The following is a 113,072-nucleotide window of genomic DNA, read 5'->3' on the forward strand; positions in this document are numbered from 1 at the left end:
TCGTGCATCCGGTAGCCGTCCGGGGAGTCGTGGCTGAGTAGGTGGGTGGCGGTCAACTGTCCGATCAACGGCCGCACCACACAGGGGTGTTCGCCGACCAGGGCGCCTGCGGTGGCCGAGCTCAGCTCGGCGCCCGGCGCGAGGGCGAGGCGGTGCAGCAGGTCCCGGGCCTGCGGATCCAGTACCCGGTAGGTGTGGTCGAGGGCGGACCGGACGGCCGAGGCGGCGTCCCCGTCGATCGCCAGCACGCCCAAGCGGTCCTCCGCTGCCCGGAGTTCGGCCACGTACTCGGCCACCGGGTGGCCCGGCCGCTCGGCCAGCCGACCGGCCGCGATGGCCAGCGCGAGCGGTAACCGGCCGCAGAGCACGGCCAGTTCGGCCAGCTCCGCCTGCTCCGCCAGGTCGGTCAGGTCGGTCGGATCAGCCCGGTCGGCGCGGTCGGCCCGCGGGGCGGCGGCCCCGGGGCCGCCGGTCACCCGGCGCAGCAGGGCCACCGCGTCCCCGGGCGGCAGCAGACCGAGCGGCACCGGCACGGCACCGTCCCGCGCGGTCAGCCCGGTCAGATGGCACCGGCTGGTGGCCACCGTGCGGCAGTGTGCCGCCCCCGGCAGCAGCGGCCGTACCTGCTCGGCACTGAAGGCGTTGTCGAGCACCACCAGCACCCGCCGCTCGGCAAGCAACGAGCGGTAGAGCGCAGCCGCCTCCTCCTCACCACCCGGCACCCGCCCGGCCGGGACACCGAGGGCGCGCAGGAAGCGGGCCAGCACGGCGTGCGGCGCCAGGGGCGGCCCGTCCGCGAAGCCGCGCAGGTCGGCGTGGAGCTGACCGTCGGGGTAGTCCCCCCGCACCCCGTGTGCCCACTGCACCACCAGCGCGCTCTTGCCCGTCCCGGCCGCGCCGGACACCACGCACAGGCGGGCCCGGCCGCCCTCCCCGAGCGCGTCGTCAAGCGCCGCCAGCTCGGCGTCCCGGCCGGTGAAGGTGGCCAGCGGCGGCGGCAGTTGGGCCGGCACCGGCACGCCCCCTCCCCCCTCGGTGCCACCCCCGGCCGCAGCGGCACCGGACGCTACCGCGCCCGCCCCGGCGGCCGCGCCCTCGGCCTCACCACTCGGTCCGGCCTCGCTGCCGTCCCCCGGCCGGCCCCTCCCGGCGCCCAGCAGTTCCAGGTACAACCCCCGCAGCGCCGGCCCCGGATCCAGCCCGAGCTCCTCGGCGAGGCGCCGGGTGAAGGCCCGGTGGGCCGCGAGCGCGTCGGCCGTCCGCCCGGACCGGTGCAGGGCCCGCAGCAGCTGGCCCAGGAACCTTTCCCGGAACGGGTGTTCGGCCACCAGTGCGGTCAGCTCGGGCACCAGCACCCGATGCCGGCCGAGCGCCTCCTCCAGGTCCAGGCAGTCCTCCCAGGCGGTCAGCCGGGCCTCCTCCCAGGACATCGCCCCGGCCGCCAGCAGGCTCCCCGGCAGCCCGGACAGCACCGTGCCGCGCCAGAGCGCCAAGGCCTCCCGGTAGCCCGTCACGGCCTCCTCCGTTGCCCCGCCCGCTGCGGTGCTCCGGGCCCGCGCCACCTGCCCGGCGAAGGCCAGGCTGTCCAGGCCGTGCCCCGCCAGGGCGATCCGGTAGCCCCGCCCGTCGGTCAGCACCGCCGACGCCCCGCCCGGCTCCGCCTCGGCGAACCGGCGGCGCAACTGCGCCACCAGATTGCGCACCTGACGGTCCGCCGTGGCCGGCGGCCGGTCGTCCCAGACCGCGTCCACCAGCCGGGCCACCGGGACCACCCCGTCCGGGTTCAGCAGCAGCGCGGCCAGCAGGCGCTCCTGCCGGTCTCCCCCGAGCCGGACCCGCACGCCCGCCCCGGTCCGGACCTCCAGCGGTCCGAGCACGCCGAACTCCATGCGCTCCGCCTCCCCGGGGTCAGCACGACACCACCGGACCACCATCTCGTTCGATGACGATCCAGTGTGCAGATCATGACAGATTCGTGCCCGTCCGAGTGCGGCCCGATCCCACCACCACTCACCACCAGGCCCGTTGTGCCAGGTCCGCACCCCTGCTGACCAAGTCCCGTCCCGCCTACGTCACTTACCGCATCCGCGCCGGGCCGTCCGCGCACCCCCGCAGTGCCCGGCCCCGGACCGCCCCCGGACTGCCCCCGGACCGGCGGAACCGCCCCGCACCACGCCCCGTCCGTAAGACCCGGAGGTATCACCCATGACCGACTTCCTCGTCCTCGCCGCCATCCTGCTGGCCGCGCTCGCCGCCCTGCCGGTCCTCGCCGTGCGCGAGTTGGTGGCGCTCGCCCGGGGCCGCCGGAGGGGCGGCCGGGCCGACCGGCTGCGCACCGTGGCCCTGCTCTCCGGGCTGGGCGCCCTGGCCGTCTACGCCTGGGGAGCGCTCCACCTACTCGGCGCCGTCCTGACGGCGGAGGACGGCGGCACCGACTCGTCCCCGCTCATCCCCTGCCGCGAGGGCGGGATCGAGCGGGCGCTCCAGGTGGTGGACTACGACGTCGGCTACCTGCCGCTCGGCTTCACCTGCGTCCGCAGCACCGGGGACGACTACACCGTGGCCCTGCCCGGATACGTCAACCCGGCCTTCGCCGTGCTCGGGCTCGCTGCCGTCGCCTCCGGCATCCTGGCCCGAGCCGCAGCCGAACGCGCCGACGGCCGTGCGCCGACGGCCGACCGGACCCGCTGAGCGGCGACCCGCCGTCGGCTCATCCGTCCGTCGCCGCTGCCGCGCGGCTCGACGCCCCGGCCACCGGCACCGCCATCACGAAGGCCGGCAGGGCGTAGCCGGTGATCAGCGCGATCCGGATCCAGTGGGTGTCCACGTACCGCAGGTACGCCGGGTGCAGAGCTCCGGAGGCCGGCCGGACGGCCCCGGCCTCCCGGACCTGCTCCGCCCAGCTCCCCCACAGGAACGCCCGGCCGACGAACACCGAGAGCTGGAGCAGCAGCCCGGTCAGGACCCGCCCGAGCGGCACGCCGCGCGGGCGGAGCACCACCAGTGCCACCGAGCAGACCACCCCGGCGACGCCGATCGGGATCACCGTCAGGTCGGAGAGCAGTTCGTAGCCGTGGTCGTACGCGGCCATCGCGGCCGGGGCGACGTACACCAGGGTGGTGCATGTGGGTCATCAGGCTCAGACCGGCGCCGGCGGCACCGAGCGCGGTGAGCAGGAGCAGGACGGGGAGCGCGAGCCGGGCCCGCGTGGTCTCTGACCTGCCGTCAGCCTCTCCGGTCGGACGCGGTCGCGTCGTCGGCCGGGCGTGGGGATCCGGCTACGTCCGGTGTGTACCGGGCTCCACCAGGCCGCTGCGGTAGGCGTGCACCACCAGCTGGGCCCGGTCCGTGGCCCCGAGCTTGGCCATCGCGCGGCTGACGTGCGTGCAGACGGTCGCGGGGCTGACCACGAACTCCCGGGCGATCTCCTCGTTCGACCGCCCCTCCGCGCCCCGAGCCCGACCCTGACCCGTCGTCAGCTCCCGCACAAGCCCGGTACGGGCCGGACGCCGGGCGGCGGGTCGGCCACCGACGGCCGACCGCACCGACGGGACCCGGGTGGCCGGCCGCCGCACGGGTCTACCGCCCGGATGCTACCCATGGGTAAGGTTCGGGTCTCGTCCGAGATCCCGGGGAGCTGACATGGGCGCCGACACAGGTTTCGATCCGGCCCGCGAGCACGAGCGGACCCGCGCCGCACTCGCCTCGGCCACCGCACGCCTCGGCCGACTCCTCGACGCGGCAACGGACTTGGACGTCCCGTCCGGCCTACCGGGCTGGAGCGTCGGCGACACCGCCGCCCACCTGGCCGCCGTCCACCTCGCCTACTCCGCCGCCGCCAGCGCCGAGCCGGTCGACTGGTCCGGTCTCCTCCCGGCCGGTGAGGACGGCCTGCTGGCCGAGCGGATCGCCGCCGTCAACGCCGGCGCCATCACCCTCTTCGACGCCGAACAGCGGGCCCGGAGCGGCGAGTTCATCGCCGAACGGACCGCCGTCTTCCTGGACGGCACCGCAGACCAGTCGCCGGAGACACCGATCGCCACCCCCTGGTACGGGCCCGACCGGTCGCTCACCCTGGCCGCCGCCACCGGCCTCCTGCTCAGCGAGACGCTGCTCCACGGGCTGGACATCGCCCGGGGCACCGGCACCGCCTGGCCGATCGGCCGGGACGAGGCCGCCCTCGTCCTCGGCCAGGCGATCCCGGCCATGATGCCGCTCGCCCTCGACCACGCCCGGGCCAGGGGCGTCCGGCGCTCCTTCGACCTCGCCTTCGCGGGCGGCCCACGGCTCTCCGTGGTGGTGGCCGACGGCGCGATGACCGTCACCCGCGACGCCCCGCCCCGGGCTCACGACTGCCGGATCGCCGCCGACCCGGTCACCTTCCTGCTGGTCTCCTTCAAGCGGGCCCCGATGTGGAAGGCGATCGCCACCGGCAGGATGCGGGCCGGTGGCCGCAGGCCCTGGCTGGCCACCAGTCTCAGCAAGCTGGTCGCCACTCCCTGAAGCCTCCTGACCCACCGCCGGCCCACCCCGCGGACCCATCCCCGCAGACTCATCCCCGCACATCGGCCCGCACCCGCCCGGGCGCCGGACCACACCCGGGAGCCGGACCACACCCGCCAGCTCCGCAGCCCCGCCCGCGTCAGTCCGCCCAGATCCGGGCCATGCAGCGCCCGACCGCCTCCGCCCCCGGCGGGTCGCCGAACGCCGTCCGGCCGTGCAGCACCGCCGCGTTGTCCAGTACCAGCAGATCCCCCCGCCGCAGCCGCACCCGCAACGCCAGGCCGGGATCGGCCAGCACCTCCTCGAAGGCGTCCAGCCCGGCCAGTTGACCGGCCGTCAGCGGCTGCCCCCGCTCGCGCTGGCCCCGGCCGATCCAGTAGCGGTTGTACTGCACGTCCAGCCGGCCGCCCCGGCGCCGGAAGACCGGATAGCGGCGCTCGAGGTCCGGTTCGTCGCCGAAGTGGAAGTCCCGGTAGAGGTCCGGCAGCACCTCGGGCCGCGTGCCGAGCAAGGCGTCGTGCACGGCGTGCCCGCTGACCAGCACCGACTCACCGCCGGATGCGGCCGGCCGGACGCACAGCAGGCCCAGCAGTCTCGGCGGCCCGGGGTGCATCGCCCGGTCCGTGTGCAGGTCGAGACCGCCCGGGTCCTGCCCGGCGACCGCCACCACCAGACCGTCACCCGGCCGCCCGGCGTCCTCGGGGCGCACCGCGCCGAGCCCACCCAGGTAGCGCCGACCCGCCGCCAGGCAGGCACCGTCGTCCAGGCCCGCCAGTTCGAGCCCCCGGACCACCGCCATCCCCGGCCCCTCCCACAGCCGCCGGGCCACCTCGGCCACCGGCCGGTCGGCCGCCACCAGCCAGTCGCTCTCGGCCAGTTCCGTCCCCCGCCACACCGAGTGGCCCGCCACCGCGACCGGTGCCTCCATGCCCGGACTCCCTTCTCCGGCCCGCCGGCTCCTCGGGGAGCCGGACCCGACGCCACCGCGAGGGTAGGCCCCCGGCCCCGTCCGGTCACCGGCCTGACGGTGCGTCGGGCGGACTCGGCCGGAAAGCTCCCCCCGATCGCCGGAACCGACCCGCCCCCGCTCGGCGCCTTCCCGCGCGGGGCACGCCGGGCTCCACAAGCCGCGGCGGGAAGGGGACGGTCGTGTTTCAACTGGTCGGCGTGGTCCTCGGGTTGGTCGGCCTGCTGTTCGCGGGCATCGCGGTGCTCCTGGGATACACCGTGGTCAGCCGGGCCCGAGGGCGGTCACGGGTGCCGACCCGGTCCGGCTGGAGATCCGCCTCGACCACGGCGGCGGCGGGACGCCGCACCGCACCACCCGGCGGGCGGTCCTCGGCTTCCGCACCCCGGACGGCCGGGACATCCGGTCCGAGGATCTCGCGAAGGTGCCCCGGCGGTCGGCGACCGGGTGACGGTCCGCCACCTGACCGACCGACCCCAGCAGACCGACGCCACGGACGCGGCCCGAGCGGCGCCCCGGTGTTCCTCGTGCCGGGCGTGGCGTGGCCTTCTCCGCCGTCCTCGCCTGCGCGGGGCTCGTCGTGGCGGCCCTGTGCCCCGGCCTCGTCACGATCGTCCCCTTCCCGGGCCGCCGCATCCGCCTCCCCGACCCCGAGTAGCGCCGACGGTCGCCGGTGGCACGGCGCTGTCAGCGGCGGGTGCCAGGCTGGCCCGCCATGGAGACCGTGATGGAGATCGACGAGTTCTGGCGGATCGTGGAGACGGCCCGGCAGCAGCCCGGCCCGGTGGACGAGGCGCTGGTGGACCTGCTGGCCGCGCGCTCGCCGCAGGAAGTGATCGGCTACCAGCGGCAGTTCGACCTGCTGCACCGGGCGGTGTACCGCTGGGACCTGTGGGCCGCCGCCCACCTGCTGGAAGGCGGCTGCTCGGACGACGGCTTCACGGACTTCCGGGCCGGCCTGATCGTCCAGGGCCGCGACTGGTACGAGAAGGCCGCCCGCTCCCCCGACAGCCTGGCCGACCACCCGGCCGTGCTGGCCGACGCCCCGGACGGGGACTGCTTCGAGTTCTCCCGGGAGGCCGTCGGCTACGCCGCCGCGCGCGCCTACGAACGCCTCACCGGCGACCGCGACGACTTCTACGCGGCCACCTCCCGCACCCCGGCCGAACGGGCCGCCGCCGAGGCCGGCCTGGGCAAGCAGTTCGACTTCGAGGACGACGCGGAGCTGGCACGTCACCTGCCCCGGCTCGCCGCCCTCTACCGCTGACCCCCGCAGGTTTTTACCAAACGGTCGACCAACCGCCCGCGCCCACCGGGTAGGTTCCGAGGCATCCACCGAACGACACCGCAGGCACCCGCCGTTCCCGGCCGGGCCGTCTGCCGGAAGGACGTGCCATGAACCCGGTCGATCTCACCGCCACCGCCGCCGTGCTCCCCTCCGCCTGGGCCTCCCGGATCCTCGCGGAGGTCGGCACCGCCGCCGTCAAGCTGCTCCGGATGGACGGCCGCCCGCTCCCGACCGAGGTGCACCCCACCGCCGAGGCCCTGCTGGTGCTCGACGGCCGCCTCGAACTCACCACCGCGGGCACCGAAATCACCCTCCTTCCCGGCGAGTTGTACCGCATCCCGGCCCGCACCGAGCACGCCGTCCGCCCGGGCAGTCACGGCACTCTGCTGATCGTCGAGGTCCCGGAGGAGGCACCCGTCGCATAGGCTGCCGGGACGCCGCCGCCCGAACGACGGGGTGGGCCGGGCACGACACAGGCCGGCGCAGGCCCGGCCACCGGGACGACCGCCGGGCCCGTTCGCCCGCCGTCGCCCGATTACCGTTCCTTGAAACTGCCTTGAGCTCCCGACAATGACCCCCGCCCCACAGGCCGCCTAGGCTCCCGGCGAGCGGTCGGCACCCTCGGCCGCCCGCCCTCGCCTCCAGCCCCGGGAGCCGTCCGGATGACCGTTCTCGGTGACGCCTCGTCACCCGCACCCACCCAGCCCCGCACGGCCCGCCCCCACACAACCCACCCCCGCACGGCCCGCCCGTCAGCTGCGCCCGGCTCCGGAAACGGCCCGACGCCCCGCCTCCGTCCGCAGGCACTGCTCACCGGCATCCGGGTCGGGGCCGGGGCCACCGCCGCCACCTGGGCCGTCCAGGTCGTGCCGTCGGCCCGGCTCGATGCGGTGCTGGCCACCGGAGCCCACCTCGCCGGGCTGCTGGCCGGCTACGGCGTGCTGGTCATGCTGCTGCTGATGGCACGCGTGCCGGCGATCGAACACGGCGTCGGCGCCGACGTGTTGGCGCGCTGGCACGCCCGGGGCGGTCGGTACGTCCTCGCCCTGCTCGGGGCGCACGTCCTGCTCGCGACGGCGGGCTTCGCGGCCCACTCGGGCCGGGATCTGATCACCTCGGCCCGAGCGGTCCTCGCCTTCCCCGCGCTGGCCGGGGCCGCCGCAGGCACCCTGCTGTTCGCACTGGTCGGCGCGGTCTCCGCGCGGCCGGTGCGCCGCCGGGTGCGGCACGAGACCTGGCGGGGTGTGCACCTGCTGACCCACCCGGCGGCGGCCCTGGTGTTCGCCCACGAGCTCGCCGGGCCGGACCTCGCCGGCCGGTCGGCCGTCGGCTGGCTCTGGTCGGTGCTGCACGCGCAGGTCGCGGTGCTGCTGCTCTGGTACCGCTGTGTGGTGCCGGTCCGTCAGTTCCGCCGACACCGGCTGCGCGTGCTGCGCGTGCGGGCCGAGGGGCCGGGCGTCGTCTCGGTACTGATCGCGGGCGAGCGGCTGGACGAACTCCGCCTGGAGTCCGGCCAGTTCCTCCGCTGGCGATTCCTCACCCGACGGCTCTGGTGCACCGCGCTGCCGTTCTCGCTCTCCGCCGCCCCGCAGGCGGGGCTGCTGCGCATCACGGTCAGGGCGGCCGGTGACCACACCCGCCGGGTGCGACGGCTCCGGCCCGGGGTCCGGGTGGCCGCCACCGGACCGTTCGGCGCGATGACCGCGCACCGCCGCACCCGCCGCAAGGTGCTGCTGCTGGCCGGCGGGGTCGGCATCACCCCGATGCGAGCGCTCCTCGAGACGCTGCCGGGCGGTCCGGGTGACATCGCCCTGCTCTACCGGGCCGGCGCCGCCGAGCAGTTGGTGCTGCGTCAGGAGATCGAGGCGATCGCGGCCCGGCGACAGGCCGCCCTCCACTACCTGCTCGGTCCCTCGCAGGGCGAGTACAACCCGCTCGCGCCCGCGCTGCTGCTCAGGCTGCTCCCGGACCTGGCCGAGCGCGACGTGTTCCTGTGCGGGCCACCGGGCATGACCGGGGCCGCCGTACGGGCCCTGGAGACCGCCGGAGTGCCGCGCGAGCGGATCCACCACGAGAGCTTCGCCTTCTGACCCCTCCGCCGCGCGGCGCGACCACCAGCACACGGCCATCGCAGAACGCTCGGGCCACCCCACCTAGGAGCCGTCACCGATGACACCGCCCGCCGCACCGCGCCCGCTGCCGACCGCCGCCGGCCTGGCCTGCGCGGGGCTGCTGATCGGCTCGCTGCTGTCCGCCACCGTGCGTCCCGCAGCACCGCCGCCACCGGACCGCACTCCGGCCCGCCCGGTCTCTCAGCCCTCCTCCTTCTCTCCCGCCCTCTCCTTCTGCTGCTTCGCGAAGTGGTCGCCGGCGACCCCGACGGCCAGGCCGGCCACCATCATCAGCACGTAGCCGAACACCTCCCAGCCGTCCGGGATCAGGTACCGGAGGAAGCCGAGGAACTGGATCCAGCCGAACAGCTCGCGCAGCAGGCCGGACGCGCCGCCGACCAGCAGCAGGCCGGCCAGCAGGTTGGTGACGGAGGTGACCGGCGACTTGGCGTCGCCCGAAGAGGAGCTCATGGCCCCGACGCTAGTCGGCGCCCACCCGCCCGGACATCCACCGGGAGTCTGATGGTGCGTCAACGAAAGTAGCGGGAGGGGTTGACGCCACAAAAGTGTGAGTGGTTTATTACTCATATGCAGACGGGACGCCAACGCCAACTCTCCACCGCCGACGAACGCCGCGAGACGGTGCTCCGCACCGCCATCGGCGCGTTCGCCGCCCGTGGGTACTTCGGCACCACGACCACCGAGGTGGCCAAGGCCGCCGGGATCTCCCAGGCGTACGTCTACCGGCTCTTCCCCAGCAAGGAGGCGCTGTTCGCCGCCGTGGTCGAGCACTGCTTCGGCCAGGTCCGGAGCGCGCTCGAACGGGGCGCCGCCGAGGCCGGGGGCAGCGCGCCGGAGGCGGCCCTCGCCTCGATGGGCGACGCCTACGCCAGGCTGATCAGCGACAACGACCTCCTCCTGGTGCAGCTGCACGCCCAGGCGGCGGCGGTCTCCGTCCCGGCCGTCCGGGACGCCGTCCGGGCCGGGTACGCCCGGGTGGTGGAGTACGTCCGGGGGGCCTCCGGCGGCGACGACCGGCAGGTGCAGGAGTTCTTCGCGGTCGGCATGCTCTGCCACCTGATCGTCTCGCTCGACGTGGAGTCGGTGGACGCGCCGTGGACCCGCACGCTCAGCGCCGGCATCACGCACTACTGACCCGCGAGCACCGAGCAGGGCGGCCCGACCGGGGCCGCCCTCTCTCGGACCCAAAGAGTGAGTGGTCAACCACTCATCAACTCGACCAAGGGGGACACCATGGAGCGGCAAGGAACGGGCCGACCGCTCGCCGCACTCGCCGGGGCCCAGTTCACCGTCGTCCTCAGCACCTCGGTCGTGAACGTCGCCCTGCCGCAGATCAGCGCGGGCGCCGGTCTCACCGAGGGCGGGACGGCCTGGGTGGTGAACGCGTACGGGCTGGTCTTCGGCGCGCTGCTCCTGCTCGGCGGCCGGGCCGCCGACCTGCTGGGGCCGCGCCGGGTGCTCGCCGCCGGGCTGGCCGTCTTCGCCGCCGCCTCGGTGGCGGCCGGGCTGGCGGACGGGCCCTGGCTGCTGATCGGCTCCCGGGCCGTCCAGGGAGCCGGGGCAGCGGCGGCGGCGCCCGCCGCGCTCGCCCTGCTGGTCCGCCTCTTCCCGCCCGGCGCCAGGCGGGCCCGGGCCCTCGGGCTCTGGGGCGCGGTCTCGGGAGCGGGCGGCGCGGCCGGGGTGCTGCTCGGCGGGGTGCTCACCGAGGCGTTCGGCTGGCGCTGGATCTTCCACGCCTGCGCCCTCGGTGCCGCCCTCGTCCTGGGCGCGACCCTGCGCTCCGTCCCCGCCGACCCCCCGCGCGGCACGGACCGGCCGCCTGCCGACCTGTTCGGAGCACTCACCAGCGCCACCGCCGTCCTCGCCCTGGTGTACGGCCTGGGCGCGGCCCGGGGATCCGGCTGGACCTCCCCCGCCGTCCTCGGCCCGCTGGCCACCGCCGCGCTCCTCGCCGTGCTCTTCCGCCACAGCCAACTCCGCCACCCCGCACCGCTGTTGCCACCCACGCTGATCCGCCGGGGCCCGGTCGGGCCGGCCAACCTGCTGATGGCCCTGCTCGGCGCCGTCTGGGTCGGGCTCTTCTACTTCCTCCCGCTGCTCCAGCAGCAGGTGCTGGGGGCCGGCCCGCTGGCCGCCGGTCTGGCCCAACTCCCGCTCGCCGCCGCCAACATGGCGGGTGCCGCGCTCGCCCCGCGCGTCACCCGGGCACTCGGCCCGCACGGCGCGCCGGCCGCCGCGCTGCTGCTCCAGGCCGCCGGGCTGCTCTGGCTGGCCCTGCTCGCCGCCCCCGGCACCACCCTGGCCGCCCTCACCGCCCCGACCGTGCTGATCGGCCTCGGCCTCGGCGCCGCCTTCGTCCGGCTCACCGGCGCGGCGGTGGACGGAGTCCGGCCCGAGCACACCGGAGTGGCCGGCGGGCTGGTGAACACCACCCGCCAACTCGGCGGCGCCGTGGGCCTGGCGCTGCTGGTCAGCTTCGCCTCCGGCGCCGGCACACCGGCCGGCACCCACCGCACCGCCTTCCTGCTGGCTGCCGCCCTGGCCGCCACCGCCGCCGCACTCACCCCCCTGCTCGCCCGCCGCACCACCACCCGCACCCGCGAAGGAGCCACCCCGTGAACGTCCACATCGACCGCACCGCCCCCGCCGTCGTCGAGCTCAGCACCACCGTCAGGGCCCCGCTCGCCCGGCTCTGGGAGCTGCACACCGACGTCGCCGCCTGGCCGTCCTGGCTCCCGGACGTCGACTCCACCGAGACCACCGGCCCGCTGGCGGTCGGCTCGGTCTTCCGCTGGCACACCCACGGCCTGGACATCACCTCCACCGTGCTGGAGCTGATCCCCCGTCACCGGATCGTCTGGGGCGGCCCGGCCCACGGCATCGAGGGCGTCCACGTCTGGACCTTCGAGGAGACCGCCGACGGCGAGGTGACCGTCCGCACCGAGGAGTCCTGGAGCGGCGCCCCCGTCGACGCCGAGCCCGAGGCACTCGGCCGGGCCCTCCGGCAGTCGCTGGAGAGCTGGCTCGACACCCTCCGCACCACCGCCGAAGCCGCCTGAGCCCCCTCCCCCGGCCCCTCGACCGCCGACACCCACCCGGAAGGACCGCCCGCCATGACCACCACCGCCAAGCCCCCGTACCTGACCGGCCACTACACCCCCGTCGCCGACGAGATCACCGCCTCCGGCCTGGCCGTCGAGGGCACCCTGCCGCCCGAGCTGACGGGCCGTCTGATCCGCAACAGCCACAACCCCAAGCCCGGCATCACCCCCACCCACTGGTTCAAGGGCAGCGGCATGGTGCACGGCATCCGGCTCCGGGACGGCCGCGCCGAGTGGTACCGCAACCGCTGGGTGCACACCCCCGCCCTGGACGGCGCCCCGTACCTGACCGAGCACGGCCCGGACCTGACCGCCAGTACGGCCGGCACCCACGTGATCGAGCACGGCGGCCGGCTGCTCGCCCTCTCCGAGGCGGCCCTGCCGTTCGAGCTCACCCCGGAGCTGGAGACCGTCGGCGCCTTCGACTGGGCCGGGAAGCTGACCTCCGCGATGACCGCGCACCCCAAGGAGGACCCGGCCACCGGCGAGCTGCACTTCTTCGCCTCCTCGCCCTTTCCGCCGTACCTGATCCACCACGTCTCCTCCCCCGACGGCACGGAGCTGCGCAGCCAGGAGGTGCCGGGCGCGACCGCCGCGCTCAAGCACGACTTCGCGCTGACCGAGCGGTACGTGGTCTTCCTGGAGGGCTCGGTCACCTTCGACCCGGCCGAGCACTCCGGCATCCCGTACGGCTGGAGCGACGCCCAGCCGTCCCGGATCGGGGTGCTGCCGCGCGGCGAGGGCGGGGCCCGGCGGGTGCGCTGGTACGACGTGGCGCCGGGCTACGCGATGCACCTGGGCAACGCCTACGAGGACGCCGCCGGACGGATCGTCATCGAGGGTCCCTCGGTGGGGCGGCAGGGCTGGCAGCGGTCCTGGAACTGGTGGGTCGGCGCACCTGACCGGGGCGCCGAGCCCAACTCCGGCGCCCACGCCACCCGGTGGACGGTGGACCCGGCCACCGGCCGGGTGGCCGAGGAGCGCACGGACGACCTGGTGGTGGAGTTCCCGACCATCAACGACGCCTTCACCGGCCGGGAGCACCGCTACCAGTACGCGCTGGCCTTCCCGGACGACCTGGGCATCGGCAACCACGCGCTGGTCAAGTACGACCGCACCACCGGCGCCCGCCGGCTGCGCCCGTTCGGCAACGGGCAGCTCCCCAGCGAGGCGGTCTTCGTGCCCGCCGCCGGGGCGGGCACCGACGAGGACGCCGGCTACCTGCTCACCGTGGTCGGCGACCTGAACGCGGACGCCTCCCGGCTGCTGGTGGTCGACGCCACCGACCTGGCCACCGTCGCCACCGTGCACCTGCCCCGCCGGGTCCCGGCCATGATCCACGGCTCCTGGATCCCGGACGCCGCGCTCGCCGGGTGACGGGCCGCAAGCCCCGGAAAGCCGCAGGACCAAGGGCCTCCGCCCCGGATCGGCACCGGGCCGGAGGCCCTCCGCACGCCCCGGCGCGCCTCCGCGAGCCCGCTCGGCGACACCCTGCGCGGTTGGCTGACGGAGAGTCGGTAGGCTGATGCTCGTCCCAGCCGCGATAGCGGTGCCGCGCCAAGGAGGAACGACTGAGCATGCCAGGCCCCGACTCGGAAGCCGCAGCCGTGCGCGACGCCTCGCTGCCCGCCCGCGCCAAGATCGCCGTGACGGCCGGCCGGGTGGCCGCCGCCCTGTCGCAGAAGGCCGGCCGGGGCAGTGGTTCGGTGATCGGCGGCAAGATCGCCCTCAAGCTGGACCCGGACCTGCTGGCCACCCTCTCCGACCACCTCGACGTGGTGCTGGTCTCCGCCACCAACGGCAAGACCACCACCACCCGCCTGATCGCGGAGGCCCTCCGCGCGGCCGGCCCGGTGGTCTCCAACGCCCTCGGCGCCAACATGCCGGCCGGCATCACCGCCGCCCTGGCCGGTGGCAGCGAGGCCCGCTTCGGCGTGATCGAGGTGGACGAGAAGTACCTGGCCGGGGTCGCCCGCGACACCCGCCCGAAGGCCATAGCGCTGCTGAACCTCTCCCGCGACCAGCTGGACCGCGCCGCCGAGACCCGCATGATGGCGGAGAAGTGGCGCGAGGGCCTCAAGGACACCGACGCGGTGATCGTGGCCAACGCCGACGACCCGCTGGTGACCTGGGCCGCCTCCTCCTGCCGCAAGGTGGTCTGGGTGGCCGCCGGTCAGGCGTGGAAGGAGGACGCCTGGTCCTGCCCGTCCTGCGGCGGTGTGATGCAGCGTCCGGGCGACGACTGGTTCTGCCAGGACTGCGGCTTCCGCCGTCCGCAGCCCCACTGGGCGCTCCAGGGCACCCATGTGATCGACCCTCAGCGCGGTGCCTGGCCGATCCAGCTCCAGCTGCCGGGCCGGGCCAACCTGGCCAACGCGACCAGCTCGGCCGCCGTGGCGGCGGTCTTCGGGGTCGCCCCGCAGGTCGCGCTGGAGCGGATGCAGTCGGTCGCCGCCGTCGCGGGCCGCTACGACGTGGTGCAGTACCAGGGCCGGGACGTCCGGCTGCTGCTGGCGAAGAACCCGGCCGGCTGGCTGGAGACCTTCTCGCTGATCGACCAGCCGCCGGCCCCGGTGGTACTGGCGGTGAACGCGATGGACGCCGACGGCACCGACACCTCCTGGCTCTGGGACGTCGACTACGAGCGGCTGTCCGGCCACCCGATCTTCGTGATGGGCCAGCGCAAGCTGGACCTCGCGGTCCGGCTGGAGGTCGCGGGCCTCCAGTTCCACGTGGTGGACACCCTGGAGCAGGCCGTCCAGATGGCGCCGCCCGGGCGGATCGAGGCGATCGCCAACTACACCGCGTTCCAGCAGCTCCGGAAGGCGGTGGCGAACTGATGTCGAACCCGTACCAGGACCCGAACTACACCCCCCAGGTCCACCCCCAGCAGCCCGTGCAGCCGCAGCAGCCCCCGCAGGCACCGCCTCCGCAGCAGCAGCCGTACGGAGGAAGGTCCCAGCGGATGACCGAGAGCACCCTGCGGCTGGTCTGGGTCTACCCCGACCTGCTCTCCACCTACGGCGACCGCGGCAACGCGCTCGTGGTGGAGCGCCGGGCCCGCCAGCGCGGCCTCAACGTCCAGCGGATCGACGTCCGTTCGGACCAGGCGGTGCCGACCAGCGGTGACATCTACCTGATCGGCGGCGGCGAGGACCGCCCGCAGCGGCTGGCCGCCGAGCGGCTGGCGACGGACCAGGGCCTGGTCCGGGCGGCCGAGAACGGCGCGATCATCTTCTCGGTCTGCGCCGGCTACCAGATCCTCGGCCACGAGTTCCTGAACGACCGGGGCGAGCGCCAGCCGGGCCTGGGCCTGCTCGACGTCTGGACCGGCCGGGGCGAGGGCGCCCGCTGCGTCGGCGACGTGCTCGCCGAGACCGACCCGCAGCTGAACCTCCCTCAGCTCACCGGCTTCGAGAACCACCAGGGCGTCACTCACCTGGGCCAGGGCGTGCGGCCCTTCGCCACGGTGCAGGTCGGCCGGGGCAACGGCACCGGTGACGGCACCGAGGGCGCCTGGCGGGACACCGTCTTCGGCACCTACCTGCACGGGCCCGTGATGGCCCGCAACCCCCAGGTGGCCGACATGCTCATCAAGTTGGCCCTGGACGTGAACGCGCTCCCGCCGGCCGACACCACCTGGTACGACGCGCTGCGCGCGGAGCGGATCGCGGCGGCGCGTCAGCCCGCCTGACCTGTCCGCTGGTTGGGCGGGGGCTGCTGCCCCCGCCCGATCCGGGCCAGAATAGAGACCGTCGAACGCACACCCTCCTCGGCGTTCGGTGCAGTACCGCGGGGGCCGCATCAAAGGTGACGCGGCCCACGTCGGCGCCTGCCCGGCCGGACACGGGCGCCTTATGGTGGAAGTCCGGCTGTCCCATCTGCTCGGGAGTTGCAAAACAATGCGTATCGGAGTGCTGACCAGCGGCGGTGACTGTCCCGGCCTGAACGCCGTGATCCGTTCCGTGGTCCACCGGGGGGTGGTCGACCACGGCGACGAGATCATCGGTTTCCAGGACGGTTGGCGCGGACTGCTGGAGGGTGTCCACCGCCCGCTGACCCTCGACTCGGTGAGCGGCATCCTGGCCCAGGGCGGCACCATCCTCGGGTCCTCGCGGGTGCAGCCGAGCCACCTCCGGGACGGCGTGGAGCGCGCCAAGCAGCTCTGCGCGGACCTCGGCATCGACGCGGTCATCCCGATCGGCGGCGAGGGCACCCTGAAGGCCGCCAAGCTGATGAGCGACGCGGGCCTCCCGGTGGTCGGCGTCCCGAAGACCATCGACAACGACATCGCCTGCACCGACGTCACCTTCGGCTTCGACACCGCCGTCTCGGTCGCCACCGAGGCGCTGGACCGGCTGAAGACCACCGCCGAGTCGCACCAGCGGGTCATGGTGGTCGAGGTGATGGGCCGTCACACCGGCTGGATCGCGCTGAACGCCGGCATGGCGGCCGGCGCCCACGCCATCGTGGTGCCGGAGCGCCCCTTCCACATCGACAAGCTGACCGCAGTCGTCGGCGAGCGCTTCGACCGGGGCAAGAAGTTCGCCATCGTGGTCTGCGCCGAGGGCGCCAAGCCCGAGCCCGGCTCCATGCACTGGGAGGAGGGCGTCAAGGACATCTACGGCCACGAGCGGTTCACCGGGATCGCCAACCAGCTCTCCCGCGAGCTGGAGCACCGCCTGGGCAAGGAGGCCAAGCCGGTCATCCTCGGCCACACCCAGCGCGGCGGCACCCCGACCGCCTACGACCGCGTCCTCGCCACCCGCTTCGGCTGGCACGCCGTCGAGGCCGCCCACAAGGGCGCCTTCGGCCACATCACCGCGCTCCAGGGCACCGAGATCAAGCTGGTGCCGCTGGCCGACGCGGTGGCCGACCTGAAGACCGTGCCGTCCGAGCGCTACGTCGAGGCCGAGACCGTCATCTGACGCTCCGTCCGCACGCCGCGAAGGGCGGGCCTCCCCCGAGGAGGCCCGCCCTTCGTCGCGTCCGGGTCCGGACCACGGCGCGGGCCACGGCGCGGACCACGGCGCTGACGACGGCTCAGGCCACGGCGACGGCGTCGATCTCGAACAGCATGCCCGGCAGGGCGAGGGCGGCCACCCCCGAGAGGGTCTGGGCCGGCGGCCGGTCCCCCCAGATCGCGGTGAGCTGCTCCAGCAGCACGCCGAGCTTGGCGAGGTCGTGGTCGACCACGTAGCTGCCGAGCCGGACGACGTGCTCGTACCCGAGGCCGACGGCGGCCAGGGCGGTGCCGAGGTTGGCCAGCGCGATCCTGACCTGCTCGGCGAAGTCGGCCTCGACCACGTTCCCCTCGGCATCGGCCGCGTACTGACCGGCGATGTAGGCGGTGCCGTCCGAGGTGAGGACGGCCTGGCTGTAGCCGAAGGCGGTGGGGTTGACGACGGTGTGCGGCATGGTGTGCTTCCCCTCGATGATCTGGATGTTTCGTGTCCAGAATTAGGTGATGCAGAACTCCCGCCCCAACGGCAGGAGTTCAGGCGTTGGCGAACCAGCGGCGGATCCGTCCGGGCACGCCCGGCATGCTCTGCTCGACCTGGCCCATCAGCTCGGCCAGGGTCTGCCCGGCCAGCTCCCGACGCCAGGCCAGCTCGGCCCGGCCCATCGCCCGGTCGATCAGGCACCGCTCCGGATCACGCCCCGGCACCTGCGCGCCGGGCCCCCGGGCGATGATGTCGGCACACCGGAAGGCCGGCTCCGGCCCCTCGATCGCCGCCACCACGTCCATCAGGGTGATCCGCTCCGGCTCCCGGGCCAGCCGGAAGCCCCCCTTCGGCCCGGAGACCGAGCTGACGATCCCGGCCCGGGCCAGCGCCTGCAGCTGCTTGTTCAGGTAGGCCGGAGGCAGCTCGTAGTAGCCCGCCAACTTCACGGCGGGCAGGGCGCGTTCACCCCCGACCCAGGCCAGGTTGAGGCAGCAGTGCAGGGCCCATTCGACGCCCTCGCTCATCTTCACATCCTGGACCCTACATATCCAGGATTGCGACGGCAAGCGCGCCCTGACGGTCCGTCGGGCAGCGGGCGGTTAGCGTACGGGAGGAGAGCACCCCGCGACGGAAGGACAGCAGGCCCGATGGAGATCCTCGCCTACGGAGTCCAGGCCGACGAACAGCCGATGCTGCGCGCCGCCTTCGAGGACGGCCACAAGCTGCGCACCCTCGCGGTCTTCCTGAACGCCGACACCGCCCCGCTGGCCAGCGGCTACCCGGTGCTCAGCACCAGCGTCAACTGCGACCTGGACGCCGAGGTGCTCGGCCTGCTCGCCGAGGGCGGCACCAAGCTGATCGCCCAGCGCTCCACCGGCTTCAACAACATCGACCTGAAGGCCGCCGCCGAGCTCGGCCTGACCATCGCCCGGGTCTCCTACTACTCCCCCTACGCGGTGGCCGAGCACGCCTGGACGCTCGCCCTGGCCGTCAACCGCCGGCTCTCCCGGGCCGCCAACCGCTCCCGCGAGTTCGACTTCCGGCTCGACGGCCTGATGGGCCGTGACATCCACGGGATGACGGTCGGGGTGATCGGCACCGGCAAGATCGGCGAGTGCTTCGCCCGGATCGCGGCCGGCTTCGGCACCGAGCTGCTCGGCTGGGACATCGCCGAGAACCCGGCCTGCCGGGAGCTGGGCATGCGCTACGTCAGCCGGGAGGAGCTGCTGGAGCGCAGCGACCTGATCAGCCTGCACGTCCCGCTGCTGCCCGACACCCACCACCTGATCGACGCCGCCGCGCTGGCCCGGATGAAGGACGACGCGATCCTGGTCAACTCCAGCCGGGGCGGTCTGGTGGACACCGCCGCCCTGGTCGAGACGCTGCGCACCGGCCGGCTCGCCGGGGTCGGGCTGGACGTCTACGAGGAGGAGACCGGGGTCTTCTTCTACGACCGCTCGCTGGAGGGCATCGACGACGACGTGCTGGCCCGGCTGATCAGCTTCCCGCAGGTGCTGGTCACCTCGCACCAGGCGTACTTCACCCGCACCGCGGTCGGCCAGATCATCGACGCCACGGTGAAGAACGTCGAGGACTTCGCGGCCGGCCGCCGCAGCGAGAACACCCTGGTGCCCAAGGCCGGCTGACCGGGCGCGGCCGGCCGGGCCCGGTCAGCCGGTCGCGCCGACCCGCAGGTCGGTCCGGAGTTCGGTGCCGTACTCCGAGGTGGCCAGCACCCGGCCCGAGCGGTGCCAGTAGGTGACGGTGTCACCGTGGCGGCGCAGGCCCGGGAGGTGCGTGGGGTCGGCCCCCGGGAAGTGGACGGTGGCGGCCGGGACGGTGACCGGGCCTCGGCCGGCGTGCAGCAGGATGCCGGTGCCCGCCTCGTCCCGCACCGGGAGCGCCCAGTGGCCGCCGTCGCCGAGCGGGCCCGCCAGCGCAGTGCCCGTGACCGGGTGGCCGGAGGCCGCACCACCCACCAGCCAGAGCACCGTCGGGCGCTCACCGGACAGTTCGTCAGCCGGCCCGGGAGCGGCCAGCAGCAGGCCGGTGCCGGGCAGCGGCAGCATCCGGCCCGGGTCGAACCGCTCCTCCAGCCGCTGCCGGGAGCGCAGCTCCCAGCCGGGCAGCTCCCAGTGCCAGAGCTCGACCAGCGGTTCGCCACCGGGCAGGTGGGAGACCACGACTCCGGCGCAGCCGTCGGCGGTGCGCGAGACGGTGCCCACCAGCCGTTCGCCGCCGCCCAGTTCGCGCCAGACCACGGTCGGCCCGGGGGCCAGGGCGTCCAGGACCACGATGCCCCGGCCGTCACCCGTGATCAGGTGGCGGCCGTCGTACGAGCGGGCGATCCACTGGGCCCGCAGCGTGGTCCAGGAGCGGACGGTGCGGGTGGCCAGGTCCAGCCGGGTGAGCTCCTTGGTGCCTCCGTGGTCGGCGACCAGCACGGCCGAGCCGCCGTGGTCGGCGAGCACCAGCTGATCGGCGGGCACGTCCCAGCGGGCCTTGGTCCGGCCGTCGGGGGTGAGCAGGCGGACTCCGGCGTGGCCGCAGGCGACCAGCACGGCGCCGGAGCCGAGCACCGCCGCGTCCAGCACCGGCAGCGTGCCGGGACGGTCGGTGGCGGTGTGCCGGACGGGGCCGGGAGCGGGGACGTCCGTCCCACGCTGCCGGGGTGCCGGCTCCGGGCGGCGCGGCCGGGCCAGGTCGGCGGCCACCAGTGGATCGGCGCGCTTGAGCAACTTCTCGTGCACGTCACGCAGTTGACGCTCGGTGGGAGCTCCGTCGCGGACCACGGCGCGGGCCGCCGCCGTGGCCAGCTCGCGGTCGGCCGCCGGATCGGCGGCGGGCAGCCGGGCCAGCCCGCCCACCAGCACCGCGCGGCCGGTGACGGCCGGATCGCCCTCGCTCTCCAGCACGGCGAGGGCCAGGGCCCGGGTCGCGTCGCCCGCCCCGAGCGCCAGCAGGTACGGCAGGGCGTGGCTGCGGGTCGCTCCGCCCAGCGCGACGGCCTCGCGCAGGTCGGCGGCGGCGGCAGGGCGCAGCGCCCGGTCCGGCCAGAGCGCCTCGACGGCCGCCAGCCGGTCGCCCGCGACCCGGCAGTGCTCCGCCCAGGCGGTGCGCAACTCCCTGGCGTCCTGCGGCTGTTCGATGGAGAGCCGTTCGACGGCAGCGGCGAAGGCGCCCCGGCGGTGGGCAGTCCTGACGGCCCGTTCGCGCTCGCCGGCCCGCCACCAGAGCCGGACCACCAGGTCGGCGGCGAGCTCGCGCCCCTCGGCCAGCTCGGCCGCCGTGACCAGCCGGTCGTGCCGGGCCAGCAGGGCGACCGCCTCGGCGGGGGCGTCCAGCAGGTCGGCCAGCACGAAGGCGGCCTCGTCGATCCGGCCGGCCCGCTGCAACTCCTCGGCGGCGGCGCGGTAGAGCGCGCCGAGGTGCTCGTGCACGTCGTGGCCGGAGAGCGGCACGGAGGCACCGCCCGGTGCGCCCCTGCCGGGGGTGGCGCGCAGCTCGCCGACCCGGCGGCGGGGCAGGGTGAGGGTCTGCCAGGTCTTCCCCTCGGCGGCCGTCTCGTCCGTCAGCCGGATCGCGTCGCGCAGCGCGTCCTCCCACTGCCGTTGCCGGAAGGCCCTGGTCAGCTCGCGCAGGTAGCGCTCGTGCCGGTCGCGGACCAGGCCGCCCGCCGCCCGCATCGTCAGCCGGGTCAGCAGCGGGGCGAGCAGCGGCCGGCGCCAGGCGGTGGCCTCGGTGCCGGCAGCGGCCTCGGTGCCGGCCTGCCGGGCGGCCCGGCGGGCCCGGACGGACGCCAGGAGCGGAGTCCTCGGCGATCGGCCGGTCGCCCGGCGACGGGCGGTGCCGGTGCCGGTGGTCCGCCCGGTGGCCCACCGGGCGCGCAGGCGCGCAAGGGCGGTGGTGACCGCCGACGGGCGGCCCGTCCCGGCGGCGGCCGACGCACCGTCAGCGGTGCCGTCCGCCCCGGTGCCGTCCGATCCGGTACCGGTGCCGGTGCCGTCCGGTCCGGCTGCGTCCGTCGTCGGCCGGCCGGTCCACCAGGTGCGGGCGCCCGCGAGCAGGTAGGCCAGCAGCACCCCGATGCCCCAGGGCGGGAAGCCCGGCCGGGAGGTCGAGCCGAAGGTGGTGAGGACCAGCCACAGGACCGGGAGGAGCAGCAGCACCAGGGAGCCGAGGGCCACCGCCCGGCTCCGCAGCAGCCTGCCCCACCGCGAGCGCGGCTCCGGGCGGGCCCGGCGCGGGGCCCGCCCGCTCCGCCGGGCCCGGCCGCTCTGCTCAGGTCCGGCGGTCAGCCGCCGGGCCCGGTCCGAGGGCGGCGCGATCCGGGCCGCCGCGCGCAGGTCGGGCCGGGGCCGGGTGGGCAGCGCGTCGACCACCGGCGCGGCCTCGGGCGCGGGCGGGCCGAGTGGCCGGGGGCGGTGCACGGTGAGCCCGGTGAGGTCGAGCCAGGCCGCCGGGTCCAACCGCTCCAGCTCCGCGACCGGGTGAACGGTCGTCAGACCACCGGCCGCGAGGGCGAGCCGTCCGGCGGCCGGCCCGGCAGTGGCGGCGTCGGCGTCGGCGTCGGCCCCGACCGTGGCGGCCCCGCCCGTCGCGGTGCGCACCACCGGCAGCCCGGGCGCACGGTCGGCGCGGATCTCGACGGCGTCCGCGAGCGTGAACAGCCAACGCCCGTCCGGCAGTCGGTGCAGCTCGGCGCCGTCCTGCCAGCGTGCGAGCACCCGCTCGGCGGCCTCGGCCGGGCCGATCACCGGTACGTCGAGGACGAAGCCGACGGCACGGACGACCGCGCGGAAGGCCGTCTCCGGGGTGGTGGTCATGCGACGCCTCCGATCACGAACTGGACCCGGCCGGTGCTGGCGTCGCCGATCACGATCCGGCCCGGCCGGGTCTCGGCCGCGATCAGCGGCCGGGTGGGGTGGACGACGGGTGTGCCGGTGCCACCGGAGAACCGGGTGAGCGTCCGGCTGCCTCCCCCGGCAGGCAGGCAGCGCACCACGTGGCCGGCCGCGCTGAGGGTGATCAGCGCGGGCCGCTCCCCGTGCACCAGGCCGATCACCTCGGCCTGCTCGCGGAAGGCGATGCGGTGGCGCTCGCCCTGGGCGGTGCGCAGCTCCCAGGTCCGGCTGTCGTGCGACCACGCCTCGCTGCCGCCGCTGTGCAGGTAGTGGTGGAGCCCGCGCGCCTCCTCGTGCACCTGGCCGGCGAACAGCCGCGGATCGCGGGCCCGGACGAACGGCGAGCGCCCACGGGTGCCCGGGCCGGTCGATCCGAAGTCGGCGACCCGGCCGTCCGGGCCGAGCCGCCACCAGCGGATGCCGAGCGGGACCTCCAACTCCTCGCCCTGCCGGATCACCGGGAGCACCGGGCCGGCCAGCATCCGCTCCAGCTCGGCGGCTTCGAGGCAGAAGGTGGCGAGCTCGGCGAAGTACCGGCCCGGCTCGCCGAGCGATCGGCCGACGGAGTGGGCGGTGAGCCGCTCGCCCTCCACGCAGAGGGCGATCAGCCGGCGGCCGGTCCGCCCGGCGGCGAGCACCGGGCCGGGCAGCTGGTGACGGCGCATCCGCAGCGGGATGCCGCCCGGACTCCCCTGCTGGCTGGGCAGGTTGACGGCGAACAGGACGGCCGGGTCCGCGCCCCGGGCCAGCAGGGTGCGGGCGTCGGAGGTGAAGGCGGGCGCGGTCGGGAGGTCGGCGGCGCCCTGCGGACGGGCCGGCCGGGCCGGGGCGGCCCGGCGGAACTCCGCACCGCGCAGCGCCCGGACCGCGATCGGGCCTGCGGGCAGCGGGAGTTCGGCACTCGTGCCGTCGATCCGGACCATCACTCGGCCCGCGCCCTCGGCGGTCCAGTGGGCCGGCTCGCTGGTCAGCACGCCGGGGCGGGCCGGTATCCGTTCGGCCAGTCGGGGCGAGGTCAGCACCCAGGCCCGGTCGTCGGCGTCCAGAGCGGCCAGCGCGTCCGCCACCTCGGCCGGGGTCGGGTCGGCGGGTCGGCGCGCAGCGAGCCAGGCAGGCAGCAGCTCGGCGAGGTCTCCGGCGAGCGGGCGCTGGTCACCGAGCACGGTGACAACCAGTTCGGTGCCGCGCGCGGCGGCCCGGCGGTGCAGCACCAGCAGCGCGGCGAGCTGCACCAGTCGGCCGGCTCCGGCCTGAGTGGGCCCGGCGTCCACCACCGCGACCATCCGGCCGCGCACTGCCGGAGCGCTGAACTCCGGCTCCAGATACAGCAGTTCACCCTCGACCAGACGGCGCAGGAACTCCTCGGGGTACTCCTCGGCGAGCAGCCACTCCGAGGCCGTCAGGCGCTCCGGCGGCCCGGAGCGTCCCAGCCCGCCGAGGCCCTCGGGCGCGCCGCGCAGCTCGGCCACCGGCTCGTGGCCGCCGATCAGGGTATCCAGGTGACGCAGCAACGGCCCCATGGCGAGGGCGAGTTCGGGTGACAGTGCGGCCAGGACGCCGGCCCAGGGCGCGAGGGCGGCGGGCAGCCGGGTCACCGGGCAGCCCTCCGCTCGAACGTGAATCCTTCGGCTGTGCAGCGGGGTTGGGACATCCCGTCCGAACGCCGGGTCACCGGGCACCGTCCGCGAGGCCGCCGTCCACTGGGTCGCCGTCCACTGGGCCGCCGTCCGCTCCACCACCCGGCACACCGGCCGTCGGCCCGGCCACCGGGTCCAACGCCTCGGGCGAGTCGAGCGGCACCGGGGGGCGGTCCGCGACCAGCACCCGGCCGGGCACCAGCACGCAGATCCCGCCCTCGGCCGCACCGAGCGCGCGGCGCCAGAGCGCGGCGGCCGGGGCGGGGCGGGCGGCGGTCGGCGTGAGCAGACCGGCGTCCTGCCCCAGGTAACGGGCGCCGTCCGCCCACGGCAGGTCCGGCTCCGCACCGAGCAGCAGCAGGGCCCGGTCGGCGGCGGGCAGCCCCGGGCCGTCGTCGGCCAGCACGGCGAGCCGGGCCCCGGCCCGGACCCGCTCGCGGGCCGCCCGGGCCAGGCGCGGGACGGCGTCACCGACCGCGAGCACGGCGACGGGCGGCAGCGGCGGCTCCCGCCGCTCCCAGCGCAGCGCGACGGGCGGCACGGCACCCGGCCGCAGGGCACCCGACGGCACGGCGGACGCGGCCGTGGCGGACGCGGACTCCCCGGGTGTGCACGGCACGGCCGCCTCGGCATCCGCCGCCTCGGTATCCGCCGCGAGCCCGGCTGGCGCCGGCCCTCCCGACGCGGGCGAGTGCGGAGTCACCACGGCTACGACGGCCACCCCGGTGTCGGCCGCACGCCCGGCCTGCACCGGCATTTCGGGCACGGACGGGTCCGAGGGCTTCGGAGGGGTGCTCACGAGGGCGAGACCGCCGCGACCAGGTCGGCGCGTATCCCGGCCAGCGCGGCCGGCAGGTCGGCCGGGTCGAAGCCCGCGTCGATCTCGCGCAGCGCGGCCTCCAGCCTCAGCCGCGAGTCCGGCCCCTCGGGCAGGCCCCGGTGTTCGGCGAGCAGCGCGGTGCTGGTCCGGGCCAGGCGCTCCGCGCGGGCGGCGGTGCTGCGCGCGAGCTGCTCGGCGGCGTGCACCAGGCCGCGGTTGGCCGACTTCTCCACCAGGTCGGCCAGGGTGTCCCGGGCCAGCGCCTGGGCGTCGGCGGTCGGGGCGACCAGCGGCAGCACCCAGAGATCGCGCGCGGTGGCGGTGGTCCGGCCGTCCAGGACCGCGGCGGCGGCGATCAGCTTCTGCGAGCGCACCGCGCGGCGGTCGCTGATCGGCACCCCGGCGGCCCGCAGCCGTCGCAGTGCCGTGCCGACCAACGGGGTGACCTCGTCGAGGTCACAGGCCCGGGCGGCGGCGGCCAGCCGGTCCACGGCGGCCAGCGTGCCGCCCGCACCCGCACCCGCACCCGCACCCGTGCCGGGATCGGCGGCCGGGGCGGGCCGGCGACCGGCCTCCAGCAGCTCCTCCAGCCGGGCGTCCGCCACCGGCTCGACGAACACCCGGGCCAGGAAGCGGTCCGCGAAGGCTGCCAGTGCCGGGTCCTCGGGCAGGTGGTTGGCGGCGCCGACACAGATCCGCAGCGGACTGGGCAGCACGGTCCGGCCCCGGCGGAAGACCCGCTCGTTGAGCAGGCCGAGCAGGGTGTTCAGCACCGCCGTGGAGCCGAGGAAGACCTCGTCCAGGAAGGCGACCTCGGCCTCCGGGAGCATCCCGGCAGTCTCGAACTCGACCCGGCCCTCCCGCAGCCCGCGCAGGTCCACCGGACCGAACAGCTCGTTCGGCTCGGTGAACCGGCCGAGCAGGTACTCGAAGTAGCGGCCCCCGAGCTGCCCGGCCATCCGGCGCACGGCCTCGGACTTGGCGGTGCCCGGCGCACCGACCACCAGCAGGTGCTCCCCGGCAACGGCGCAGAGCACGACGACCTCGGCGACCGCCTCCCGGTCGACCAGGCCCCGCCCGGCGGTGGCCACGGCGGCGGCGATCAGCTCGGCGTCGGCAGCGGTCGGCACCCGGCCGGGCTCGGCGGGGAGGGGGCGGGAGTCGGTGCTGGTCTCGGTCACGAGCACGGGATTCTACGGGCCTGCCGAGACCGCTCACCAGCGGATTCGGGGCCACCCCGGCCGCCCGGACCACCACCGGGACCACGCTGCGTCGGGACACGGCGCTCGGCCGGCCTCCGTGGGCGGCGCCCGGTGCGGGGGCAGCGCCCGACGCGGAGGCTGCGATCACTTCGGGGAGCGTCCTCGGACGCCCGGATGCGGGAGCCGGACCGCCCGCCGCCGTTCCGGTGCCGGCCGCCCCGGGTCCGCTCCGGCGATCTGCCGCTCCGTCAGCAGGGAGCCCGGCGGGCGGCCCGCAGGCCGGCCGCCGTCGGGCGGAAGCCGCAGGCGTCCTGGTAGAAGGCCGCGTGCTCCGGCGTGTAGTCGGCATGCACCCACTCGCAGCCGGCCCGGAACGCCTCCTCCACCACCGACTCCACCAACTCCCGTCCGATGCCGCCGCGTTGGTGGTCGGGGTGGACGACGGTGTCGAGCAGGAAGGCGTGCACACCACCGTCCCAGACCGCGTGCACGAAGCCGATCAGGGCGCCCTCGTGGTAGGCCCCGGTCCAGCTGATGCTGTGCCGTTCCAGGCGGCTGCGCCAGGGGGTGACGGCGACCGGCCCCCCGCTGCCCCCGGGGTCGAAGGCCTGCCGGTGCAGGGTGGACAGCTCCGCGTCATCGACCGCGGGCCTGACCCGGAGCTCGACCGTGACCACCCGTGGTGCCGCCTCTCGTCGGGAAGGGCCGTCGTCAGCCCGCGAGCAGGCTACCGGGCGCCCGCCGGCTCCGGGTCACGGGCCTGCACGGGACCGGGGCGCCCACCCCTCCGCGCGGTCGTGCCGCCTCCGCACCGGCCGTCGGTCGTGGCGGAAGCATCCCGGCCGATCGCCCTCGGCCGGGGGGCGCGGCGTGCGAGGCTGCTGCCCACGGGAACCGCCTGACGGCATGTCGGGCCGACGGAGGGAAGCACCGGTGCAGGACGGGATGCGGGACGGCGAGGACGGCGCGCAGTGGGTGACCTCGCACCCGGTGGCCCACGTGGTGGGCGGTCGCGGCGAGGCCTTCGACGACGCCTGGGACGGTGTCGAGGCGGTGATCCGGCTGGACGCCGCGCAGTTCTCCGAGGAGGCGCTCCACGGCCTCGACGCCTTCTCCCACCTGAAGGTGGTCTTCCACTTCGACCGGGTGCCGGTGGACGAGGTCGAGACCGGTGCCCGGCACCCGCGCGGCAACGAGGACTGGCCGCTGGTCGGCATCTTCGCCCAGCGCGGCAGGAACCGGCCCAACCGGCTCGGGGTCTCCCGCTGCCGCCTGCACCGGGTGGACGGCCTCGACCTCCGGGTCAGCGGGCTCGACGCGGTGGCCGGCACCCCGGTGCTGGACATCAAGCCGTACATGACGGAGTTCGGCCCGCGCGGCGAGCTGCGGCAGCCCGACTGGGCCACCGAGATCATGCGCGAGTACTACTGACCCACCGCCACCACACCCCGCCGTCCGGCCGGAGCGCCGGCCGCGCCGGGGGGTCGGGTACGGGCGGAGGATAAGCGGCGCCTAGGCTGGCCGTCGAAGAAAAACGGACGAACCGGACCTGACGGACCGTCCGGCAGTGACGAGGGAAAGCAGGACCCGCCCATGGGCGACGGTATGACCGGGATGGACCACTCCGGGATGCACCACGGCGGGATGGAGCCGCTCGGCCCGTTCACCGCCGGGTCGGCGCTGACCTGGTCCACCGACTGGCCGTTCCTGGTCGGCAGCCTGCTGGCGCTCGCCGTCTACGGCGCGGGCGTGGTCCGCCTGATGCGGCGCGGCGACCGCTGGCCGGTCGGCCGGACGCTGGCCTGGGTGCTCGGCGTCGGCACCGTGCTGCTGGTGACCAACACCGGGCTGAACGACTACGGCATGGCCCTGTTCAGCGCACACATGATCCAGCACATGGTGCTCTCCATGCTCTCCCCGATCCTGCTGCTGCTCGGCGCCCCGATCACCCTCGCCCTGCGCTCGCTCCGCCCCGCCCCCAAGGGCAGCGGCCGGGGCCCGCGCGAGCTGCTGGTCGCGGTGCTGCACAGCCGGTACGTGCGGATCGTCTCGCACCCGGCGGCCACCATCCCGCTGTTCGTGGCGAGCCTGTACGCGCTCTACTTCACCCCGCTGTTCGACTTCCTGATGGGGTACCGGATCGGGCACATCGGGATGATGGTGCACTTCCTGGCGGTCGGCATGCTGTTCTTCTGGCCGATCATGGGCGTGGACCCGGGCCCGAACCGGCCGGGCTACGTGATGCGGATCATCGAGCTGTTCATGGGCATGCCGTTCCACGCCTTCTTCGGCGTGGCGGTGATGATGGCCACCCACCCGCTGGTGAAGACCTTCGACACCGCGATGGCCCCGCCCGGCACCGATCTGCTGGCCGACCAGAAGATCGCCGGCGGCATCACCTGGGCCTTCGGCGAGATCCCGACCGCCATCGTGCTGATCGCGCTCACCCTCCAGTGGGCCAAGTCCGAGGAGCGGCAGGCCCGCCGCCGCGACCGCAAGGCCGACCGGGACGGCGACGCCGAGCTGGCCGCCTACAACGCCTACCTGGCCTCGCTGGACAAGCGCGGCCAGCGCGCCGCCGAAGCCGGCTGACACCGCGTCACCGCCCCGCCCCGAAGCCCCCGCCGTCCCGACGGCGGGGGCTTCCTGCGTGCCCGGCGCCCTAAGACCCGGCGCCCTCAGACCCGGCACCCTCAGGCCCGGCGGGCCAGCCCGGCCACCAGGATGTCCAGGCCGAACTCGAAGCGCTCGTCACCGACGTTCCGGGTCAGCTCGGCCGCCAGCGCGGTCACCAGCGGGTAGCGCTCGGCCGGGATCGACTCGAAGTAGCTCCGCACCCGGTCCGAGTACTGCTGCACCTGATCGGTGCTCAGATCGCCCCGGGTGGACTCCTCCACCGCCGTCGCGGTGACGAACATCGAGAGCACGTCCACCCCGTAGGAGGCGGTCAGGTCGTCCAGGCCGCCGGCCTTCAGCAGCGCGAGCATCGCCTCGGCGTTGTCGAGCGCGTGCGGGCTGACCGGCACGTTCGCCGCCATCGCGGCCCGGGCCAGGTCGCCGTGTGAGGTGAGCACCTTCCGGGCCCGGCGCAGGTGGTCCTTCACCTGCTCCTGCCAGCGGGCCGGATCCGGCGGCTCGATGGCGATCTCGGCATAGACCCGGTCGAGCAGCTGCTCCAGCAGCTCGTCCTTGTTGCTGACGTGCGCGTACAGGCTGGCGGCCCCGGTCTCCAGCTCCTGGGCGACCCGGCGCATGGAGAGCGCGTCCAGACCCTCGGTCTCGACGATGCCCAGTGCGGCCTCGACGATCCGGTCCCGGCTGAGCGGACGGCGCTTGGCGGCGGCCTTCCCCGGGCCGGGCCAGGACTCGGGCAGACGGGTCATGCGGGCAACCTCCGGGTTCGCTGCTGGACGGTCCCACTCTAGTTGACACGAACGGCGTTCCACATCTAGAACAGTGTTCGTGACGACAAACACCGTTCGAGAAGACGAACACCGTTCCACCGAAGCCGCCGAACCGGCCGGCCACCCCTACCGCTGGGCCGGTCTGGCCCTGGTGCTGCTGGTCGAGGCGATGGACCTGCTGGACGCCACCATCACCGGCGTCGCCTCCCCGGCGATCCTGCGCGAGCTCGGCGGCGGCGAGTCGCAGATCCAGTGGATCGCCGCCGCCTACACGCTGGCCTTCGCCACCCTGCTGGTCACCGGCGCCCGGCTCGGCGACATCTTCGGCCGCAAGCGGCTCTTCCTGGTCGGCGCGGCCGGCTTCACGCTGGCCTCGGCCGCCTGCGCCGCCGCCACCGACCCGGGCCTGCTGATCGCCGGCCGCGCCGTCCAGGGCGGCTTCGCCGCGCTGCTGATCCCGCAGGGCCTCGGCCTGATCCGGGCGATGTTCCCGCCGAAGGAGCAGGGCGCCGCCTTCGGGCTGTTCGCCCCCGTGCTCGGCCTCTCCTCGGTGCTCGGCCCGACCCTCGGCGGCCTGCTGGTGGACGCCGACTGGTGGGGCACCGGCTGGCGGCTGGTCTTCCTGGTCAACCTGCCGCTGGGCGTGGTCGCCGTGCTGGCGGGCTCCCGGCTGCTGCCGGCCAACCGGCTCACCAGGGCCGAGGAGACCGTCCGCCTCGACCTGCCCGGCGCCGCCCTGACCGGCCTGGCCTCCGTCCTGCTGGTCTACCCGCTGGTGCAGGGCCGGGAGGCCGACTGGCCGCTCTGGACCTACCTGAGCATGGCCGCCGCCGTCCCGGTGCTGCTGCTGTTCGCCCGCACCCAACGCTCCGTCAGGCAGCGGGGCGGCTCTCCACTGGTGGAGCCCTCGCTGTTCCGCCGCCGGGCCTTCACCGGCGCGCTGGCCACCGGTGTGGTGTTCTTCGGCGCCTTCGCCGGCCTGATGCTGGTGCTCACCCTGCACCTCCAGCTGGGCCTGGGCTGGACTCCGGTGCACGCCGGTCTGACGATGATCCCGCTCTCGCTCGGCCTGGTCGCCGGGGCGGTGCTCTCCGGCGGGGTGCTGGCGCCGAAGTACGGCCGCCGGGTACTGCACGGCGGCCTGCTGACCGCCGCGCTGGGCGCCCTGGCGCTCTGGCTCACCGTGCTGGCCGGCGGCTCCGGCCTGACCACCTGGCAGCTGCTGCCCGCCCTGGTGCTGGAGGGCTTCGGCCTCGGGCTGATCATGGCGCCGTTCTTCGACATCGCGCTGGCCGGGGTCGAGGAGCACGAAGTCGGCTCCGCCTCCGGCGTGCTGAACGCGGTTCAGCAGCTCGGCGGCTCGATCGGGGTCGCCGTGCTCGGCACCGCCTTCTTCGGCTGGGCCGCCGCCGACGGCTCCGCGCCCGGCGCCGGCCGCACCCTCGGGCTGACCGCGCTGGCCCTGCTGGCTGCCGCAGCCCTGGCCTTCCTGCTCCCCCGGCAGGCCCGGCCCGAGGGCGGCGGGCACCACGGGTGACGGGCCGTCAGCCGATGCCCTGCCGGTCCGGGGTGAGCGCGAACGCGCGGTTGTCGGCCTCCGCCACCTCGGCGGCCACCGCCCGCTCCAGCAGGTCCCGTTGGGCCAGCAGGGGCGGGCGGCGCTCGTCCGGGGTGATCCGCAGCAGGTCGTCCATCGCGGCGGTCAGCCGACGGCTCACCTGCGGCTGGCCGGCCCCGCAGATCCGGATCTCGGTGAAGGCCAGGTCCACCGTGCACTGCCAGTCCGGGATCGGCTGCACCAGCCGGACGGCGCCCGCCCGGTCCCGGTAGCGCAGCTCGCCGAACGGGTACCCGGCCAGCAGGGCGAGCAGCTGGTGGATCCGGTCCACCGCCTGGACGGCCGTGGTCGGGTCGTTCACCGCCGGGGAGAGCGCCCGGATCGCGATGTCCACCAGCTGCCGGAAGCCGAAGCTCAGGTCCTGGTGCATGGTGCGGTCCACCCCGATGTTCAGCGCCCCGGCGATCCGGCCCGGCCGGGGCGGAGTGCCGCCGGAGACCACCACGGTCGGGGTGCCGGGCGCGATGAAGTCACCGATCCGGGGCACCAGGTGGAGCACCGCGCCGTGCTTGCGGGCGATCCGCACCAGCCGGCCCAGGCTGACGTCCCGCAGCACCCCCGAGTTCCCCTGGTGCAGCAGGGTGACCGCGTCGGTCGGCGGCTCCAGCCGGGGCCCGGCCTCCGGCGCCATCCAGCGGTAGGTGGTCAGCACCGCGACGGACTCCCGGGTGACCCGGTCGATCACGTGCGGCACCCGTAGCAGCCGCATGGTCGACTGCACGTAGAGCACGAACAGCCCGAGGCTCAGCAGCACCAGCACCACCGCCACCAGGGTGGAGACCACCGGCACGGTGGTGACCTTGGTCGGATCGGTGGTGTCGTCGTAGCCGAGCTGCACCAGCAGGGTGAACAGGAAGGTGGCCAGGCAGGTGGAGAAGGTCGCCTTGGTGATCCGGGAGCGGACGTAGAGCCGCAGCACCCGGGGGCTCATCTGACTGGCCGCCATCTGGAGCGCCACCAGCGAGATCGAGAAGACCACGCCGATGAAGGTCAGCATCGCCGAACTGACCGTGGAGACCACCGCCTTGGCCCCGCTGGCGAAGCTCAGCAGGCCCTCGGCGGAGCCGGTCTCGGAGATCTCCTCGTGCACCACCTCGGAGTCGATCCAGCTGGTGCCCAGCGCCAGCAGCACCGCCAGCACGCAGGTCACCAGCGGGGCCACCCAGAAGGACTCGCGCAGGTGCTCGCGCAGCGGCGAGAGCGGCCGGTGCCGCAGGCGGCCGGGCGGCGGAGGCGGCGCGGGCCGCCCGGATGGCCCGCTCGGCTCGGTCGGCCCGCTCGGCTCGCTCGGCTGACGGTCGGTCATCCCCTCACGCTAGCCCGGCCGGTGGCCGGTGCCCCGGTGCAACGCGCTGCCGGGGCGGCGGCACGCCGCCGAACGCGCTACCAGGGCAGGGACCACTCCTGGGAGCGGTTGCCGGGGGTGCAGCTCTGCATGCTGGTCTGCACCCCGGCGCCGTTGTCGGTCAGGCAGGTCGAACTGCCGTGGTCGCGCAGGGTGTACCGTCCCGAGCCCGCCGACACGATCGCCCACCGGTAGGTGAAGCTGAAGCCGGTGCTGAGCGAGACGGTGTAGGTGCCGCCCGGGTTGAAGTCCTGCACCATGGCCGGCTTGCTCAGGCTGCACGGGTGGATCTCGTACCAACCGCCGGAGTCGGCGCTCGAACGGACCCAGCCGTTCCCCGTGCTGCCGCCCGAGAGCACCTGCGCCCCGCCGTCGGGGCCGCTGGTGGAGAGGCCGAGCTTCCGGCCGCTGGCGCCGTTGACGATGCTGCCCCAGCCGGTGCCGCCGCAGCCGGACGGCGGGGTGTCGCCGACGGGCGCGGGGGGAGTCGGCTTGGGCGCCGGGGGCTGAGCGGTCTGCGCGGGAGGCTGGGTGGTGGTGCCGCCGCTGTTGCTGCCGCCGGACGCCGCGCCACCGGACGCCGCACCACCGCTGCCCGAACCGCCGGAGGCCGCAGCACCGCCGCCCGAACCGCCGGAGGCCACGCCGCCACCGCCACTCGCGCCGGCAGACACCTTGCCGCCGGCCGCACCACCGGACGCCGCGCCACCGGATGCCGCACCACCGCTGCCGCTCGCGGCACCGCCGCCGGACGCCCCGCCGGCCACCGACCCGCCCTGGGCCGGGGGCTGATCGGGCGTCGGCTGGCCCGGGGTGGTCTCGGTGCCGCTCGGCACCGGGCTCGCGGCCGGCGTGGCCGACGCGTTCGGGTCGCCCGTCCCCGAGGGGCTGGGCGAGCCGGTGTCGGTGCCGGTGGCCGCTGCCGGGACCTGCGGGGCGGTGGCCGCGGTGGAGGGCTTGGCCCCACCTGCCTCCGCCCGCCACGGGGTCTGCTCCAGCAGGTAGACGCCGCCCGCCCCGGCGGTGATCAGTACCGGCACCACGATCGGCACCAGCACCTTGGTCCGGCGCCGCCGCCGCTCCTGCGGCGACCGGTCCGAGACCGTCACCGGCGTCTCGGCCTGTCCGGGCCGCACCGGGACGAACGCGCTGGCGATCACGGTGGGCTCGCGGACCGGCTCCGCCGCCTCCGGCCGCCCGGCCGCCGCCCGGGCGGCGGCGGCCATCGCGGCGGCGTCCGGGAAGCGCTCGGCCGGGTCCTTGCGCAGCGCCTTGGCGACGAACTCGCGGACCGGCTCGGGAAACGATTCACCGAGCTGCGGGGCGGGCTGCTGGAGGTGCTTGAGCACGATCTCCAGCACCGTCTCCCCGGTGAACGGCAGCTGCCCGGTGAGGAGTTCGAAGGCCACCACACCGAGCGAGTAGAGGTCGGACGCGGGGCTGGTGGAGCCGCCGTCGGCCTGCTCGGGAGCGATGTAGAGGGCGGTGCCGAGCACCGAGTTGGTGGTGGTGATCTTCGTGCCGGCCATCGCGTGGGCGATACCGAAGTCGGTGACCGTGACGCCGCTGTCGGTGCGCAGCATCAGGTTGGAGGGCTTGATGTCGCGGTGCACGATCTCCCGCTGGTGGGCCGCGTGCAGGGCGTCCAGGGCGTCGGCCATGATGCCGAGCGCCCTGGCGGGCACCATCGGGCCCTCGGCGGTGAGCACGTCGTTCAGCGGCTTGCCGTCGATGAACTCCATGACGATGTAGGCGATCCGCTCGTCCTCGCCCTCACCCGGCTCCCCGTAGTCGTGCACGTGCACGATGCCGGGGTGCTTGAGGGTGGCGAGGATGCGGGCCTCCCGACGGAAGCGCTCGGTGAAGTTGCGGTCCTCCAGCAGGCCGGGATGCATGATCTTGACCGCGACCTCGCGCTCCAGCACGCCGTCGGTGGCCCGCCAGACGTCGCCCATCCCGCCGCCGCCGACGCGTTCGGTGAGCGTGTAACGCTCCCCGAGCACGGTCCCCCGACCCCACATGCGCTGCCCCCTTGTCATGGCCGGTACCGACTACTGACCGGCCGTCAATTCGCGCACAGTCTGCCAGACGCCTCCACGGGCTCAACCCCCCAGGAGGCCACGGAGCTTGAGGGCATCCGGTGCCACCGCCGTGACCAGGGACGATGCCGTCCCCGGCAGGGAGAGCAGCACCGCGTCCGCCCCCTCCGGCACGCTCGGACCGGGCAGGCCGACGGTCAGCAGCTGCCCGGCCGCACGGTGCTCACCCAGGCAGGCCGGACCGTCCCACCCCGGCGCACCGGGGCCGAGGTCGGTCTGCTGGTCCAGCACGGTCCGGCCCGCCTGACGGACGGTCAGCCGGGAGGTGAGACGGCCGGGCGGGGCTCCCCGGTTCCAGTCGTGCGCGCGGCCGAGCACCTGCTCCTCCCGGTGGCGCAGCCGGGCCCCGGCGGCCAGCTCGACCACCGTGGTCAGCACCAGGTGGCTGCCGCTCGCCGCCACCACCGGCTCCGGCCGCCAGTCCAGCAGCGCCCCCTCCCCGACCGTCAACTCGACGGTGTAGTACGCCTTGCCGCCCTCGCGGCCGGGCAGGCTGATGGTCGCGGCGGCACTGGTGACGTGCAGGGCGGCGCCCGGCCGGACGGTGACCCGCACGCCCAGCCGGTCACCGCCCAGCGGGGCGGCCATCGCGCCGACCAGCACCACGTGCGCGGCGGGCGCGGCGCCGAGGGTGCGGCGCACCGCGATCGGGCCACCGCCGGCCAGCACCGGCAGCACGGTGCCGCCCCGGCCGTCCGGCTCGGCGGTGATCCTGGCCACCGCCGCCTCGGCGCCCGCCGCTCCACCGCCAGCCGGACCGACCGCCGCTCCCTGGCCCGCCGGCCCGTCCGTCACCGCCGCTGCCAGTCCGCCAGCCGGGCCCGGACCCAGGCCGCCACCGGGGCGATCCCGTCGGGGGCGGTCAACGCCGTGAACAGGGTGGGGAGTTCGCCGCGCTGGGCCTTGGCGTCCCGGGCCATCACGTCGAGATCGGCGCCGACCAGCGGGGCCAGGTCGGTCTTGTTGACCACCAGCAGGTCCGAGGTGGAGACGCCGGGGCCGCCCTTGCGGGGGATCTTGTCGCCGCCGGAGACGTCGATGACGAAGACCTGGTGGTCCACCAGGCCCCGGCTGAAGGTGGCGGTCAGGTTGTCCCCGCCGGATTCGACCAGGATCAGGTCGAGCGGCCCGAGGGCCGCCTCCAGCTCCTCCACCGCCTCCAGATTGGCCGAGATGTCGTCCCGGATCGCGGTGTGCGGGCAGCAGCCGGTCTCCACCGCGGTGATCCGCTCGGGCGGCAGCACCGCGTGCCGCAGCAGGAACTCGGCGTCCTCGGTGGTGTAGATGTCGTTGGTCACCACCGCCAGCGAGAGCTCCTCGCGCAGCTCGCGGCAGAGCGCCGCCACCGTCGCGGTCTTGCCGGAGCCGACCGGCCCGCCGAGGCCGATCCGCAGTGCGCGGGGCTCCGGCCGGGTGGCGGTGTCGGTGTGGGCGTGGCTGATGACGTGCTCGTGGGGGTCCACGTGGTCACGATGCAAAGAGACGCACCTTCCAGGAGTTGTGCCGCTCGGCATAGATGTCGAGCAACGGGGCTGAAGCGGACGGGAGTTCGCCCCGGCCGGCCGCCGCGACGGCCTCGGCGGCGACGGCGTCCATCGCCGGGGCCAGCCGGGCCAGGTGGGCGGTCACCTGGTACGGGTCCAGGCCGAGCAGGCGCACGCACGCGGTGGCCGGCCCGTTGACGCTCTCGTACACGGCCACCGCCGCCGCGTCCCGGGCGGTCAGCCCGGCCGCGTACGCGGTGACCCCGAGCACCACCGGCTGGTGCGCACCGCCGGGGTGACGCTCCCTCAGGCCGTCCAGCAGGGGGTGCGGCCAGGCCGCCCGGGCCGCCCGCAGCAGCTGCCGCCCGAGCTTGCGGCTCACCCCCCGCTGCGCCGCAGAGGGCGTCCGGGCCTCGGCGGCCTCGTCCCACGCGTCCGCCCGGCCGGGATCGAGCGCGGCCGCCGCCGCCAGCGCGGCCGAGGTCAGCCCGACGGCGTGCAGCCGACCGGTGAGGAACGCCGCCATCCCCGCCGCGTCCCGCACCCGACCGGCCTGCACGGCGGCCTCCGCCCCGCCCGAGTGCGCGTGCCCCCCGGCGGGGAACCGCCCGTCGGCGAGCAGCAGCAGCGCGGCGACGCCGGCGGCCGGGCCCGCACCGGGACCCCAGCCGGCACCGCCCACGGCGGGCGCCGGCTCGACCGCGGTGCGGACCACCGCGGGCGCGGGATCGGCCACCCCGACGGTGGCCACCGCCTGCGGTGGCGCCGCCGAGGGCCCGCCGCGCGGCCCCCGCGATCGGGCCGGCGCCGTCCCCGCCGCCGCAGGCGGTACTGGCCCGCCGGGTCCCTCGGCCGGCGGCAGCCCGCCCGCCGGGTGCACCGGATGCCGTACCGGGCGGGCGGAGCCCGCGTCCGGCTCCGCCTCCCGGCCCCCCACTTCCCCGTCCTCCGCCCCGGGCCGCGGCCCCGGCACGGTGTGCAGCTCCGCCATCCCGACCCCGCCCCTAGAACAGGAAGTACCGCTGCGCGAGCGGTAGTTCGGTGACGGGCTCGGCGGTGACCGGCTCGCCGTCCACCGTCACGGTGAAGGTGTCCGGGTCGACCCGGACGTCGGGCCGGGCGGTGTTGTTGTGCAGGTGGTCCTTGGTGACGCCCCGGGTGTTGCCGATGGCGGCGAACGGCTTGCCCAGGCCGAGGCGTTCGGCGAGGCCCGCCTCGATCGCCGCCGGGGCGGTGAAGTTGACCGAGTTGGCGGACGGGGCCCGCCCGGTCGCGCCGAACATCGGGCGGGGCAGCACGGGTTGGGGCGTGGGGATGGAGGCGTTGGCGTCCCCCATCTGGGCCCAGGCGATCTGCCCGCCCTTGACCACCACATCGGGCTTGACCCCGAAGAAGGCGGGCGACCAGAGCACCAGGTCGGCCAGCTTGCCGGGCTCCACCGAGCCCACCAGGTGGTCCATCCCCTGGGCCACCGCCGGGTTGATGGTGTACTTGGCCACGTACCGGCGGGCCCGGTGGTTGTCCGCCCGGCCGTCCCCGGGCAGGGCGCCCCAGCGGGCCTTGCCCACGTGCGCGGTCTGCCAGGTGCGCAGCACCACCTCCCCGATCCGCCCCATCGCCTGCGAGTCCGAGCTGATGATGGAGATGGCCCCGAGGTCGTGCAGCAGGTCCTCGGCCGCGATGGTCGAGGTCCGGATCCGGGATTCCGCGAAGGCCAGGTCCTCCGGCACGTGCGGGCTGAGGTGGTGGCAGACCATCAGCATGTCGAGGTGCTCGGCCACCGTGTTGCCGGTGAGCGGGCGGGTCGGGTTGGTGGAGCTGGGCAGCACGTTGGGCTCGGAGACCACGCTGATGATGTCCGGGGCGTGGCCGCCGCCCGCGCCCTCGGTGTGGTAGGCGTGGATGCCCCGTCCGGCGATCGCCGCCAGGGTGTCCGCGACGAACCCGGCCTCGTTCAGGGTGTCGGTGTGGATGGCCAGTTGGGCCCCGGACTCCTCGCACACCCGCAGGCAGGCGTCGATCACGGCGGGGGTGGCGCCCCAGTCCTCGTGGATCTTGAAGCCGACCGCACCGCCCCGCAGCTGGGCGCGCATCGCCTCGGCGTTGACGGTGTTGCCCTTGCCGAGCAGGCCGACGTTGACCGGCAGGCCGTCCATCGCCTCGAACATCCGGGCCAGGTGCCAGGAGCCCGGGGTGACGGTGGTGGCCTTGCTGCCCTCGGCCGGGCCGGTGCCGCCGCCGACCAGGGTGGTGATGCCGGAGGCCAGCGCCTCGTCCGCCAACTGCGGGCAGATGAAGTGCACATGGGCGTCGATCGCCCCGGCGGTGAGGATCTTCCCGTTGCCGGCGATCACCTCCGTCTCCGGCCCGATCACCAGCGCGGGGTGCACGCCGTCCATGGTCTCCGGGTTCCCGGCCTTGCCGAGCGCGGTGATCCGGCCGTCCCGGATGCCCACGTCGGCCTTGACCACGCCCCAGTGGTCCAGCACCACCGCACCGGTGATCACCGTGTCGGGGGCGCCGTCGGCCCGGGAGGCCCGGCCCTGCCCCATCGACTCCCGGATCACCTTGCCGCCGCCGAAGACCGCCTCGTCCCCTCCGGCACAGCGGTCCTCCTCCACCTCCACCAGCAGGTTGGTGTCCCCCAGCCGGATCCGGTCGCCGACCGTCGGCCCGTAGAGCGCGGCGTACCGCTCCCGGCTCAACCGCAGTGCGTACCCGCTCACTTCAGCGCACCTCCGACCTCTCTCCGCAGCCCGTGCACCTCGCGCAGCCCGCCGATCGGCACCAGCTCCACCGCGACCGGGATGCCGGGCTCGAAGCGGACGGCCGTCCCGGCGGGCACGTTCAGCCGCAGGCCGTACGCCGCCGCACGGTCGAACGCCAGGCCCGGGTTGACCTCGGCGAAGTGGTAGTGCGAGCCGACCTGCACCGGGCGGTCGGCCGCGTTCAGCACCGTGAGCCGGGTGACGGGGGCGCCGGCGTTCAGCCCGATCTCCCCCTCCCCGTGCAGCACTTCACCGGGGACGATCCCCTGCTCCGCGCTCACCGGATCGGCCCGTGCACGGTGACCAGCTTGGTGCCGTCCGGGAAGGTGGCCTCGACCTGGACGTCCGGGATCATCTCGGGGATCCCGTCCATCACGTCCGCGCGGCCCAGCACCTCCCGGCCGGACTCCATCAGCTCGGCGACGGTCCGCCCGTCCCGGGCGCCCTCCAGTACGTGCGAGGTGATCAGGGCGACCGCCTCGGGGTGGTTGAGCCGCAGGCCGCGCGCCCGCCGGGCCCGGGCCACCTCGGCCGCGACGTGGATGAGCAGGCGTTCCTGCTCATGGGGAGTGAGCCGCATCCGCACTCCTAGGGAGAGATTTTCCGGCACACCGTAGCGGACCGGCGGGGCACGCACCACCCGCTCCCAGCTGGGCATCTGACGTTCTTTTAGGGGAATTTACGATCGGATTTCCATCCGATTTCCAAGCCCTCTCAGCGGCATTCCCGAAGCCGTGACGGAGCTTTTACCCGAAGCCCGGATCCTCCGAAGGACCGGCCCGCCCGCCGGGTCGTCATCGGAGCTTTCCACAGGATTCGCCCGGAGTGCACCGGCAGCGGCGGGTCCGGCTCCTACCGTACGGACCGGTAACGGCACTCACCGGGGAGACGACATGACGGACCTTCACAGCTCAGCGACCTCGCGCCGCTGGTTCCTCCGGGCCGGCGGCGCCGTCGGCGTCGGGGCCGCCGCGCTCGGCGCGGGGGTCGTCCCGGCCGCCGCCGACGACGCCCCGGCCCGCCAGGGCGCGGAGGACGCCCCGGAGGCGCTGCGGGCCGCCGGCACCCGGCCGGCCGTGCGCACCGGCACGGGCCTCGACCGGCTGCCGCACCCGCTGGTGGTCGCCCACCGGGGTGCCAGCGGCTACCGCCCCGAGCACACCATCGGCTCCTACGAGCACGCGCTCGACCTCGGCGCCGACGTGATCGAGCAGGACCTGGTGCCCACCAAGGACGGCCACCTGGTGGTCCGGCACGAGAACGAGATCGGCGGCACCACCGATGTCGCCGACCGCAAGGAGTTCACCGGCCGCAAGACCACCAAGACCATCGACGGCAAGCCCGTCACCGGCTGGTTCACCGAGGACTTCACGCTGGCCGAGCTGCGCACCCTGCGCGCCAAGGAGCGCCTCCCGCTCCAGCGCCAGCACAACACCCTCTACGACGGCCGCTGGGCGGTGCCCACCTTCCGCGAGGTGGCCGAGTTCGCCGCCCGCCGGGCCCGCACCACCGGCCGCGAGGTCTGGCTCTACGTCGAGACCAAGCACCCCTCCTACTTCCGCTCGATCGGCCTGCCGCTGGAGGAGCGCCTGGCCACCGAGCTGCGCCGGGCCGGCCTGGCCGGCAAGCGCGGCCGGGCGATCCTGCAGTCCTTCGAGCCGAGCAGCCTCCAGCGCCTGGCCAAGCTGGTCGACAACCCGCGCATCCAGCTGCTCGGCGACGCCACCACCCAGCCCTACGACTTCGTGCTGGCCAAGGACCCCCGCACGGTGGCCGACCTGGTCACCCCGGCCGGGCTGCGCTGGATCGCCTCCTTCGCCCACGGCCTCGGCCCCACCACCAACCTGATCGCCCCGGTCGACCCGGCCACCGGCAAGCTCCGCCCGGTCACCACCCTGGTCGCCGACGCGCACGCGGCCAACCTGCTGCTGCACCCCTACACCCTGCGCAACGAGAACGCCTTCCTCCCCGCCGACTTCCGCCGGGGCACCGACCCCAACGCCTACGGGGACTCGATCGCCTGGGCCCGCTTCCTGATGGACCAGGGCGTGGACGGCTTCTTCACCGACAACACCGACAGCAGCCGCCTGGCCCGCGCCGACTTCTGGGCGGCCAAGGGCGTCTCCTGAGCCGTCCCGCCCCGGAGCCGTCCGACGGACCGTCACCCTGACGGCCCGTCGGACGGCTCCGCCGTTCCCGGCACCGCAACTACCGGCCCCGCCACTCCCGGCCCCACCGCCCTCAGGAGCGGTCCACGGCATCGGTCACGTGCTGCCGGACGGCCGCCTCCGCGAGGCGGGCATTCAGCGCGGAGCGGATGACCGTCACACCGGCTGCGGCTCCCGGCCGGCCTGGTCCGCCGCCTCTCGCAGGCCCGCACCGGCACCGATCCGGAGACGCTGTCGTTCCGCTCCGAGAAGCGCTACGACACCACCCCCGCCGATCGACCGGCCCGGGCCGCCGGGCTCACCCGGCCGCCGGTCGAGGAGGTGCTCCGCCGCTGGGCCGACCGCCTGGTCGCCGAGGACGTCGGCGGCAGCCGACCTCCGGGCACCCCACGATCGCCTGAACCGGCAGAGCCGCCAGGCCATTCAGGCTTCCGCGGCCGGGCATCCGGCCGACCGGTGCACCGGAACGCAGGGCCCGTCCAGCACCGACCCTGGTCGGCGTCGGTCGAGCAGGTGCTCCGCCGCCAGGCCGACCACCAGGCCACGGAGAACCCCCGGACCGCACCGCCCGCCGACCGGCCGAGCCCTCGGCTCGGCACCGCAACTCGGCCATCTGACGACCCGTGGCGGGCGGTCAGCCAGGCTGCGCGGCAACCGGCCGCCCGGCTCCCCGACTGGTCCGGCCGACGGCCCGTCAGGGCAGCGGGACCAGCCGGGTGCCGTTGCGCTGGAGCGCCTCCACCGTCAACCGCTCGCGGTTCGGCCGGGCCACCGCCACGGTGCGGTCGGCCGGGGTCTGGTCCACGGCCCAGCCGTTGCCCCGGAGTTGGATGCGGTCGACCCGGCGGCTGGCCGCCGCAAGCAGGTACTCGGCTCCCTGCGGCGAGCGCCACCAGGTCCACCCCAGGGTGTCCTGCTCGTAGCGACTGCAGGCCCTGCCGTCGGCCCGGCCGGTCCGCGCCGCCGCCCGGGCGCCGGGCAGCAGGACGGCGGTGGCGGCACTGCCCTCGCCGCCCCAGCGGTCGGCCCGCAGGCAGAGCCACTCGGCCCGGCCGGCGTTCTCCGGAAGCGGCTGCCCGGCGAACGCCCAGAGGTTCAACTGCCGTACGCCGGAGGTCACATCGGGTACCGAACAGGCCGCCGCCGCCCACAGACGCAGGGCCTCCGCGCTCACCGCCTCCCGGGGCGAGCGGGCCGGGCCCTGCTCCGGTGGCGGGGTGTAGCTCAGCCGGGCCGGCCGCAGCCCGCCCACGTCGGCCAGCACGAAGGCGTGCTGCTCGGCCACCACCGGTGTGGAGCGCAGCTGGAGCAGCACCGGACCGGGGCACCCCGGTGCCGTCGTCGGGGCGGGCACCGGCCCGGAAACGCCGTCGGTCCGAGCCAACTGCTGGACGGGCGCGGACGGTTGGTCGATCCGCCGGGTCTCGGTGGTGTCGATCCACGGCGCCAGCAGGTACCGCACCCCACCCGCTCCCCGGGTCAGCACCACGGCGGCGGCGCTGGTCACGTCGGAGTCGTCCGCCCGCCCCAACAGCAGCCCACCGCCAGGCCCTTCGGTGTACCGGGCCAGGCGGGCGCCGTCGTACAGCAGCACCACGGTGGCCCCCTCCACCGTGCCCGCGTACAGCAGGTGCGGCACCTCCACCGGAGGCCGGGCGACCGTTCCGGCCTCCACCACGACCCCGGCCAAGGTCCCTGCCCCCGAGCCGGAACCCGCACCGGACCCCGAGCCCGTCCCGACGGCCCGCCAGGCGGCCACCGCACGGTCCACCAGAGCCCCGTCGTCCCGCCGGTCCCCCCGGCTCGGCCAGGCCGTGTAGTCGACCCGGGCGGTCCGCCGCCACAGGTCGTCGGCGACCCGGACCACCTCCGCCCGGGCCGCCGCGGCGGGTACCGGCGGCGGAGCGGACGGCGGGCGGACGGGGGCGGTGGTCGCCGAGGGCGCCGCCATCCCGAAGCCGGCCGCGGCCAGCACCAGCACCCCGGCCACCCCGCCCGCCACCCGGCGCCGCCGCAGCAGGTCACTCGGCTGCACCCGCACCCGGCAGGCGTCGAAGGCGGGCCAGTGCTCGGCCCAGCGCTCGGGCCCGTCACCCCGGGCCCGGGCCGCCGCCAGCGACGGCCCGGCCGCGCGCACCGCCGCCACCGCCGCCCGCTCCTCGACCCCGGCCTCGGCCAGCAGCGCCGCCACCGCCTCCGGCGCCAGCCCGTCCACCAGCCCGAGCGCGAACGCCGCCCGGGCCGGCCGGTCCAGCGCTCCCAACTCCCGGTCCAGCATCAGCTCGTCCGGATCGCCGCCCAGGCTGAACAGGCGCACCCCGAGCACCACCGGCCCCGGCCGCAGCCGGTCCCGCCGGCGCGGGCGCAGCACCCCGCGGAGCAGCCGGAGCCGGAGCGCCGCGTACGTCGCGCTGGGGCCGTCGGCCTCCGGGCCGCGCAGTGGCAGCGCGCGCTGGACGGCCGCGTGCGCGGCGAGCACCCGGCGGTGTCTGGTCCGGCCGTCCGGCAGCACCAGGCGGGCGATCCCGACCAGCCGTGGGTAGTTGGCCACCAACGCCGCCTCGGCATCGGTGAGGCGGACCGATTCTCCGCTCAACACCCTCAGCTCCCCACGTCCCACGTCGTTCCTCGTCGGTACCCGTGGTCCAACGAGGCGATCATGTGACGGTTACGCCGTTGGGGCGCCGGTGATCCGGGGCGGGCCCGACCGGTGCCGTCAACCGCCCCGGCGGGCGTGCTCGGTGATGTTCCGGGCCATGCCGCCGAAGACCGCCGCGTGGAACGGCGCCACCGCCCACCAGTACGCGTGCCCGGCCAGTCCGTGCGGGTGGAACGTCGCCCGCTGCCGGTAGACCGTGCCCCCGCCCTCCGCCGGACGGACCGTCATCTCCAGCCAGGCCAGGCCCGGCAGCCGCATCTCGGCCCGCAGCCGCAGCAGCTTCCCGGGCTCGATCTCCTCCACCCGCCAGAAGTCCAGCGAGTCACCCGCCCGCAGCCGCCCCGGGTCCCGGCGGCCCCGGCGCAGCCCGACCCCGCCGACCACCCGGTCCAGCCAGCCCCGGACCGCCCAGCCCAACGGGAAGGAGTACCAGCCGTTCTCGCCCCCGATGCCCTCCACCACGCGCCAGACCGCCTCGACCGGCGCGTCCACGGTCCGTTCCTTCACGTCCTCGTACAGGCTGCCGCCCGCCCAGTCGGGGTCGGTCGGCAGCGGGTCGCTCGGCGCGCCGGGCAGGGAGGCCGAGGACCAGCGGGTCACCACCTGCCCCTCGCCGATCCGTTGCAGCGCCAGCCCGACCGCCCGGTCGAAGCCGATCAGACCCTCCGGCGGGTCGGGGACGTACCGCGCGATGTCGTGCTCGGTGCAGACCACCTCGTGCCGCAGCGACTCCACCAGCGGCCGGGCCAGTCCGCTCGGGACGGGCGTGACCAGGCCGACCCAGTGGCTGGACAGGCCCGGCGTGAGCACCGGCACCGGCAGGATCACCCGTCGGCGCAGCCCGGCCACCCGGGCGTAGCGGTGCATCATCCGACGGTACGTCAGCACCTCTGGCCCGCCCACGTCGAAGACCCGGTCGACCTCGGCGGGCAGCGTGGCGGCCCCGACCAGGTAACGCAGCACGTCCCGGACCGCGATCGGCTGGATCCGGGTGTCCACCCAGCTCGGGGTCACCATCACGGGCAGCCGTTCGGTCAGGTACCGGAGCATCTCGAACGAGGCCGAGCCCGAGCCGATCACCACCGCCGCCCGCAGTTCGGCGGTCGGCACCCCGCTCTCCCGCAGCACCCGGCCGACCTCGGCCCGGGAGCGCAGGTGGGCGGAGAGCCGGTCCTCCGGGACGCCCTGCGGGAGCAGGCCGCCCAGGTAGACGATCCGGCGCACGCCGGCCGCCGAGGCGGCCCGGCCGAAGGCGCGGGCGGCCTCCCGGTCGGTGGCCTCGAAGTCCCGGCCGCTACCCAGCGAGTGGACCAGGTAGTAGGCCGCCTCGACGCCGTCGAAGGCGCCGGGCAGGGTCTCCGGCTTGGTCACGTCACCGGTGGCGGTCTCCACCTCGGCCCGCCAGGGGTGGTCCCGCAGCCGTCCCGGGTCGCGGACCAGGCAGCGCACGGTGTGGCCGGCCGCGAGCAGCTCCGGCACCAGCCGTCCGCCCAGGTAGCCCGTGGCTCCGGTCACCAGACAGCGCATCAGTCCGCCCCTCCTCCGGTCGGCGGGCCGACCGGCCGTCAGCCCACGGACCATCAGACACCGCCGACCGCCGCCCCGCCGCCCGGGCCGCTCCCGCACCACCCGCCCGGAGCAGCCGCTCCGACGGCGCGGGCCGCCACGGACGGGGTGTCAGGCCCGGATGTCCACCGTGTCCCCGACCGCCACCGACTCGAAGAACCGGCGGGCGTCCTGCTCGACCAGGCCGATGTCCCGCTCGGTGCCGGTGCCCGCGCCGGATCCGCCGAGCGCCACGCTCCCGGGCGTCTCCGCCACCCAGGCGATCCGGCCGTCGGGGGCGGCCAGCCTGACCGCCCAGCGGAGTTCGAGGTGGTACCAGGTCTCTCCCGGCAGGGTCAGGAACGGCCCGTCGGTGGAGTCCCGCACCACGATCCGCTGCCGGGAGACGACAGTCATCCGCCCCTTCGGCGTGGGCCGGCCCGGGGCGCCCACCCGGCACGGCCGGACGGCGGTCTCTCCGGCCATCACCAGCGTGCGCGAGGAGAGGTCGACCACCGCCCGCACCTGCCCCGGTGGCAACGGGGTGGGGCCGGGCTCCTCGGTCTCCGGCGCGGGCAGCGGCGGCAGGGTCGTGGCCGGGAGCGGAGACACGGGCGTCGTGGGCGTCGCGGATCCGGTCGGATCCGACGACCCGAGGGTCGCCGACGGGAACGCGGTGACCACCGGCACCGGACCGCTGCTCAGCTGCTCCGGCCCGGGCCCACCGGGCAGCAGCAGCACGCCACCGCTGACCACCAGAGCGCCGCACAGCGCGGCCAGCACACCGTGCCGGCGCCGCCGCCGGGCCTGCCCCTTGCGCCGCAGCGTCTCGTACGGGAGCGGCAGTGCGGTCGGCGCATCGGCCACCAACTCCCGTAGCAGATGACCCAGTTGTTCCTGCTCGGGCACTCCGTCGATGTCATGCACAGTGGTTGCCCTCCGTCCGGCGTCCGCCCTCGACCACGGTCAGCTCCTCGGGTTGTTCGCGCAGGTACCCGGCCAGGGCCGCCCGGCCCCGGGAGAGCCGGGCCTTGACGGTGCCGAGGGCCGCTCCGGTCTCGGCGGCTATCTGCTGGAGCGACAGGTCGCAGAGGTGGTGCAGCACCACGGCCTGCCGCTGCGGCGCGGGGAGCCGCCGCAGGGCGGCGACCAGTTCGGTGTGCTCCAGTCCGGGCGCGGCGGCCACCTGCGGGGCGAACCGCATCCGCTCCTGCTCCAGCTCCCGCCCGCGCCGGGCCCGGCGCCAGCGGCTGACCGCGAGCCGCCAGGCCACCGTGCGGATCCACGCCTCCGGCCCGCCCTCGTCCCGGGTCAGCTTCGCCCGCCGGTCCCACCCCTTCACGAAGGCCTCCTGCACGGCGTCCTGGGCCTCCCCGAAGTCCCCGGTCATCGCGTACAGCTGACGCACCAGCAGGGCGAAGGAAGCGCGGTAGAACGCGCCGTACTCCTCGTCCGTCATCTCTTCCGTTCCGCCCCGCTCGTCACTCGTCCCACCCGATCGTCCACCCTCCCTACGCACCGGCCCGGCGGAAGGTTGCAGAGGTCTTCCGCGCGGTCGGCCGATCGTACGTACCGGACAGTAGGTCTAGTTCCAGCCGAGTTCATCTGATGCTCTCCCGGCGTCTTGCCCCCGGTGACCGACCGCAAGTTGACTGCACAACACCTCGTCCGTTGACGAGCCCCCGTCACCTCGGAACTCGACTCCCGGAGCCCCGATGCCCCACCCGTCCCTCCGCCGCGCCGTCACCGCTGCCGCCGCGACCGCCGTCCTCGGCACCCTGGCCGCCCCCGTGGCGCACGCCGAATCGGCGCCCGTCACCGTGGCCCCGCTCAAGGTGCTGACCTACAACGTCTTCCTGATGAGCACCAGCCTCTACCCCAACTGGGGCCAGGACATCCGGGCCAAGGAGATCGCTGCGGCCTCGTTCTTCCAGGGCAACGACGTGGTGGTGCTCCAGGAGGCCTTCGACAACGCGTCCTCCGACAAGCTCCAGTCGCTCGCCAAGGCGGCCTACCCGTACCAGACCCCGGTGGTCGGCCGCTCCACCTCCGGCTGGGACGCCACCTCCGGCAGCTACTCCTCCACCACCCCGGAGGACGGCGGCGTCACGCTGCTCAGCAAGTGGCCGATCCTGCGCAAGGAGCAGTACGTCTTCAAGGACGCCTGTGGCGCGGACTGGTGGTCGAACAAGGGCTTCGTCTACGCGGTGCTGAACGTCAACGGCCAGCGCACCCACGTGCTCGGCACCCACCTGCAGTCCACCGACTCGGGCTGCTCCAACGGCCAGCCCGCCACCGTCCGGGCCGCCCAGCTCACCGCGATGAAGAACTTCGTCGACGGCAAGGGCATCCCGGCGAGCGAGCCGGTCATCGTCACCGGCGACCTGAACGTCAACTCGCACGACTCCGAGTACCCGGCGATGCTCGCCAACGGCAACCTCGCCCCGGCCACCTCCCGCACCGGCTGGGTCAACTCCTTCGACACCGCCGACAACTCCATCGCCGCCTACCGCTACCCGGGCGAGCCGAAGGAGGACCTCGACTACGTGCTCTACCGGGCCGACCACGCCCGCCCGCAGAGCTACACCAACAACGTGCTCCGCTTCCACAGCACGCCGTGGACCGTCTCCAGCTGGGGCAAGAGCTACACCTACAACGACCTCTCCGACCACTACCCCGTGATCGGCGGCTGAACAGCCGGCCCCTCAGCCCGAGTCGGCCACCACCCGGGCTGACGCTCCCGCCCCCGGCACCGCCGCCTCCCGGCCGCGCCGGGGGCGGAGCAGTTCGTCCGGCGTGACGAAGCGGTAGCCCCGGCGGCGCAGGCCCGCGATCATCAGCGGTAGCGCCGCGACGGTCTGCGAGCGGTCGCCCCCGCCGTCGTGCATCAGCACCACCGAACCGGGGCGCACCCGCCGCAGCACCCGCCCGGCGATCACCTCCGCCCCGGGCCGGGCCCAGTCGTTGGTCTCCACGTCCCAGAGCACCGTGGTGAGCCCGGCCTCGGCGACCAGCTCCATCAGCGCGGCGCTCCGGCCGCCGTACGGGGGCCGCATCAGGGTGGGCAGGCCGGCCCCCGAGGCCTCGGCCAACGCCTCGCCGGTGGAGCCGAGTTGGTGCCGGAGCCCGAGCGGGCCGAGGTCCGGCAGGTAGGCGTGCGACCAGGTGTGATTGCCGAGCAGGTGGCCCTCGGCCACGATCCGGCGGACCAGGCCGGGGTGGGCGGTGGCGTGCAGGCCGATGCAGAAGAAGGCGGCCCGGATGCCGTGCCGGGCGAGCACCTCCAGCACCTGCGGGGTGTGCTCGGGGTGCGGACCGTCGTCGAAGGTGAGCGCCACGGTCGGCTCCGCCCCCGCCTCCCCGGCCGGAGCCTCCCCGCCGAGCAGGCAACGCCCGGCCTCGGCGAGGCGGCGCTCGACCGGACCGGCCGCCGCCTCCGCCTCGGTCATCTCCTGCTCCCGGCCGCTCATGATCCAGCTGCCCGGAGGCAGCGGCACCAGCTCCGCCAGCTTCGAACTCCCGAGCAGGGCAAGGCTCCTGGCGTCATCGCGGCCGTCCGCGAGCAGCGGCGGATCGGCCCGGTAGAGCGTCACCCCGGCGGCGGTGAGCAGCCCGTCCAGCAGCCCGTTCGCACTGTCCACCACCACCGCCAGACCGTCCGGCGCCCGCCCCGCGAGCTCCGCCAGCCGGGCGGCCGGCCGCTCCGGGTCGCACCGCCCGTACAGCTCCTCGGCGCCGACCGGCCGACCCGCACCGTCCGTCAGGGCGATCCGGTAGCCGTCCCGCGCCAGGCCCACTCCGGCGAACCACACGTGACGCCCTCCCGGATTCCGTCCGACCCGGCACCTCCGGGCGATCTCGATCATAGGAGCGAGTGACCGGATCCCGCCTCCACCGGAACATCACGATCCGATCCAACTCCTCTGCCCCGCACACGAACTGACGCACCGCCGACAGCCGCTGCTTCGCCTGTCCGGCCCCGGCTGCCGGCCGACGGTGCCGCCGATGCGCCACCTGCCGGCCGGTGCTCGTCGTCTTCGCGCTCGGCGGCGGCGCTGCGGGACCCGGTGGTCGGCGCCGTCCTGCCGGAGCGGACGCCCCGTCACCTGCTCGGCCGGGTGCGCGCCGTCCGCGACTCGATCGTCCGGGCCGGCATCCCGCTGGGCGGCCTGCTGGACGGCCTCGCCGCCACCACCGTAGGCGCCGAGCCCGGCGCTGCTCGCCGCCCTCCCCGCGCCCGCGATCCTGCTCGCCGCCCTGCATCCCGCCCGGCACCGGCTCGACCAGCGGATCCGGCCCCGGCCCACCGTCCCGCCCGACCCTCCGACCGGCGTGACCGGGAAGGGCTCCGCCCTCCCCGCTGACCAACCCGCCCGCCCCCGCCGCAGCGGTGGCCCGGGGCCGGATCGGGTGGTCCGAGCCCACGTCGGCCGTCGGCTCCGGCGCCGGTCGGGTTACGATCCACCCGTCGCAGTGCGGACGGCCATCGGTGCACGTGGCGGTGGACGGTACGGCGCGTACGGACGGCGACACGCCTGGTACGGAGAGCACGTCGCAGAGGGGGAAATCGCGTGGATGTCAGCGGAGTTCCGAACGCCGTTCCGACCGAGGGGAGCCCGGGCCCCGAACCGGCCGCCCTGTTCGCCCACCATCCGCTGCTGGAGGAGCTCGGCCGCCTGCTGCTGACGCTCGACGCCGAGGCCGCCGCCGGGCGGGAGGCCGACGGCGCGGCGCTGGAGCGGCGGATCGGCACCCCGCTGACCGGCTTCGCCCTCGGCCGCCCGCCCCGCTCCGAGTCCACCGGCGTCTGGGAGTTCGCCCCGGCCGGAGAGGGCGGCGGCCCGGAGGAGGAGAAGACCGTCGCCGACCGCCGGCGCCTCGCCGTCCGGATCGCCAAGGCCTCGTCCGCCCTCCCGCCGCTCCCCCGGCTGCTGACGGTCCGTCTGCTGCTGGAGCTGGTCGCCCGGGGCACCTGGCCGCCCGGCGACCGCTCCCCGTTCACCCTGCTCGCGGCGGCCGTCGAGCCGCTCGGCGCCCTCGACCCGGACACCCTCCCGGGCGAGGAGCTGGAGTCCACCGCCAGCCTGGCCGTGCTGGTGCTCTCGGTGCTCGACTTCCAGGCCGCCGACCGCTCCGAGCAGGCCCGCTACGAGCATCTGGTGGAGTCCTTCGCCACCCTCATGCTGGCCGCCTCCCCCGAGCGGATCACCGCCTACGTCTCCCCCGAGCTGGCCAAGGCCTTCGGCGTCATGGTGGACGTCGACCACGTGATGGACCTCGCCAACCACACCCTGCTGGACCCGGTGACCCGCGCCGTCGAGGCACTCGCCGAGGACGGCGACACCACCGCCCGCAAGCACTCCCGCCTGCTGCTCTCGGTGCACGGCGACTTCTCCGACCTCACCCGGGCGGCCCTCGACGCCATCGGCCGCACCGAGCTGACCGGCCCGGTCGGCGCCTGGGCGGTGGACGAGGACAGCGGCGACTGGACCTTCGTCGCCTGGCGCAAGCCCGACCTCTTCGAGGTCACCCAGAGCGGCCGGCGGCCCGGCTGGCGCCACTACCAGCTCCCCCCGGTCACCAACCCGGCCGGTCTGGCCCGCGGCCTCGGCCTCAAGGGCCGCCAGCCCAAGGCGTCCGGCACCCTCACCCAGCCGACTCCGATCGGCCAGGAGCTGATGGACGCGCTGGGCCTCAGCCACCCCTTCCCGCCCGCCGAGGACGAGCAGCCCGCCTGACCGTCTCCGCCCCGCCACGCCACGCCACGCCACGCCGCCACCCGACCTCGACAGCACCCCACCGCGACAAGCGCCCCATCGCGACACCCGACCTGACGGAGAAGGCCCGGGACCTGACACAGCCTCGGGCTAGTCTCGGCCCATGCCCCTCCTGATCACCGACGACCAGCGCCGGGCCCGGCTCGGCCACCGCCACCTGCTGCGGCCGGCCGCCCGGGCCGGCACCGTGCCGCAGGTCGCGGACGCCCTGGCCGGCCTGCACGCCACCGACGCCGCCACGGTCTACCTCTCCGTCTGCGCCCGCCTGGCGCACCCCTCGGCGGAGGCCGTGGACAGGGCCCTGTACGAGGACCTCTCGCTGGTCAAGCTGCTCTCCATGCGGCGCACCATCTTCGCGGTCTCCGAGGAGTTCGCCCCGTACGTCGGCTCCTCGACGGCGAGGGCCATCGCGGCCAAGGAGCGGGCCACCCTGCTCAAGCACCTGCGGGACGGCGCCGAGGGCTGGGACGAGGCCCGGCTCGCCGAGGCCGAGCGGGCGACGCTGGCGGCCCTGACCCTGCGCGGCCAGGCCACCACCTCCCAGCTCGCCGAAGACGTGCCGGCCCTGCGCGAGACCATCCTGATGTCGCCGGACAAGCCGTACGGGGGCCGGCAGAGCGTGGGCAGCCGGCTGCTGCGCCTGCTCGCCTCGGACGGGCACGTCCGGCGCTGCCGCCCGCGCGGCTCCTGGCTGAGCAGCAGCTACCCGTGGGCACCGGTGCCGCAGCTGCCCGAGCTGCCGGTCCGGGAGTCCAAGGCCGAGGTGGCCCGGCGCTGGCTGGCCGCCTTCGGCCCGGCCACCGAGGCCGACCTCAAGTGGTGGACCGGCTGGACCCTCGGTGACACCCGCAAGGCGCTCGCCGACCTGACGGCCGTTCAGGTCCGGCTCGCCGACGGGGCGGTGGGCCACGTGCTCCCCGGCGACGAGGAGACCACCGACCCCGCCGAGCCCTGGGCCGCCCTGCTCCCCGCCCTCGACCCCACCACCATGGGCTGGCGCGGGCGCGACTGGTACCTCCGCCCCGAGGACGTCCCGGCCCTCTACGACCGGGCCGGGAACGCCGGGCCCACCGTCTGGTGGAACGGCCGGATCATCGGCGGCTGGGCCCAGCGCCCCGGCGGCGAGCTCGTCCACCGCCTCTTCACCGACCCCGGCGCCGAGGCCCGCGCGGCCGTCGAGGCCGAGACCGAACGCCTCGCCGCCTGGCTCGGCGACGTCCGCGTCACCCCGCGCTTCCGGACCCCGTTGGAGCGCGAACTGGTCGGCTGACGACCGCAGCTGGAATGATCACCCGATGCCCTCCACCCTCCACGATGCCTGGCTGCACGGCATCGCCGTCAACCCCGGCGCCCCCGCCGACGTGCTGCTGCGCCTGCTCGCCGCCCCGGAGGCGGGCGACGCACGGATGACGCTGTGCGGCCGGCGGCAGCTCTCCCCGGAGGTCTGGGAGGCGGCACGACGCCACCCGGACTTCAGGGTCCGTCGGCACCTCGGCCGCAACCGCCACCTGCCGGCAGCCCAGCGCGCGCTGCTGGCCGACGATCCCTCCTCCCTGGTGCGAGCCTGGATGGCCACCGGCCCCGACCGGCTCGGCCGGCGGCTCGAACCGTTGCCGGAGGAGGTCGTGGTGCGGCTGATGACCGCCCGGACCGGACCGGACGACCTGCTGACGGCGGACGAGATCGCCGGCCAGCTCTCGTCCCAGATCCCCCTCTCCTACTACCAGAAGCTGCCCACCCACCCGGATCCGGCCCTCCGCATCCGGGCCACCGGGCACTGGCAGAGCCTCACCGATCGGCAGCGCGAGGCCCTGCGCACCGACCCCGACCCCGCGATCCGCGCGTCCGCTCGCGATGCCGACCGGCAGTACGACCCGGCCGCGACGGAGGCCGACCTTCCCGAGCACGACTGCCACCACCGGGTCCACCTCCTGCTTCACAACGCCCTGCCGAAGTCCGTGACCGACCGCTGCCTCGCCGAGCGGCGCGACCTCACGCTGCTGGCGTCCAACCGGCACACCCCCGCCGAGGTGGTGGCCCTGCTGGCCCGTGACCCGGACCGCGCGGTCCGCCTCCGGATCGCCGAACGCGCGGACGTCGGCGCCGAGTTGCTCACCCTGCTGGCCACCGACCCGGACGAGGAGGTCCGCGCCCGGGCAGCAGTCCAGCCGCTGTTCCAGGCCCGGCCCACCGACGGTCCGCGGTGGCTGGAGGAGGACCGGACCAGCCCCGAGCTCACCGCCTGGTACCGCGCCTGTGCCGCCTCGCCCCATCCGCTGGCCCGTCAGGCCGCCGCCGGCGCCGCCCGGCTCCCGCCGGACCTGGTGCCGCTGCTGGCCGCCGACCCCGACCCGACGGTCCGTCACCGCATCGCCGAGCACCAGGAGAGCGCCCCGGCCGAGACCGTGCTGGCGGCCTTCGTCGAGCGGCCCGACCTGCGTGCGTACCTGCTGCTGACCGGCCGGGTCCCCCGGACCGGCCTGGCCGCGCTGCTCACCCACCACGACCCGGGCGTCCGCGCCCTGGCCGCCGCCGATCCCACCCTCCCCGAGCCGCCCACCGCCCTCCTCACCGACCCCGCCCCGGAGGTCCGCGAGGCCGCTGCCACCAGTCCGCTGCTCCCGCCCGAACTGCTGGAGAGCCTCCTCCAGGACCCCGGCCTGGCCCGCTCCGCCGCCGCGAACCCGGCCCTCCCGGCCGCCCGTCTGCATGGGCTTCTCGACACCGCCGGGCTCACCCCCGCCCGATCCTGAGCAGGCGTCAGGGCCCGGTGTCAGCATCCGTGCGCCTCACCTCCCGGACCGGCCGGGACGCGCTCAGACCCCGTCGCCCCAGCCGAAGGTCAGGCCGTACGCGCGCCCCAGCCCGTGCCACCCCCGCCCGCCGTCCCAGCGCACCCATGTCAGGGCCGCACCGAACCAGAGCACGAAGACCCCGACCACCACGCCCACCGCGACGCCCTGGCCGAACCACCCGAGCAGCGCCACGCCCACGGCCACCAGGGCAGCACCGACGTGTGCCCCCGTCAGGTCCAACGGCGCCTCGGCCCGGGCCGCACGGCGCGCCTCCAGCTCCCCGGCGAGGCGCCGGTCCCGCACCTCCTGTGGTTCGTCCTGGTCGAAGTGCACTGTCTCCCCCGAAGCTCGCCGCCGTGATCGTCCGCGACCAGTATCCGGGCCGGACGGCCCGCCCTCCCGCTCGCCCCTACTTGTCGTCGGCCTTCTTCCAGAGCACGTACGCGAGCTTCCACTGGTCCGGCCACCCCGCAATGCCCCCGCCCCAGGCGAAGGTGCCGTACCGGCCGTCCCCGCTCCGCAGGCACCACACGTCCTTGTACACCTCGACCGGCGGCTCCTCGGGGTAGAGCACCGTGGTCCAGGAAGCCTCCGGGAGCGATCCGCACCCGGCCAGCGAGGGCGTGTCCGTCGAGGTCCACTTCGCGGCCCACGCACCGTTGACGGTGGTGAGCCCTCCCCCGCCGTCGACCCGGAGATCGGCCGACCTGTCGTCGCGCTTGACCTTGTTGTCCCGGCCGGTCTCCAGGTCGGCGTACGAGCGGTCGCCGGAGCCCATGGCCAGGGTCCGGCTGATGAAGACCGCTTCGCCCGCCTTGGCGTCGGAGACCACGATCGTCGAGTCCGTCCCCGGTTCGGCGGTGATGCTGATCCTGCGCGGCTCGATCTCCTGGACGAACCTGCCGTTCAACGCGACGGAGAGCTTGCGCCCCGTACTGATCTTGAAAACGCTGGTCCGGACCGTCCCGTCGATGGTCTGGTTGATCAGCAACAGGGTGGTGTCCGGCTCCGCCGCGCCGGCCTCCTTGCGGATCTCGGCCACCTTCTTCTCCAGCTCGCTCACCCCCCACACCCCGGCCAGCGCGATCGCCGCCACCGGCGGGTTCTGCGCTCCGGCGGAGGTGGCGAGCTTCACCAGTCCCCCCTTCACGATCTCCAGCACGATCGGCGTCACCGGGTTCTGCGCCACCTGCCGCACCACCGGGTTCGCCTCCATCGTGCATCCGGTGGTCACCAGCGCGAGCCCCAGCGCCACGGCCGCCACACCACTTCGCATACCGACCCCCCCCCACGAGTCCACCCTCCCGCCGGAGGGACACGACTGTGCGGATTTCCGGAATCGCCCCATCCCAAACACCCTCCCCACCAAGGGAGTTCACGCCATGTACACAACCCGGCAGGCCGCCGCCCCGCAGTTCGCCGGGGAGCGCCACCCGATCGGCGCGCTGCGGGTGCGGCGCGCCCGGGTGCCGCCCTACGGTGCGGAGGTGGGGGCGGACCTACGAGAGGTGAGCAGTTCCATGGCAGCGAAGTTCGAGCTCTACACCGACGAGTCGGGCGTGCACCGGTTCCGCCTCAAGGCCAGCACGGGTGCGGTGATCATCACCAGTGACCCGCACGAGACCAGGGAACAGTGCCTGAAGAGCATCGAGACGATCCGCAAGGCCGCGCCCTACGCGCAGGTCGCGGAGGTCCGCGCGGGCGCTCCCGCGTAGGGCGGTGCGGCGGACCGGAGGCCGGCCCACGGCGAGGTGGGCCGGCCTCCGGCGTGCCCGGTGCCCGCGTCGGCCGGCGGTCAGTAGACGCTGACGCCGTACGCGGCCAGCGCCTCCGTGACGGGCTGGAAGTACGTGGTGCCACCGCCCGAGCAGTTGCCGGAGCCGCCGGAGGTCAGCCCGTGGGCGGTGTTGCCCGAGAACAGCGCGCCGCCGCTGTCGCCCGGCTCGGCGCAGACCGTGGTCTTGATCAGGCCGCGCACGCTGCCCTCGGCGTAGTTGACGGTGGCGTTCAGCGCGGTGACCCGGCCGCTGTGCACCCGGGTGGTGCTGCCGCTGCGGGTCACGGTGGTGCCGACGGCCGGGGTGGAGGCGGCGGTGATCCTGCGCGTGGTGCCGTTGTAGAGGTCGACGCTCGACGGTGGCACCGAGCCGTCGGTGTACCGGACGATGGCGAAGTCGTCGCCCGGGAAGCGGGAGTTCTGGGTGTCGCCGAGCTTGGTGGTGTGACCCGAGGTGGTGTACCAGGACGGTGCGTCGTTGCCGCAGTGACCGGCCGTCAGGAAGTAGTACGCCGTGCCCTTGCGCACGTTGAAGCCGAGCGAGCAGCGGAAACCCCCGCCGTAGATGGCGTCGCCACCGGCCAGCTTGATGCTCAGCGTGCCCGGCACCCGCTCGACCCGGACCGCCCCGCCGAGCCGCTCCGCGACCCCCTCCACCTGCGCCAGCCGGGCCCCGCCCACACTCCCGTCCACCGTCAGCACCACCTGGTTCCCCACCGGGTCCACCGCCCAGGCCGTCCCCGGCACGGTCGCTCCACGATCCAACTCTGCGGTGGCCGAGGCGAGTTGTGCGCCACTGCGGCCGACCAGCCGGGGGACCGCACCCGTCGCCCGTACCTGCTGCGCGGCCGCCTGGTCGGTGACGTTGACCACCAGCCGCCCGCCGTCATCCAGGTACGACCCGGCGGTACGGCCCTCCCCGAGGGCCTGTTGCAACCCTTCGGCGAGCACGGCGGCCTGCTCCCCGGCGGGGGCGGGACGGGCGGCGGCATCGGCGGTGGCCGTGACGGTGGCGGCGGCGAGCAGGACGGCCAGGGTGACGGCGGTGAGGCGACGACGGTTCATGGGGATCTCCACGGGGACTCGGAGGCGGGGGACTCTGTTCCTCCCGCCCACCATCCGGCCGGTCCATGCACACGTCAATCCGGCCGGTCTTGCCAAGACTTCCGTCAACTCGCCTTCTCAGTAGCATGGTTGACCACCGCCCCGATCTCCCGAGCGACCTACCCCGCCCGACGACCGAAACCCTCCCCCGATCGCCCTTGACCTGAAGTGCGCTTCAAGTCGAAGGATGGTGCCCAGCTCCCCGGAGACACCGGGGCAGCGAAGGAGGGGCACCATGGGACAGCCGCAGATCACCGGAGTCGCCGTACCGCAGCAGGAGGTCGAGGCCGTCCTCGACCTGGTCGCCGCCGTGGAGAAGGCCCAGCAGGCCGCCGCCCCGGAGGACTTCCTGGTGCACTTCCGGCCGGACGCGATCTGGACCACCGGGCACGGCAAGCTGCTCACCGGTCTGGACGAGATCGCCGCCTTCACCCGGAGGGTGCTGCCGCCGACCGCCGACGCCCCGGTCACCGCCTCCTACACCGCCGAGCACATCCTCTTCATCCGGCCCGACCTGGCCGCCGTGAAGGTCCGTCAGCGCCCGCTCTCCCGGGAGGGCGGGCACCACCTGGACGAGATCTTCCACGGCCACCCCGACCCGGCCTCCGTGGCCCAGGAGCACCCCGAGGCCCGTCCCGGCACCCCGACCTACGTGCTCGCCAAGGACGCCGGCACCTGGCGGATCGCCGCCGCCCAGAACACCACCGTCCAGGACCCGGACACCCTGGCCCGCCCCTGAGCCCGGCCGGGGGACGGAACGGACGGCGGACGGGACGGCGGAGGGGAAGACCGACGGGTGATCAGTCGCCGTCGGACCAGGCGGCGACCGGGAGGGACAGGTAGACGCCGAAGTCGTCGAGTCCGGTGGCGGCGGCGACGGCCGCGTGGAGCCCGTCCACCCGGGCCTGGCGGTCGGCGGCCCTGGTGGCGAACCACTTGGACCGGATCTCGATGACCACCGGCAGGCCGCCCCGGTCGAACGGGCCGTACGGCCGGAAGCGGAGGTCCACGTCACCGGGCTGGAGGTCGCCGTCGTAGGGCTCCTCCGGGCACTCCACCGCCAGCGAGACCAAGTGCGGCAGGACCAGCGACAGTTCACGCAGCAGATCGGCGGGCACGGTGGTCGCGTAGGTCACTTCGACGAGCGGCATGACCGCCAGCCTAGCCGCAGCCGCAGCCCGGGCCGGCCGACGCCGACGCCGACGGCCCGTCAGGCCACCGCACCGCCGAACGAGGACCGGGTCCGCTCCAGGAACCGGCCCACCGCCGGCTCCCGCCGCCACGGGCCGAGGGCGGCGGCGAAGTCGCGGACGTAGTCGGCGGAGCGGCTGGAGCGGACCCGGGCCAGGACGTCGAGCGCCTGGTGGCCGAGGGCCAGGCCGTGGTCGAGGTCGCGGGCTTGGAGGTGGGCGGTGCCGACGACGGTGAGGCGGATGCCGACGGAGCGGGTGAAGGTACCGGTGGGCATGGCGGCCGCGCGGGCGTTCCAGCGGCCGAGCTGGGCGCGGACTCCGCCGCCGGGCTGCTCGGGGAGGTCGGCGCGGTCAACGCGCGCCGCCGCGAGCGGATGGTGCAGCTGGCCCGCGAGGAGGCGGGCGGCAGCCTGACGGGCCGCCGGATCACCGTCTGGGGAGCCGCCTTCAAGCCCGGCACCGACGACGTCCGGGACTCGCCCGCCCTGGCCGTCGCCGAGGCGCTGCACCGGGCCGGCGCCGTGGTGACCGTCACCGACCCCCGCGCCCTGAACGGCGCCCGCAAGGTCCTCCCCCACCTCCGCCACCTCGACGACCCGGTCGAGGCGGCGGCCGGCGCCGAGCTGCTGCTCCACCTCACCGAGTGGCCCGAGTACGCCCGCCTCGACCCGGCCGCCCTGGCCCCGCACCTGACGGTCCCTCGGGTGATCGACGGGCGGCACACCCTCGACCCGGTCCGCTGGCGCGCGGCGGGCTGGCGGTACCGCGCCCTCGGCCGGCCGTAGGATCGCCGCACGCGCCGATCGCGAGGGGGACCCGTGGGCATCGAGCTCGAACTGCACTGCGACCGTCCGCCGACGACCTGGGACGCTTCCCGGGGGACCCTGCTGCACAGCTCCTACGAGCACGGCGACCGGCTCGCGGAAGCGCTCGCCCTGCTGCAGTCGCGGGAGCCGGGCAGGCTCCCCCGGGTCGACCCGTACGGCGACACGGTGTTCGACGGGCAGGAGGCGGAGTCGGCGCTGGCCGAGATCCCGGGGCTGCTCGACCGCTGTGCCGGCCCCGGGCAGGAGGCCGCGGTCCGCGACCTGGCGGCCATGCTGCGCCTCTGCGCCGCGACCCCCGGCAGCCACCTGTGGTTCATGGGCGACTGAGCGGACCACCGGCCGGGCGAGCCCGGAACCCCGGACCCGACACCGTGCCAGCCCGGACGGTGCGGAGCTGACAGGGTGTCGGGGCCCGGCACCGGTCGGCAGGCGGTAACCTCCCGGGACGTTGTCGAGACGAGGCAGGTCACAGCGGTGAGCAGCGTGAGTTCCGCCCCCAGCGGTCCCGTGGTCAACGGGGACGTGTCGTTCTGGTACGCCGCCACCGGGCTGCCGGAGCAGCGCCCGCCGCTGGCCGGCGACCTCCGGGCGGACGTCTGCATCGTCGGCGGCGGGTACACCGGGCTCTGGACGGCGTACTACCTCAAGAAGGCCGAGCCCAGCCTGCGGATCGTGCTGCTGGAGCGGCGGTTCTGCGGCTACGGCGCCTCCGGGCGCAACGGCGGCTGGCTGTACAACGGCTTCGCCGGGCGCGGTGCCTTCGCCCGCCGGTACGGCAGACCGCGCGCGCAGGCGATGCAGCGGGCGATGGACGCGGCGGTCCACGAGGTGGTGGCGGTCGCCGCCGCCGAGGGCATCGAGGCGGACATCGCCCTCGGCGGGGTGCTCGAAGTCGCCCGCACACCGGCCCAGTTGGCACGGCTGGCGGCCTTCGCCGACGAGGAGCGCGGGTACGGCGAGACCGAGCTCCAGGTGCTGACGGCGGACGAGGCGGCGGCCCGGATCGGGGTGGACGGTGTGCTCGGCGGTACCTGGACGCCGCACGGCGCGCGGATCCAGCCGGCCAGGCTGGCCCGCGGTCTGGCCGCCGTGGTGGCCGGGCTCGGGGTGGAGATCCACGAGGGCACCCCGGTCACCGCGATCCACCCGGCCCGCGGCACCGCTCCGGCGAGCGCCGAAACGCCCTACGGCACGGTCCGGGCCGGTCATGTGCTGCGCGCCACCGAGGGGTTCACCGCCGGGCTGCGGGGCGAGCGCCGCACCTGGCTGCCGATGAACTCCGCGATGATCGCCACCGAGCCGCTGCCGCCGGAGTTCTGGGCCCGGACCGGCTGGGAGGGCCGCGAGGTGCTGGGCGACTTCGCGCACGCGTACATGTACGCGCAGCGCACCGCCGACGACCGGATCGCGCTCGGCGGGCGCGGCGTGCCGTACCGCTTCGGCTCGCGGACCGACAGCGACGGCTCCACCCAGCAGGAGACGGTGCGTCAGCTCCGGGAGGTGCTCGGCCGGTTCTTCCCGGCCGCCGCCGGGGCCCGGATCGACCACGCCTGGGCGGGCGTGCTGGGAGTGCCCCGGGACTGGTGCTCCACCGTCGAGCTGGACCGCCGCAGCGGCCTCGGCTGGGCGGGCGGCTACGTCGGCTCGGGCGTGACCACCACCAACCTGGCCGGGCGCACCCTGCGCGACCTGGTGCTCGGGCAGCACACCGAGCTGACCGCGCTGCCGTGGGTCGGCCACACCGTCCGCCGCTGGGAGCCGGAGCCGCTGCGCTGGCTGGGGGTGCACGGGATGTACGCCGCCTACCACGCCGCCGACCGCCAGGAGGCGGACGGCCGGGCCACCACCTCCCCGATCGCCCGGGCCGCCGACCGCATCGCGGGCCGCTGACGGGCGCGGGCCCGTCCCGGCACCCGCTCCGGTCACCGTCCCCGTTCCGGTCACCGTCCCCGCTCCCGTCCCCGACACCCCCCGGGTGCGTGACGCGGCGCCGTCCCACGGGTCACAATGGCGGCGCTGGGAACGTGCACGGACGAGCGTGCCGAGCGCCGGGAGGGCGGATGGGCCGGTCCATCACCGAGGTCCTGACGGGCCGTCGGGTGGAGAAGGTGCGGGGCGCGGGCCGGGTCCGGCTGGACCTGGACGAGGGGCTGACCGTCCTGCTGGACAGCGACTTCCGGCTGCGCACCCCCGGCGGGGTGGAGCACTTCTTCCCGCACCTGGGCAGCGACGTGTCCGGCGGTCTGGCCGACCTGGCCGGTTCGCTGGTCACCGGGGTCTCGGTGACCCCGCCCGGCGGCCTGGAGCTGGCCTTCGACTGCGGGCGCCGGCTCTCCGTCCCGGCGGACACCACCCCCGGCCCCTGGCAGGTCCTGGGCCCGGAAGGGCCGTTGTTCACGGCGGAGCCGGGGGGATACCTTACGGGGTGACGGAGCGTCATCCAACGGGGGGAACCACCAGCGTGTTCGGCATCATCCGACCGTGTCGCCACAGCCTGTCCGAGTCACTGCGCACCGAGTGGCTGGCCCACCTCTGCGGGCTCTGCCTGGCGCTGCGCGACGACCACGGCCAACTGGCCAGGACCGCGACCAACTACGACGGGCTGGTGATATCCGTCCTGGTCGAGGCCCAGTCCACGGCCGGCCCGGACCGCCGGCAGGCCGGGCCGTGCCCGCTGCGCGGGATGCGCGGTGCCTCGGTGGCCAAGGGCGAGGGGGCCCGGCTGGCGGCGGCCGTCTCGCTGGCGCTGGCCTCGGTGAAGGTCAAGGACCACGTACTGGACCGTGACGGTGCGTTCGCCCGGCGCCCGGTCGCGGGGGCGGCCGGTGTGGTGGCCCGGCGCTGGGGGCGGCAGAGCGGTCAAACCGGCGAGTCGGTCGGCTTCGACACCGCCGTGCTGACCCGGGCGGCCGAGCGGCAGGGCGAGCTGGAGCGGTCCGCCGGGCTGGGCAGCCCGGTGCTGCTGGTCACCGAGCCGACCGAGACGGCCACCGCCGAGGCGGTGGCGCACACCGCCGTCCTGGCCGGGCGCCCCGGCAACGCGGCGGCCCTGTACGAGGTCGGCCGGCTGTTCGGCCGGCTGGCCCACCTGCTGGACGCCGCCGAGGACCAGGAGGAGGACGCCCGGGTCGGCGCGTGGAATCCGCTGACCGCCACCGGCACCGACCGTGCGGAGGCCGAGCGGCTCTGCCGCGATGCCGTGCACGGCATCGAACTGGCCCTGAAAGACGTGGAGTTCACCACTCCGGCGCTGCCGCACCGCCTGCTGGTGCACGAGACCCGGCGGGCCGCGGACCGGGTCTTCCGGCCCGCCGCCCACTCCCACGCCCGGGGCCAGTCGTACCCGCACTCGCCGCCGCAGGCGCCGGGGCAGCCGCCGCAGGCCCCCGAACCGCCGCGCCGTAACCGGTGGCTGCCGGCCGCCTGCGCGATGTGGACCTTCATGGCCTGCACCGGGCAGCTGCTCTGCTGCGAGCACGAGGACCCGTTCACCGGCCGGCGCAAGGAAGGGGCCTGTGCCAACGCCGACTGCGGCAGCTGCGACCCGAGCGGGTGCGGCGAGTGCTTCAAGTGCTGCGGGAGCGACTCCGAGGGGGACGGTGGCGGGGGCTGCGGGGACGGCTGCGACTGCTGCGGCTGTGACGGCTGCTGCTGCGACTGCGGCGCCTGACGCCCCGTCGGACCGCACCGTGCCCGGCCCGCACCCGACCCGGCGCTCCCCGGCCCGCCCGGCCCGCGACTTCCCGGCCCCCGCCCGCCGTCAGGCCGGGTGCGGGCCGGGCGCCGGGACCATCCGGTCCAGGCCCTTGCGGTCGTAGTACCTGGTCATCGCGAAGCCGAAGACCACCCCCACCACCAGCCCGATCCCGATCATGATCCAGCCCCGGGTCAGCCCGGCGTCGGCCCGGGCGTCGAAGTAGAGGATCGACCGGACGCCGGAGGCCAGTTGGCGCATCGGCTCGAAGACCGCCAGGAAGCGGTAGAAGCCGGGGACGGCCTCCAGCGGCACGGTGGCGCCGGAGGACGGCAGGGCCAGCGCGATGAAGACGAACATCGCGACCAGCTGCCCGATGCTGCCGAAGGCCGCGTTGATCGCCTGCACGCCGAGCCCGACCGACAGGCAGGCGCAGTAGGAGAACAGCCAGAGCAGCACCCCGTGCGGGGCGTCCATGCCGAGGATCGTGATGGTGGCGAACATGATCAGCGAGGTGGTGAGCACCGAGAGCCCGGCGGTCATCACCATCTTGATCACCAGGGTCTTGGTCCGGCTGATCGGGAGGGTGGGACGGCGGGTGTGCCATGGGCCGATCTCGGTGTCGGCGTAGCCGAGCGCGGTGTCCACCCCGCTGTGCACGATGTTGGCGCAGAGGAAGCCGGCCAGCACCAGCAGCAGGGTGTAGTAGAAGGCGCTCAGGCCCAGCCCGGTCCGGGCCCCGATCGGGTGGCCGACCTGGGTCCGCACCTCGACCGGATCGGCCAGCAGCAGCTTGGTGGTCGGCGCGGCGCCGGCCAGCGCCTGGCTCGCGGTGAGCTGCTGACCGACCGTCACCGAGACCTGCCGGGCCGCCTTCTGGGTGATCTGGGAGGCCAGCGAGGAGCCGAGGCTGCCCATCCCGGGGTTGGTCAGCACGGTGAGCGCGGGCCGCACGGTGGCCTGGGTGGTGGTCAGGCCGGCCACCGTGGCGGTGAAGTCCTCCGGCACCAGCAGCGCGCCGTAGACCTTGCCGGAGTCCAGCTGGTCCTGGGCGGCGGCCCGGTCGAGCTGCCGCCACTCCACCTGGCCCTCGGGGGTACCGCCGCTGACGGCGGCGGCCACCTGGGTGCCGAGGTTGGTCTGCTGTCCCGGCAGCGGGGCTCCGGCGTCGGAGTTCACCACGGCGATCGGCAGCCGGTCCAGGCTCTCCGAGGGGGTCAGGATGCCGCCCATGTAGAGCAGCGAGAGCACCAGGGTCACCAGGGCGCTGAGCACCCCGGGTGCGATCCAGAGCTTCCATCGGCGCAGCACCCGGGCGGCCGAGGCCCGGCCGTCGGGGGCGCTCGGGGGGATCGCGGTAGACATTCCACTCCACGTGCTCGACGGGGCGGCCGGCGCCGCCGCTTCCCCCCGACCATAGGCCGCCACCCGCGCACCGCCCCGACACGACACAGCCGCGCCCGCCGTCCGGTGCACGGGGCACCGGACGGCGGGCGCGGCCCGTCGATCGGGGGTCGGGTCAGAACTGGACGCTGACGGTGACTCCGCTGAAGTCGGTGACGGCGTAGAGGCTGATGTAGCGGTAGCCGGCCGTCGGGTTGTTCACGGTGATGGACTGGGTGGTGCCGTTCAGGGTCGACGAGGCCGTGAAGGCGGACGGCGAGGCCCAGTTGTCGGCGTTGTAGTACAGCTGCGCGGTGCCGGTGCCGCCGGAGGTGTCGACCTTCAGCGTGCTGGTGCCGGCCGGCAGGTAGACGTACATGTAGTCGGAGTTGCCCTTGGTGCGGGCGCGGTCCGAGCGGGAGCAGTTCTTGCCGAGCTCGTCCAGCCGGGTCTGGGTGCAGGCCGGCAGGGTGACCGGGCCGCCGTCCACCAGGGTGGTGACGGTGGTCGGGGTGGTGGCCGAGCGGCCGGTGTCGTCGGTGGTGGTCAGCGCGACGGTGTAGGAGCCGGCCTTGGCGTAGGTGTGACTGGGGTTCTGCTCCTGCGAGGCGGGGGTGCCGTCACCGAAGTACCAGCTCCACTTGACGACCCGTCCGGAGCCGGTCTGCACCGAGCGGTCGGTGAGCTGCACGGTGGCGCCGTTCACGGTCTGGTCGAACAGCGACGTCGGGCCGGGGGCGTAGCAGGCGCCGGCCGCGCAGGCGTCCAGCCAGCTGTTGAAGTCGGCGTCGTAGCGGGGGCCGAGGTCGTTGTAGAACGCGTAGGCACCCTGGTAGTCGGCCGCCCGGAAGCGGTCGAGGATGGTCTTCACGTCGGCCGGGTGCTTCTCCAGCATGTAACGGACCGCCAGGTAGCCCCACGGGTAGACCCGGTTGGAGTCCGAGTTGCCGTAGGTGGTCTGGAACAGGTCGCTCAGCTTGTAGGTGTGCTTGGCGGCCTGGGCCATCGCGTCCACGTCGGTGGCGCCGCGGTAGGTGTAGGAGACGTACTCGGCCAGGCCCTCGACCCACCAGATGGTGGGCACCGACATCTGGGTGGAGAAGCTGCCCTTCATGTCGTAGATCGCGTCGAGGTAGTGGGTGTACTCGTGGTTGAGGTTCCACACCCGCGCCGGGTCGTTGACGTTCCAGGCCTTCTGGTGCATCACGATGCGGGCCTGGTTGTTCGGGTCGGTGGCGTCCATCACGGTCTGGCCGCCGTTGTCGGTGCCGTTGTTGAAGATCGGCCACGAGTAGGTGACGTAGTCGGCCTTGTTGGCGAAGATCCCGACCACCACGGTCTTGGCGTACTGGTTGGGGATCGCGCCGTTGTCCTTGACGATGCCGTGGACGACCGCGTCCTGGTTGCGCAGGCTCGCGCAGACCTGGTCCAGCTCGGTCCGGGACAGCGCCTGGGCCTTGATGATCTTGTTGTCGCAGGTCAGCTGGTTCGGCAGCACCTTGGCGGTCATCACGGCCGGCAGGTCACAGGTGCCGTAGTAGCCGCAGTCGCCGGGCCAGCTGACGCTGACCTGGAAGGCGACCTTCACCCAGAGCGCGCCGTACGGGCCGGGGATCGGGGCCGACTCCAGCACCCGCTTCACCTGCGGCTTGGCGACCGCCGCGATGGTGGCGTTGGCGCCGGAGAGCTTGGTCAGGTTGTTGCCCGCGTTGGCGGCCAGCGCACCGTTCGCCCCGGCGAACAGGCCGCGCTGGTTGACCGCGAAGTCGGCCAGCGTGACGAGCAGGCTGGGGTCGGCGGTCAGCGCGTTGATGAACTGCGGGTTGGAGGCGCCGCGCCAGGTGGGGGTGCGGAAGATGGTGTTGACCGCGTTCGACATCTTCACGCTGGCGTCGTACGACTTGTCGTACGCGTTCAGGTAGCGCTTGTAGACGTCGAGGAAGCTGCCCTGCAGGTTGATGCTGTCCGTCAGGATCAGCGCTTCCTTGAGGATGTCCGCGTTGGCGTCGGTGACGTCGTTGGAGCGCGGGTTGGCGAAGTAGGCGTCCGCGCCGAGCTTGACCGCGTTGGTCAGGCCGCTGTCGTAATTGCCCACCTGGGCCGGGAAGTTGTACTGCGCGTAGTAGCCGGCCCGGAGGAACAGCACCAGCTGCTGGATGCCGTTGGCATTGGTCCCGTTGTAGGCGTTCGCCTTCTCCTTGTAGGCCGCCGCCACCGGCACCATCTGGGACTGCTTGAACACGCCGCCCGCGGTGGTCGCGTTGACGCCGTCGAACAGCGTGGAGACGCAGTCGGTGGTCGAGTTCAGCACGAAGTCGACCAGCGCGGTGCCGGTCCGGGAGGAGAAGTCGGCGGGGGTGCAGCTGGCCGCAGCGGCTGCCGCGGCCGCCAGGCCGGCGGTCTTGCCGGCCGGCTTGGCGGCGGGCGCCGGGGCCTCGGTGGTCGCGCCGGCGGACTTCAGCTCGCTCGGCTGGCTGAGAACCTCGGGCGACAGCGGGGCGACCGCGCCGTGGTGGTGCTCCGCCTCGTCGTCGGTGTCGGCGGTGACGTCCGTCGAGGCACCCGCGGGCTTGGGGAACGCGGGGGCAGCGACCGGGACGGGCTTGCCACCGGCCCGGGCGGGCGCGGCGGTCGCGACGGCGGGCATCAGGGAGCCCGCCGTGATACAGCCGGCCACCAGGCCGGCCGCGAGGGTGGGCAGGGGTATGCGCAGACGCACGGCCAAGTCCTCTTCGTTGTGGGGGTGAAGTTCACGGGACGTCAGGCGGGCTATGGGGGAATTGGCATGCATACTGCCACCCCTGGAGCCAGAGAACAATGTCACAGTTCATATGACATACCCAGGACCTCCTCAGGACCGCCGCCCACCGGACACCCCCGTACGCTCCCGGTCAGCCCTGTCCTGGTCTGGCAGTCCTTACCGGATGCCGATCCGTCTCGACCCCGGGCCATCCCTGACCAGGGCCGTCATCCCCGTACCCGGCGCGAGCCCCTGACGCCCGGTCAGATCCGGCCCGTGAGGGCCCCGGCCACCGCCGCGGGCCGGAATTCTCATCCGCGCACAGCACCGCACCCCGTGGCCGTAGCGGCCACGGGGTGCGGTGGGGACTGCCGGACGGGGCGCCGGCTACTTCAGCCCGGCGTCGAGCGCGTTGATCAGGGTGCCCGACGGGGTGTCACCCGTCATCTCCCAGATCATCGCGCCGAGCAGGTTCCTGCTCTTGATGTAGGCCGCCTTCTTCCCGATCGACCAGGCGTCGTCGAAGGTCCACCACTGACCGCCCGCCCCGGTGTAGCCGTAGGTGGAGACGGACTGCTCGTCGTGGACGACCGTCAGGTTCGGGAAGGTGGTGATCAGGTTGTTGTACCCCCTGGTCCCCGCCTCCTCGGCGAACTGGCCGGGTGCCGCGCCGGTGGCGGACTGCCACTCGCCCTTCACCCCGCCGTCCGTGACGCCCTGCCAGCCCCGGCCGTAGAACGGGAAGCCGATGGTCAGCTTGCGCGGGTTCACCCCGGCGTCCAGGTACGCCTTGACGGCGGCGTCGGTGGAGAACTTCACCGGGTACGGGTCCTGGGCGTCGGCGTAGAGGTTGGCCTGGTGGCCGGCCCGGTTGGGCTCCCAGGAGTTGTCGCTGCCCGCGCCGTGGAAGTCGTAGCCCTGGACGTTGGCGATGTCCAGGTACTTGAAGATCTGCGACAGGTCCCAGCCCTGGGCGATCTTGGCCGGGTCGGCGGGGGTGAAGGCGGTGAGCAGCTTGTGCGAGCCGCCCAGCGCGTCCAGCTGCTTGCGGAACTCGGCCAGCAGCGCGGTGTTGTTGGCCTTGTCGTTGACGCTCCAGTGGTTCCCGGCGTGGCCGTCCGGCGAGCCGGGCCACTCCCAGTCCAGGTCGATGCCGTCGAAGATCCCGGCCGCCACGCCCGGGCCGCCGGCCCCGTTGTAGGCGGGCAGGTCGCCCTTGATCCAGACGTCCAGGCAGGACTTGACGAACTTCTGCCGGGAGGCGTCGGTGGCCGCCACGTCGGAGAAGTACTTGGAGTAGGTCCAACCGCCCAGCGAGACCACCACCTTGAGGTGGGGGTACTTGGCCTTGAGCTTCTTCAGCTGGTTGAGGTTGCCGCGCAGCTTGCCCCAGCCGTCGTCGGCCACCCCGTCCACCGACTGCGCGGCGCTGAACGGCCGGCCGTAGTCGGCGTCCGCGTCGCCCGCGCCGGTGCCCTGGTCCGGGTCCTGCGGGTTGGCGGTGGTGCCCTTGGTGACGCCCGCCAGGCAGGTCAGGTTGACCGGGTCGATGTTCTCGAAGGCGTAGTTGATGACGTCGAGCTTGGCGGCCGAGCCGGAGGTGTCCAGGTTCTTGACGAAGTACTGGCGGCCGTAGATGCCCCACTGGGTGAAGTAGCCGACCCGGGTGTACTTGCCGGGGCCGGCCAGGTCGGCGGTGGTGGCGGTGAGCGGGGCGGAGTGCGGCGAGAGGTTGTCCACCGCGTCCCGGGCCCGGACGGTGAAGGTGTAGGCGGTGGCCGGGGCCAGCGAGGCCACCGTCGCCGTGGTGCCGGTGACGCTCTGGGTCAGCGCACCGTCCTTGTAGACGTCGTAGGAGACCACCCCGACGTTGTCGGTGGAGGCGTTCCAGGCCAGCGCGATGGAGCCCGAAGTCACCGTGGTCGCCCGGAGGTTGGTCGGCGCGGTGGGCGGCACCGGGTCGCTCGCCGGGTCCGTGGTGGTGAGCTGCACCGGCTGGCTGACCGGCCCGAGGTTGCCCCGGGTGTCCTTGGCCCGCACGGTCAGGCTGTACCCGGTGGCCGGGGTGAGCCCGGTCGCGGTGCCCGAGGTGCCGGTCGAAGTCCCCACCACGGCCGTGCCGTTGAGGATGTCGTAGGAGGCGACGGGGTAGTCGCCGGGGGTGGCGGCCGGCCAGCTCAGCGCGGCCGACTTGGTGGTCAGCGCGGTCACCACCGGCTTGCCGGGGGTGCCGGGCGGCACGTCGGGGGTGCCGTCGCACTTGTCCCCGTTGACGGTGCAGCCGGTCGGCGTGCCGATCGGGCCGCTGGCCACGAACCAGAAGCTGTACGGCTCGGTGGTGCCGTTCGGCTGGACGGTGGCGTTGTAGTAGGCGTTCTTGGCCACCACGTGGCGGCCGGTGACGGTGGCGTCGCCGTTGTAGCTGCCACTGATCGAGACTCCGGCCGGGAGGTCGAACTCCAGCGTCCAGCCGGTGACGGCGGTGGTGTTGGCGTTCCTGACGACGAAGGTGCCCTTCCACCAGGAGCCGTTGTCGGCGGTGGTGAAGGTCGCGGTGAGCCGTCCGGCCGCGTGCGCGGGTGGGGCCGCGAGCGTGAGGAGGGCGACCGGGAGCAGCAGCAGGCTGCTGAGCAGGGCGAGCAGCCTGCTCCTGAGGTGCGTGGGCATGGTTCTCCTGTGGGTGTGGGGGTTCCGTACAGGGGGGTTGCAGAACCAGAACCGTGCTGTGCCGTCCGGTCGGGGGACGGCCGGATCGCGCCGGGCGATGTGAGGATGAATGTAAGAGGACTGGACCACAGCGTCAACAGGTCCATACCATTTGCGCGACACCGTCAAGCCGCCGGGGTGTGCCCCAACCATGCCCCGGCCCCCCGAACCTGACGGATCGTCATCTTCTTGCGCTCGGTACCACCCATCCCCCACTGGAGGTACTCCCCTTGCGTACCCGCACCCGCCTGCTCTCCCTGGCCGGCGCCGGCGTCCTGGCAGCGACCGCGGCACTCACCGTGCCGACCACCGCCCAGGCGGCCAACCTGCTGACCAACCCCGGCTTCGAGACCGGCTCGCTCTCCGGCTGGTCCTGCACCGGCGGCCTCGGCTCGGTGGTCTCCTCACCGGTCCACGGAGGCTCCAAGGCCCTTGCCGCGGCCGTCAGTTCGAGTGACACCGCGAAGTGCACCCAGACCGTCGCGGTGCAGCCCAACACCGCCTACACGCTGAGCGGCTGGGTCCGCGGCAGCTACGTCTACCTCGGCGTCACCGGCGGCACCTCCACCTGGACTCCGTCAGCTGCCGACTACACCAAGCTCTCGGTCTCCTTCACCACCGGAGCGACCCAGACCAGCGCCCAGATCTACCTCAACGGCTGGTACGGGCAGGGCACCTACTACGCCGACGACATCAGCCTGGACGGCCCCGGCGGCAGCACCGACACCCAGGCGCCGACCGCCCCGGGCACCCCGCTCAACACGGGCAAGACCGCCTCCACCGTCTCGCTGACCTGGGGCGCGGCCACCGACAACGTCGGCGTCACCGCCTACGACGTCTACCAGGGCGCCACCCTGGCCACCACGGTCACCGGCACCAGCGCCACCGTCTCCGGCCTGAGCGCCAACACCTCCTACACCTTCACCGTGCGGGCCCGGGACGCGGCCGGGAACGTCTCGCCCGCCTCGAACCCGGTCACCGTCATCACCGACAACGGCCCGCCCCCGCCCCCCGGCTTCAAGCAGGCCGCCCCCTACCTCTACAACGGCTGGGGCAACCCGCCGTCCCCGACCACGGTGATGAACGCCACCGGCATCAAGTGGTTCACCATGGCCTTCATCCTGGCCCAGAACGGCTGCAACCCGACCTGGGACAGCCAGCGTCCGCTGCTCGGCGGCGTCGACCAGACCGTGATCAACCAGATCCGGGCGGCCGGCGGCGACGTCGTCCCGTCCATCGGCGGCTGGAGCGGCAACAAGCTCGGCCCCAACTGCTCCACCGCCGAGGCTCTGGCCGGCGCCTACCAGAAGGTGATCGACGCCTACGGCCTGAAGGCCATCGACGTGGACATCGAGAACACCGACGAGTTCGAGAACGCCACCGTCCAGGACCGGGTGATCACCGCCCTGAAGATCGTCAAGAACAACAACCCGGGCCTGCGGACCATCCTCACCTTCGGCACCGCCACCAGCGGCCCGACCTCCTGGGGCAACCGGCTGATCGAGCAGTCCAAGGCACTGAACGCCAACATCGACGTCTTCACCATCATGCCGTTCGACTTCGGCGGCGGCGCCGACATGTACGGCAACACCATCAGCGCCGCCGAGGGTCTGAAGACCAAGCTCAAGTCGGTCTTCGGCTGGGACGACGCGACCGCCTACGCCCACCTCGGCATCAGCGGCATGAACGGCCTGAGCGACCAGCAGGAGCTGACCAGCACCGACACCTGGACCAAGATCCGCGACTGGTCCAACACCAAGCACATCGCCCGGCTGGCCTTCTGGTCGGTCAACCGGGACCGGCCGTGCCCCGGCGGCGGTGTGCAGGAGACCTGCTCCGGCACCACGCAGACCGACTGGCAGTACACCAAGATCACGGCCGGCTTCACCGGCTGACCCGCCCGGGCCGCGCGGCACCACGCCCCACGCCGCGCGGCTCCACACCGGTCGGCACCACACCGGTCGGCACCGCCACGCGGCACCGCCGCGCCTGCCGGGGACTCAGAGCTCCAGCAGGCGCGGCTCCTCCGCCGCCACCACGCCGACCACCGCACCGCGCGCCTCGTCCACCCAGTCCAGCAGGTGCAGGCCCTCCCAGGTCCCCCGGACCGGCGAGCCGTCCAGCGGGACGGCGGAGAGGTCCAGCTCGGCCAGGGTGTCCAGGGTGGCGCGGCCGATCTTGATCAGCGCCTCCTTGCGCACCCAGAACCGCAGGAACGCCCGCTCCGGCTCCGGGTGCTCCTTCAGCACGGCCAACTCGGCCGGGGCCAGCACCCGTTCGGCCACCTCGGCGACCAGACCCCGGGCCGGCTGCTCGACGTCCACCCCGACCGGACCGAAACCGGCCGCCGCCGCCACCACGCCCCGTCCGTGCGAGAGGCTCACCTGCACCTCGGGGTGGTCCGCGATGAACGGCCGCCCGTGCCCCTCCTGCTCGCAGTCCGGGCAGAGCTGAAGCAGCGTCAGGGCGGCGGCCTCCGTCCCCAGCAGCCGAGCGGCACACTCCCGCACCAGCACGTGGGCCGCGACGAAGTCGTCCCGGGTGGAGTCCTTGCGGAACCGCGCCGCCCTGCCCCGCTCCACCTCGGTGAGCAGGCCCTCCCCCGCACCGGGCCGCGCCAGCACCTCCGCGCTCCCCGCAACCACCACCAGCGGTTCCACCGCACGCCTCCCTCACTCGACCCGGACGAGCGTACCGCCCGGCCCGCCGGACACCCGAACGACCCGTGCGGCCCACGGCCCCTCCCCCGCCACCGGGCTCGGCAGCCCAGCCACGCCCCGCCGACCGCCCGCTCAGCCGCCGTCGCGCTGCCGCCGGTAGTGCCGGGCCACCCGGGCCCGGTTGCCGCAGGTGGCCGGGGAGCACCAGCGGCGGCGGGGGTTCGCGGGCACGAAGAGCAACTCGCAGTCCTCGGCGGCACAGTCCCGCACCGACGCCAGCAGCACCGGCCCGGACAGCAACTCGGCGACCGCCTCGGCGAGTTCGCCGGCCAACCGGGCGGCGGCCGGCCCGGTCCGCCGACGTCGCAGCACCGCCCCGCCCGGCCCCGGCAGCAGCTCACCGACCAGTGGCGCGGCCAGCAGCCGGGCGTTCAGTGCGTCAAGCACCGCCCCCGGTACCGGCTCACCCCGCCGGGCCCGGCCGACCGCGGCCACCGCCAGCTCCCGCACCTCCCGGACGGCCGCCAGCTCCGCCGCCCCGATCACCGCGGGGACCTCCAGCAGGCCCCTGCCGTGCTCCAGTTCGAGCCAGCGCCGGAGCGCCGCCGGATCGGCGAGCCGGTCACCGTCCCGGGGGCGGGTGTTGAGCAGGTCCAGGGCGAGCGGCTCACCCGTCAGCGGATCGGTCACGACCTAACGGTAAATCAAACCCTTGACACATTAGAAGACCCTCCGCCAAGCTAATGCCACGAACCCCACAGGAGGCATTAGACATGGTCGCCCGAATCCGCCACCGCCACCTCTCCGTCGACGGCCTGCGGGTCTTCTACCGGGAGAGCCTGCCCACCGACCCGGACGCTCCGGTGATGCTGCTGCTGCACGGCTTCCCAACCGCCTCGCACCAGTACCGCCGCCTGTTCGACGCGCTCGGCACCCGCTACCGCCTGATCGCCCCGGACTACCCCGGCTTCGGCCACAGCGAGGTCCCCGAGCCGGCCTCCACCGGCGGCCCGTTCGCCTACACCTTCGACCGCCTCGCCGAGGTCACCGAGCGGTTCGTCGAACTCCTCGGCCTGGAGCGCTTCGTGCTCTACGCCTTCGACTTCGGCGCCCCGGTCGGCTTCCGGCTGGCGCTGCGTCAGCCGCACCGGATCGCCGGCCTGGTGATCCAGAACGCCAACGCCTACACCGAGGGGCTCTCCCCGATGGCCCGGGACTTCATCGCGCTCCGCCCGGAGCAGCCGGGCGCCGAGCAGACCGTCCGCGAGCTGCTGACCCTCCCGATGACCCGGGGCCAGTACGAGGGCGGCACCGTCGACCCGGAGCTGATCGCCCCCGAGGGCTGGACCCTGGACCAGCACTTCCTCGACCAGCCCGGCCGCACCCGGCCCCAGGTCGACCTCGCCTTCGACTACCACAGCAACGTCGAGCAGTACCCGGCCTGGCAGCAGTGGCTGCGCGAGCAGACCCCACCCGCCCTGGTGCTCTGGGGCCGCCACGACGCCTTCTTCCCGCCGGCCGGCGCCGAGGCGTACCTGCGCGACCTGCCCGATGCCGAGCTGCACCTGTTCGACACCGGGCACTTCGCCCTGGAGGACCACCTCCCGGAGATCGCCCCGCTGATCGCCGACTTCCTGGACCGCACCCGGAAGCAGTGACCCCCGCCGCCGACGCCCGCCCGACGCTCCGTCAGCGGGCGGCCGGCACCGGCTCGGTGTGCCAGCCGGCGACCATCGCCATACCGGTCGCCCGGTGCACCGCCACCCAGGCGAACGGCCGGTCGAAGGCCACCCGCACCGTCCGCACCCGGCGCAGCAGCGGCATCCCGCGCCGCATGGCCACCGCCGTGACCACCCCGGCCCGGAACCCCTCCGCCGAGAACTCCGCGGTGGCCGCCTGGGCCGCCGCACCGACGACCAGCGGATCGGCCGGGGAGATCCCGGGGAACGGACCGGGCGCCCCGAGGCCGAACAGCTCCGCCCGCGCCAGCAGGTCGTGGTCGGCGGAGACCCGGAACGGCACGGTGGTGACCAGCAGTTGGTCACCGGGCCCGGTGCCGTCGGCGATGCCGACGACCAGACCCGGGCCGGGCTCGCCGTCCGGCAGCTCCGCCATCGGCACCCCGCCCTCGGGTGCCGTCAGCGCGGCGGCCAGCACCGCGCCGGGCTCCGCCCCCTCGACCCCGAGCAGCAGGCGGACCTCCACCCCGCCGGTGCCGGGCAGCCGCAGCTCGGTGACCGGCCCGGCGGAGGTCTCCCGGAGCAGCAGTCCCCCCGGCCGCAGGTCCACCGCCGGCACCGCGAGCCGCAGCCCCGCCAGCCGCAGCCCCGCCCACGGGCCCGCAGAGGGGCTCAACGGGCCCTCGGTGAACGGGTGGTGCCACGTGGTCCGCACCGCCAGTGCACTCGCCAGCACCAGCCTGGTCCACGGCGTCGGCCGCAGCGGGAAGCGCGGCACCAGACCGTCGGTGTGCCGGCTCGCCCAGGCATCGAAGTCCGGACCCTCGGTCACCCGGCCGTCCTTCAACCGCCCGTGACTGTCGGCGGGCAGCCCCGCGAGCCACTCGGCGCCGAGCACCAGGTCCTCCGCCGTCCACAGCCCGACGGCCGCACCGACACCCTCGGTGCCCTTCAGGAGTGCGATCAACTCCCGTGCCTGCTGGGCACCTCGGCCCGCCGGAGCGCCGACCGCCCGCTCCAGCCCGGCCCGTACCCGTCCCTCCGCACCGGTCGCCAGGAAGGCCAGCAGCGGCCACACCCCCAGCCCCGACAGCACCGTGCCCGGCGCACCCCGCTCCACCTCGGCCCACCGCGCCGTCAGCGCGTTCACCGCCCGCACCGCGTCCATCCCCCGTGGCTCCTTCCGCCGCTGCCGCCGCCGTACGGCGGGGCCGGCGCTCACTCTCGCAGCCCAGGGCACCGGCGGCCACCCGTCGGACCGTCAGGCCACCCCGCCCGTTCCGGGACCTCGGGACACCCCCGCCGTCCGCCGGTAGACCACCGACCCGCGCACCTCGAAGCCGGCCCGCTCGTACAGCCGGTTGGCCGCTTCCCGGGACGGCCGCGAGGTGAGGTCCACCGTCCGTGCCCCGGCCGCCTCCGCCAGCCGCACCGCCTCGGCGGTCAGCGCCGCCCCCACCCCGTGGCCGCGCGCCGCGCCGTCCACCACCACGTCCTCGATCCGGGCCCGCTGCCCGCTCGGCAGTGGCAGCAGCACCAGGGTCAGCGTGCCGACGATCCGCCCCTCCAACCGGGCCAGCAGGACCGTGTTCGCCGAGCAGGCCAGCAGCCGGGCCACCGCCTCCCGGTCCAACGGCACGGCGGAGGAGGACAGTTGCGGCAGCAGACGGGCGAACGCGGCCACCAGCTCGCCGTCCGCCTCCCGGGCGATTCCCACCTGAACGCTCATGACCGGACAGCCTGACCGGACAGGTCCGCACACCGGGGAGCAAGCCGAGGTGTCACCCGCCCGCAGCCGGGTAGGCGCGAACCACCGAACCCGAGGAGGCCGCCATGACCGTGCCCGTTCCCCCGGACCCCGACGTCCGCCCGCCCCGCCCGGACACCCGCCCGCCGCTCCCCGAGCCGCCCGCCCCCGGGCCGAGCCCCGAACCACGGCCCCCGGCCCCCACCCCGCTCCCGGACCCCGTCCCGGATCCGATGCCCCCCGCACCTGCGCCCGCGCCCGGGCCCACACCTGCGCCTGCGGGGTGAGACCGGCAGGAGCACAGCGCGAAAGGTGCACGAGTACGGGACGGACCTGACCCACACCTCCCCTGCGGTCCGTCCACCGGCTAACCTCCGTCAGTGCACAGAACAGCGAAGCAGAACCGAATCCTCGCGGTCTGTCTGGCGGGCGGCTTCACCACCATGCTGGACAACTCCGTCCTCAACATCGCCGTCCCCGCGCTGCGCAGCACCCTCGACGCGTCGCCCACCCAGATCCAGTGGATCGTGGCCGGCTACTCGCTGGCCTTCGGCCTGGCCCTGATACCCGGCGGGCGGCTCGGCGACCTGCGGGGCCGCAAGCAGTTCTTCGTCGCCGGGATCGCCCTCTTCGTGCTGGCCGGCCTGGTCGCGGCCACCGCCACCGACGCCTGGCTGCTGGTCGCCGTCCGGCTGCTCCAGGGGGCGGGGGCCGGTCTGGTCAACTCCCAGATGATCGGCACCCTCCAGGACGTCTTCACCGGCCCGGCCCGCACCAAGGCGCTCGGCCTCTACCAGGTGACCTGTGCGGTGGCCATCGCCCTCGGGCCGCCGCTCGGCGGCGCGCTGATCGCGCTGGCCGGCCCCGAGTGGGGCTGGCGGCTGGCCTTCCTGATCAGCGCCCCGTCCGGTCTGGCCACCCTGCTGCTGGCGATCCGTCACCTGCCCCGCCCCGCCCCGCGCGCCGTCGGCGCCGCAGCCACCCCGGTCTCCCTCGACCCGTTCGGCCTGCTGCTCACCGCCGCGATCACCGTCACGGTGATGCTCCCCTTCGTGACCCCAGCCGGCCTCCCGGTCAAGCTCGGCCTCGGCGCCGGTGCGCTCGCCCTGACCGGGCTGCTGGTGTGGTGGCAGCGGCGCTGCGTGGCGACGGGCCGTCAGCCGCTGATCCACCCCGCGCTGCCGCGCTCCGCGCCGTACACCCTGGGCACGCTCACCGCGATGGCCCAGTTCGGCGCCTCACTGGCGGGCAGCCTGGTGCTGGTGATGTTCCTCCAGGACGGCCTCGGCCTCTCCCCGCTGGCCGCCGCGGCCGTCACCCTGCCCTCCGCGCTGGCGATGGCCGTGGTCTCCTCCTTCGCCTGGCGGGCGGTGCAGCGCTTCGGCGCGCACGTGGTGCCGCTCGGCCTCACCCTGGCGCTGGCCGCCGTGCTGCTCAGCGGCCTCGCCGCGCTCTGGACCACGACGCCCTGGCTGCCCGTGCTGCTCGGCCTCGGCCAGCTCTGCACCGGCGCCGCCGCCGGCCTGGTGGTCTCCCCCAACCAGGCCCAGGTGCTCCGCTACGCCCCGGCCGAGGCGGCCGGGGTGGCGGGCGGGATCCTCCAGATGTCCCAGCGGATCGCCGCCGCGGTCGGCATCTCGGCCATCTCCGGCATCTACCTCAACAGCTCCGCCGCCGACTCGGGCACCGCGTACTTCCAGGCCGCCCTGGCCTGCACCGCGGTCTTCGCCCTCGCCCTCCTGCTGGCGGTGCTGGCCAACCGCCGCACCCGGGCCCAGAGCGAGACGGAGACCGAGCCGGAGTCCGGGGCGCCGGCCCGCCCCGGGGTGCGCGAAGGCGCCGCCCGGACGGACTGACCGCCGGCCGGCGCGCTCGGTGCAGGCCGGAGGTCCCGCCCGAGCTCGACGGCCCGTCCTGAGGATGCGTCAGGCCGTACAGCGTCGGGCCCGGCACGAGCAGCGCGGCCCGGCCCCCGCCCATCCGTCGGTCCGCTCCTCCGCCGGCCTGCCCGGCCCTCACCGTCGCCCTCGGCCTCTGCGCACCCCCTCCGCCCGTCACCATGGCACCGTGCCGCGAATCGGGCTTCGAGGGAAGCAGTCTGACGGCCCGTCAGGCGCTGGCCAGCGCCACCCGGACGGCCTCGGCGACGGGCTCGGCGCCGGCCGTGAGCTCCAGGGTGCGGCCGACGGCGGCGTGCGCGTCGAGCAGTTCGAGCAGCACCCGGGCCACGTCCTCCCGGGGGACGGGAGCCATCGGCAGGGAGGGCACGGCCAGCCGGACGTACCCGCTGCCCGGCTCGTCCAGCAGCGGGCCGGGGCGCAGCACCGTCCAGCCGATCCGGCGGGCCCGCAGGTCGTCCTCGGCCGCACCCTTGGCCCGCAGGTAGTCGGTGAACTCCTGCTCCATGCCCGGTGCCCCGGCCCGCTCGATCCCCATCGTGGAGATCATCAGGTACCTCGGCACCCCGGCGAGTTCGGCCGCGTCGGCGAACAACACGGCCGCCGCCCGGTCCACGCTGTCCTTCCGCGCGCTGCCACTGTTCGGCCCGGCCCCGGCGGCGAACACCACCGCGTCCGCCCCGCTCAGCCCGCCCGCCAGGTCGTCCGGCGAGACGGCCTCCAGGTCACAGACCACCGGCCGGGCACCGACCGCCGTCAGGTCGGCGGACTGCCCGGCCGACCGGATCAGGCCGGTCACGGTGTCCCCGCGCGCCGACAGCAGGCGCTCCAGCTTGAGCGCGATCTTCCCGTGTCCACCCGCGATCACCACGTGCATGCCCCGACGCTAACCCGCGCCGCCGCCCGGCGCCCGCCCCCACGCCGGACGCCCCGCAGCCCATCGAGGGCTGCGGGGCGTCCGGCCGGCATCCGGTCGGCTCACTCCACCGGGGCCTTCTCCCGCAGGATCTGCACGAAGGCCCGCATCCAGCCCGGGTGGTCCGGCCAGGCCCGGGCCGAGACCAACTGCCCGTCCACCACGGCCTCCGCGTCCTCGTACACCGCGCCCGCGCCGGTCACGTCCAGCTCCAGCGCCGGGTAGGCGGCGGTACGACGGCCCGTCAGGGCACCGCCCGGGAGGGTGATCAGCGGGCCGTGGCAGATCTGCGCGAGCGGCTTGTCGGCGCCCAGGAAGTGGGCGACGATCCGCTGCACGTCCGCGTCGTTGCGCAGGTACTCGGGCGCCCGGCCGCCGGGGATGACCAGCGCCACGTACTCGGCCGGGTCGACGTCCGCGAAGGCGAGGTCGGCCGGCCAGGTGTAGCCGGCCTTCTCGGTGTAGGTGTCGAAGCCCGGCACGAAGTCGTGCACCACGAACTGGAGCGTCTTCTTCGAGGGCGCGGCGACCACCACCTCGTAGCCCTCCTCGCGCAGCCGCTGGTACGGGTAGAGCACCTCCAGCGACTCCGCCGCGTCACCCGTGACGATCAGGACCTTCGCCGTCATTCCACGCCCCTCGCAGACCGGCCGCCCACCCGCGTGGGCGGTCCGTCCCCAACCCTTCCGTCCCGCTCCTCCGCAGGCAACGCACCTCGGTGATCACACCCGCGCCATGCTCCCGCGCGCCCCCTGTGCGCTCCCCTTGTGCGCCCCCTCCGGAGCGGACCGCCCTCACATCACGGAGGTCCCGGCCAGCCGGCCCAGACCGTAGGTGACCAGCGAGGCGAGCGCGACGATGAGCAGCTGACGGCCCGCCGTCCGCACCGCGCCCCGTCCCGCGCTGCGGCCGAGTGCGCCGCCGACCACCAGCGAGGCCAGCGCGGTGATCACCACCGAGGCCAGCACCGCGCCGTCGCCCGCCGCGAAGAACCACGGCAGCAGCGGCAGCAGCGCCCCGACCGCGAACAGCAGCAGCGAGGAGACCGCCGCCACCACGGGCGATCCGGCGTCCTCGGCGCTCACGCCGGCGAGGATCCGGGTGCCGGCCCGGGAGGCCGCCCGCCCGGTCATCACCCCCCGGCTGGCCCGCACCGCCGTCTCCCGGTCGAGGCCGCGCTCGCGCAGACTGGCCGTCAGGTGCCCGAGCACCACCGGCGGTGAGAGCCGCCACGCCTCGTGCAGCGACTGCTCCATCCCCCGCGCCACCTCGGCCTGGCCACGCACCGAGACCCACTCGCCGGCCGCCATCGAGAGGGCCCCCGCCACCAGACTGGCCAGCCCCGACAGCCGGACCGTCCCCGGCTCGGCGGCGGCGCCCGCCACGCCGAGGATCAGGCACAGGTTGGTGACCAGTCCGTCGTTGACCCCGAGCACCGCCGCCCGGATCCCGCCGCCGGCCACCCGCTCGGCGGTGGCCCGCATGGCGGCCAACTCCCGCTCGGCGGCGGCATCGTCCTCCGCCGATCGGTGCCCGGGCCGCCAGTGCGGCGCCAGCGCGTCCCAGTCCGGACCGGATGGCTCCATCGGTGCGATCACCGCCTCTCCGCTCCGCAGCGTACGGCGGCGCCCGGCTGACGGACGGTCAGGCGGCCCGTGTCGGTTTGACGTTCTCGGCATTCCGGGGATACCTGTCCATGACAATTATCTGTCAGGCTCACACCGTCCGTTCACCCGGTCTTGCCCGGCCCTTGACCCGGAACAGCGCCTCGCCCACCCGTTGTCCACCCCCAGACGTCCACCCCACTGGACACCCCTGGACAGCCCCCACTGGAGGTCCCGTGTCCGTCGAGCTGCACCAACCCGCCTCGGCCCGCTCCGACTTCGGCGCCCGGCTGCGCCACTGGCGCCTGCTCCGCGGCCTCAGCCAGGCCGAGCTCGGCCGCCGCCTCGGCTACGACGACTCGCACATCAGCCGGGTCGAGAACACCCGCCGCTGGCCACCCGCCGGGATGGCCGAGCGGATAGACGAACTCCTGGAGACCGAAGGCGAGTTGGCCGAGCTCTGGCCGCAGGTGGAGCGCGAGCGGCGGCGGCTCTCACAGCACAGCCGCAGCCTGGCCGCAGGCCCCGGAGCGGACACCCTGGCCCAGCTGCTCACGACCTACCGCACCGCCGCCCGCGCGGTCGGCGGCCACCCCCTGGTCGACGTCCTGGAGCACCACACCCGGCTGGCGGCCCGTCAGCAGCGCACCGCCCCCGCCGCCGAGCGCGCCCGGCTCGGCGCGCTGGCCGCCCGCTACGCCGAACTGGCCGGCTGGGCCCGCTTCGACCGGCTGGAGTACGGCCGGGCGCTCGCCTGGTACGACTGCGGCCAGGAGTGGGCCCTGGCCGCCGACGACCTCGCCGTCGCGGCGCTGCTGCTGGCCCGGCAGAGCGCGGTGCACTGGGCCGGCGGGCACTCGGCCGCCGCACTCGGCGCCGCCCGTGGCGCCGCCGCGCACGCCGCCCGCTCGGGCCGGGCGGTGGCCGAGGCCCGGGCCGCCCTCGCCCAGGCCCGGGGGCACGCCCTCGCCGGGGACCGCGCCGCCACCGAGGCCGCCCTGGAGCGCGCCGCCGACCGCACCGCCGCCGCCCCGTCCGCCGAGGCCGGCACCCTGCTGCTGCTCACCCACGGCACCTGCCACCGCGACCTCGCCGTCCGCACCGGCCGCCGCGCCCACGCCCGGATCGCCGTCGACGCCCTGGAGCAGGGGCTGACCCACCTCCCCCCGGAGCAGCAGCACTACCGCAGCCTGATCACCGCCCGGCTGGCCGGCGCCCTCGCCTGGGCTGGCCAACCCGAAGCCGCCGCCACCGCCTTGGCCCGCGTCCCGGCCGCCCCCGGCCGCGTCGCCGAGGAGCGCCGCCAGTCCGAACGCTGGCTCGCCCGGCACCGGCACCTCTGACCGCACCTACCTGCGGCGCGCTTCCGGCCGAGGGGGACAGGAGCCCTGCGGGAACGGGCGGCGGACCTGCGGTCGGACGCTCCGGGACCGAACGCCAGCGGACCGGGACGACGGGTGCCCCGGACGGACGCCGGGGCCCACCTGACGGTGCGTCGGAGCGAGGACGTCCGGCAGACGGGCCGCACCACCCGGCTCGCGCGGGACAGCCCGTACAGCCCCCGGCAACGCACCCGGGGAGGGCCGTACGGGCTACGGGCCGGATCGGGCCCGTACGGGGAAGCCGGCCCCGGGCCCGAGCACGGCACCGCGCGTCGGCCACCGGCCCGGGCAGGGCGTCAGGCATTCGCCCGACCACCGGCCACCCGTCCTGCCGATGCCTCAGGTACCGGCCCCGGCAGGGAACAAGCGGCGGAACCGACCACTACAGACCGCTTCACCCACAGCCCCGCTCGATCCCCCGCATCCTCCCCCTCCGGGGCGGCCGCCCACACGCCCCGCCCGGAGGGCCGCCGCAGACGGCGGACGGCCCCTCCACCGCGTGGTGGAGGGGCCGTCCCGAGGAACCGTCAGAGCGTGGCGGCGGCGGCCGAGATGGCCGAGGCGTAGGTGCTCACCTGGGTGTAGACACCCGGCTTGCCGGGCCGCGCGCAGCCCTCGCCCCAGCTGGTGATGCCGACCTGGATCCAGTTGTTGGCCGAGTCCCGGCGGAACATCGGGCCGCCCGAGTCGCCCTGGCAGGTGTCCACCCCGCCGCTGGCCAGGTTGCCCGCACAGAGCGAGGCGGCCTGGACCAGGCCCGGGTAGGCCGAGGCGCAGCTGGCGTCGCTGACGAACGGCACGTTGGCCTTCAGCAGGTAGCGCTGCTGCGCCCCGCCCTCGCTGGCCGCACCCCAGCCCGCGACCGTGAAGGTGCCGCTGTCGTAGGCGGTGGTGGAGGCGATCGGCAGCGTGGTGACGGCGGCCGGCACCGCCGAGGCGAGCTTGATCAGCGCCCAGTCCTTGCCGCTGGAGGCGCTGGAGTAGCCCGGGGCCCGGTACACCTTGGTGGACTTGATCTTCGTCGCGCTCGCACTCTGCAGGTCCACCTGGCCGACGGTGGCCGTGATGCTGGTGTTGTTGCCGGTGGCGCCGACGCAGTGCGCGGCGGTCAGCACCACCTGACGGGTGATCATCGCGCCGCCGCAACCCATCGACAGCCGCACCATGAACGGGAACTCGCCCTGGGCGGCCCGGGTGCCGCCGACCACGCCCGGCGTCACCTCCCCGGCCTGGGCGGGGAACGCCATGGCACCGGTCGCCAGCAGGGCGCCGGCCGCGAGCGAGGACCAACGGACCAGTTGACGCTTCATCATCAGCCTCCGAAGTGGGGGTCGGGAGGGCCCCAGCTTCGTTGTCCGGACACCGTCACCGTCAGGGGTGGGAGCCTGCCACCGCCGACTGGCAGGAGCACCGGCGCCGACCCGCCGCAGTCCGCGCCGGAGCTGGCAGAAGCCTCCGCCCCGGAGGAGGATCACCCCGTGGAGACCACACCCCCCGCCGACACCACCGACCCCGCCGAGGGCCTGCGCCTCGGCACCGCCCGGGGCCGCTGGGTGCTCGCCGCCACCGCGCTCGGCTCCGGCATGGCGATGCTCGACGGCACGGTGGTGAACGTCGCGCTGCCCCGGATCGGCGCCGACCTGGACGCCTCGATGGCCGCGCTCCAGTGGACCGTGAACGCCTACCTGCTCACCCTGGCCGGCCTGATCCTGCTCGGCGGCTCGCTCGGCGACCGCTACGGCCGCCGTCGGGTCTTCCTGGTCGGCGTGGTCTGGTTCACCGCCGCCTCCGCGCTCTGCGCGTTCGCCCCGACCGCCGGGCTGCTGATCGCGGCCCGCGCCCTCCAGGGCGTGGGTGGCGCCCTCCTGACGCCCGGTTCGCTGGCCATGCTGCAGGCGTCTTTCCACCCCGACGACCGCTCCGGCGCGGTCGGCGTCTGGTCCGGCCTCGGCGGGGTGGGCGCGGCGGCGGGCCCGTTCCTCGGCGGCTGGCTGGTGGACGGGCCGGGCTGGCGCTGGGTCTTCCTGCTCAACCTGCCGCTGGCCGCCGCCGTGATCGCGGTGACGGCCCGTCACGTCCCGGAGACCAGGGACGAATCCGCCTCCGGCCGGTTCGACGTCCCCGGCGCCGTGCTGGCCGCACTCTCGCTGGCCGGCCTCACCTACGCGCTCACCGAGGCCGGACGGGGCCTGTCCTGGCTGTTCGGCGTGGCGGGCGCCGCGCTCGGGGTGGCCTTCGTCCTGGTGGAGCGGCGCAGCCCTGAGCCGATGATGCCGCTGACGCTGTTCTCCTCCCGGCTGTTCTCCGCCGTCAACCTGGTCACGCTCTGCGTCTACGCGGCGTTCAGCGGGATCTTCCTGCTGCTGATGGTGCAGTTGCAGACCGTCTCCGGCTTCACCCCGCTGACCGCCGGCCTGGCGCTGCTGCCGATCACCCTGCTGATGCTGGCGTACTCCGGCCGGGCCGGGCGCTTCGGCCACCGGGTCGGGCCCCGGCTGCCCCTGGTGCTCGGGCCGCTGCTCTGCGCGGGCGGGGTCCTGCTGCTGCTCAGGATCGGACCGGGCGCCTCGTACTGGCGGGACGTGCTGCCCGCCGTCACGGTGCTCGGCTCGGGGATGACGCTGCTGGTGGCCCCGCTGACCGCGACCGTGCTGGCCGCCGTCGAGGTGCGCCGGGCGGGCATCGCCAGCGGGGTGAACAACGCGGCGGCCCGGGCGGCCGGCCTGCTGGCGGTGGCCGCCCTGCCACCGCTGGCCGGGCTGACCGGTGACGCCTACCTCGACCCGGCCCGGGTGGACCACGCCTTCGGCACCGCGATGTACGCCTGTGCCGGGCTGCTGGTGCTGGGCGCGGCGCTCTCCGCCCTCACCGTCCCACGCTCGGCCCTGGAACCGGAGCACGAGGCCGCCGAGCCGTCCTGCGCGTGGTACTGCGACGGCTCCGCGCCGCCCTTGGACCGGCCCCCGTCCGAGTGACCCCCGTGCACCCGGCCGGGGGCGGTCCGAGCTCCCCGTGAGCCAACGCCGATCCTGCCGGGCCGTCCGGGGCGGTGCATCCACCCCGGAGTTGAGACTTCGTCAGTGGTGTACACCAACGGGTTGACTTCCGTGCACGACCGACCTGCCCCGGCCCGGCCCGTCGAGCTGCCCGGCCCGGCGGCGTGCCTCAGTCCACCGGTGTGCCCGGCACCACCAGGCGGGCCTCGTACGCGGTGATCACCGCCTGGGCCCGGCTGCGCAGGCCGAGCTTGGTCATCACCCGGTGCAGGTGGGTCTTCACGGTCGCCTCGCTGACCACCAGCCGGGCGGCGATCTCCTCGTTGGACAGTCCGCGCGCGACCCAGGTCAGCACCTCCCGCTCACGCCCCGTCAGCTGCTCCAGGACCGGATCGGCCGACGAGGGCCCGGCCGGCGGCGAGAACGCCTCCACGAGCCGCCTGGTCACCGCCGAGGCGAACAGCACGTCCCCGGCCGCGATGGTGGCGATGGCCGCCAGCAGCCGCTCCGGCGGGGTGTCCTTCAGCAGGAAGCCGCTGGCCCCGGCGCGCAGCGCGGCGTAGACGTACTCGTCCAGGTCGAAGGTGGTCAGCATGATCACGCACGGCCGGTCCCCCGCCGGCCCCGACCCCGGTCCCGGTCCTGGCCCCGGGGCCAGGAGCCGCTCGGTGGCCACGATGCCGTTCATGCCCGGCATCCGGATGTCCATCAGCACCAGCTCGGGCCGGTGCCGGGCGGCGGCGGCCAACGCCTCCTCGCCACTGCCGGCCTCCCAGACCTCGCCGAAGCCGGGCGCCGCCCGCAGCAGCGCCGCCACCCCCGCGCGGACCAGGTACTGGTCGTCCACCACCAGGACGTTCGTCACGAACCCACTTCCCGTCAACTCCCTCGTGCCGCAGGCTGATCCGGCCGTAGGGGGAGCACGAGACGGACCTCGAACCCCCCGTCCCCGGTCATCCCCGCGGTCAGCTCGCCGCCACTGATCCTCGCCCGTTCCCGCAGGCCGATCAACCCGTGCCCGGCCGGGCCCCCCGGCGGCAGGCACTCCCGCTCGCCGTCCCCGGCGTTGCGCACCGTCACCACCAGCCGCCGGGGCGTCCGCTCCACCAGCACCTCGGTGCTGGCCCCCGGAGCGTGCCGGGCCACGTTGGCCAGCGCCTCCTGCACCGTGCGGTAGACGCACAGCTCGACCCCCGGCGGCAGCGGCTCGCCCCCACCCTTCCGGCGGTACTGCACCCGGCTCCCCGTCCGGACCGCCCGGTCCACCAGCACCGGCACCTCCTCCAGCCCCGGCAGCGCGTCCAACGGCGCGGCCGTCCGGCCGCCGCCCTCCGGATCGTCCCGCAGCGCGTCCGTCAGCCCCCGCAGCTCCGCCAGCACCTCGTGGCTGACGCCGCGGATGGTCTCCACCGCCTGCCGGGCCGCCGCCGGGTCCGAGGTGAACACGTACCCGGCCAGCCCCGCCTGCACCGAGATCACCGCCATCCGATGGGCGATCAGGTCGTGCAGCTCGCGGGCGATCCGGATCCGCTCGTCCACCAGCACCCGGCGTGCCAGCGCGTCCTGCTCACGGGCCAGCACCTGGGACAGCAGCCGCAGCGCGGTCTGCCGGTCCGTCATCCGCCGCAGCCACCATCCGATCAGCGCGGCGCCCGGTGGCGCCAGCGCCGCCTGGGCGGCCACCGCCCCGGGGGCCAGGCCGCCGGCGATCCCGCTCTGCACCACCACGGCGGCGGTGAGCAGCAGCGCCACCACGGCCGGCCGGCCGGGCCTGGACTCCCAGACCACCAGCAGGGTCAGCAGGGGGCTCCACCAGTTCACCGACGGGGGGTGCCCGAGGGCGAGGTACCCGGCGTACCCGGCGCAGGCCACCACCGCCGCCGTGAACGGGTAACGCCCGCAGAACGCCAGGGGTGCGGCGATGCCGAGCGTCAGCAGGTACCCCGCCGGGTCGAACCCGTACCCGGCACCCACGACACAGCTGCCGACCGCGAACGCCCCGGCGGCCAGCACCTCCAGGCCCCGTCGCCCGATCGCCGTCCTCCACCCCACCGACCGAAGGCTAACGATCCGCCACCACACCGTCGTCAACCCCACGGTTGATCCGCAAGGCTCCCCGGGCAGGCACGGTGCCCGGCAGGGCGGACGCACGGGGGCGCGGGGACCCGCGCGGACCGGAGGGCGGCGCACCACCGCTGACCCACCGTCAGCGGCTGCCGCCGTACCCCGGCACGCGGGTCCCCGCGCCCCTGGTGCTCGCCCTGCCGGGCACCGTGCCTAGCTCAGAGGATGTCCCCCGGCGCGTACTTGGCCGCGGCCGGGTACGCCGTGGCGACGGCCTCGATCCGGCGGACCAGCTCGGCGACCTGGGCACCGGCCGCACCGGTGAAGGAGAGCCGGTCGGCCAGCAGCGCGTCCAGCGCGGCCCGGTCCAGCGGGATGCGGTCGTCGGCGCCCAGCAGGTCGAGCAGCGCGTTCTCCCGCGCGCCCTCCCGCATCGCCAGCGCCGAGGCGACCGCGTGCTCCTTGATGACCTCGTGCGCGGTCTCCCGGCCGACGCCCGCCCGCACCGCGCCCATCAGGACCTTGGTGGTGGCGAGGAACGGCAGGTACCGGTCCAGCTCGGCCTCGATCACGGCCGGGAAGGCACCGAACTCGTCGAGCACCGTCAGGAAGGTCTCCAGCAGGCCGTCGAAGGCGAAGAACGCGTCCGGCAGCGCGACCCGGCGGACCACCGAGCAGGAGACGTCGCCCTCGTTCCACTGGTCGCCGCCCAGCTCCGCCGTCATCGAGGCGTAGCCGCGCAGGATCACCGCGAGGCCGTTGACCCGCTCGCAGGACCGGGTGTTCATCTTGTGCGGCATCGCGGACGAGCCGACCTGGCCGGCCTTGAAGCCCTCGGTGACCAGCTCGTGGCCGGCCATCAGGCGGATGGTCTTGGCCAGGCTGGACGGGCCGGCGGCCAGCTGCACCAGGGCGGTGACCACCTCGAAGTCCAGCGAGCGCGGGTAGACCTGGCCGACGCTGGTGAAGACGTTCTCGAAGCCGAGGTGGGCCGCGACCCGCTGCTCCAGCTCGGCCAGCTTCTCCGCGTCGCCGCCGAGCAGGTCCAGCATGTCCTGGGCGGTGCCGACCGGGCCCTTGATCCCGCGCAGCGGGTAACGGGCGATCAGCTCCTCCAGCCGCGCGAAGGCGACCAGCAGCTCGTCGGCGATCGAGGCGAACCGCTTGCCGAGCGTGGTGGCCTGGGCGGCCACGTTGTGCGAGCGGCCGGCCATGACCAGCTCGCCGTACTGGGCGGAGAGCGCGCCGAGGCGGACCAGGACGGCCACCGTGCGGTCCCGGACGTGCTCCAGGGACTGGCGGATCTGGAGCTGCTCGACGTTCTCGGTCAGGTCCCGGGAGGTCATGCCCTTGTGGATCTGCTCGTGCCCGGCGAGCTCGCTGAACTCCTCGATCCGGGCCTTCACGTCGTGCCGGGTGATCCGCTCACGGGCGGCGATGGAGCCGAGGTCGACCTGGTCGATCACCCGCTCGTAGTCGGCCACGGCGGTCTCGGGCACCTCGATGCCGAGGTCCTGCTGGGCCTTCAGGACGGCCAGCCACAGGTGGCGCTCGAGGACCACCTTGTGCTCGGGGGACCACAGCTGGGCCAGGGTCGCCGAGGCGTACCGGGAGGCCAGGACATTGGGGATCTGGGGCTTCGCGCTCACGCTTCGCAAGCCTAACAGTCCAGGTCGGGACGGTTCGCAGCGGATCGGCCCAAGGACTTGACTACGCGCGTAGCACCCTACTCACGCCCGGCCGACAGCCCGGCTGACAGTCCGGCGAAGAGCAGCTCGAACAGGTGGTCCCGCCGCCCGGCCAGCTGCTCGGACTGCCCGCCCACCCACCCCAGCGCGTTGCTCAGCGCGTACAGGTCCAGCGGCGTCACGTCGGCCCGCACCGCCCCGGCCCGCTGAGCCGCCGTCAGCAGCCGCCCGCCGGCCGCCCGCATCGCCAGGCAGTCCGCGTGCAGCGGCGAGTCGACGTCGCCGAGGGTGGCCACCAGCGTGGCCGGCAGCCCCTGGTACGCCCCCGCCTCCCGGGTGAACTCGTACAGCCACTCCCGCAGCGCCCGCTCCGGCGCCGCGTCGGCCGCGCCCAGCTCCGCCGCCCGCTCGGCCAGCGCGCGGAAGCGCCGGTGCAGCAGCGCCTCCAGCAGCGCCTCCCGGTTCGGGAAGTGTCGGTAGAGGGTGCCGAGCCCGACCCCGGCCCGGCGGGCGACGTCGCGCAGCGACGCCTGGGTGCCCTGCTCGGCGACCACCTCGGCGGCCACCTCCAGCAGCCGCTCGCGGTTGCGGACGGCGTCCGCGCGCGGCGCGCGGACCGGCCCTGACGAGGGCTCAGCAGACATGGCGGATCCACCCTTTGACATTCGGAGCACTGCTCCGTTTCAATTTCCGGAGCAGTGCTCCGCATTCTACCGAGCCCTGCCACTCCGTCGTTCCCAGGGAGGGGACATGACCGTGCCGACCATGCACGCGATCCGCATCACCGAGTTCGGCGGCCCCGAGCGGCTGACCCGGACCGAGCTGCCCCGGCCGGTGCCGGGCCCGGGCGAGGTCCTGGTCCGGGTCCGCGCGGCGGGCTACAACCCGGCGGACATGCACGTCCGCGAGGGCTTCCGGAAGGTCCCCGAGGCGCTGCGGCCGGTCTGGCCGCTGCCGGTGGTGCTCGGCTCCGACCTGTCCGGCACGGTGGCCGAGGTCGGCCCGGGGGTGACGGAGTGGCAGGTCGGCGACGAGGTGTACGGGCTGGTGAACTTCCCCGGCCGGGGCGCCGCCTACGCCGAGTACGCCACCGCCCCGGCCGCCCACCTGGCCCGCAAGCCCGCCACCCTGGACCACGTCACGGCCGCCGGGGTGCCGATGGCCGGCCTGACGGCGCACCAGTTCCTCTTCCACCACCTGGCGGAGCACGTCCGGGGCACCGTGCTGGTGAACGGCGCGGCCGGCGGGGTCGGCCACTTCGCCGTCCAGCTGGCCCGGGCGGCCGGGGCCGAGCGGGTGGTCGCGGTGGCGTCCGGGCGGCACCGCGAGTACCTGGAGGGGCTCGGGGTCGACCTCTTCGTGGACCGCGAGGCCGGCCCGGCCTCGGCCGCCGTCCGGGACGCCGACTTCGTCCTCGACACCGTCGGCGGGCCGGACGCCCACCTGCTGCTGGACACCCTGCGCCCGGGCGGCGCGCTCAGCTCGGTCTACCTGGCCGACCAGCGCCCGGAGCGCGCCGCCGGGCTGGGCGTCACCCTCGCCCCGTTCCTCCAGGTCCGCTCCAGCGGCGCGGACCTGGCCGAGCTCGGCGCCCGGATCGACGCCGGGGAGGTGGTCCCCGCCGTGGACGCCGTCTTCCCGCTCCGGGAGGCGGCCGCCGCGCACGAGCACGCCGCGCGGGGCCACCTCCGGGGCAAGATCGTCCTGACCGTCGACTGACCCGGACCGTCGGCCGAGCCGGCCCGGACGGCCGTCAGAGTCCGGACTTGACCTTCACCATCTCCGTCCGCACGTGCTGGAGCAGCGCCCTGGTCGAGTCGTCGATCCAGGCCGGCGGGGCGGCCAGCAGGCCGTTCAGCTCCTGCAGCCAGCCGATCCGCCGGTTCTTGTCGGCGTACTCCTCGGTCAGCGAGGCGGCGTGGAGGTGCACGTTGGCGTAGTCGAGGCCGTTCAGCAGCGCCCTGGTCAGGGCCCCGTTGTCCGCCGCGTGGCCGACCGCCGCGAAGTTGGACTTGTCGGCCGCCGACCAGGCGGCCAGGCCGCGCAGCCCGTCCGGCTCCACCACCATGGTGAGCGGGTTGGCGAACTGCTTGCCGTGCGCGCTCGGCGTGGTCCACCGGGTGTGCCAGTCCTGGCCCGGGGCCGCGCCATAGGCCTGGAAGTAGCCGAGGTGGTCGGCGGCGCCGGCCGAGTTCTCGGCGGTGCGGGCGTAGTTCTCCAGGGTCAGGTGGTCGGTGCCGTCCACCGCGACCACCCCGCCCCAGTGGAAGCCCCAGACCCGGCCGTTGAGCGTCACCGGGTGGGAGAGCAGCCGGTTGTGGGCGTAGTCCTGCACCTGCTGCCCGGCCGGTGCGTGCGGGTGGGCGGTGCCCAGCGAGGTGGTGTAGAGCCCCTGGCCGACGGCGGTCGGCCGGGCGTGCCGGTTCAGGCCGAGGGCCAGCAGGTCGGCCGCGATGTTCGGCGCGTGCAGCACCCCGCCGTTGGCCAGGGTGTGCAGGTCCTCGCCGTAGTGCCGGGCGATCAGGTCCTGCCGGGCGATCCGGGCCGGGGCGGCGGCCGGCAGGTCGGCGATCGGCGCAGCCTGCACCAGGTGGTTGGCCAGGTGGTACTCGCCGAAGACGGTCCGCTCGGTGGTGGTGCTGCCGAGGAAGACCGGGCGGGCCAGCACCGGCTTGGGCGGGTGCACCGAGCCGGTGACGTTCTGCACCACCACGTCGCAGTTCTCGCTCATGGTGGCGTTGCTCCCGCCGGTGTGCAGGCTCAGGTTGGCCTGCCGGACCCGCACCAGGGTGGTGGGGGCCGGGGCGCCGGGCAGGGTGAAGGTCACCGTCCGGGTCGGCTCGGCGAAGAGCTGGAACTCCGACCCGGCCCTGGCCAGCACCTTGTTCCACCCCGGCAGCGCGGCCGGGTCGGCGAAGAAGTACTTCGGCTGACGCCGGGTCAGGTCGGCCGACTCGACCGCGAACCGGCCGTTCTGCGAGACCGCCAACCCGGTGCCGGCCGGGGCCGCGACCAGGTTGGGCGCACCGGCCGCGTTCCGGAAGGTGTAGCCGACGTGCGCCGCCGGGTCGTTGACGAACTCCTGCGCCTCCAGCGGGTGGCTGGTGGTGTAGGTCGGTGCCACGGCACCCGGACCGGCAGGGTTGAAGAGCTGCATCGGTGTGGACCCCCCAAGGTCGGCTCGGGCCGGCCCCGTCCCCCGTCCGGCCCCGCGCCATGATGGCACCCGGGGTCCCCGCTGCGGAGGGCTCGTGCACGGTCCCGCGAGGGGCGTGCGGAGGCCGGCCGGGTGCGCCGGGTCCGCGTCAGCCGGTGAGCAGCGGGAGCACCTGGCGGCAGAGCCCGTCCAGCGCGGTGCGCTGCTCGGGGCTGAGCGAGGCGAAGGCGCGGTGTGCCCGGGCCATGTCGCGGTGGACCTGCTCCAGCACCTCCAGCCCCTTCTCCGTGACGGTGACGATCTTCACCCGGCGGTCGCCCGCCGACGCCTCCCGGTGGGCCAGCCCGAGGCCCTCCAGGCGGTCGACGATGCCGGTGACGTTGGAGGCGTCACAGCCGAGGCGTCCGGCCAGTGCCCGCATCGGGACGGGCTCGCGCAGGGACTTGAGGGCCTTGGCCTGGGACGAGCTGAGCCCGTGCCGGGCGGCGGCGGCCGCGAAGTCCTGGAAGTAGGCGGTGCCGACGGCGGCGACCGCCTCCATCAGGTCCGCGGTGGAGGGAGGGGTGGTGGTGCCCATGCCGCAAGGGTACGCACAGTCGCTTGAGTTCCTCCAGTTTCGAGCCGGTGAAGGAACTGTCCGGGTCGGACCGCGTCAGAGCACCAGCTGCTCGAACAGCCTGCGCAGCTCGGCCTCCGGGTCGGCCGTCAGCCCGGTGTGCACGGGGCTCGGCTGCACCACCGCACTGCGCGGCGCGGTCAGCCAGCGGAACCGCTGCCCGGCGCTGTCCCCGGCGGCCGGCCCGGCCTCGGTGCCGCCCGCGCAGACCGCCTCGATGCCGAAGAGCGCCTTCCGCACCCCGGCGACGTCGGCCACCGGGTCCAGCGCCAACAGCCGGCCCTGGTCCAGGTGGGTGCGGGCGGCCAGGTGCGAGGAGTGCCGGCAGTAGAGCAGCACCCCGACGTTGACGAACTCTCCGCGCTCGACCCTGGGCACCGCCCGGATCACCGCGTACTCGTAGTCGTGCAGCTGACCGGTCATCGGGCGGGCACCTCCGGGAGCCAGTCGCGCGGCCCGGCGAGGCGGGCGGAGAGCTGGGCCAGGTACGCGGCCCGTACCTCGGCCGGCGAGTCGAATCCGGGCTCGTCGGTCAGCCACTCCTCCGGGACGAGGGCCACCGCACGCTCGACGGCCTCCTTCGCCGGCGGCGCCAACTCCTCGTCGGCAGCGGCCAGTCCGGCGGCGAAGGCGCGCAGCGCGTGGTCCGAGGCGTCGTACGGGCGGGCCGTCCAGGAGGCCGCCCCCGCCCAGTGGTGGTGGAAGATCAGGCTGGCCCCGTGGTCGATCAGCCGCAGGCCGCCGGCCGCCACCAGCAGGTTGGGGTTGCGCCAGGAGCGGTCCACGTTCCCGATCAGCGCGTCGAACCAGAGCACCCGCCCGGCCAGCCCGGGGTCCACCTCGAAGCAGAGCGGGTCGAAGTTGAGCGCACCGCTGACGAAGGCCATCCCGAGGTTGACCCCGCCGCTGGCCCGGATCTGGTCCTGGATCTGCACCTCCGGCTCGCTGCGGGCCAGCACCGGATCGAGGTCGATCCGCACCAGCTCCGGCACCGGGAGCCCGAGGCCGCGCCCCAGCTCCCCCGCCAGCACCTCGGCCACCAGCGCCTTGCGGCCCTGCGCGGCACCGGACCACTTGAGCACGTAGAGCCGTCGGTCGTCGCCCTCGACCAGGCCGGGCATCGACCCGCCCTCCCGAAGGGGCGTCACGTACCGGACCGCCGTCACTTCTTGAAGCACCCGATCACCCTAGTGCCTCTCCCGGTGGCAACCCGTCAGCGCCCGTGGAAGGGTGGCGTGCAGTTGTCCCGGCACGGCTCGGCCCACCTCGGACCATCCGGCCCGACCTCGGACCACAAGACTTAAGGATGGACGATGGCACGACCTCGAATCCTGATCGTCGGCGGCGGCTTCGCCGGTCTGGAGTGCGCGCGCCGGCTGGAGCGCAAGCTCGCCCCCTCCGAGGCGGAGATCACGCTGGTCACGCCGTTCAACTACCAGCTCTACCTGCCGCTGCTGCCGCACGTGGCGGCCGGTGTGCTCACCCCGCAGTCGGTGGCGATCTCGCTGCGCCGCACCCTGCGCCGCACCCACATCCTGCCCGGCGGGGCGATCGGGGTGGACCCGCGCTCCCGGGTCTGCGTGGTCCGCAAGATCACCGACGAGGTGGTCGCGGAGAAGTACGACTACCTGGTGCTGGCCCCCGGCAGCGTCACCCGGACCTTCGACATCCCGGGCCTGACCGACTACGCGCGCGGCATGAAGACGCTGGCCGAGGCGACCTACGTGCGCGACCACGTGATCGCCCAACTCGACCTGGCCTCGGCCACCCTGGACCAGCGCGAGCGGGAGTCCCGGCTGCAGTTCGTGGTGGTCGGCGGCGGCTACGCGGGCACCGAGACGGCGGCCTGCCTCCAGCGGCTGACCACGGCGGCCAGCAAGCGCTACCCCCGGCTGGACCCCCGGCTGATCAAGTGGCACCTGATCGACATCGCCCCGAAGCTGATGCCCGAGCTCGGCGACAAGCTCGGCACCAGCGCCATGGAGGTGCTGCGCGGCCGGGGCGTGGACGTCTCGCTCGGCGTCTCGGTGGCCGAAGTCGGCGCCGAGACCGTCAAGTTCACCGACGGCCGGGTGCTGCCCTGCCGGACGCTGATTTGGACGGCCGGCGTGGCGGCCAGCCCGCTGATCGGCACCCTGGACGCCGAGACGGTGCGCGGCCGGGTGGCGGTGACGGCCGAGATGCGGGTGCCGCAGTTCGAGAACGTCTTCGCGCTCGGCGACGCGGCGGCCGTGCCGGACCTGGCCAAGGGCGACGGCGCGGTCTGCCCGCCGACCGCCCAGCACTCGGCCCGCCAGGGCAAGAAGCTGGCCGACAACCTGGCCGCCGCGCTGCGCAACCAGCCGCTGGAGCCGTACTACCACAAGGACCTCGGCCTGGTGGTGGACCTCGGCGGCAAGGACGCGGTCTCCAAGCCGGTCGGCGTCGAACTCCGGGGCGTCCCGGCCCAGTTGGTGGCCCGTGGCTACCACATGATGGCGATGCGGACCAACGCCGCGAAGTTCCGGGTCGGCGCCAACTGGCTGCTGAACGCGACCGCCGGCGACGACTTCGTCCGCACCGGCTTCCTGGCCCGCCAGCCCGCCCGGCTGCGCGACTTCGAGTACACCGACGCCTATCTGACCAGGGATCAGGTCCGGGAGCACGCCCAGGCCCTGCTGGCCAAGGGCTGACCCCCGGCGTACGACAGGAGCCCCCGCGCACCGCGCGGGGGCTCCTGTCGTGGGCTCAACGGGCCGTCAGGTACATCCCGTTGGCGTCCTGTCCGGCGGTGTTGCGGCAGTACTGGTCGCCGCTCCTGGCCCAGAGAAGGGTCAGGCAGCGGCCCAGCGCCAGCTGGCCGTAGTAGTTCGGGTGCATGGACTCCCGGGTGTCCCCCTGCGAGGCGGAGAGGCCGGCGTCCACGAAGCGGGCCCACTCGCTGGTGGTGGCGCTCGGCGCGGAGCTCGACGTCGCCTGCCGGGTGGCCTTGGAGCAGACCTCGCGGCCGGCCAGCATGTCCCGCAGGTCGAGGAACTGCACGCCCTTGGCCTTGGCGACCTTGGCCAGCTCGTTGGAGATCTGCGGCACCAGCGAGGACCGCGCCCAGTCGGCGTCCCCGTTCCAGAACGGGCAGCCGCCGGTGTCGGCCCGGCTCCAGCCGCTCTCCGGGTAGCGCATGTCGGCGCCGCGCGGGATCGGCGAGGGGTAGGACTGGAGCACCAGTCGGTACGAGGAGGCGGAGTAGCCCGCCGCGCTCATCACCGCGCGGATCTCGTCGATCGACTTGCCGACCCCGGCCATCGCGGCCGGCATCCGGGAGTCGACCGCCGCCTGCTGGTCGTCGTAGCAGTACGAGTACCAGATCAGGTAGTCCTTGACGCAGGTCTCGATCACGTCGGCGAAGCCGAGGTCGTTGCCCCCGATGGAGAGCGTGATCAGCTTGACGTCGTTGGCGGCCGCCACCGCCGCGAGCTGGTCGGCCTGCGGAGCCTCGCCCTTGTACGCCTGGCCGCCGTTGCTCGCCCGGAAGACGTTCTTGCTGACCGCTCCCGAGCAGGCCAGGTTGATCTGGGTCTGCGCGATGCCGGTGGCGCTGCGCACCTCGGCCGAGTCGGAGCGGTCGCAGCCGCCCGGGTAGCTGCTGCCGTAGACCCGAGTGGGGTCGTAGGCGCTGCCGGTCCAGGCCCGGTCGGTGCCGGCCCGGCTGCCGGAGGTGGTGACGCTGTTGCCCTTCCAGCGGCCGGCCTCCCCGGAGATGTAGCTGTCCCCCATCGAGACGGAGGCGGTGGGGCCGGTGGCCGCCTGCGCGGGGGTGGTGAGGGCCAGCAGCGGGAGGGTGAGGGAGGCTGCGGCCAGCAGACGCACGGCGGTTCTGATGCTTCGACAGTTTTCGAGCACGGCGAAACTCCTGCGAACGGCCTCCCTGGAGTGGGGTCGGGAGGCGCTGGTGAGGGTGTACCGCCGGCCGGTGGCGCGATGAATGTGACATGTCCGCCGTTGTTACCGCTAGGTATCCGACGCGAGTTTCTTGGACGACCTACTACTTCGCCGCCTGCCCTCACCGCAGGTGACGGACCGGGTGCCCGCGGTCCGTCACCTCACCCGCCGCTCAGCCCAGCCGGGATCCCGCCCGCCCCGGCAGCAGCACCGCCGCCAGGTCCGCCGCCAGCGCCGGAGCCTCCGACTCCGGCAGGGCCGCCACCGTGAAGCGGACGGCCGGCGGGGCCTGGATCCGGTACCGGGATCCGGGGGCGGCCACCCAGCCGCGCTGGGCCATCGCGGCGATCGCCCCGGCCTCCTCGGCCACCGGCACCCAGACGTTCAGCCCGCTCGCGCCGTGGCCGGTGATGCCGTGCCCGGCGAGCGCCGTCAGCAGCGCCTCCCGGCGGGCGTCGTAGACCGCGGCCACCTCGGCGGCAGCGCCGGAGCGCCAGAGCTCGGCCACGGTGCGCTGGAGCAGCAGCGAGACCCAGCCGGAGTCCAGCCGCTGACGGCCCAGCACCCGGCCGACGGTGTCCTCGTCCCCCATCACCAGGGCCAGCCGAAGATCGGGGCCGTACGCCTTGGCCGCCGAGCGGACCACCGCCCAGGCCTCGGTGACCCCGGCCAGCGACTGGTGGGCCTGCGAGACGATGCCGTGCCCGTGGTCGTCGGCGATCAGCAGCGTGCCGGGATGCCGGGCCAGCACCGCGCGCAGCGCGGCGGCCCGGGCCGGGGTGAGCGCGGCGCCGGTCGGGTTCTGCGCCCGGACGGTGACCACCACGGCCCGGGCGCCGGCCGCCAGCGCGGCCTCCAGCGCCTCGGGCAGCGGGCCCTCGTCGTCGAGGCGGACGGGGGCCGGGCGCAGCCCGAGCGCGGGCAGCTGGTCGATCAGGCTGCCCCAGCCCGGGTCCTCGATGGCCACCGGATCCCCGGGCCGCAGCCGGGAGTTGAGGATGCGTCCGATCGCGTCCAGCGCGCCGGAGCAGACCGCCAGGGCGCCGTCCGGCACCCCGTCGGCCAGGAAGCCGGCCCGGGCCAGCGCGGCCAGCGCCGGATCGGCCACCGGGTGCCCGTAGAGGGTGGGGGCGGCGTCCGCCGCGGCCGCCGCCACGGCCAGAGCGGGGGCCAGCGGGGGCAGCAGGGCCGGGTCCGGATTGCCGGAGGCCAGGTCGCGGGCGCCGGGCGGCACCGGGACGGTGATCTGGTCGCGCGGGGTGGTGACCGGGCGGGGCAGCACCCGGCTGCCCTTGCGTCCGGCGGTCTCGATCACGCCCCGGTCGCGCAGCAGGCGGTAGGCGGCGGCCACCGTGTTGGGGTTGACGCCGAGCTCGACGGCCAGGTCGCGCAGTGGCGGGAGGGCCGCGCCGGGCGGCAGCTGCCCGTCGTTGACTGCCCGTTCGACGTCGGCGGCAATCTCGCTGGCCCGTCGCCCCTTGATCGTATAGTCTCCTAGCACAAAGTAGAGTATGCACTAGTACATAGAGGTTGTCATGTCGGACACGCCCGCGTACACCCGGAACGCCCGCACCACCCCGACCCGCTACCGCGAGCGCGCCACCTGGGAGCGGGAGGAGATCCACGCCATCCTGGACGCCGCCTGGGTCTGCCACCTCGGCTTCGTGGCGGACGGCGCCCCGGTGGTGCTGCCCACCATCTTCGCCCGGGTCGGCGACCGCCTGTACGTCCACGGCTCCACCGGCAGCCGCCCGATGCGCGGCGCCTCCGGCGGGCAGGGCATGCCGGTCTGCGTCACCGTCACGCACGTGGACGGCCTGGTGCTGACCAAGTCCGCCTTCAACCACTCCGTCAACTTCCGCTCGGTGGTGGCCCACGGCACCGCCGAGCAGGTCACCGACCCGGCGGAGCTGGCCGTCGCGCTGGACGCGCTGGTCGACCACGTCGTCCCCGGCCGCTCCGCCGGGACCCGCCGGGCCAACCCCAAGGAGCTGGCGAAGACCGCCGTGCTCCGGCTGGTCCTCGACGAGGTCTCGGCCAAGACCCGGGCCGACGGCGCGGACGACGACGAGGCCGACCTCGGCCTGCCGTACTGGGCCGGCGTGGTGCCCGTCGCACCCGCCTACGGCACGCCCGTGCCGCACGAGTCCACCACCGTCCCGCTCCCGGAGAACCTCCGGGCGCTCACCTCCTGAGGGGCCGTCATGCTGATCAGATCCTGGGACCGGGGCGACGAGCAGGAGTGGCGGGCCTGGCTGGCCGAGGGCCGGGACTTCGGCCTGCTGGCCGCCAACGGGCCGGACGGGCGCGGGCCGGTGCTGGTGCCGACGCACTTCCTCCTGGACGGCGACGTGATCCTGCTCCACCTGGCCAAGCCGAACCCATTCTGGTCGGCGATCGCCGCCGACCCGCACGTCACGCTGGCCGTCACCGACGACTTCGCCTACGCCGCCGGGCAGTGGCGGGCCGCGCCGCACATCCCGACCAGCTACTACGCCTCGGTGCAGTTCTCCTGCACCGCCGAACCGGTGGACGACCCGGCCGGCAAGGCGGCGATCCTCAACCGGCAGCTCGCGCACTTCGAACCGGACTGGCCCGGCGGCTCGGTGACGCCCGGTCAGGCCCCGTACGCCGACCAGTTCTCCGGCCTGCGCGGGCTGCGGCTGACGGTGCGGCGGGTGGACGCCAAGTTCAAGTACGACGACAAGAAGCCCCCGGCCGAGCAGGCCGCCGTGGCGGAGCACCTCACTGGGCGGGACGCCGGGGCCCGGGCGCAGCTGCTGCGGCGCAACGCCCGGCGGACCGGCGGCTGCCCCGTCTGAGCCGGGCGGACCGGGGCGGACCGGGGCGGACGGGCTGAGGCGGGCTGACTGGGGCGCGCGGACCCGGGTAGGCGGCGGGGGCCGGACGGGTGGTGGGGAAAAGCGACATTCCATCAGATCCCCCTCATAACATGCGATATGACGCACCGGCTGATGGAATGGCAGACGATCACTGTCCGTCCGGCCCCGGGAGCCCGCCCTGTCCACCACCCATGAGACCAAACCCTCCGGTGACGCCCACCTCGGCCACGTGGTCTTCATCTCGGCCGCCGCCGCGATGGGCGGCTTCCTGTTCGGCTACGACAGCGCCGTCATCAACGGCGCGGTGACGGGCATCCAGAAGCACTTCGAGGTCGGCAACGGCACCACCGCCTTCGTGGTCGCCATCGCCCTGCTCGGCTCGGCGGCCGGCGCCGTGATCGCCGGCCGGCTGGCCGACCGCCTGGGCCGGATCCGCACCATGCTGCTGGCCTCGGTGCTGTTCGCGATCAGCGGCGTCGGCTCGATGTTCCCGCCCAACATCGAGATGCTCGGCCTCTGGCGGGTGGTCGGCGGCGTCGCCATCGGCATCGCCTCGGTGATCGCCCCGACCTACATCGCCGAGGTCGCCCCGACCGCCTACCGGGGCCGGCTGGCCTCCTTCCAGCAGCTGGCCATCGTGCTCGGCATCACCGTCTCCCAGCTGGCCAACTGGGCGCTGAACGAGGCGGCAGGCGGCGAGTCCACCGGCCACCTCGGCGGAGTGCAGGCCTGGCAGTGGATGCTCGGCGTCGAGGCCATCCCAGCCGTCGTCTACGGGCTGATGGCGCTGGCCATCCCCGAGTCCCCGCGCTACCTGATCGCCGACCGGCGGGAGGAGCAGGCCCGCAAGGTGCTGCTGGAGGTGGAGGGCCCGGACGTCGACCTGGACGCCCGGATCGCCGAGATCCGCAGGGTGCTGGTCGCCGACCGCAAGCCCCGGCTGACCGACCTGCTGGGCGGACGCTTCGGCCTGCTGCCGATCGTCTGGATCGGCATCGGCGCCTCGGTCTTCCAGCAGTTCGTCGGCATCAACGTGATCTTCTACTACTCGTCCTTCCTCTGGCAGTCGGTGGGCATCGACGAGTCCAACTCGCTGCTGATCTCGCTCTCCACCTCGATCGTCAACGTGGTCGGCACCGTGATCGCGATCGCCCTGGTGGACCGGATCGGCCGCAAGCCGCTCGCGCTGGCCGGCTCGGCCGGCATGGCCCTCGCCCTGGCCACCGCCGCCTGGGCCTTCTCGCACCGGGTCGGCACCGGTGACAGCGCCACCCTGGACGACAGCTACGCCACCGTGGCACTGGTCGCCGCGCACGTCTTCGTGTTCTGCTTCGCCTTCTCCTGGGGCGTGGTGGTCTGGGTGCTGCTCGGCGAGATGTTCCCCAACAAGATCCGGGCACTGGCCCTCTCGGTGGCCGCCTCGGCCCAGTGGATCGCCAACTGGGCGATCACCGTCACCTTCCCGAACCTCTCGGACTGGAACCTCTCCGCCACCTACGTCATCTACGCGGTCTTCGCCCTGCTCTCGATCCCCTTCGTGGCCTTCTGCATCAAGGAGACCAAGGGCAAGTCGCTGGAAGAGATGGGCTGAGTGGACGTCACCCTGCCCGCCGCCGGGCTCGGCCCCGGAGTCCTGCTGCTCCCCGAGCCCGGCACCGACACCTCGACCGTCACCGAGCACCTGCTCGCCGAGGGCTTCGCGGTCCTCGGCGGCCCGGCCGACCCGGCGACGGTCGGGGCGTTCGCCGACCAGCGCCTGGTCGGCGACGCCCTCGGCGTGATCGGCCTCGGCCCGGGCGGCGGCCACGCCCTGGAGCTGGCCACCGCCCTCGGCGACCGGATCGCCGCCGTGGTCGCCTGCTACGGGCTGCCCGCCGACCCCGAGTTCTCCTACCTCGGCCTGACCGCCCACGTCCTCGGCCACTTCGCCGAGGCCGACCCGGCCGTCCCGCCGGCCGCCGTCGACGAGGCCGCCATCCGCCTCGGCGAGGCCACCGACGTCCGGCCGGAGCTGCACTTCTACCCGACCACCCACGGCTTCATGACGGACGGTCAGGACCAGCTCCAGTCCACCGTCGCCTGGCAGCGCACCCTCACCTTCCTCTGGGCCCACCTCGGCTGACCGGCTCCGCCCTGGTACGCCCCGCCCGAGTAGCGCCCCCGCAGGGGCGCGAGGAACTGCGCGAAGGGGAACGGCAGCACGCGCAACCGGCTCACGGCGGGCCAGCTGCACGCGAGCCGCCGACTCGCACAGTTCCCCGCACGAATGCGCCCCGGCAGGGGCGCGAGGAACTGCGCGCAGGGGAACGGCAGCACGTACAACCGGCTGACGGCGGGCCAGCTGCACATGAGCCGCCAAGTCGCACAGTTCCCCGCACGAATGCGCCCCGGCAGGGGCGCGAGGAACTGCGCGCAGGGGAACGGCAGCACGTACAACCGGCTGACGGCGGGCCAGTTGCACATGAGCCGCCAAGTCGCACAGTTCCCCGCGCCCCCGCAGGGGCACTACTCAGGCGGGGCGCACCCCGGATAACCGGGTGACACCCCCGGCCGGAGCCGTCATAGTCGCCCGGTGAAGAACCACCGTTTCGCCTGGGCGAGCCGCAACTACCGCGTCCAGACCGCCGCCACCGTGATCGCCGGCCTCGGCAACGCCGGGGCGCCGATCGCCACCGCCTTCGCCGTGCTGGAGCTGGGCGGCGGGGCGACCGAGGTCGGCCTGGTGACGGGGGCCCACCTGGCCTCGATGGTGGTCTTCCTGCTGTTCGGCGGCGCCCTGGCCGACCGCCTCCCCCGGCACCACGTGATGGTCGGGGCCAACCTCTTCAACGCCGCCTCGCAGGCGCTGCTCGCCGTCCTGGTGCTCACCGGCACCGCCGAGCTCTGGCAGCTGATCGCCCTCTCCGCCGCCGGCGGCGCGGGCCAGGCGTTCTACGCCCCCGCCTCCGAGGGCATGATCATGGAGTCGATCGCCAAGGAGCACGCCGCCCGCGCCTTCGCCGTCTTCCGGATGGCCCTGAACGGCAGTCAGATCGGCGGCGCGGCCCTCGGCGGCGTGCTGGTCACCGCGATCGGCCCCGGCTGGGTACTGGCGGTGGACGCGGCCGGCTTCACCGTCGCCGCCGCCCTCCGCCTGCTGCTCGACCTGGAGGCGCCGATCACCCCGGCCGAGCGGAGCAGTGTGGTGCAGGCGCTCCGCGAGGGCTGGCGGGAGTTCACCGCCCGCCGCTGGCTCTGGGTGATCGTGCTCCAGTTCTCGCTGGTCAACGCGTGCCTGGGCGCCGTCGAGTCGGTCTACGGCCCGGTGATCGCCAAGGAGCGGCTCGGCGGGGCCGACGCCTGGGGGCTGGCGCTGGCCGCGTTCTCCGCCGGGCTGTTCCTGTCCGGCTTCCTGATGGTCCGCTGGCAGCCCGCCCGGGTCCTGCTGGCAGGCAACCACGGGGTCTTCCTGTTCGCCGCCCCCGCCTACGCCCTCGCGCTCCAGGCACCACTGCCGGTGCTCTGCGCCGCGATGTTCACCAGCGGCCTCGGCATCACCGTCTTCGGCGTCAACTGGATGGTGGCGCTCCAGCAGGAGGTGCCGTCCGAGCTGTTCTCCCGGGTCTCCGCCTACGACTACTTCGGCTCGATCGCCCTCGCCCCGGTCGGCACCGCGCTGGCCGGCCCGGTCGCCGAACTGCTCGGCATGCGCGAGGCGCTCTGGCTGTGCGCCGTCGCGACCACCCTGCTGGCCCTCGCGGTGCTCGCCGAGCGGCAGATCCGCACCCTGCGCCGGACGGCCACCGCGCCCGCCGTAGCGGAAGAAGTGACCGTCAGTTCCGCTTGACGGGCGCGCAACCGTCGCCGTGACTCGTTCGTCCGACCATGTGACAGCGAGTCACCCGGGGGAGCCCTCTTGCCGAAGCCACTACTGTTCCTGGACGTCGACGGCGTCCTCAACCCCGTCTGCCCGCACCCGGACGCGGACTTCGACACCCACACCCTGTTCGGCTACTCGGTGCTGCTCTCCGCCCGCCACGGCGACTGGCTGCGCGAGCTGGCCGAGGCGTACGACATCTGCTGGGCAACGACCTGGGAAGACCACGCGAACGAGCACATCGCCCCCGTCCTCGGTCTCCCCCGGCTGCCGGTGGTGCACTTCTCCGGGTACGTGGCGCAGCCCGACGACCCGAAGGTGCCGGTGCTCGACCTGATAGCCGCCCACAAGTGGGCCCCGCTGGTCCGCTACGCGGCCGGCCGCCCGTTCGCCTGGGTGGACGACGTCATCCCGGGCTCGCTGACCCGGCGTTCGGCACTCCGCCGGGACAGGCTGCTGCTGCGGATCGACCCGGGCCAGGGGCTGGAGCGCCACCACGTGGACCGGCTGCTGCGCCGCCCGCCCGTGGCGGGGCTGCTGGGCAGCTGCGCCTGACCCGCCGTCAGGCGGGGCCGCCCGCTCAGCCGGTCGGCAGCCAGCTGACGTGCCCGGCCAGCAGGGCGTACCCGACGAACGCCACCGTGTCGATCAGCGCGTGCGCCACCACCAACGGCATCACCCGGCCCCAGCGCCGGTAGAGCAGGCAGAAGACGACGCCCATCACGATGTTGCCGACCAGCCCGCCGACGCCCTGGTAGAGGTGGTACGAGCCGCGCAGCAGCGAGCTGGTGATCAGCATGGCCGGCCAGCTCCAGCCCAACTGCCCGGTGCGGCGCAGCAGGTAGGCCAGCACGATCACCTCCTCGGCGATCGAGTTCTCCCAGGCGGAGGCCAGCAGCACCGGCACCCGCCACCACACCTCGGGCAGGCCGGACGGGGCGACGGTGAGGTTGAAGTCGGCCGCCTGGGCGCCCAGGTAGAGCAGCAGCCCGGAGCCGCCGATCGCGGCGGCCACCGCCGTGCCGCGCCCGAAGTCCCGCGCCTTCTCCCGGAGGTCGAAGCCGAGCACCCGCAGCGAGGTGCCCTCGCGCACCAGCAGGTAGCCGACCAGCACCACCGGCATCAGGCCGCGCCCGATGTAGTAGAGCTGCCAGGCCAGGTCCAGCCAGGGGCGGCCGGGGGCCCGCGAGCCGTTCAGGGTGGCGACCTGCTGCCCCAGTTCGGCGGGCTCGGTGAGCGAGCCGACGAAGCTGATCAGGGCGCCGAGTCCGCTCATCCCGAAGGAGAGCCCGAGCACCACCAGCAGCTCGATCCCCAGCAGCCGCCGGGACACCCCGGGGGTCTCGGGCGGGGCGGACACTGCAGTCACCTTGGCTCCCGGGAGGACGACCGACCCGGCCGGGCGGCCGGGTCGATCATCCTCGCACACCGTTCTGAGAGCGGGTCAGCCCTTGATCGGCGCCTTGTCCAGGCGGACGTGGTCGACCGCCCAGAACCAGTTGTTGCCCGCGTCGTACATCCGGAACCTCAGGGTCACCGAGGTCGCGCCCGCCGGGACGGCGAACTGCTTGGTCACGAAGGCGTTCTGGACGTCCTTGCCGGCGTTGTCGTTCCCGCTCGCGTCCGAGCTGTAGGACACCAGCCGGACCTCCTGGCCGGTGTCGAAGACCGCCGTCACGGCGGCCTTCTGCGGGGCCTCCTGCCGGTAGTGCGAGTCGAAGCCCAGGTACAGGGTGCCCACCCCGGCCGGGACCGGCACCGCCGGGGAGACCAGGGTGGAGTCGAACTTGCCCTTGGCGGACGGCGCTCCGGTGTCGTCCCAGTCGTCCGGGTCGGCCACCGCGAGCACGCCGAGGCCCCGGGTGAAGTTGCCCCGGTCCTGGCCGGCCGGGTTCGACCAGGCCCGCTTGGTGTGGAAGGTCCAGCCCTGGAGCCGGGCGGTGCCCTGCGGCATGCCGGGGGCGTTCACCACCGACCAGCCCTTCGGTGCCTGGGCCGTCCAGCCGGACACGGCGCCGACCGGGGCGAGCAGCGGGGCCAGCTCCTCGAAGTCCTGGTCCAGCAGGTGACCGGTCATCACCGGGGCGGTGCGGGCGGCGAGTTCGCCGTCGGCCAGCACGAAGCGCTGGCCGGAGCGGGCCCGGGCGGTCACCAGGACGCGGTGCGCGGCGCCGTCCGGCAGCACGGCGGGCGGCTGCACCTCCCACTCGGCGGTGGCGGTGGCGCCCTCGGCCAGCGCGGCCGGGGCGGCGGTGACCTCGCGGACCGTCCAGCCCGGCGGGACGACCGGCTTCGCCTCCAGGCCGGCCAGCGCCGCAGCCGCGGTGAAGGTGGCCTTCACCCGGGCCGGACGGCCGGGCAGCACGATCGCCTCGTCGATGGTGGCCGAGGCCGCGCCCAGCGCCACGTCCACGGTGAGCGCCTCGGCCAGGCCCATCGCCGGGTCGGTCACGCCCTGCTCCTGGCCGGGCATCCGCCCGGCGTAGCGCCGACGGAACGTCAGGTCGCCCTGCACGCCGACCGCCACGTCGTACCAGCCCTCGCGGCCGACCTTGACCCGGACCGGCCGGGTGTCCTGCCCGGTGATCCGGACCTCCTGGACCCCGCCGCCGTACGCCAGGTCGCCGATCAGGAAGGTCTGCGCGCTGCGCGAGCGGTTGATCAGGTGGAACTCCAGCACCCGCTCGGCGCCGGACTCCGGGAACAGCTCGACCTCGTACTCGGCCGCCGCGTCGCCGCGCAGGTGCCAGAGCGCGCCGTTCGGCCCGTGCACCCGCAGGTCGTAGCCCTCGGGGCCGACCGGCCAGCTGTCGGTGAGGGTCCCCTTGGCGCCCACCGTGTAGTGCCGGGGCAGCAGGCCCGGCGCGGGGTAGGCGGCGAACACCGCGCCCTGCTTCCCGCGGTTGGCCAGGTCCAGGGTCAGCCGGCCGTCCCTCACCCTCGGCTTGAGCTTGAGGTCGTACGGGGTCGGCCGGGCGGTGCGGGTGCCGGCCTGCTGACGGGGCGTCCGCTGCGGGGCCGGGACGGTCGGGGCGGGCAGCTTGCCGGTGTCGGTGACCTTCTGCCGGTTGCCGGCCGTGTCGGGCAGCTGCGGCCAGACCGGGTCCTCACCGGAGAAGTCGAAGACCGAGGTCAGGTCACCGGTGACGGCCCGCCGCCAGGGGCTGATGTTCGGCTCGGCCACCCCGAAGCGCTTCTCCAGGAAGCGCAGCACCGAGGTGTGGTCGTAGACGGTGGAGTCCACCACCCCGCCCCGGGTCCACGGCGAGACCACCACCATCGGCACCCGCACGCCCAGGCCCATCGGGTACGGGCCGGACTCCAGCTTCTCCCCGGCCGGCAGCGCGTCCGACCAGGTCAGCGAGCCGTCGGCGGCCTTCACCCGGTACCGGCCGTCCTGGCCGACCACCCGGTGGTAGGTCGAGCCGCCCTTGGAGACCCGGACCACCACCTCGCCGTCCACCGGCACGGTGGAGGAGCCGCGCCCGGCGGCCAGCGGCGGCACCGGGGGCAGCAGGTGGTCGAAGAAGCCGCCGTGCTCGTCGTAGTTGAGGATGAAGACGGTCTTGGCCCAGACCTTCGGCTCGGCCGCCAGTGCGGAGAGCAGCCGGGCGGTCAGGTGCTCGCCGTTCGGCGGCGCGTAGTTGGCGTGCTCGGAGAGCGCGGCGGGCGCCACCAGCCAGGAGACCTGCGGCAGCCTGTCGGCCCGCACGTCGGCGGCGAACGCCTCGACCAGGGCGTCGCCCATCGCGAACGGGTCACCCTTCTTGGCCGGGTCGCCGACCATCTTCATGCCGCGCTCGTACAGCGGCTCGCCCGGCTTGGCCTTCACGAACGGGGCGAACCAGGCCAGCGCGTTGTCGTCGTAGTTGTCCAGCGCCTGGTAGGTCCGCCAGCTGACCCCGGCCGCCTCCAGCCGCTCGGCGTAGGTGGTCCACTCGTAGCCGCCGGGGATCTCGGTGTTGTCCGTCACCGGGACGTCCCGGACGGTGCCGCCGCTGGTGCCGGTCATGAAGTGGTCGCGGTTGGTGTTGGTGTTGCACTGCACCGAGGCGAAGTAGTGGTCGCAGGTGGTGAAGACCGAGGCGATGGCCGAGTAGAACGGCATGTCGGCCGGCTCGTAGTAGCCCTGGCCGAGCCAGCCGGAGGAGCGGCGGGAGACGGCGCCGTCGGCCAGCCCGTCGTTCCACGCCTTCATCGAGTCGACGAAGCCGAAGGCCGGGGCGCCCTGCTGGTAGGCGCTGGTGTGCGCGGCGTTCATCGGGAACGGCAGCAGGTACCCCTCCTTCCGCGAGGCGTCCGGCTGGTGCAGCACCGAGCGGCCGTTGATCCCGCGCACGGCCGCCCGGTCCCCGAAGCCGCGCACCCCGGGCAGGGTGCCGAAGTAGTGGTCGAAGGCCCGGTTCTCCTGCATCAGCACCACCACGTGCTGGATGTCCGCCAGCTTCCCCGGCTTGGCCGGGGCGGCCAGCGCCTCCCGGACGCTGAGCGGCAGGGCGGACAGCACGGCGGCGGCTGCCGCGCCGCCGAGCAGGGTACGGCGCGATACCTCGGGACTCATGGGGGTGCTCCTCGTTCGGCCCCGGGCCGCGTTCCGGCCCGGACCCGCCCATGTCTACGGGGCCGAGGTGTACGTACAACAATGATCACGTGTCAGGTCGGTGAGCCCGAATTGTCTAGACAACCTGACGGGCCGCCGGCTGCTAACCGACCGGCCAGGTGTGCACCGGCTCGCCGGTCCGGGAGTGCTCCATGTAACGGCGCGTCATGGCGGCGATGGCGGAGCCCCGGTCCATCCCGTAGTGGTCCCGCAGCCGGTGCACGGTGGCCGCCTGCCAGGCCGCGCCGTTGGTGCGGCGCAGGCAGCGCTGCTCGATGATGCCGAGGTAGCGGTCCCGGTCCCCCGGCTCCACGCCCCAGGCGTCCAGGCCCTGACGGGCCATCGGGAGCAGTTCGTTCAGCACCAGCTCGGTGGCGGGCAGCGACACCGTGCCCCGGGCGCCCCGGCCGGCCTTGGGCCAGTGCAGCACCGCGTCGATGCCGTACCGGGCGGCGTGGTGGAAGTTCTCGTCGGCCTGCTCGAAGGCCAGCCGGGTCCAGACCGGCCTGGGCTGCTCGGCCAGCACCCGGACCAGGCCGTAGTAGAAGGCGGCGTTCGCCAGGGTGTCCACCACCGTCGGCCCGGCCGGCAGGCAGCGGTTCTCCACCCGCAGGTGCGGCACGCCGTCGGCGACGTCGTAGACCGGCCGGTTCCACCGGTAGACGGTGCCGTTGTGCAGCCGCATCTCGGCCAGCTTCGGGATGCCGCCGGAGGCCAGCACCTTGGCCGGGTCCTCGTCGTCGCAGATCGGCAGCAGGGCCGGGAAGTACTTCTGGTTCTCCTCGAAGAGGTCCAGCGCGGAGTTCACCCAGCGCTCGCCGAACCAGGTGATGGGGCGCACGCCCTGCGCCTTGAGCTCCGCCGAACGGGTGTCGCAGGCCTGCTGGAAGAGCACCGGCCTGGTCTCCCGCCAGAGCTCCCGGCCGAACAGGAACGGCGAGTTGGCACCGAGTGCCAGCTGGACCGAGGCGATCGCCTGGGCCGCGTTCCAGACCGGGGCGAAGCGCTCCGGGGTGACCTGGAGGTGGAGCTGGAGCGAGGTGGCGGCGGCCTCGGCCACCATCGAGACCGACTCCACGGCCAGCCGCTCCACCCCCTCGATGTCCAGCGCGATCTCCTCGCCCCGGGCCGCGAGTATCTGGTCGCTGAGCAGGGTGTAGCGGTCGTTGTGCGACATCGCGTCCAGGCCGGTGTGGTCCAGGTCCAGGGTCGGCAGGATGCCGACCATCACGATCCGGGCCCCCACCTCCTCGGCCTTGCGGTCCGCGTAGCGCAGCCCGGTGTCGATCTCCTCGCGCAGCTCGTCCAGCACGTGGCCGGTGAGCCGGCGCGGTGCGATGTTCAGCTCGATGTTGAACTGGCCCAGCTCGGTCTGGAAGTCGCCCGAGCCGATCGAGGAGAGCACCTGCTCGTTCCGCAGCACCGGCCGGCCCAGGTCGTCGGCCAGGTTGAGCTCGATCTCCAGGCCCACCATGGCCCTCGGACGGTCGAACCGGCCCTCGCGCAGCATCCGCTCCAGGGCGTCCAGACAGGACTGGAGCTTGCGCCGGTACAACTGCCGGTCCGACAGCTCCGCGCGCGTCGCGACGACCTTCTCGCCCATGGGTGCCCCTCCACCTAGCCGAACGGTCCCTGCATCATGCCCGTCCCGAAGATCCCTAGCCGCCACCTCGAACGCGGTTGGCGAACAAGGTTCCTGACGACACGTCAGCCTTTACCCGACTTGCCAGCAAGCACTGAATGTGATAAGAAAGTCACCCTGTGCATCCGTTCGATCAGGATTCGCACAGCTCCCGCCCGGCACCCGCCGCTCCCGCAGGACCCTCGAGCGGCAGGCCCGCGCCCGCAAGCGACCATGCCCAACCGGACACGGCCCGGGTCCCCGACCCACCAGCCGGTATGCCGCACTCGCACGCCGATTCCAGCACGGAGAGGCGACCCACCATGACCCTGCAGACCCCCCAGCCACCGCCGAGCGCCCTGCGCGCCGTCCAAGGCGCGCTCGACTGCGAAGCCACCCTCGGCCCGCTCGCCGCCCTCACCCTCGACGAGGACGGCGCGCGGCTGCACCCCGCGCACCCGCTCGCGGTGCACGTCCTCGACGAGCCCGCCGCCCCGCTGGCCGGCGCCCGGCGGACGGGCTGGCGGTTCCTGATCGAAGCCGGTGTCGGCGGCCCGGTGGCCGCCGCCGAAGTCACCGAGACGGCCGAACGGCACCACGTCTTCTCGCACTTCACCGCCGGCCCCTACCTGGACTCCACGCTGCGCGCGCTACGCCAGGCGCACCAGATCGCCATCTCGGCCCGCACCCGCCACCATCCCCGGCTGCTCTCCATCCCGGGCCACTACGCCACCGCCCTCTGGCTCCACCACCCCGACCCCGGCCCCGCGGTCGACCTGCTCATCCCGCTCGCCCCCGCACCGCTCGGCATCACCGCCCACCGGGTCTACCCCGCCGGGGAGTTGCTCGCCCTGCTCGACCGCCCGCTCGCGCCCGCCGGGCACTCCTGACGCGCGTTCACCCGAAAGGGCCACTGCCGCACGACCTTCCGGTCGGCGGCGGTGGCCCTTTTTCCATCTGAACGGGTGATCCCTGGGGTCCGCTTGTGGCGCATGTCACGAAATCGCTGCGGGAAGGGCTCAGGATGACGACACTGGGAACCGACGCGGGGGGCCGTCAGTCCTACCCGTCGGAGCGCCGGTTCACACCTGTGACCGGTCAGGGGAATCTGAAGCGAGGGTACGACGATGTGCCAGCACCAGCCTGAGTGTCCGTCCGCACTGTCCACCGACCGTGAGGCCGCCGTCCCGATGGCCTTCCACCCCGACCAGGGGTGGAGCCTCCTGTGCAACGGCGTCCTGCTCTTCGAGGACACCGGCGAACTCCTCCCCGACGGCCGCATCATCGCCCCGCGCCGCCCGCTCGCCGTCGCCTGACGGCCGGCCGGGCAGGCGCAGAGGGGCGCGAGACTCTGCCTGATCTGCGGCTCCGCCGCCCGGGCGCGCACGCACTCGGCACAGACCTACGGCAGGGCAGGCGAAAAGGGGCGCGAGACTCTGCCTGATCTGCGGCTCCGCCGCCCGGGCGCGCACGCACTCGGCACAGACCTACGGCAGGGCAAGCGAAAAGGGGCGCGGGGAACTGCGCGCTTCGGGAGGCGGCCCACCTGCAACTGACCCACCATCAGCCAGTTGCAGGTGCTGCCGTTCCACCCTCGCGCAGTACCCCGCGCCCCTCGGCGCGCTACCGGGTCAGCTGCCGTACTCGTCCAGCGGCGGGCAGGAGCAGACCAGGTTCCGGTCACCGTACGCACCGTCGATCCGGCTCACCGGCGGCCAGTACTTGTCCGCCGGGTTCACGCCCGCCGGGAAGACCGCCTCCTGGCGGGTGTAGGAGTGCGCCCACTCCCCCGCCAGCGTGGCGGCGGTGTGCGGGGCGTTGCGCAGCGGGTTGTCGTCCGCCGCCCACTCGCCCGAGCCGACCTTCTCGATCTCGCCGCGGATCTCGATCATCGCGTCGCAGAAGCGGTCGATCTCGTGCAGGTCCTCGGACTCGGTCGGCTCGATCATCAGCGTGCCGGCCACCGGGAAGGACATGGTCGGGGCGTGGAAGCCGTAGTCGATCAGGCGCTTGGCGATGTCGTCCACGGTCACCCCCGTCTCCTTGCTCAGCGGGCGCAGGTCGATGATGCACTCGTGCGCGACCAGCCCGCCCGGGCCGGTGTAGAGCACCGGGAAGTGCGGGGCGAGCCGCTTGGCGATGTAGTTGGCGTTCAGCACCGCGACCTGGGTGGCGCGCTTGAGGCCCTCGCCGCCCATCAGCCGGACGTACGACCAGGAGATCGGCAGGATCGCGGCCGAGCCCCACGGGGCCGCCGAGATCGGACCGACGCCGGTGGCCGGGCCGGCCTCCGCCTGGAGCGGGTGGTTCGGCAGGTACGGGGCCAGGTGCGAGCGGACCGCGACCGGGCCGACGCCCGGGCCGCCACCGCCGTGCGGGATGCAGAAGGTCTTGTGCAGGTTCAGGTGCGAGACGTCCGCGCCGAACTTGCCCGGCTTGGCCAGGCCGACCAGCGCGTTGAGGTTGGCGCCGTCGACGTAGACCTGGCCGCCGGCCTCGTGCACGGCCGCGCAGATCGCGGTGATCTCGGTCTCGTACACGCCGTGGGTGGACGGGTAGGTGACCATCAGCACCGAGAGCTGGTCGCGGTGCTGCTCGATCTTGGCCTTCAGGTCGGCGACGTCCACGTCACCGTCCGGCAGGGTCTTCACCACGACCACCCGCATGCCGGCCATCACGGCCGAGGCCGCGTTGGTGCCGTGCGCGGAGGACGGGATCAGGCAGACGTCGCGCTCGACGTCGCCGTTCGCCCGGTGGTACGCGCGGACCGCGAGCAGACCGGCCAGCTCGCCCTGCGAGCCGGCGTTCGGCTGGATCGACACCGCGTCGTAGCCGGTGACCTCCACCAGCTGCTGCTCCAGACCGCGGATCAGGGTCAGGAAGCCCTCGGCCTGGTCGACCGGGGCGAACGGGTGCAGCTGGCCGAACTCGGGCCAGGTGACCGGCTCCATCTCGGTGGTGGCGTTGAGCTTCATGGTGCAGGAGCCGAGCGGGATCATGCCCCGGTCCAGCGCGTAGTCCCGGTCCGAGAGGCGGCGCAGGTAGCGCAGCATCGCGGTCTCCGAGCGGTGGCTGTGGAAGACCGGGTGGGTCAGGTACTCGTCCTCGCGCAGCAGCGCCTCGGGCAGCGCGTCGGCGGTCTCGGTGACCTCGGCGGTGACGCCGAAGGCGGCCCAGACGCCGGCCAGGTGCTCGCGGGTGGTGGTCTCGTCGCAGGAGATCGAGAGGGTGTCCTCGTCCGCCTGGTAGAGGTTGATGCCGTTGGCGCGCGCGGCGGCGGCGATCTCGGCGGCCCGGCCCGGCACCTTGGCCGTGACGGTGTCGAAGAACTGACCGCTGGTCAGCTCCACGCCGCCGGCCCGCAGGCCCTCGGCCAGCGCGGCGGCGTAGCGGTGGGTGCGGCGGGCGATCTCGGCCAGGCCGTCCGGGCCGTGGTAGACCGCGTACATCGAGGCCATCACGGCCAGCAGCACCTGGGCGGTGCAGATGTTGGAGGTGGCCTTCTCGCGGCGGATGTGCTGCTCGCGGGTCTGCAGCGCCAGGCGGTAGGCGCGGTTGCCGTCGGCGTCCACCGAGACGCCGACCAGCCGGCCGGGCAGGTTGCGGGCGTAGGCGGCCTTGACGGCCAGGTAGCCGGCGTGCGGGCCGCCGAAGCCCATCGGGACGCCGAGGCGCTGCGAGGTGCCGCAGGCGATGTCGGCGCCGAGCGAGCCCGGCGACTTCAGCAGGGTGAGGGCCAGCAGGTCGGCGGCGACCGCGACGACCGCGCCGAGGCCGTGGGCCTGCTCGATCACCGGGGCGAGGTCACGGACCTCGCCGGAGGCGCCCGGGTACTGGAGCAGCACGCCGAAGACGCCGCGCTCGGCGATCTCGGCCGGGATGCCGGCGGAGAGGTCGGCGACGACCACCTCGACACCGGTCGGCTCGGCGCGGGTCTCGATCACCGCGATGGTCTGCGGCAGGGTGTCGGCGTCGACCAGGAAGACGCCGCCCTTGACCTTGGTGACCCGGCGGGCCAGCGACATCGCCTCGGCGGCGGCGGTGCCCTCGTCCAGCAGCGAGGAGCCGGAGGTGTCCAGACCGGTCAGGTCGGCGACCACGGTCTGGAAGTTGATCAGGGCCTCCAGCCGGCCCTGCGAGATCTCCGGCTGGTAGGGGGTGTAGGCGGTGTACCAGGACGGGTTCTCCAGCACGTTGCGCAGGATCACCGGCGGGGTGAAGGTGCCGTAGTACCCGAGGCCGATCATCGACTGCAGCACCGTGTTGCGTCCGGCCAGCTCGCGCAGCTCGGCGAGCACCTGGGCCTCGCTCCGGCCGGCCGGCAGGCCGAGGGCGGTCAGGCTCTTGATCGCGTCCGGCACGGCGGCGTCGGACAGCTCGTCCAGCGAGCCGTAGCCGATGCTCGCCAGCATCTTCTCCTGGGCGGCGGCGTCGGGACCGATGTGACGGTTCTCGAACGGGCTCGAGAGTTCGAGCTCGGTGAGGGTCGGCTTGGCGTTCATGGGGGTCGGGCCTCCTGGTCACGGACCGGCTGGGGTACGCACGCCTCGGACCTTCGCCGCCGTGGGACAGCAGGGGCCTCGAACACACGAACCCGTCGGGCCTCCCCCTCTGTCATCGGTACCTGAGAGCTTCGCCCGCCCGGGACGGCGGTGGCCGGCCCGGCGGCTTGCACCGTCGGTGAGGGTGGGGCCCGCCGGCTCCCTCGCCGTCGGCCCTGCCCTGCTTTCCAGAGTGACC

At 74.5% G+C, this 113,072-nt stretch carries 99 protein-coding genes and 1 riboswitch (1 of these 100 running past the window's edge); of the genes, 43 read left to right on the plus strand and 56 right to left on the minus strand.

Annotation, left to right across the window (positions count from 1 at the left end; translation table 11 throughout):
- On the minus strand, positions 1 to 1,889 hold a 1,889-nt coding region (locus ACIRBX_RS04920; protein ID WP_402293755.1), incomplete at its 3' end, for a BTAD domain-containing putative transcriptional regulator.
- Positions 1,890 to 2,205: 316 nt separating this feature from the next.
- On the opposite strand from ACIRBX_RS04920, the gene ACIRBX_RS04925 reads away from it, so the two are divergent.
- Positions 2,206 to 2,691, plus strand: a complete 486-nt coding sequence (locus ACIRBX_RS04925; protein ID WP_402293756.1) for a hypothetical protein — start codon at positions 2,206 to 2,208, stop codon at positions 2,689 to 2,691.
- Between the two features lie 19 nt (positions 2,692 to 2,710).
- On the opposite strand, the gene ACIRBX_RS04930 is transcribed toward ACIRBX_RS04925, so the two are convergent.
- Together ACIRBX_RS04930 and ACIRBX_RS04935 are read right to left on the minus strand one after the other, a co-directional pair.
- The gene (locus tag ACIRBX_RS04930; RefSeq protein ID WP_402293757.1) at positions 2,711 to 3,112 is read right to left on the minus strand and encodes a hypothetical protein; all 402 of its coding nucleotides are present in this window, start codon (positions 3,110 to 3,112) and stop codon (positions 2,711 to 2,713) included.
- A 166-nt stretch (positions 3,113 to 3,278) separates the two neighbouring features.
- Positions 3,279 to 3,488, minus strand: coding sequence for a response regulator transcription factor (locus ACIRBX_RS04935; RefSeq protein WP_402293758.1), 210 nt, complete (start codon positions 3,486 to 3,488; stop codon positions 3,279 to 3,281).
- Positions 3,489 to 3,642: 154 nt separating this feature from the next.
- Between ACIRBX_RS04935 and ACIRBX_RS04940 the strand changes: the two genes are divergently transcribed.
- Positions 3,643 to 4,503, plus strand: coding sequence for a maleylpyruvate isomerase family mycothiol-dependent enzyme (locus tag ACIRBX_RS04940; protein WP_402293759.1), 861 nt, complete (start codon positions 3,643 to 3,645; stop codon positions 4,501 to 4,503).
- A 139-nt stretch (positions 4,504 to 4,642) separates the two neighbouring features.
- Here ACIRBX_RS04940 and ACIRBX_RS04945 read toward each other — a convergent pair whose 3' ends face one another.
- Entirely contained in the window at positions 4,643 to 5,431 is a 789-nt protein-coding gene (locus tag ACIRBX_RS04945; RefSeq protein ID WP_402293760.1) for a TauD/TfdA family dioxygenase, read from the minus strand.
- Between the two features lie 754 nt (positions 5,432 to 6,185).
- Between ACIRBX_RS04945 and ACIRBX_RS04950 the strand changes: the two genes are divergently transcribed.
- The 3 genes from ACIRBX_RS04950 to ACIRBX_RS04960 all read left to right on the plus strand — a co-directional run bounded on the left by ACIRBX_RS04950 (position 6,186) and on the right by ACIRBX_RS04960 (position 8,848).
- Positions 6,186 to 6,737: a DUF4240 domain-containing protein gene (locus tag ACIRBX_RS04950; protein ID WP_402293761.1), complete on the plus strand. Its 552-nt coding sequence runs from the start codon at positions 6,186 to 6,188 to the stop codon at positions 6,735 to 6,737.
- Between the two features lie 128 nt (positions 6,738 to 6,865).
- Positions 6,866 to 7,183: a cupin domain-containing protein gene (locus ACIRBX_RS04955; protein ID WP_402293762.1), complete on the plus strand. Its 318-nt coding sequence runs from the start codon at positions 6,866 to 6,868 to the stop codon at positions 7,181 to 7,183.
- Positions 7,184 to 7,420: 237 nt separating this feature from the next.
- Positions 7,421 to 8,848 (plus strand): ferric reductase-like transmembrane domain-containing protein, encoded by a 1,428-nt coding sequence (locus ACIRBX_RS04960; protein WP_402293763.1) that lies wholly within the window; start codon positions 7,421 to 7,423, stop codon positions 8,846 to 8,848.
- Positions 8,849 to 9,070: 222 nt separating this feature from the next.
- On the opposite strand, the gene ACIRBX_RS04965 is transcribed toward ACIRBX_RS04960, so the two are convergent.
- A complete protein-coding gene (locus ACIRBX_RS04965; RefSeq protein WP_402293764.1) occupies positions 9,071 to 9,340 on the minus strand; it encodes a hypothetical protein in 270 nt (89 codons plus the stop codon).
- Between the two features lie 117 nt (positions 9,341 to 9,457).
- Between ACIRBX_RS04965 and ACIRBX_RS04970 the strand changes: the two genes are divergently transcribed.
- From ACIRBX_RS04970 to ACIRBX_RS05000, 7 genes are all read left to right on the plus strand, one after another.
- Positions 9,458 to 10,024, plus strand: coding sequence for a TetR/AcrR family transcriptional regulator (locus ACIRBX_RS04970; protein WP_402293765.1), 567 nt, complete (start codon positions 9,458 to 9,460; stop codon positions 10,022 to 10,024).
- 99 nt (positions 10,025 to 10,123) lie between these two features.
- Positions 10,124 to 11,509, plus strand: coding sequence for an MFS transporter (locus ACIRBX_RS04975; protein ID WP_402293766.1), 1,386 nt, complete (start codon positions 10,124 to 10,126; stop codon positions 11,507 to 11,509).
- On the plus strand, positions 11,506 to 11,949 hold the full coding sequence (locus tag ACIRBX_RS04980) for an SRPBCC family protein (protein WP_402293767.1): 444 nt from the start codon (positions 11,506 to 11,508) through the stop codon (positions 11,947 to 11,949). The genes ACIRBX_RS04975 and ACIRBX_RS04980 overlap by 4 nt, the downstream gene beginning before the upstream one ends.
- A 54-nt stretch (positions 11,950 to 12,003) precedes the next feature.
- The gene (locus ACIRBX_RS04985) at positions 12,004 to 13,368 is read left to right on the plus strand and encodes a carotenoid oxygenase family protein (protein WP_402293768.1); all 1,365 of its coding nucleotides are present in this window, start codon (positions 12,004 to 12,006) and stop codon (positions 13,366 to 13,368) included.
- A 200-nt stretch (positions 13,369 to 13,568) separates the two neighbouring features.
- A complete protein-coding gene (locus ACIRBX_RS04990; protein ID WP_402293770.1) occupies positions 13,569 to 14,831 on the plus strand; it encodes a MurT ligase domain-containing protein in 1,263 nt (420 codons plus the stop codon).
- Between the two features lie 125 nt (positions 14,832 to 14,956).
- Positions 14,957 to 15,685, plus strand: a complete 729-nt coding sequence (locus ACIRBX_RS04995) for a type 1 glutamine amidotransferase (RefSeq protein ID WP_402293771.1) — start codon at positions 14,957 to 14,959, stop codon at positions 15,683 to 15,685.
- A gap of 208 nt (positions 15,686 to 15,893) precedes the next feature.
- Entirely contained in the window at positions 15,894 to 16,919 is a 1,026-nt protein-coding gene (locus ACIRBX_RS05000; protein ID WP_402293772.1) for a 6-phosphofructokinase, read from the plus strand.
- Between the two features lie 115 nt (positions 16,920 to 17,034).
- On the opposite strand, the gene ACIRBX_RS05005 is transcribed toward ACIRBX_RS05000, so the two are convergent.
- Positions 17,035 to 17,409, minus strand: a complete 375-nt coding sequence (locus ACIRBX_RS05005; RefSeq protein ID WP_402293773.1) for a RidA family protein — start codon at positions 17,407 to 17,409, stop codon at positions 17,035 to 17,037.
- Positions 17,410 to 17,488: 79 nt separating this feature from the next.
- Positions 17,489 to 17,962 (minus strand): RrF2 family transcriptional regulator, encoded by a 474-nt coding sequence (locus ACIRBX_RS05010; protein WP_402293774.1) that lies wholly within the window; start codon positions 17,960 to 17,962, stop codon positions 17,489 to 17,491.
- Between the two features lie 123 nt (positions 17,963 to 18,085).
- Between ACIRBX_RS05010 and ACIRBX_RS05015 the strand changes: the two genes are divergently transcribed.
- Positions 18,086 to 19,084, plus strand: coding sequence for a 2-hydroxyacid dehydrogenase (locus ACIRBX_RS05015; protein ID WP_402293775.1), 999 nt, complete (start codon positions 18,086 to 18,088; stop codon positions 19,082 to 19,084).
- Between the two features lie 24 nt (positions 19,085 to 19,108).
- On the opposite strand, the gene ACIRBX_RS05020 is transcribed toward ACIRBX_RS05015, so the two are convergent.
- From ACIRBX_RS05020 to ACIRBX_RS05040, 5 genes are all read right to left on the minus strand, one after another.
- Positions 19,109 to 22,264, minus strand: coding sequence for a bpX6 domain-containing protein (locus ACIRBX_RS05020; protein WP_402293776.1), 3,156 nt, complete (start codon positions 22,262 to 22,264; stop codon positions 19,109 to 19,111).
- Entirely contained in the window at positions 22,261 to 23,937 is a 1,677-nt protein-coding gene (locus ACIRBX_RS05025; RefSeq protein ID WP_402293777.1) for a hypothetical protein, read from the minus strand. Before ACIRBX_RS05025 ends, ACIRBX_RS05020 begins: the two co-directional genes overlap by 4 nt.
- A gap of 73 nt (positions 23,938 to 24,010) precedes the next feature.
- A complete protein-coding gene (locus ACIRBX_RS05030) occupies positions 24,011 to 24,520 on the minus strand; it encodes a hypothetical protein (RefSeq protein WP_402293778.1) in 510 nt (169 codons plus the stop codon).
- A gap of 254 nt (positions 24,521 to 24,774) precedes the next feature.
- Positions 24,775 to 25,980: an AAA family ATPase gene (locus ACIRBX_RS05035; RefSeq protein WP_402293779.1), complete on the minus strand. Its 1,206-nt coding sequence runs from the start codon at positions 25,978 to 25,980 to the stop codon at positions 24,775 to 24,777.
- A gap of 269 nt (positions 25,981 to 26,249) precedes the next feature.
- Entirely contained in the window at positions 26,250 to 26,678 is a 429-nt protein-coding gene (locus ACIRBX_RS05040) for a GNAT family N-acetyltransferase (protein WP_402293780.1), read from the minus strand.
- Between the two features lie 268 nt (positions 26,679 to 26,946).
- Here ACIRBX_RS05040 and ACIRBX_RS05045 point away from each other — a divergent pair, with 268 nt between their 5' ends.
- A complete protein-coding gene (locus ACIRBX_RS05045; RefSeq protein WP_402293895.1) occupies positions 26,947 to 27,432 on the plus strand; it encodes an SAM-dependent methyltransferase in 486 nt (161 codons plus the stop codon).
- Between the two features lie 183 nt (positions 27,433 to 27,615).
- Positions 27,616 to 28,593: a cytochrome c oxidase assembly protein gene (locus tag ACIRBX_RS05050; protein ID WP_402293896.1), complete on the plus strand. Its 978-nt coding sequence runs from the start codon at positions 27,616 to 27,618 to the stop codon at positions 28,591 to 28,593.
- Between the two features lie 101 nt (positions 28,594 to 28,694).
- Here the strand turns inward: ACIRBX_RS05050 and ACIRBX_RS05055 are convergent, their stop codons facing one another.
- A complete protein-coding gene (locus tag ACIRBX_RS05055; protein ID WP_402293781.1) occupies positions 28,695 to 29,384 on the minus strand; it encodes a TetR/AcrR family transcriptional regulator in 690 nt (229 codons plus the stop codon).
- A gap of 79 nt (positions 29,385 to 29,463) precedes the next feature.
- Between ACIRBX_RS05055 and ACIRBX_RS05060 the strand changes: the two genes are divergently transcribed.
- Positions 29,464 to 30,942 carry an MFS transporter gene (locus ACIRBX_RS05060; protein ID WP_402293782.1) on the plus strand — a complete coding sequence of 493 codons (1,479 nt, stop codon included), beginning with the start codon at positions 29,464 to 29,466 and terminating at the stop codon, positions 30,940 to 30,942.
- A gap of 7 nt (positions 30,943 to 30,949) precedes the next feature.
- On the opposite strand, the gene ACIRBX_RS05065 is transcribed toward ACIRBX_RS05060, so the two are convergent.
- The 8 genes from ACIRBX_RS05065 to ACIRBX_RS05100 all read right to left on the minus strand — a co-directional run bounded on the left by ACIRBX_RS05065 (position 30,950) and on the right by ACIRBX_RS05100 (position 39,299).
- Positions 30,950 to 32,329 (minus strand): DUF2254 domain-containing protein, encoded by a 1,380-nt coding sequence (locus ACIRBX_RS05065; protein ID WP_402293783.1) that lies wholly within the window; start codon positions 32,327 to 32,329, stop codon positions 30,950 to 30,952.
- 77 nt (positions 32,330 to 32,406) lie between these two features.
- Positions 32,407 to 34,389, minus strand: a complete 1,983-nt coding sequence (locus ACIRBX_RS05070) for a protein kinase (protein WP_402293784.1) — start codon at positions 34,387 to 34,389, stop codon at positions 32,407 to 32,409.
- An 81-nt stretch (positions 34,390 to 34,470) separates the two neighbouring features.
- Positions 34,471 to 35,262: an urease accessory protein UreD gene (locus ACIRBX_RS05075; RefSeq protein WP_402293785.1), complete on the minus strand. Its 792-nt coding sequence runs from the start codon at positions 35,260 to 35,262 to the stop codon at positions 34,471 to 34,473.
- Positions 35,259 to 35,945 carry an urease accessory protein UreG gene (ureG, locus tag ACIRBX_RS05080; protein WP_402293786.1) on the minus strand — a complete coding sequence of 229 codons (687 nt, stop codon included), beginning with the start codon at positions 35,943 to 35,945 and terminating at the stop codon, positions 35,259 to 35,261. The genes ACIRBX_RS05075 and ureG overlap by 4 nt, the downstream gene beginning before the upstream one ends.
- Positions 35,935 to 36,633 carry an urease accessory protein UreF gene (locus ACIRBX_RS05085; protein ID WP_402293897.1) on the minus strand — a complete coding sequence of 233 codons (699 nt, stop codon included), beginning with the start codon at positions 36,631 to 36,633 and terminating at the stop codon, positions 35,935 to 35,937. Before ACIRBX_RS05085 ends, ureG begins: the two co-directional genes overlap by 11 nt.
- Before the next feature lie 322 nt (positions 36,634 to 36,955).
- Positions 36,956 to 38,677: an urease subunit alpha gene (locus tag ACIRBX_RS05090; protein ID WP_402293787.1), complete on the minus strand. Its 1,722-nt coding sequence runs from the start codon at positions 38,675 to 38,677 to the stop codon at positions 36,956 to 36,958.
- A complete protein-coding gene (locus ACIRBX_RS05095) occupies positions 38,674 to 38,982 on the minus strand; it encodes an urease subunit beta (protein WP_402293898.1) in 309 nt (102 codons plus the stop codon). The genes ACIRBX_RS05090 and ACIRBX_RS05095 overlap by 4 nt, the downstream gene beginning before the upstream one ends.
- Positions 38,983 to 38,996: 14 nt before the next feature.
- Positions 38,997 to 39,299: an urease subunit gamma gene (locus ACIRBX_RS05100; protein WP_402293788.1), complete on the minus strand. Its 303-nt coding sequence runs from the start codon at positions 39,297 to 39,299 to the stop codon at positions 38,997 to 38,999.
- Positions 39,300 to 39,612: 313 nt separating this feature from the next.
- Between ACIRBX_RS05100 and ACIRBX_RS05105 the strand changes: the two genes are divergently transcribed.
- Positions 39,613 to 40,848, plus strand: coding sequence for a glycerophosphodiester phosphodiesterase (locus tag ACIRBX_RS05105; protein WP_402293789.1), 1,236 nt, complete (start codon positions 39,613 to 39,615; stop codon positions 40,846 to 40,848).
- 733 nt (positions 40,849 to 41,581) lie between these two features.
- Here the strand turns inward: ACIRBX_RS05105 and ACIRBX_RS05110 are convergent.
- From ACIRBX_RS05110 to ACIRBX_RS05125, 4 genes are all read right to left on the minus strand, one after another.
- A complete protein-coding gene (locus ACIRBX_RS05110; RefSeq protein ID WP_402293790.1) occupies positions 41,582 to 43,483 on the minus strand; it encodes a hypothetical protein in 1,902 nt (633 codons plus the stop codon).
- Positions 43,484 to 43,603: 120 nt separating this feature from the next.
- Complete coding sequence (locus ACIRBX_RS05115; protein WP_402293791.1) at positions 43,604 to 45,073, minus strand: SDR family oxidoreductase; 1,470 nt, start codon at positions 45,071 to 45,073, stop codon at positions 43,604 to 43,606.
- A 150-nt stretch (positions 45,074 to 45,223) separates the two neighbouring features.
- On the minus strand, positions 45,224 to 46,018 hold the full coding sequence (locus ACIRBX_RS05120) for a L,D-transpeptidase family protein (RefSeq protein ID WP_402293792.1): 795 nt from the start codon (positions 46,016 to 46,018) through the stop codon (positions 45,224 to 45,226).
- Positions 46,011 to 46,550 (minus strand): SigE family RNA polymerase sigma factor, encoded by a 540-nt coding sequence (locus tag ACIRBX_RS05125; protein WP_402293793.1) that lies wholly within the window; start codon positions 46,548 to 46,550, stop codon positions 46,011 to 46,013. Before ACIRBX_RS05125 ends, ACIRBX_RS05120 begins: the two co-directional genes overlap by 8 nt.
- Positions 46,551 to 46,806: 256 nt before the next feature.
- On the opposite strand from ACIRBX_RS05125, the gene sph reads away from it, so the two are divergent.
- Positions 46,807 to 47,784 carry a sphingomyelin phosphodiesterase gene (gene sph / locus ACIRBX_RS05130; RefSeq protein ID WP_402293794.1) on the plus strand — a complete coding sequence of 326 codons (978 nt, stop codon included), beginning with the start codon at positions 46,807 to 46,809 and terminating at the stop codon, positions 47,782 to 47,784.
- Between the two features lie 12 nt (positions 47,785 to 47,796).
- On the opposite strand, the gene ACIRBX_RS05135 is transcribed toward sph, so the two are convergent.
- A complete protein-coding gene (locus tag ACIRBX_RS05135) occupies positions 47,797 to 48,903 on the minus strand; it encodes a polysaccharide deacetylase family protein (protein ID WP_402293795.1) in 1,107 nt (368 codons plus the stop codon).
- A gap of 759 nt (positions 48,904 to 49,662) precedes the next feature.
- Between ACIRBX_RS05135 and ACIRBX_RS05140 the strand changes: the two genes are divergently transcribed.
- The 3 genes from ACIRBX_RS05140 to ACIRBX_RS05150 all read left to right on the plus strand — a co-directional run bounded on the left by ACIRBX_RS05140 (position 49,663) and on the right by ACIRBX_RS05150 (position 53,621).
- Positions 49,663 to 50,829 (plus strand): hypothetical protein, encoded by a 1,167-nt coding sequence (locus ACIRBX_RS05140; RefSeq protein ID WP_402293796.1) that lies wholly within the window; start codon positions 49,663 to 49,665, stop codon positions 50,827 to 50,829.
- Between the two features lie 142 nt (positions 50,830 to 50,971).
- Positions 50,972 to 52,138 carry a winged helix DNA-binding domain-containing protein gene (locus ACIRBX_RS05145; RefSeq protein WP_402293797.1) on the plus strand — a complete coding sequence of 389 codons (1,167 nt, stop codon included), beginning with the start codon at positions 50,972 to 50,974 and terminating at the stop codon, positions 52,136 to 52,138.
- 25 nt (positions 52,139 to 52,163) lie between these two features.
- The gene (locus ACIRBX_RS05150) at positions 52,164 to 53,621 is read left to right on the plus strand and encodes a hypothetical protein (RefSeq protein ID WP_402293798.1); all 1,458 of its coding nucleotides are present in this window, start codon (positions 52,164 to 52,166) and stop codon (positions 53,619 to 53,621) included.
- Between the two features lie 63 nt (positions 53,622 to 53,684).
- On the opposite strand, the gene ACIRBX_RS05155 is transcribed toward ACIRBX_RS05150, so the two are convergent.
- Both ACIRBX_RS05155 and ACIRBX_RS05160 read right to left on the minus strand, forming a co-directional pair.
- Entirely contained in the window at positions 53,685 to 53,996 is a 312-nt protein-coding gene (locus ACIRBX_RS05155; protein ID WP_402293799.1) for a hypothetical protein, read from the minus strand.
- Positions 53,997 to 54,072: 76 nt separating this feature from the next.
- On the minus strand, positions 54,073 to 54,939 hold the full coding sequence (locus ACIRBX_RS05160) for a hypothetical protein (RefSeq protein ID WP_402293800.1): 867 nt from the start codon (positions 54,937 to 54,939) through the stop codon (positions 54,073 to 54,075).
- A gap of 106 nt (positions 54,940 to 55,045) precedes the next feature.
- On the opposite strand from ACIRBX_RS05160, the gene ACIRBX_RS05165 reads away from it, so the two are divergent.
- Positions 55,046 to 55,378, plus strand: a complete 333-nt coding sequence (locus ACIRBX_RS05165) for a YegP family protein (RefSeq protein WP_402293801.1) — start codon at positions 55,046 to 55,048, stop codon at positions 55,376 to 55,378.
- Between the two features lie 80 nt (positions 55,379 to 55,458).
- Here the strand turns inward: ACIRBX_RS05165 and ACIRBX_RS05170 are convergent, their stop codons facing one another.
- Entirely contained in the window at positions 55,459 to 56,505 is a 1,047-nt protein-coding gene (locus ACIRBX_RS05170) for a S1 family peptidase (RefSeq protein WP_402293802.1), read from the minus strand.
- Positions 56,506 to 56,779: 274 nt separating this feature from the next.
- On the opposite strand from ACIRBX_RS05170, the gene ACIRBX_RS05175 reads away from it, so the two are divergent.
- Positions 56,780 to 57,283, plus strand: a complete 504-nt coding sequence (locus ACIRBX_RS05175) for an SgcJ/EcaC family oxidoreductase (RefSeq protein WP_402293803.1) — start codon at positions 56,780 to 56,782, stop codon at positions 57,281 to 57,283.
- 61 nt (positions 57,284 to 57,344) lie between these two features.
- Here ACIRBX_RS05175 and ACIRBX_RS05180 read toward each other — a convergent pair whose 3' ends face one another.
- Both ACIRBX_RS05180 and ACIRBX_RS05185 read right to left on the minus strand, forming a co-directional pair.
- On the minus strand, positions 57,345 to 57,695 hold the full coding sequence (locus ACIRBX_RS05180) for a hypothetical protein (RefSeq protein ID WP_402293804.1): 351 nt from the start codon (positions 57,693 to 57,695) through the stop codon (positions 57,345 to 57,347).
- A 59-nt stretch (positions 57,696 to 57,754) separates the two neighbouring features.
- Positions 57,755 to 58,012, minus strand: coding sequence for a hypothetical protein (locus ACIRBX_RS05185; RefSeq protein WP_402293805.1), 258 nt, complete (start codon positions 58,010 to 58,012; stop codon positions 57,755 to 57,757).
- Between the two features lie 99 nt (positions 58,013 to 58,111).
- Here ACIRBX_RS05185 and ACIRBX_RS05190 point away from each other — a divergent pair, with 99 nt between their 5' ends.
- From ACIRBX_RS05190 to ACIRBX_RS05210, 5 genes are all read left to right on the plus strand, one after another.
- Positions 58,112 to 58,522, plus strand: coding sequence for a UDP binding domain-containing protein (locus ACIRBX_RS05190; protein ID WP_402293806.1), 411 nt, complete (start codon positions 58,112 to 58,114; stop codon positions 58,520 to 58,522).
- A 33-nt stretch (positions 58,523 to 58,555) separates the two neighbouring features.
- Complete coding sequence (locus tag ACIRBX_RS05195) at positions 58,556 to 58,891, plus strand: hypothetical protein (RefSeq protein WP_402293807.1); 336 nt, start codon at positions 58,556 to 58,558, stop codon at positions 58,889 to 58,891.
- Positions 58,892 to 59,038: 147 nt separating this feature from the next.
- On the plus strand, positions 59,039 to 60,454 hold the full coding sequence (locus ACIRBX_RS05200) for an NAD(P)/FAD-dependent oxidoreductase (RefSeq protein WP_402293808.1): 1,416 nt from the start codon (positions 59,039 to 59,041) through the stop codon (positions 60,452 to 60,454).
- A gap of 170 nt (positions 60,455 to 60,624) precedes the next feature.
- Complete coding sequence (locus ACIRBX_RS05205; protein WP_402293809.1) at positions 60,625 to 60,993, plus strand: DUF6188 family protein; 369 nt, start codon at positions 60,625 to 60,627, stop codon at positions 60,991 to 60,993.
- 32 nt (positions 60,994 to 61,025) lie between these two features.
- On the plus strand, positions 61,026 to 62,234 hold the full coding sequence (locus ACIRBX_RS05210; RefSeq protein ID WP_402293810.1) for a DUF5685 family protein: 1,209 nt from the start codon (positions 61,026 to 61,028) through the stop codon (positions 62,232 to 62,234).
- Between the two features lie 90 nt (positions 62,235 to 62,324).
- On the opposite strand, the gene ACIRBX_RS05215 is transcribed toward ACIRBX_RS05210, so the two are convergent.
- From ACIRBX_RS05215 to ACIRBX_RS05225, 3 genes are all read right to left on the minus strand, one after another.
- The gene (locus tag ACIRBX_RS05215; RefSeq protein ID WP_402293811.1) at positions 62,325 to 63,623 is read right to left on the minus strand and encodes a YhgE/Pip domain-containing protein; all 1,299 of its coding nucleotides are present in this window, start codon (positions 63,621 to 63,623) and stop codon (positions 62,325 to 62,327) included.
- 154 nt (positions 63,624 to 63,777) lie between these two features.
- Positions 63,778 to 66,360, minus strand: a complete 2,583-nt coding sequence (locus tag ACIRBX_RS05220; protein WP_402293812.1) for a collagenase — start codon at positions 66,358 to 66,360, stop codon at positions 63,778 to 63,780.
- Between the two features lie 408 nt (positions 66,361 to 66,768).
- On the minus strand, positions 66,769 to 69,048 hold the full coding sequence (locus tag ACIRBX_RS05225) for a glycosyl hydrolase family 18 protein (protein ID WP_402293813.1): 2,280 nt from the start codon (positions 69,046 to 69,048) through the stop codon (positions 66,769 to 66,771).
- Positions 69,049 to 69,317: 269 nt separating this feature from the next.
- Between ACIRBX_RS05225 and ACIRBX_RS05230 the strand changes: the two genes are divergently transcribed.
- Positions 69,318 to 70,982: a carbohydrate binding domain-containing protein gene (locus ACIRBX_RS05230; RefSeq protein ID WP_402293814.1), complete on the plus strand. Its 1,665-nt coding sequence runs from the start codon at positions 69,318 to 69,320 to the stop codon at positions 70,980 to 70,982.
- Between the two features lie 105 nt (positions 70,983 to 71,087).
- Here ACIRBX_RS05230 and ACIRBX_RS05235 read toward each other — a convergent pair whose 3' ends face one another.
- Both ACIRBX_RS05235 and ACIRBX_RS05240 read right to left on the minus strand, forming a co-directional pair.
- Positions 71,088 to 71,747, minus strand: a complete 660-nt coding sequence (locus tag ACIRBX_RS05235; RefSeq protein ID WP_402293815.1) for a 4'-phosphopantetheinyl transferase family protein — start codon at positions 71,745 to 71,747, stop codon at positions 71,088 to 71,090.
- A 132-nt stretch (positions 71,748 to 71,879) separates the two neighbouring features.
- On the minus strand, positions 71,880 to 72,437 hold the full coding sequence (locus tag ACIRBX_RS05240; RefSeq protein ID WP_402293816.1) for a CGNR zinc finger domain-containing protein: 558 nt from the start codon (positions 72,435 to 72,437) through the stop codon (positions 71,880 to 71,882).
- Positions 72,438 to 72,520: 83 nt separating this feature from the next.
- Here ACIRBX_RS05240 and ACIRBX_RS05245 point away from each other — a divergent pair, with 83 nt between their 5' ends.
- Positions 72,521 to 73,405, plus strand: a complete 885-nt coding sequence (locus ACIRBX_RS05245) for an alpha/beta fold hydrolase (RefSeq protein ID WP_402293817.1) — start codon at positions 72,521 to 72,523, stop codon at positions 73,403 to 73,405.
- A 31-nt stretch (positions 73,406 to 73,436) separates the two neighbouring features.
- Here the strand turns inward: ACIRBX_RS05245 and ACIRBX_RS05250 are convergent, their stop codons facing one another.
- Together ACIRBX_RS05250 and ACIRBX_RS05255 are read right to left on the minus strand one after the other, a co-directional pair.
- A complete protein-coding gene (locus ACIRBX_RS05250; protein WP_402293818.1) occupies positions 73,437 to 74,594 on the minus strand; it encodes a serpin family protein in 1,158 nt (385 codons plus the stop codon).
- A gap of 93 nt (positions 74,595 to 74,687) precedes the next feature.
- On the minus strand, positions 74,688 to 75,155 hold the full coding sequence (locus ACIRBX_RS05255; RefSeq protein ID WP_402293819.1) for a GNAT family N-acetyltransferase: 468 nt from the start codon (positions 75,153 to 75,155) through the stop codon (positions 74,688 to 74,690).
- 398 nt (positions 75,156 to 75,553) lie between these two features.
- Between ACIRBX_RS05255 and ACIRBX_RS05260 the strand changes: the two genes are divergently transcribed.
- Positions 75,554 to 77,029, plus strand: a complete 1,476-nt coding sequence (locus ACIRBX_RS05260) for an MFS transporter (RefSeq protein WP_402293820.1) — start codon at positions 75,554 to 75,556, stop codon at positions 77,027 to 77,029.
- Between the two features lie 253 nt (positions 77,030 to 77,282).
- Here the strand turns inward: ACIRBX_RS05260 and ACIRBX_RS05265 are convergent, their stop codons facing one another.
- The 3 genes from ACIRBX_RS05265 to ACIRBX_RS05275 all read right to left on the minus strand — a co-directional run bounded on the left by ACIRBX_RS05265 (position 77,283) and on the right by ACIRBX_RS05275 (position 79,585).
- The gene (locus tag ACIRBX_RS05265) at positions 77,283 to 77,948 is read right to left on the minus strand and encodes an SDR family oxidoreductase (RefSeq protein WP_402293821.1); all 666 of its coding nucleotides are present in this window, start codon (positions 77,946 to 77,948) and stop codon (positions 77,283 to 77,285) included.
- A gap of 101 nt (positions 77,949 to 78,049) precedes the next feature.
- Complete coding sequence (locus ACIRBX_RS05270) at positions 78,050 to 78,616, minus strand: DJ-1/PfpI family protein (protein ID WP_402293822.1); 567 nt, start codon at positions 78,614 to 78,616, stop codon at positions 78,050 to 78,052.
- A gap of 165 nt (positions 78,617 to 78,781) precedes the next feature.
- Positions 78,782 to 79,585: a VIT1/CCC1 transporter family protein gene (locus tag ACIRBX_RS05275; RefSeq protein WP_402293823.1), complete on the minus strand. Its 804-nt coding sequence runs from the start codon at positions 79,583 to 79,585 to the stop codon at positions 78,782 to 78,784.
- Between the two features lie 242 nt (positions 79,586 to 79,827).
- Between ACIRBX_RS05275 and ACIRBX_RS05280 the strand changes: the two genes are divergently transcribed.
- Positions 79,828 to 80,934, plus strand: coding sequence for a helix-turn-helix domain-containing protein (locus ACIRBX_RS05280; RefSeq protein WP_402293824.1), 1,107 nt, complete (start codon positions 79,828 to 79,830; stop codon positions 80,932 to 80,934).
- Between the two features lie 566 nt (positions 80,935 to 81,500).
- Here ACIRBX_RS05280 and ACIRBX_RS05285 read toward each other — a convergent pair.
- Positions 81,501 to 82,283, minus strand: a complete 783-nt coding sequence (locus tag ACIRBX_RS05285; protein ID WP_402293899.1) for a S1 family peptidase — start codon at positions 82,281 to 82,283, stop codon at positions 81,501 to 81,503.
- Positions 82,284 to 82,451: 168 nt separating this feature from the next.
- Here ACIRBX_RS05285 and ACIRBX_RS05290 point away from each other — a divergent pair, with 168 nt between their 5' ends.
- Positions 82,452 to 83,948, plus strand: a complete 1,497-nt coding sequence (locus ACIRBX_RS05290) for a DHA2 family efflux MFS transporter permease subunit (protein ID WP_402293825.1) — start codon at positions 82,452 to 82,454, stop codon at positions 83,946 to 83,948.
- Between the two features lie 190 nt (positions 83,949 to 84,138).
- Here the strand turns inward: ACIRBX_RS05290 and ACIRBX_RS05295 are convergent, their stop codons facing one another.
- The 4 genes from ACIRBX_RS05295 to ACIRBX_RS05310 form a co-directional block, all read right to left on the minus strand.
- A complete protein-coding gene (locus ACIRBX_RS05295) occupies positions 84,139 to 84,834 on the minus strand; it encodes a response regulator (RefSeq protein WP_402293826.1) in 696 nt (231 codons plus the stop codon).
- Positions 84,835 to 84,848: 14 nt separating this feature from the next.
- Positions 84,849 to 86,021: a sensor histidine kinase gene (locus ACIRBX_RS05300; protein WP_402293827.1), complete on the minus strand. Its 1,173-nt coding sequence runs from the start codon at positions 86,019 to 86,021 to the stop codon at positions 84,849 to 84,851.
- Between the two features lie 230 nt (positions 86,022 to 86,251).
- Positions 86,252 to 87,691, minus strand: a complete 1,440-nt coding sequence (purB, locus tag ACIRBX_RS05305) for an adenylosuccinate lyase (RefSeq protein WP_402293829.1) — start codon at positions 87,689 to 87,691, stop codon at positions 86,252 to 86,254.
- A 68-nt stretch (positions 87,692 to 87,759) separates the two neighbouring features.
- Complete coding sequence (locus ACIRBX_RS05310) at positions 87,760 to 88,365, minus strand: TetR/AcrR family transcriptional regulator (protein WP_402293830.1); 606 nt, start codon at positions 88,363 to 88,365, stop codon at positions 87,760 to 87,762.
- 106 nt (positions 88,366 to 88,471) lie between these two features.
- Between ACIRBX_RS05310 and ACIRBX_RS05315 the strand changes: the two genes are divergently transcribed.
- Positions 88,472 to 89,440 (plus strand): NADP-dependent oxidoreductase, encoded by a 969-nt coding sequence (locus ACIRBX_RS05315; RefSeq protein WP_402293831.1) that lies wholly within the window; start codon positions 88,472 to 88,474, stop codon positions 89,438 to 89,440.
- Positions 89,441 to 89,474: 34 nt separating this feature from the next.
- On the opposite strand, the gene ACIRBX_RS05320 is transcribed toward ACIRBX_RS05315, so the two are convergent.
- The 4 genes from ACIRBX_RS05320 to ACIRBX_RS05335 all read right to left on the minus strand — a co-directional run bounded on the left by ACIRBX_RS05320 (position 89,475) and on the right by ACIRBX_RS05335 (position 92,672).
- Positions 89,475 to 90,878, minus strand: a complete 1,404-nt coding sequence (locus ACIRBX_RS05320; protein WP_402293832.1) for a hypothetical protein — start codon at positions 90,876 to 90,878, stop codon at positions 89,475 to 89,477.
- A gap of 148 nt (positions 90,879 to 91,026) precedes the next feature.
- A complete protein-coding gene (locus ACIRBX_RS05325) occupies positions 91,027 to 91,455 on the minus strand; it encodes a MarR family winged helix-turn-helix transcriptional regulator (RefSeq protein ID WP_402293833.1) in 429 nt (142 codons plus the stop codon).
- 75 nt (positions 91,456 to 91,530) lie between these two features.
- Positions 91,531 to 91,917, minus strand: a complete 387-nt coding sequence (locus ACIRBX_RS05330; protein ID WP_402293834.1) for a DUF3037 domain-containing protein — start codon at positions 91,915 to 91,917, stop codon at positions 91,531 to 91,533.
- Complete coding sequence (locus ACIRBX_RS05335) at positions 91,914 to 92,672, minus strand: HipA family kinase (protein WP_402293835.1); 759 nt, start codon at positions 92,670 to 92,672, stop codon at positions 91,914 to 91,916. The genes ACIRBX_RS05330 and ACIRBX_RS05335 overlap by 4 nt, the downstream gene beginning before the upstream one ends.
- A 135-nt stretch (positions 92,673 to 92,807) precedes the next feature.
- Between ACIRBX_RS05335 and ACIRBX_RS05340 the strand changes: the two genes are divergently transcribed.
- Complete coding sequence (locus tag ACIRBX_RS05340; RefSeq protein WP_402293836.1) at positions 92,808 to 94,166, plus strand: NAD(P)/FAD-dependent oxidoreductase; 1,359 nt, start codon at positions 92,808 to 92,810, stop codon at positions 94,164 to 94,166.
- Between the two features lie 55 nt (positions 94,167 to 94,221).
- On the opposite strand, the gene ACIRBX_RS05345 is transcribed toward ACIRBX_RS05340, so the two are convergent.
- Both ACIRBX_RS05345 and ACIRBX_RS05350 read right to left on the minus strand, forming a co-directional pair.
- Positions 94,222 to 95,340, minus strand: a complete 1,119-nt coding sequence (locus ACIRBX_RS05345) for a GDSL-type esterase/lipase family protein (protein ID WP_402293837.1) — start codon at positions 95,338 to 95,340, stop codon at positions 94,222 to 94,224.
- 244 nt (positions 95,341 to 95,584) lie between these two features.
- A complete protein-coding gene (locus tag ACIRBX_RS05350; protein WP_402293838.1) occupies positions 95,585 to 96,913 on the minus strand; it encodes an aminotransferase class I/II-fold pyridoxal phosphate-dependent enzyme in 1,329 nt (442 codons plus the stop codon).
- A gap of 34 nt (positions 96,914 to 96,947) precedes the next feature.
- Between ACIRBX_RS05350 and ACIRBX_RS05355 the strand changes: the two genes are divergently transcribed.
- The 6 genes from ACIRBX_RS05355 (at position 96,948) to ACIRBX_RS05380 (ending at position 102,666) form a co-directional block, all read left to right on the plus strand.
- Positions 96,948 to 97,607: a pyridoxamine 5'-phosphate oxidase family protein gene (locus ACIRBX_RS05355; RefSeq protein ID WP_402293839.1), complete on the plus strand. Its 660-nt coding sequence runs from the start codon at positions 96,948 to 96,950 to the stop codon at positions 97,605 to 97,607.
- 9 nt (positions 97,608 to 97,616) lie between these two features.
- Positions 97,617 to 98,234 (plus strand): FMN-binding negative transcriptional regulator, encoded by a 618-nt coding sequence (locus tag ACIRBX_RS05360; RefSeq protein ID WP_402293840.1) that lies wholly within the window; start codon positions 97,617 to 97,619, stop codon positions 98,232 to 98,234.
- A gap of 250 nt (positions 98,235 to 98,484) precedes the next feature.
- Positions 98,485 to 99,846 (plus strand): sugar porter family MFS transporter, encoded by a 1,362-nt coding sequence (locus tag ACIRBX_RS05365; RefSeq protein WP_402293841.1) that lies wholly within the window; start codon positions 98,485 to 98,487, stop codon positions 99,844 to 99,846.
- Positions 99,847 to 100,377, plus strand: coding sequence for a dienelactone hydrolase family protein (locus tag ACIRBX_RS05370; RefSeq protein WP_402293842.1), 531 nt, complete (start codon positions 99,847 to 99,849; stop codon positions 100,375 to 100,377).
- A 450-nt stretch (positions 100,378 to 100,827) separates the two neighbouring features.
- Entirely contained in the window at positions 100,828 to 102,081 is a 1,254-nt protein-coding gene (locus ACIRBX_RS05375) for an MFS transporter (protein ID WP_402293843.1), read from the plus strand.
- A 69-nt stretch (positions 102,082 to 102,150) separates the two neighbouring features.
- A complete protein-coding gene (locus ACIRBX_RS05380) occupies positions 102,151 to 102,666 on the plus strand; it encodes an HAD domain-containing protein (RefSeq protein WP_402293844.1) in 516 nt (171 codons plus the stop codon).
- Between the two features lie 25 nt (positions 102,667 to 102,691).
- Here the strand turns inward: ACIRBX_RS05380 and ACIRBX_RS05385 are convergent, their stop codons facing one another.
- The 3 genes from ACIRBX_RS05385 to ACIRBX_RS05395 form a co-directional block, all read right to left on the minus strand.
- Entirely contained in the window at positions 102,692 to 103,480 is a 789-nt protein-coding gene (locus ACIRBX_RS05385; RefSeq protein ID WP_402293845.1) for a CPBP family intramembrane glutamic endopeptidase, read from the minus strand.
- 75 nt (positions 103,481 to 103,555) lie between these two features.
- Positions 103,556 to 106,672, minus strand: a complete 3,117-nt coding sequence (locus ACIRBX_RS05390; protein WP_402293846.1) for a phosphocholine-specific phospholipase C — start codon at positions 106,670 to 106,672, stop codon at positions 103,556 to 103,558.
- 142 nt (positions 106,673 to 106,814) lie between these two features.
- Positions 106,815 to 108,314: a glutamate-cysteine ligase family protein gene (locus tag ACIRBX_RS05395; RefSeq protein ID WP_402293847.1), complete on the minus strand. Its 1,500-nt coding sequence runs from the start codon at positions 108,312 to 108,314 to the stop codon at positions 106,815 to 106,817.
- A gap of 341 nt (positions 108,315 to 108,655) precedes the next feature.
- Here ACIRBX_RS05395 and ACIRBX_RS05400 point away from each other — a divergent pair, with 341 nt between their 5' ends.
- Positions 108,656 to 109,222 (plus strand): hypothetical protein, encoded by a 567-nt coding sequence (locus ACIRBX_RS05400; RefSeq protein ID WP_402293848.1) that lies wholly within the window; start codon positions 108,656 to 108,658, stop codon positions 109,220 to 109,222.
- Between the two features lie 237 nt (positions 109,223 to 109,459).
- Positions 109,460 to 109,648, plus strand: a complete 189-nt coding sequence (locus tag ACIRBX_RS05405) for a DUF5999 family protein (RefSeq protein WP_402293849.1) — start codon at positions 109,460 to 109,462, stop codon at positions 109,646 to 109,648.
- Between the two features lie 315 nt (positions 109,649 to 109,963).
- Here the strand turns inward: ACIRBX_RS05405 and gcvP are convergent, their stop codons facing one another.
- Positions 109,964 to 112,834 (minus strand): aminomethyl-transferring glycine dehydrogenase, encoded by a 2,871-nt coding sequence (gene gcvP / locus ACIRBX_RS05410; RefSeq protein WP_402293850.1) that lies wholly within the window; start codon positions 112,832 to 112,834, stop codon positions 109,964 to 109,966.
- 237 nt (positions 112,835 to 113,071) lie between these two features.
- Position 113,072: riboswitch (glycine riboswitch) on the minus strand (it continues 99 nt past the right edge of the window).

This window comes from Kitasatospora sp. NPDC096147 (assembly GCF_044763225.1).
Classification (GTDB): Bacteria; Actinomycetota; Actinomycetes; order Streptomycetales; family Streptomycetaceae; genus Kitasatospora.

Excerpts from the sequence above, each read along its gene's own strand:
- ACIRBX_RS04925 (WP_402293756.1), top strand. The coding sequence starts at position 2,206 with ATGACCGACTTCCTCGTCCTCGCCGCCATCCTGCTGGCCGCGCTCGCC.
- ACIRBX_RS04940 (WP_402293759.1), top strand. The coding sequence starts at position 3,643 with ATGGGCGCCGACACAGGTTTCGATCCGGCCCGCGAGCACGAGCGGACC.
- ACIRBX_RS04945 (WP_402293760.1), bottom strand. The coding sequence starts at position 5,431 with ATGGAGGCACCGGTCGCGGTGGCGGGCCACTCGGTGTGGCGGGGGACG.
- ACIRBX_RS04950 (WP_402293761.1), top strand. The coding sequence starts at position 6,186 with ATGGAGACCGTGATGGAGATCGACGAGTTCTGGCGGATCGTGGAGACG.
- ACIRBX_RS04955 (WP_402293762.1), top strand. The coding sequence starts at position 6,866 with ATGAACCCGGTCGATCTCACCGCCACCGCCGCCGTGCTCCCCTCCGCC.
- ACIRBX_RS04960 (WP_402293763.1), top strand. The coding sequence starts at position 7,421 with ATGACCGTTCTCGGTGACGCCTCGTCACCCGCACCCACCCAGCCCCGC.
- ACIRBX_RS04965 (WP_402293764.1), bottom strand. The coding sequence starts at position 9,340 with ATGAGCTCCTCTTCGGGCGACGCCAAGTCGCCGGTCACCTCCGTCACC.
- ACIRBX_RS04970 (WP_402293765.1), top strand. The coding sequence starts at position 9,458 with ATGCAGACGGGACGCCAACGCCAACTCTCCACCGCCGACGAACGCCGC.
- ACIRBX_RS04975 (WP_402293766.1), top strand. The coding sequence starts at position 10,124 with ATGGAGCGGCAAGGAACGGGCCGACCGCTCGCCGCACTCGCCGGGGCC.
- ACIRBX_RS04985 (WP_402293768.1), top strand. The coding sequence starts at position 12,004 with ATGACCACCACCGCCAAGCCCCCGTACCTGACCGGCCACTACACCCCC.
- ACIRBX_RS04990 (WP_402293770.1), top strand. The coding sequence starts at position 13,569 with ATGCCAGGCCCCGACTCGGAAGCCGCAGCCGTGCGCGACGCCTCGCTG.
- ACIRBX_RS04995 (WP_402293771.1), top strand. The coding sequence starts at position 14,957 with ATGACCGAGAGCACCCTGCGGCTGGTCTGGGTCTACCCCGACCTGCTC.
- ACIRBX_RS05000 (WP_402293772.1), top strand. The coding sequence starts at position 15,894 with ATGCGTATCGGAGTGCTGACCAGCGGCGGTGACTGTCCCGGCCTGAAC.
- ACIRBX_RS05005 (WP_402293773.1), bottom strand. The coding sequence starts at position 17,409 with ATGCCGCACACCGTCGTCAACCCCACCGCCTTCGGCTACAGCCAGGCC.
- ACIRBX_RS05010 (WP_402293774.1), bottom strand. The coding sequence starts at position 17,962 with ATGAGCGAGGGCGTCGAATGGGCCCTGCACTGCTGCCTCAACCTGGCC.
- ACIRBX_RS05015 (WP_402293775.1), top strand. The coding sequence starts at position 18,086 with ATGGAGATCCTCGCCTACGGAGTCCAGGCCGACGAACAGCCGATGCTG.
- ACIRBX_RS05020 (WP_402293776.1), bottom strand. The coding sequence starts at position 22,264 with ATGACCACCACCCCGGAGACGGCCTTCCGCGCGGTCGTCCGTGCCGTC.
- ACIRBX_RS05045 (WP_402293895.1), top strand. The coding sequence starts at position 26,947 with ATGCGGGACGGCGAGGACGGCGCGCAGTGGGTGACCTCGCACCCGGTG.
- ACIRBX_RS05050 (WP_402293896.1), top strand. The coding sequence starts at position 27,616 with ATGGACCACTCCGGGATGCACCACGGCGGGATGGAGCCGCTCGGCCCG.
- ACIRBX_RS05055 (WP_402293781.1), bottom strand. The coding sequence starts at position 29,384 with ATGACCCGTCTGCCCGAGTCCTGGCCCGGCCCGGGGAAGGCCGCCGCC.
- ACIRBX_RS05065 (WP_402293783.1), bottom strand. The coding sequence starts at position 32,329 with ATGACCGACCGTCAGCCGAGCGAGCCGAGCGGGCCGACCGAGCCGAGC.
- ACIRBX_RS05070 (WP_402293784.1), bottom strand. The coding sequence starts at position 34,389 with ATGTGGGGTCGGGGGACCGTGCTCGGGGAGCGTTACACGCTCACCGAA.
- ACIRBX_RS05100 (WP_402293788.1), bottom strand. The coding sequence starts at position 39,299 with ATGCGGCTCACTCCCCATGAGCAGGAACGCCTGCTCATCCACGTCGCG.
- ACIRBX_RS05105 (WP_402293789.1), top strand. The coding sequence starts at position 39,613 with ATGACGGACCTTCACAGCTCAGCGACCTCGCGCCGCTGGTTCCTCCGG.
- ACIRBX_RS05115 (WP_402293791.1), bottom strand. The coding sequence starts at position 45,073 with ATGCGCTGTCTGGTGACCGGAGCCACGGGCTACCTGGGCGGACGGCTG.
- ACIRBX_RS05125 (WP_402293793.1), bottom strand. The coding sequence starts at position 46,550 with ATGACGGACGAGGAGTACGGCGCGTTCTACCGCGCTTCCTTCGCCCTG.
- sph (WP_402293794.1), top strand. The coding sequence starts at position 46,807 with ATGCCCCACCCGTCCCTCCGCCGCGCCGTCACCGCTGCCGCCGCGACC.
- ACIRBX_RS05145 (WP_402293797.1), top strand. The coding sequence starts at position 50,972 with ATGCCCCTCCTGATCACCGACGACCAGCGCCGGGCCCGGCTCGGCCAC.
- ACIRBX_RS05150 (WP_402293798.1), top strand. The coding sequence starts at position 52,164 with ATGCCCTCCACCCTCCACGATGCCTGGCTGCACGGCATCGCCGTCAAC.
- ACIRBX_RS05160 (WP_402293800.1), bottom strand. The coding sequence starts at position 54,939 with ATGCGAAGTGGTGTGGCGGCCGTGGCGCTGGGGCTCGCGCTGGTGACC.
- ACIRBX_RS05165 (WP_402293801.1), top strand. The coding sequence starts at position 55,046 with ATGTACACAACCCGGCAGGCCGCCGCCCCGCAGTTCGCCGGGGAGCGC.
- ACIRBX_RS05170 (WP_402293802.1), bottom strand. The coding sequence starts at position 56,505 with ATGAACCGTCGTCGCCTCACCGCCGTCACCCTGGCCGTCCTGCTCGCC.
- ACIRBX_RS05175 (WP_402293803.1), top strand. The coding sequence starts at position 56,780 with ATGGGACAGCCGCAGATCACCGGAGTCGCCGTACCGCAGCAGGAGGTC.
- ACIRBX_RS05180 (WP_402293804.1), bottom strand. The coding sequence starts at position 57,695 with ATGCCGCTCGTCGAAGTGACCTACGCGACCACCGTGCCCGCCGATCTG.
- ACIRBX_RS05185 (WP_402293805.1), bottom strand. The coding sequence starts at position 58,012 with ATGCCCACCGGTACCTTCACCCGCTCCGTCGGCATCCGCCTCACCGTC.
- ACIRBX_RS05190 (WP_402293806.1), top strand. The coding sequence starts at position 58,112 with ATGGTGCAGCTGGCCCGCGAGGAGGCGGGCGGCAGCCTGACGGGCCGC.
- ACIRBX_RS05205 (WP_402293809.1), top strand. The coding sequence starts at position 60,625 with ATGGGCCGGTCCATCACCGAGGTCCTGACGGGCCGTCGGGTGGAGAAG.
- ACIRBX_RS05215 (WP_402293811.1), bottom strand. The coding sequence starts at position 63,623 with ATGTCTACCGCGATCCCCCCGAGCGCCCCCGACGGCCGGGCCTCGGCC.
- ACIRBX_RS05225 (WP_402293813.1), bottom strand. The coding sequence starts at position 69,048 with ATGCCCACGCACCTCAGGAGCAGGCTGCTCGCCCTGCTCAGCAGCCTG.
- ACIRBX_RS05245 (WP_402293817.1), top strand. The coding sequence starts at position 72,521 with ATGGTCGCCCGAATCCGCCACCGCCACCTCTCCGTCGACGGCCTGCGG.
- ACIRBX_RS05250 (WP_402293818.1), bottom strand. The coding sequence starts at position 74,594 with ATGGACGCGGTGCGGGCGGTGAACGCGCTGACGGCGCGGTGGGCCGAG.
- ACIRBX_RS05255 (WP_402293819.1), bottom strand. The coding sequence starts at position 75,155 with ATGAGCGTTCAGGTGGGAATCGCCCGGGAGGCGGACGGCGAGCTGGTG.
- ACIRBX_RS05265 (WP_402293821.1), bottom strand. The coding sequence starts at position 77,948 with ATGCACGTGGTGATCGCGGGTGGACACGGGAAGATCGCGCTCAAGCTG.
- ACIRBX_RS05270 (WP_402293822.1), bottom strand. The coding sequence starts at position 78,616 with ATGACGGCGAAGGTCCTGATCGTCACGGGTGACGCGGCGGAGTCGCTG.
- ACIRBX_RS05285 (WP_402293899.1), bottom strand. The coding sequence starts at position 82,283 with ATGAAGCGTCAACTGGTCCGTTGGTCCTCGCTCGCGGCCGGCGCCCTG.
- ACIRBX_RS05310 (WP_402293830.1), bottom strand. The coding sequence starts at position 88,365 with ATGTCTGCTGAGCCCTCGTCAGGGCCGGTCCGCGCGCCGCGCGCGGAC.
- ACIRBX_RS05315 (WP_402293831.1), top strand. The coding sequence starts at position 88,472 with ATGACCGTGCCGACCATGCACGCGATCCGCATCACCGAGTTCGGCGGC.
- ACIRBX_RS05320 (WP_402293832.1), bottom strand. The coding sequence starts at position 90,878 with ATGCAGCTCTTCAACCCTGCCGGTCCGGGTGCCGTGGCACCGACCTAC.
- ACIRBX_RS05325 (WP_402293833.1), bottom strand. The coding sequence starts at position 91,455 with ATGGGCACCACCACCCCTCCCTCCACCGCGGACCTGATGGAGGCGGTC.
- ACIRBX_RS05330 (WP_402293834.1), bottom strand. The coding sequence starts at position 91,917 with ATGACCGGTCAGCTGCACGACTACGAGTACGCGGTGATCCGGGCGGTG.
- ACIRBX_RS05340 (WP_402293836.1), top strand. The coding sequence starts at position 92,808 with ATGGCACGACCTCGAATCCTGATCGTCGGCGGCGGCTTCGCCGGTCTG.
- ACIRBX_RS05355 (WP_402293839.1), top strand. The coding sequence starts at position 96,948 with ATGTCGGACACGCCCGCGTACACCCGGAACGCCCGCACCACCCCGACC.
- ACIRBX_RS05360 (WP_402293840.1), top strand. The coding sequence starts at position 97,617 with ATGCTGATCAGATCCTGGGACCGGGGCGACGAGCAGGAGTGGCGGGCC.
- ACIRBX_RS05390 (WP_402293846.1), bottom strand. The coding sequence starts at position 106,672 with ATGAGTCCCGAGGTATCGCGCCGTACCCTGCTCGGCGGCGCGGCAGCC.
- ACIRBX_RS05395 (WP_402293847.1), bottom strand. The coding sequence starts at position 108,314 with ATGGGCGAGAAGGTCGTCGCGACGCGCGCGGAGCTGTCGGACCGGCAG.
- ACIRBX_RS05400 (WP_402293848.1), top strand. The coding sequence starts at position 108,656 with ATGACCCTGCAGACCCCCCAGCCACCGCCGAGCGCCCTGCGCGCCGTC.
- ACIRBX_RS05405 (WP_402293849.1), top strand. The coding sequence starts at position 109,460 with ATGTGCCAGCACCAGCCTGAGTGTCCGTCCGCACTGTCCACCGACCGT.
- gcvP (WP_402293850.1), bottom strand. The coding sequence starts at position 112,834 with ATGAACGCCAAGCCGACCCTCACCGAGCTCGAACTCTCGAGCCCGTTC.